We start from the raw sequence: 115,343 nt of genomic DNA, 5'->3' as shown, positions 1-115,343 counted from the left end.
AGAATCCTGAAATCCCTGAAAGAGCAGGGTGTGACGGTGATTTTGATCACCCACAAATTGCGCGAGATTCTTGCCTCCACGGATAACGTTTCGGTTATGCGTCAAGGGGAAATGGTAGCCCACCGTGAAACGGCCACCACTGATAAAGAAGAGCTTGCTGAGCTCATGGTCGGTAAAAAAGTACGTCTTAAGGTTAATAAAGACGATGCTACGCCACAGCAAACTGTCTTGTCAGCGAAAGACTTGTCTCTATTTGATGAGCAAGGGGTTGAGCGTCTGAAGAAGGTTTCTTTGGAGCTGAAAGCCGGTGAGATCCTAGGTATTGCTGGGGTATCCGGTAATGGTCAAAGTGAGTTGCTAAACGTGCTGTCAGGCATCGCAACCATGTCGTCTGGGTCGATTGAATTTGCCGGTCAAACCATTACGCCTAACGCCCCCAAAGACGCGGCACAGATGCGTGAGCTAAAGATGGCTCATGTGCCAGAAGACCGACATAAGATGGGCTTGGTGACAGGGTTTGAAGCCTATGAAGCGGCCGTGTTGGGATACCACAATTCAGAAGCTTATAACGGTCGCTGGTTGATGAGCCGTAAAGCGATGTTCAAAGAGTGTGAACAGCGCATGGCGGATTGGGATGTGCGTCCTCCAAACCCTCTGTTAAAAACGGCGAATTTCTCTGGTGGTAACCAGCAGAAGATTGTTATCGCTCGTGAAGTGGAGCAAAACCCAGATGTGTTGTTGATCGGCCAGCCTACCCGTGGGGTAGACATAGGGGCGATTGAAAACATTCACGAGCAGATTGTTAAACTACGGGATGCAGGCAAAGCCATTTTGCTGGTGTCCGTGGAACTTGATGAAATTATGGCTTTGAGTGATCGAATTATTGTGATGTTTGATGGCGCTGTGGTGGGCGAAGTCCCTGCCAGCGAAGCGGATGAACGCACCCTTGGCTTGATGATGGCCAATGCGTGGAACGAGGGACAAGGAGCAAACCCATGAGTCAGGCGAAAGTCCCTGTTTGGGTCAGCGTAGGCTTGATCCCACTGTTAAATATTCTGCTAGCCTTCTTTGTTTCGGGTTTGGTATTTGTGGCCATTGGTCAGGACCCATTCGAAGCGGCAGGCTATCTTTTATACGGTGCGTTTGGTTATGACGAAGGTATCGGTTACACCCTGTATTACGCTACGAACTTAATCTTCACCGGTCTTGCGGTCTCTATCGCCTTCAAGGCGGGGCTGTTTAACATCGGTGGGGAAGGTCAGGCTTATATCGGTGGTTTGGGCGTGGGCTTGTTGTGCCTATGGTTAGACAGCTCCATGCCACTGATCATTATCGCCCCCTTGGCCATTATTGGTGGCGCGGTCTTTGGTGCTGCTTGGGCATACATTCCAGCGTATTTGCAGGCTCGACGTGGTAGTCACATCGTAATCACGACCATCATGTTCAACTTCATTGCCTCCTCCTTGATGGTTTATCTAATGGTGAACTGGCTAAAAGAAGAAGGCATGATGTCGCCAATTAGCCGTACTTTCCAAGAAAGTGCTTGGCTACCTTATTTGCATGACATCTTCACGCCTCTTGGCCTAGACATTGGTGACTCGCCCTTGAACCTAGCCTTTATCCTAGCCTTGTTAGGCTGTGTGATTTATTGGGCCTTGGTCTGGCATACCCGTTGGGGCTACCAGCTACGTACTGTGGGCACGAACCCTACAGCGGCACGTTATGCAGGGATTGATAATGCCAAAGTGACCATTTGGGTGATGCTGATCTCAGGTGCGTTCGCGGGTTTGGTGGGCGTCAACGAAATCATGGGGGTTAACCACAACCTGTTGCTAAACTTTACCGCAGGCTATGGCTTTGCTGGGATTGCGGTAGCGTTGATGGGGCGTAACCACCCAATCGGAATTATTTTGGCTGCGATTTTGTTTGGTGCCTTGTACCAAGGTGGTGCGGAGTTGGCTTTTGAGATTCCAAGCATCACACCTGAAATCGTGGTAGTGATCCAAGGTCTAGTGATCCTCTTCTCTGGGGCGCTGGAAAACATGTTTAAAGGCCGAATTGAAGGCTATTTCTTACGCAAAGCGGCAGCATAGGAGCGCGGTATGTTTGAAACATTAATACTGATTCTCGATGCGACCTTACGCGTATCGACACCCTTGATTTTGGCGGCCTTAGCTGGCTTGTTTTCAGAGCGCTCTGGTATCGTTGATATCGGTCTTGAAGGCAAGATGTTGGCGGGGGCGTTTGCTGCCGCAGCCGCAGCCGCTGTATTTGGTTCTGCATGGCTAGGGCTATTGTTCGCGATTGCCGCATCGGTGTTTTTGGCGCTGATTCACGGCTTTGCTTGTATTACTCACCGTGGTGATCACATCGTGTCTGGTGTGGCGATTAACACCATAGTGGCAGGGTTAACTGTGACCTTAGGTCTGGATTGGTTTAACCAAGGTGGTCAGACTCCAGCTCTTACTGGTGACGCGCGTTTTACCCCGATTATCTTTCCGTTTGCGGAGCAATTAGCAGACGTGCCTGTGATTGGCCTAATCTATTCTGAATTGCTGAGCGGTCATAATATTTTGGTGTACTTGGCCTTTGCCATGGTGCCAACCACTTATTGGGTGGTGTTTAAAACACGTTTTGGCTTGCGTTTGCGTGCCGTGGGGGAAAACCCTCATGCGGTGGATACCGCAGGTATCTCGGTGGCGCTGGTGCGTTACCGCGCTTTGATCATCTGTGGTGTCTTGTGTGGTATCGCAGGGGCTTACTTGTCCACTGCTCACAACGCAGGCTTCTTGAAGGATATGAGTGCCGGTAAAGGCTACATGGCCTTGGCTGCTTTGATCTTTGGTAAGTGGCGTCCAGTGCCTGTGCTGTTTGCTTGTCTGTTGTTTGGTTTCTTGGATGCCGTAGCGGTGCGCTTACAAGGTGTGTCTTTGCCGGGTATCGGGGAAGTGCCGGTTCAGGCGATTGAAGTCTTGCCATACGTGCTGACGGTGCTCTTGTTGGCGGGCTTTATCGGTAAAGCGGTGGGACCAAAAGCCATCGGTAAGCCGTATGTGAAGGAACGTGCCTAATGTCGAATCATGACGACTGGCTCCAGCTGAGCGAGCAAGCTATGAGTAGGGCCTATGTGCCTTACTCTAAATTTCAGGTGGGTGCGGTGATTGAGACGGAATCGGGAGCGGTGTTCTCTGGCTGTAATGTGGAGAATGCGTCTTACCCAGAAGGCACTTGCGCAGAAGCAGGGGCCATTTCCGCTATGGTGATGGGTGGCGAGCATCGAATCCGTCAGATCTATGTGATGGGCAAGGGTGTGGAGTTGGTGACGCCTTGCGGTGGTTGTCGTCAGAGGATTCGTGAGTTTGCTGACGAACATACCCAGATCCATATCTGTTCTCCAGAAGGTGTCCGTAAAACCCTTTCCATGAACGAGCTGTTGCCGTTTTCATTTGGTCCTGACAATTTGAAGTAATCGTCAGTTAGCCATGCTAAAGCCGACGTCCCTATCGGGTCAGTCGGCTTTTTTGTGGGCGGAGGATTTTTTCAGGGCGTCTTTGACCCCGTCGATGAACTTAGGTGTTAAGCGCACGTAAGCGGTGACAAGACTAATGTCGTCTGGGTCTCGCTTGATGGTGAAGCCAATGCGGCGGCAGAAATCGATCATGCGCTTGTTTTGTGCCAGCACAGTGCCTTTCATTTCTTTGATGCCTTTGAAGTGCGCCACTAAGAAGAGGCGGCGCATCAATAAGGCGGCCAGTCCTTGTCCTTGGTGTTCATCTCCAATGACAACAGCAAATTCACAGCTGCTGTCATCAAAATTGTCGCTGAAGCGTGCCGCTCCCATGAGTTGAGGTTGTCCGTCTTGTTCTCCTACCGCGATAAGGGCCATTTCTCGGTCGTAATCAATGTGGGACAAGCTGGAGATCATTCGTGGTGTCAGCTCTGAAATATTGGCGATAAAGCGGAAATAGCGACTTTCATGGGACAGATTCTTAACGAAATCCGCCATCATGTATGAATCCCGTGGCAAGATGGGCCGTAGCGTAATGTCTTGGCCATCTTTCAAGGTGACTTGCTTGACCCATTGGCGAGGGTAAGGCTGGATCGCCAAGTGTTCGTAGCGCTTCAGCTTAGGGCAGCTTTTTAATGTGGCGCTCACATCCGCAAAGATACTGCCGCTGTCATGGATCCGCACATCCGCCAAGGACAGGCTTTCAAATTCCGGTAGCTCGCACACCATGGTGGAGAAGCTGCGCAGTAGGTCTTCCAGCTCGAAGGATTCTTCCACCGAGGGAAAGGCCCGGTGGATCAAATCTTTCGCCAAGATGGTGTTCAAGGGCGGTAGGGCGACGGCTTCCGTTTGGTGGTGCCACTGGTTTGCCCCTTCCAAAGACAAGCCAATCGCTGGCCCAAATACGGGGTCTCGAAAGGCACGTAGATGTATGGGCGCTTGCAGCACATAGTTGGCTTGGCGACGAGCGATTAAACGGAAGTTGAATAAGTCAAAAACGCCCTTTAAATCTTCAGCACTGGGGGAAGTGTTCCCTGCTTTGATCAAGTCTTTTAGCTGGGCTCTGGCGGCAGCCACATCAATGTTAAATCGGAAAGCGTGGCTATCAGGTGTTTGCTTTGCGAGTAGCTGGTTGCGCTGGAATTGCTCGAGGAATTGGAAACCTTCAATGGCCGCTTCTGGGGTTCTAAACGTAGGGATACCTGCCTCGTTAATGCGTGTGCGCATGGCCACCATGTGCCCGCCCCCTAGCATACATACCATTACCAGCTTCTTTTGCTTCTTATGGAGTTGGAGGACTTGATCGTACAAGGAGGCAATGTTGATCAGGGCGGTGGGACTGAGCATTAACAGAACGGCACCACATTCTTTATCCTGCAGTGCGGTGTTCGCCAGCTCCACAAACAAATCTGCGTCACAGCTGGCCCAAGCAGTGGTAATGCGGCCAACGCTGCCACGGCCTGCCATAGTGGTTTCAAGCTGGTTTCGCAGTGACTCGCTGGGGGTCAACAAGCTGACGTTGAGCTCTTCTGCCCGCTGGGCGGCGAGTTCCCCTGGGCCAGCCCCGTTGCCAATGACCATTAGAGAGCCGCCTTTGACCCGTCGAGCATTGGTCATGACCGATGCTGCAGCGACTAAATCATTTAACCGACGACCACGTACCGCGCCTGTTCGACTTAGGGCTGCGTCTAATACGCGAGGATCGGCCCCTACATTGTGTTCGGTGACCACGGCCACGGGTTTGGATCGGCTGGCCGCACGCAAACTGCTCAAAAAGCGTGTGGTGGAGCCAATCTTTTGTAAGTACATCAAGATGGATTGGCTCTCGAAGTCGTTAGATAGGAAGTCGAGTATTTGGGATGGCATCACATCCACCGGACTGCCCATGGACACCACCTGTGAAAAGCCAATACCCTGCCAAGTGGCCCAGTCCACAAGAGCGCTGGCCACTGTGCCTGATTGAGACAAGAGGGCAAGGCGTCCCGCTAATGGCTGAGTAAGGCCAAGCCATGCAGAGAAGCCTTGTTTAGGGCGGCAAATACCAAAACTGTTGGGGCCCATTAAGCGAACGTTGTGCTGGCGGGCGGCTTTTTGGATGTCATCTGGTGATTCATGGGTGCCCGTTAAGACTAATAAAGCAGCAATACCTGCGTCGCCGCATTGTTCAATGAGGGAGACCAAAGGGGTGTTAGTTTCCCCCGCTAATATGGCTAGGTCTGGCGTTTTTTGTATGTCATTCAAGTGCTTGATATGGTCAAACGGCAAAGTGCCCACAGCGTCGTCTGGACGCACGCCCAAAAGGGTCGTCACGCCACGGCGCCCACCATAGGACAGGGCGCGAAGCACTGCCAAGAGCAGCGGACTTTGGCCATCTTCCCCCGTGAAGACTAAGATGGAAGATGGCGCCAGCAAAGGTTGCAGAGCGTGTTGGGGCATGCAAGTGTCTCCCTGAGTAGCCTGTAGCGAACGTCTCGGCGATAGGGCCTTCGCTCAACGACAGAGAATGCACAGTTTCTTTAGCAGTCTAGACCAATGTCGGATAGGCTGCTGATATGGATGTGTGGCTTCATATGACTGACAGGCTTTGTTGAAGCCTAGATACATAGTAGCCTTGTATCAATCGACATTGAATAACAATAACAGACACCCTTGATCTGGGTGAACAGTTTAGACAATCGGACCTGCTAATGACCACTGCCTATGTGACGCATCCCTTGTGCGAAGCGCATCAACTGGGAGCCGACCACCCAGAATCACCAGAACGTTTAGAAGCGATTCAGAACCGACTCATCGCAGGGCAACTGATGGACTTCCTACGCTGGCGTGAAGCCCAAGAGGTGACCTTAGAGCAACTCAATGACACCCACGATCCTGATTATGTGGCGTCTATTTTTGCTAAGGCGCCAGCAGAGGGCCATGTGGAATTGGATCAAGAAACATTAATGATGCCAAATACCCTAGATGCTGCTCTGCGGGCCTCTGGTGCCGTGGTACAAGCGGTCGATATGGTCATGTCTGGGGAAGTGGAAAATGCCTTCTGTTCGGTACGTCCCCCGGGTCACCATGCGGAGTACGACCGTGCCATGGGCTTTTGTTTGTTTAACAACATTGCTGTGGGGGCGCGACATGCCCTCAATCAATATGGGGTGCAGCGCATCGCCATCATTGATTTTGATGTACACCATGGCAATGGTACCGAAAACATCTTTCAAGCCAGTCCCAATGTGCTGTACGCCTCCAGTTATCAATACCCATTGTTTCCCTACCCAGACCCCGGCGCATCCCATGACAATATTGTTCACATGCCATTAGAAAAGGGCTCCAAAGGGGAAGATTTTCGTCGTGCCTACGAGGCAGAGTTATTCGAAAAACTTGAAGCCTTTGCGCCAGAATTGATTATGATTTCAGCTGGGTTTGATGGGTTAGCAGAGGACCCCATGGGGCAGTTGCGCCTGCGGGAAAGTGACATTGTTTGGCTAACGGAAAAGCTCATGGATGTGGCGGCTCGCCATAGCCAAGGTCGTATTATTTCTGTGTTGGAAGGTGGTTATAACGCTGATGCCTTAGGTCGGGCTGTGTTTAGCCATTTAAAGGTACTGACCCAGTTGTAATGGTTGTCGTGAAGCGAACATAAAAAAGGGAGCTAATCAGCTCCCTTTTTTTGTGTGGCCTTTTTAGGCGATTGCTTGGCGGCGTTTGCGGCTGAGAATAAACAGACCAATAAACAACACCAAACCAGCACTGTCGATGAGAATATTGTGATGTGGCCAAAGCATAAGCAAGGCCGCAACACCGGACAGTAAGCGCATCAAGATATTCAGTGGGCCTTCTAAATACCCTTCCATAAAGCCCACAAAGGCATAGATGCCAAACAAGGCGAATACGAAGATACGTAACACGTCTTGGGCTTCGCCACCGATGAAGTTGGTGTAGGCTAATAGCAGTGGCACTATGTACAAACCTTTTGCGATTTTCCAAGCAGTAAAGCCCGTTGCCATCGGCGGGGTTTTCGCAATCGCTGCGGCGGCAAAGGCCGTCAAACAGACCGGAGGCGTTACGTTAGAGTCTTGAGATAACCAGAAAATGATCATATGTGCTGACAGCAGTGCTGCGCTCAAGACCGTTGGGTCTACCGCTTGTTCAAGTAATTGACCACGGAAATCCGGTGGTACTTGAGCAATCAAGGCGGTGGCATCGGCTTGGCTCATGGGCATGGACAGCAGCGCGTATTTTTCTGGGTCAATCAACATAAAGATGACCTTGGCTTCTTCAGGCAAATTGCCCGCCACCACAAGGCTGATCAAATGGGACTCGGCAATCAGGTTGTACAGAGCAGGGGCAGACAGGGTTGCCAAGACGATGTAAGCCGCCGTTACAGGAAGCCCCATACCTAAGATCAAAGACGCTAACGCTACTAAGGCCAACATGATCAATAGGCTGCCATTGGACCACTCGGATACCATCAAGGAGAAGGTGTTACCTATGCCTGTCATGGCTACCACGTTGACCACAAGTCCGACCGCGATGAGCAAAATGGCGGTGGTGGCCATATTACGGGAGCCCTGTGCTAAGGCGTCTAGGATGTCTCTTGGTTTCATTGGATTCTTCGACAACCAAGAAGACACAATTACTGCCAGGATGGAAATGCCCGCCGCGTAAGTTGGGGTGAAGCCATAGATGAGTAAGGCAACCAATACCGCTAAGGGTAATAGGAAGTGCCAGCCTTCTTTAAACACTTCACCGAAGCTGCGGCTCTCAAGCTCCACTGCATGGGCGTGGGAGCGCATGGCTTCGACCCGCACATAAAAGCCGACTGACATAAAGTAGAGCAGTGCAGGCAAGGTTGAAACAGCAATGATCTCAACGTATGGGATCTGGGTGTAAGAGGCCATGATGAAGGCACCGGCCCCCATAACAGGCGGCATCAATTGCCCACCGGTAGAAGCGGCCGCTTCTACCCCAGCAGAGAAACGTGCTGGAAAGCCTGCTTTACGCATCATAGGAATGGTGATCACCCCAGTGGATACCGTGTTGGCAACGGATGAACCCGACACTGAGCCCATCAACCCAGAGCCTAATACCGCAACGAACCCCGGACCGCCTACAAAACGGCCCGCAGCACAACGTGACAATTCAATGATGAAATCACCAGCACCAGATTTAACCAAGAAAGCACCGAACAAGATAAACATGAACACGTAAGTCCATGAGATACGGGCAATGGAGCCAAACATCCCCTCTGAAGAGAAGTAAGAACGGAACATAACCGTCTCAAGGCTCAGGCCAGCAAAACCAAAGATGCCATCGATATAAGGCCCCCACCAAAATACATAGGTAAGTGCCACCAAAATCATAGTGGGGATAAACCAGCCCGTGGTACGTCGAGTGAGCTCTAGGGCAATGGCAATGGCGATGAAAGAGACCACCCAATCGCTGGTGATAAAGGTCACACCTCGATCATAAAGAGCGTCTTCAAACAACATCAGGTAGATGGTGGTGCCAATGGCGAGTAAGCCAATACAGATATCAAAGGCCAATACCCACCGTTGACCAGACTGACTGGCAACCTTAAATCCTGGCACCATTAACGCACAAATTAAGGCAAAGCCGCTGAAGTGAATGGCTGACACCCAAAGCTCTGACATGGTACCAATGGTATTGAAATAAATATGCGCAAGGGCGAACAGTACTCCAGCCCAGTAAATAAAGCGTCCTGTGGTGGAGGTCTCTTCCCGTTGGGCAAGTTCCAAGCCTTTGAGCTTGTCTTCCATTTCTTGATCGTGGGTGCCCTGAGTCGTCTCAGACATAATCAACAACCTGTCATAAGTGTTAAGACTCACAGATGTGAGTGAATCAATTGCCAATTGGCAGGGAATGAGAGGGGCCAGAAGCCCCTCTTAACGCAAGTTCCGTTTAATGCTGGCTAGCTTACTCAGTAATAAGGTGAGCAGGGATAGTCAGACCGGCTTCACGGTAGTAACGGGCAGCACCTGGGTGAAGTGGTACTGGTAAACCAGCGATGGCTTTTTCAATCGACATGGCTTTGGTTGCTTTGTGAATGCCGTTTAGGAACGGTAGGTTTTCGTAGATGGTTTTAGTGAGTTGGTACACGTCCTCTTCAGACATGTCGTCACGTACGGCTAGGAAGTTAGGCTGTGCGATGGTGTTGATCGCCTTCGTTTGGCCTGGGTAAGTATTGGCAGGGATCTCAAAGCGTGTCCACAACTGGTAGTTGCCATTGGCTTGAGCGATTTGCTCGTCAGAGAAATCCAATACTGTGATGTCGTTACCTAGGGCTGCGTAGGCACGAGTAATGGCGCTAGTTGGGACACCAGAAGGAATGTTCATGCCGTCGATGGTGCCGTTTTGAAGAGCATCAGCAGACGCCGCATACCCCATGTAAGCCATGTCTAGGTCATCGACCGCTATGTCCATGTTGTTCAGTAGGGTTAGACCAGAGCCTTCTGTCCCTGAGTTTTTCGTACCGATAGAGAATTTTTCGCTGGCAAGGTTGTTCATATCCGTGATGGTGCCAGATTTAACGTAGTCGGATTTCACAACGAACTGCTCAACGTTTTGCCACAACATGGTGATGGAGCGCAGGTTCTTTTGTGGACCTTCGTTGGCCATGCGGCCTTCCCCTTCCCATGCCCAAGCGCCGTAAAGACCTTGAAGGATTGAAAGCTGAGCTTCGTCCTCACGCATCAGTTTGATGTTTTCGCCAGAGCCTGCTGAGTTGATGGCAGAGATGGACATGCCGATGGTTGGTTCAAGTTTTACTTTGGTGAGAGTGGCTAGGGCGACACCCACTGGGTAAAACGTACCACCTGTAGAAGCCGTCGCAAGTACGTAGGAGCGCTTGGCGTCAGCTGCCTGAGCTAGGCCGACAGTGCCTGCTGCAGTACCCATGATTAAAGTGGCGCTCATAGCTTTGATTAGCGTGCGTTTACTCATTTTCATTGTGTGGTTTCCTATCTGTCTTTGTTGTTATTCAGAGGAGTCTGAAAGAGCGTCCTCGCTCTCACATATGAGAGTATAGGCAAAGCCAATGCCAATGTTGGATAAATCATATAACCATTTGATTAAATTGGATTTATTTATTATTTAAGCGGAAAGTTTATTATCCTTATGAGCAAAATCTTGCTTATTGCGTGAAATTCGATAAGCAAAAATTGGCTCATTTGTTACTGGCTGGCGGATGGGGAGGGTGTTAAAGCAAGTTTTAATGGGGTAATTCCCCTGAATTTGGAGCAATCGGCGTGATTTTGCCGATTGCTCAGAGGAACAACGCCATTAGACATAGTCGGAGCGGTTTAGGCCGAACTTAGTCATTTTTTGGTTAAGAGTTCGACGAGGCAGATCTAGCTCATCCATCACCGCTTTGATGTTGCCTTGGTGTCTTTGTAACGCGCGCTTGATCACTTCTTCTTCAAAAGCCGCTACTTGGATCGCCAAGGGCAGGGGTTTGTGTTCGATGTCTTCATTGGGTTGTACGCTGGGCTGGCCATTAATCAAATCCGCAAGGCTTGCACGGGTGTCCAGGGCGAAGCGAATGGCAATGTTTTTAAGCTCCCGAACGTTCCCGGGCCATTGATGGCTGCGGAGGATGCGCTCATCTTGGCTACTCAACTGGCGGCTGGTGCGATCCCGCTCACTGGCCGCTTGATTCACATAATGTATAAACAATAGAGGCACATCTTCTGGACGCTCCCGAAGAGGTGGCAGAAACAGTTGGGACACGTTTAAACGATAATACAAATCCTGACGGAAATTCTCGTCTTCCCGCAGGTCTGCTTTGGACGCCGCGATGACTCGAATATTTACAGGAATGGTCTGATTGGAGCCGAGGCGCTCTATTTGACCTTCCTGCAAGGCCCGCAGTATTTTGATTTGCAAATGGGGAGGCGTGCTTTCGATCTCGTCCAAAAACAGGGTGCCTCCGTCCGCATGCTCAAAGCGTCCGATGCGACGTTTTGCTGCGCCAGTAAAGGCCCCAGCTTCGTGGCCAAATAGCTCGCTTTCGATTAGGTGTTCCGGAATAGCACCGCAGTTTATGGGGACAAAGCGTTTGTGTTTGCGATGGCTAAATTCGTGCAAGCACTGGGCGACCAGCTCTTTACCGCTGCCTGTTTCCCCGTAAATGATGACATTGGTATCCATCTCAGCGCAGGCCAGTAATTCCCGCTTGAGGCGCTGAATAGCGGGGGAGATGCCGATGAGCTTGCCATCTAGACCTGAGCGGGTGGCGATGTCATTTTGCAGTCTTAGATTTTCGATCATTAGGCTACGCTTTTCGCAGGCCCGCAATAGGGTTTCTACTAAGCGCTCTGGGACAAAGGGTTTCTCGATGAAGTCATAGGCTCCGTCGCGCATGGCTTGGATCGCCATGTCGATGTCTCCGTGGCCTGTGATCAAGATTACCGGAAGGTCACGGATGCGTTCGTGGGCCACCTGCATCAGCTCTAATCCACTCATGCCGGGCATCTTTACATCGGTTAATAAGATGCCTCGGAATTCTTCACTCAGGTGTGTCAGGGCTTCTTCAGCGGAGCTGGCGCTGATGACTTCTAAACCTGCCATTTGTAGCCATTTTGCTGTGGCTTGCCGGATCATGGCTTCGTCATCAACTAACAGAACAGTGCCTCGTGAATGTGTTTGCATAGTGACTCTTTTTATCTAATCAATAGTGTTGGCGCTAGATAATACTAGGGTAAAACGTGCGCCCCCCATAGGGCTCTTATCCACCCGAATGGTGCCCTTTAAATCACGAATGATGGCCGCAACAATGGCCAATCCGAGCCCTAAGCCACTGCCAATGGACTTGGTGGTAAAGAAGGGCTCGAACAATTGTTCTTGGTGGTCGGGGGCGATGCCTGGACCATTGTCTTCTACAGTGAGTATGAGCTGATTCACCGTTGCTTGAGACGCCATACGGATACATTTTTCTGGCGTCGCTTCTAACGCATCGCAGGCATTGCTGACTAAGTTGACTAGGACTTGCTCTACTCGGGCATTATCACCGAGTACACTGTGCTCGGGATTGATTCCTTGGATATCTAGGGTCACCGCTTCTTGCTCTAGGCGCTGGCGTAGCAGCATTTGAGTTTGACTAATGGCCGTGCTGAGAGACACGGGGTGCACGTGTTCGGGTTTTTTGTAGGCAAAGGTTTTCAGCTGGGACGTGATAACCGCCATGCGTTCAGTAAGGTCGTCCAGTAAGGTCAGGTTTTCCTTCACCATGTCTGGCTCGTTAAGCAGTTGGCGACTGATAGCGATATAGGTACGCATGGCTGTGAGGGGCTGATTTAACTCATGGACTACGGCGGTAGACATACGCCCTAGGGCGGCCATTTTGCTGGTTTGCACCAGTTCCTGCTGGGCGTTTTCGAGAGCTTGGGTACGCTCTTGAACCTTTTGCTCAAGGGATTCATTGGCTGTTAGCAAGGCTTGTTCGAGCTGTTTTCGGCGGCTGATATCAACGACTGTTGCAAGGTATTCGTATTCAGGCAAATGATGAATCACCCGTAAAGAAATCAGGGCAGGGAAGGTTTGATCAGGCTGGCGTACCCCTCGAGCTTCTGCTCCCACCACAGGGATAAAGTGTTCTTGGCCAAATTGACTCAATGCTCGCCCAAGGGCAGAGGATGAGGGGACATCCGTTAATAACTCGCCAATGGGTTGGCCGATGGCCTGTTCTGGGGAAAGGTTAAACTGCTGGGCGGCTTTGGGGTTAATAAAACGAATGTGGCCGGTTTTGTTCAAAGTGACCAGACCCACTTCCGCGTTACTGATGATATAGCGCTGTTGCTCGGCACTGCGGGCTAAGGCGGTGCGGGTTTCCTGTTGTGAGATCTTCTTGAGCTGGCGCTCTCTAAGGTAAAGCATTAACACTCCAAGGATCCAAAGAACCGCTACGGTAATGGTCGCCAGCATGTTGCTATAACGCTCGTTGGAACGGGCAGACACTAGGGTGGTAAAGGTCCAGCCCAGATCATCAAGGCGTACGCTTTGGGTGATAAAATGCTGTCGCTCAATGGTCCAGAGACTGGCGTTAATACCGTTTGATAGGGGAATGCTGGATTGGTCGGCAATGTTGGGTTTAAGTTGGCGCAGCCACTCCGGTTGTGAGGCGATAAAAATCACATCGGAGTCATCGCTGATGGCAAACCATTCGTCAGGCGGAGAATCCGGCAGCAGTTGCTCTAGGTCGATACGAACGATGGCGGCACCCACAAACTGGGTTTGCTTGTAGATGGGAGCCGATAGGTAATAAAACGCTTGGGAGTGCGGTGGATTCTCATAAAAGCGGCCTTCTTCGCCCCGTTCTGCCAGCTGAAAGAGTGGTAACTGGGCGAAGTTACTGGGAGACAAGGATTGCTGATCCCGCCAATCACTGTAGGCAACCGTGCGGCCTGTTTGGCTGACGATGAACAGACCAGAGGCCCCGGCCACCAGGTTGGTTTGTTCCAAATATCGGGATACCTTGTCTGCCAGCTCGGTGGTTTCTAGACCACTGGCTTGGTCCACCAGTTGAATCACATCTTCGTTCTGGGTCAGCAAAAAAGGCAAGTAATGGAATGCATTCAGGGCACCACGGACTCGATGAATAGACGCTAGCAGACGGTCAGACACCTCGTCATGGAGTGCTTGATAGCCCAAGTCTTTGGACAGCTTGCCGACGCCAATGGCGATAAAGATGGAAAGAACGCACCAAGCGATACCGATCCAGGCGATGCGTTTACTGGTTGTTAGCGCCATAAATTCTCAGATTGACTACAGGGACACGGTGACATGCTGTCCAAGCATACAACAGAAAGGCGCGAAAGGAAGACTGTCCTAAGTGTCACTCGTCAAAGAGAGTCACACTTAGGAACTGGGTTCTAGGCGTGAAGGCCCTGTTGCACGGGTGTCCATTGAAGTGATTCAGGGGCTTGGTCGACGCCGTCGCGGAAGAAGTAACCTGCCTGAGGTTCCGCGTAAACAATGTCGCCTCGCTTAACAGGATGGCGATGGTAATCCCCATGGCTTAGATCCGCTTCCCAGATCTGCTCCGATTGCCATTCGTAAGGCGCGAGCTCTACCCGCACTTCCGCACCGATAGGGTTCACTGCGATAACCTTTAAGGGCAACGCGGCCTGTTGGGTGGGCTCACTGCGTAAGGCCAACTCGTGGGAGCGAACGTACAATTGGCCTGAGCCAAGTGCTTGTTCTTTGTTTGGGGCTTGTACCCAAGCTTGGTCGTTGTACCAACGGCCTTGCTCAAATTGACCCTCAAACACGTTCACATTGCCTAGGAAATCAAACACAAAGCGACTGTTTGGCTGAGCGTATAGGGCCGCTGGTTCATCTACCTGCTCGATACGACCATTACTCATCACGACCACACGGTCAGATAGCTCTAAGGCTTCTTCTTGGTCATGGGTAACGAACACGCTAGTGAACCCTAACTCATCATGTAGACCGCGTAACCAGCGGCGCAGCTCCTTACGAACCTTGGCATCTAGGGCACCAAAAGGTTCATCCAATAGCAAAACATCCGGCTTAGTCGCGAGGGCGCGGGCTAAGGCGATACGTTGCTTTTGTCCCCCAGACAGTTGTGCGGGGAAGCGATTGGCAAGATGCTCAAGTTGTACCATTTCTAACAAATGGCGCACACGGCGTTGGATCTCAGCTTTGTCAGGACGATGCTTGCTGTCCATTACTTCAAGACCAAAGGCTACGTTGTCAGCCACCGTCATATGGCGAAACAAAGCATAGTTCTGGAATACAAAGCCCACATGGCGGTCACGTACATGTATGTTGGTCACGTCACGTTCGCCAAATTTAATGTTGCCGGAATCCGCTCCCTCTAAGCCTGCAATAATGCGCAGTAGGGTGGTTTTCCCCGAACCTGAAGGGCCTAGCAAACCGATCATTTCGCCTTCGTCGATGTTAAGAGACATAGGCGACAAAGCTTGGAACTTACCGAATGTTTTTGAGATGTTATCTAAGCGAATACTCATACTGTCACCTATTAGTGTTTCGACTCTGCTTCTTGGGCGCGCTCTTGGCGCCATTCAACGAAGGCTTTAAAAATCAGGGTAATCAAGGCAATTAACGCCAGTAATGATGCGCTGGCAAATGCGGCGGTGGCCTGGTAATCCTCGTACAATAACTGCACATGTAGAGGCAAGGTGTTGGTTTCGCCACGGATGTTACCTGATACCACGGAGACCGCACCGAACTCACCCACCGCTCGGGCATTGGTTAAGATCACACCATAGAGCAAGGCCCATTTAATGTTGGGTAAGGTCACACGGCGGAATAATTGCCAACCGGATGCCCCCAAAATCACGGCGGCTTCTTCGTCTTCTCGGCCCTGTTGTTGCATCAAGGGAATCAGTTCCCGTGCCACAAATGGACAGGTGACGAATACGGTCACCATGACAATGCCCGGCCAAGCGAACATCAGCTGCAAGTCATTTTCAAACAACCATTCACCGATCCAGCCATTGCTGCCATACAGCAACAAGTACAGAAGACCCGCGACCACCGGAGATACCGCAAACGGAATGTCCATTAAGGTCATCAGCAGTTTACGACCGGGGAACTCAAAGCGTGTCACCGCCCAAGCCAGTAAAACCCCAAACACAAGGTTAATGGGCACGGTGAGTAATGCCACGAATAGGGTTAAGCCAATGGCATGTAGAGTGTCTGGCTCTGCAAGGCTTTGCCAGTACACGGCTAAACCATCAATAAAGGCCTTTTGGAAAATACTCACTAACGGCACGACCAACAGTAACAGGGTCAGCACTAGAGTAATGCCAATCAGGGTGTATTTTACGGCTGGGCTATCGCCAATTCGCTGTTGATGTCTCTGTTTCGATGACATGATGCTGACTCCTTCCTAACGTCCGTGTAAGCGCTTCAGGTAGCGCGCTTGCCAAATATTGATTGCGAACAGCAATACTAAGGACGCGATCAACACCACAGAAGCAATCGCACTGGCCGCAGGGAAGTCAAACTCCTGCAAACTGACAAAGATCATGAGTGACGTGATCTCACTGATGTAAGGCATGTTGCCCGCGATAAAAATCACCGCGCCAAATTCGCCCAGACTGCGGGTAAAAGACAAGGCCACCCCTGTGACTAACGCAGGCCAAAGGGAAGGCATGATCACACGCCGAAACACGGCCCAATCTGAGGCTCCTAAGGTAATACCTGCTTCTTCTTCCTCTGGGGACAGCTCCTCAAGAATCGGCTGCACCGTACGCACCACAAAAGGAATGCTGGTGAAGGACATGGCGACTATGATACCCAGAGGCGTATAGGCCACTTTAATGCCCCATTGCTCTAAGAACTCGCCGTACCAGCCATTTTGTGCATAAAGCGTTGCCAAGGTAATACCCGCCACGGCTGTGGGCAGTGCAAAGGGAAGATCTACCAAGGCATCTAAAATACGTTTCCCTGGGAATTCGTAACGCACTAACACCCAAGCCAACAATAAGCCAAATACTCCGTTGAAAACGGAGGCAATGACCGCCGCCCAAATGGTTACTTTGTAACTTGCCACCACTCGCTCGTCGGTAATGACGCGCCAGTATTCAGACCACCCCATGTCGGCGGTTTGCATGATCAAGCCTGTCATTGGCAACAAGAGAATCAAGCTGATGAAAAACAGCGAGCTGCCGAGGCTGAGACCGAGGCCAGGCAAGACTCGCTTATGGCGAGGTTTAGCGCTGGCGACGCTTAATGATGTGGACATGCTGGTTCGCTCCTTGGCGAATGATGTGCGAATGACTCATATTAGTTTAGAGACGCGAAAGCCGGGTACTTGGCGCCCGGCTAATCAATGCTCTTACATAGCTTGAGTGCTTTGGCACTCTTACTCACTGCTTAGCGGCGTTGTAGCTGGTCTAGCTGCTTGCCGTTAGCAAAGATATCAGACATCGCTTGTGGCCAACCGCCAGCGATCTCTTCAACCGTTAGTAGTTTTACTTCAGGGAAGCGATCCGCAACTTCAGCTTTGACTGTTTCGTTGTGAACACGGTAGTTAAAGCCAGCCAGTAGGCGTTGCGATTCTTCACTGTATAGGTAGTTCAAATATTCAGTAGAGACGTCCAGTGTACCGTTTTTCTTAGCGTTACGCTCAACCACTGCCACTGGGAACTCCGCTAGGATAGACGTTTTCGGTACGACAACTTCGTACTGGTCTGCGCCATACTGGTTACGGATGTTGTTTACTTCTGATTCAAAAGTGATGAGTACATCACCGATGCCGCGCTCTACGAAAGTCGTGGTTGCACCACGGCCGCCGGTATCAAATACAGACACGTTGCCAAGGAAGGTTTTCAAAAAGGCATTTTGCTTGTCTGTTGCGTCTTTACCAAACTGATCTTGGGCGTAACCCAAAGCAGCAAGGTAAGTATAGCGGCCATTACCAGAGGTTTTTGGGTTAGGGAAAACCAGACCCACGTCTTCTTTGGCTAGATCGCCCCAGTCATGGATGTTTTTAGGGTTGCCTTTACGCACTAGGAACGCCGTAGTGGAGTAGTAAGGCGAGCTGTTGTTTGGCAACAGGCTTTTCCAGTTTTTAGGCACAAGTGCACCACGGTCTGCCAGGATTTGTACGTCAGTGACTTGGTTAAATGTCACCACGTCAGCAGGTAGGCCTTGCAGGATAGAGCGGGCTTGTTTAGATGATCCCGCGTGGGATTGTTTGATCTCGATGGTGTTGCCGGTCTTTTCTTCCCAGTGTTTTTGGAACACAGGGTTGTAAGAGGCAAACAGCTCACGAGCGATATCGTAAGACGTATTCAAGATGGTCTGATCAGCGGCGCTTGCATTCACGGCAGAGCCAAGAAGCAACGCGCCAGCAACGGACTTAATAACGTTTAATTTAGCTTTCATGGGAATCCTTTAAACACATTAAATGTAAATGGTTTTCAATTTACAGATAGCTTATTTAAAAGATTTAGTTATTACAAGAATGAAAAATGCAAGATTTTGGAATATGGGGAGACACAATTCATCTTAGCTTATAACTAAAAATGTCATTAAATTGCTGGATTCCCTGACGTTAAACGCTACCTTCCGTTTCGATCACGAGAATGCGGGCTTCCCCAACAGGATGAGCCACATGCTCTGTGCCAATGGAGGCATAAAAAATGTCGCCGACGGTCATAGTTTGTACCTTGGCTTCCCCGTGTTCCTTGAAGTGCATATCCACAACACCGTCTAATAACACAAAGACTTCTTCACCATCATTGATGTGCCATTTATAGGGCTGATCCGTCCAATGTAGACGCGTGGTGATGCCATTCATATTGGCAATGTCCATTGCCCCCCATGCTCTGTCTGCAGTGAAGGATTTACTCTGTATGAACTTCATGACCTATCCCTTTGGGCGTAGTGAGAGGAGTCAACGAAATTACCTGAGAAGCCTTTAAAAGAAAAGCAGGCGAGGGGTTAGCACTCGCCTGTAAAGCAGGTTTTGGTGTCTCTTTGGCTCATGGCTGTCTGCACCGCCATGGCCGCGCAGATAACAATCAAAGCCGCCCAAGTAGTGGGTTGGATGGCGTGGTAATGATGAATGGCACTGAAGAAAACGCCAATACACAACATTGAATAAAATCCGGTGATGGAAGGTGGTGAGCTTTTTGAGCGGCGCAGTAGTAAGGCTCCAATAAAGTAGAGAACTGTGGCGATCATTAACGCATCGTTGAGGAGCACTAAAATACTGGGAAGCGCGGTATCCACCAATAAGTCAGGGCGTATCAATAGGCTAATAAAGAACAACTGAGCCAGCACAATGGCAAGAACGTTACGGGCAATGATGAGCGGATGCTCTTGCTTGATGAATTCTAGAATCAGCAAGATCAGCATAAATGAGACCGCAGTGGTCAGCGCCCCACAGACGAATACAAGCCCGTTTAAGTGATTGGAGCCTATGAATTCTGGGTAAAACAAAGCCACTAGCACAAACATTGCGAGTGCAATGCTGAGGTAGTTTTCTAACTTAATGGGTACATTGCGTAGCAAAATAGGGGCTAGCATTCCGAGATAGAGGGGCATGGCACCTAACATGGATGCAGAGACCGCTTGGTCCATAGGCAGGTGTCCAAAAGAAAGGAGCATTGCAGGAATAGCGGCTTGTAATCCGCCAATTACAAAAAACTTACCCCAGTGGGTATTGCTGCGGGTGCTCAACCCCATCCCATAACTCATGATAGTCAGTGTGAGGACAACACAAAACAGGGCTCCTGCTTCCAGCCAAAGTGATGGCACCTTTGGTGATAGCCATCCTGCGCTCAGGTGTTGAACGATCCATAAGCAGCCAATACCGAGTACCAAATACAAATCTCGTCGCATGCTGAAGGGTTTCCTCATGAGGTTTCTAGGACTTGTGCATTCATCGAAGGGCGAGTATAAAAGTTGAAGTTAACTTTAAGTCAAGAAAGAAATTCAGGATTCTCTTTATCATGTCGGAATGCTTAGAAAGCAAACAACTAACCATTGGTGAGTTGGCCTTGAGAAGTGGTGTGGCACAGTCCGCATTGCGCTTTTACGAAAAAAGGGGATTGATTCGAGCCAGTCGTACCTTTGGTAACCAGCGGCGTTTTCATTCATCTATGTTACGTCGGATTGCTTTAATCCAAGTGGCGCAAATGGTGGGTTTTACCTTGGACGAGGTGGCAGAAGAGCTGGCCGACTTGCCCATGGAGCGCACCGCAACCAAGAAAGATTGGGATAAGGTGGCAACCAAGTGGCAAGTGCATTTGCAGCAGAAACTTGAGCGTATTGAACGCCTGAAGAACAATTTATCAGGTTGCGTCGGTTGTGGCTGCTTAAGCCTAAAAGCCTGCCGACTGCTGAACCCAGATGATGTGTGTTCCGAAGCGGGTCAAGGCCCCCAACGGGTTCTTCAATGTCCCTCTCAGATCACTGGGTGATGTGGGGGACGGATTCGACGTTGTTTTTAAAGTTGTCTAAGATGGCCTGCCAGCCCGCTTTTTGCTCTGCTTCCGAGTACTGAGTTTCTGCATCAAAGGTCTCAGAGATATGAACCCCTTGGTCATCTTCTTTGAAATGAATGCTTACATGACGACCATCTTCTATGGTGTATTCAATGGTGTGGAGCAGCTTTAAACGGGTGAATTGCCCAACAAAATCAAAGCCCATTGCTCCGTCCCGTGACTCCATACGGTACTTAAAATAGCCACCTTCGTGGAGATCAATTTCAGCTTGTGGGCAGCACCAATCTTTAGATGCTGCATTCCATTGTTTAATGAAGGCTGGGTTGGTCCAAGCTTCCCAGACGGTTTCAACGTTAGCGTTTATAGTCGTTTCCACAGTAATTTGCATATTAGGGCTCCCTCCAAAACTGTATGCGAGATTATTTATAGACGAGCTCTTCAATGGTGTCGAGTTGATTGGGTTAGGTTTATGTTGCGATCCTGTAAAGCTTTTTTAAAAGCGCTTTAAACGCTAGAGTTTTAGGACGCTAAATACATAGAATCATTGGCTTTTATGCAGGAGTTGCTCATGTTTGCTCGGTTTGTTGGTCTGTCTGGTGTGTTACTGATGTTGTCAGCTTGCTCCAGTGGGCCCATTAGTCATCAGGATGCCGTGGGCTTTTCTGAAGAAGGGGGCGCCAGTTATTACGCAGACAAATACCACGGGCGTACCACGGCCAGTGGCGAGCGCTTTAACCAAAACGCCATGACGGCTGCCCACAAACGCCTGCCATTTGGCACCCGAGTCAAGGTAACCAACCTAGACAATGGCAAAAGCATTGTCGTACGAATCAATGATCGAGGCCCGTTTGTCCGAGGGCGCGTGATAGACCTCAGCAAAGCCGCATTTCAGCGCATCGCCAACACCCGGGTAGGAGTTGTAGAAGTGCGAGTGGACGTGTTGGGTCGTTAGCCCTTTCAATGACCCGCTAAATCAAAAAAATAATTCCGACGGATTGCAATTGTTTGATGGGATCTATATTGTACTAGTACATTGATACATCAAGGTACGCCTCTGTGCAGAATTTGATTCATTATTTTTTAGACACTCCAGATGCTGAGGTCATGGCGCGTAAGCTGAATGCTTTGTTAACGCCTAACGAAATCAGTGAGATGCAGCACCGCTTACAGATTTTTGCGTTGCTGGAAGAAGGGGTGCCACAACGAGAAATTGCCAAACAATTAGGTGTGGGCATTGCCACTGTCACTCGTGGTTCCCGCGCTCTGAAGGAATTAAAAGAACATGAGTAACCTTCCACCACGCATCGAGTTACCACGTAAACCTAAGTACGTGACCATAAGCTCTGACTGTGACTTTTTCGGCATGTTTAAAAAGGTCGAAAAGCAATTTGAAAACTGCTTTATGCTGGAATCCCTAGGGGAAGAAAGCTACATCTCACGCCACTCGATCATTGGCTTTGACCCAGAAAAGCTACTCTGGGCGGAAGGAAAAAAGCTGTTTATCCAAGAGCGTGACGGCGAAACCAATGCTTACGAGTCTGACAACCCTTATTATTTGTTGCGCAGCATTGTGCCGCAAAACATCTTGTCTCGGATGTACGCTGGCGGTTTAACCGGCTACATCGGCTACGACAGTATGAATTATTTTGAGCCGACCTTAGATTTGCAATCCAGTGATATGTTTGATGCGTTCCGCTTTGGTTTGTACAAAGATGGATTGATCTTGGACAAGATGACGGGTGAGGTTTTCTACTTCTATTACGATCAAGATCGATCAGAGCAAGTGCAAGCCTTGTTGGATGCGCCGATCCCTGCCAATGGCCCATTGACGATCACCCCTGCGGGTGAGTCCATGAGTTGCGAAGATCATGCAAGCGCAGTAGACAAGGTGAAGCAGGACATCATCGAAGGCAAGATCTTCCAGTGTGAAGTGGGCTTCAAGAAGTGGTTTGACGTAGAGGGCGACACCATCGGCATTTACGAACAAATGCGCGAAGTGAACCCATCACCGCAAATGTATTATGTGAAATTTGGTGAGCAAAAAGTCATTGGCGCGAGTCCAGAGCTGTTATTCCGCTTGCGCCAAGGGGAAATGGAAACCTTCCCGTTAGCGGGTACAGCTAAGCGCGGCGTGGATGATAAGGAAGACGTAGCCCTGGCTCGTGCCTTGTTAAATGATCCAAAAGAAATCGCTGAACACAATATGATTGTTGACCTACACCGTAATGACATCGGTCGTGTGGCGCGTTTTGGTACGGTTAAGGTGCGCTCTCTGATGGACATTAAACGCTTTAGCCATGTACAGCATATTTCCAGTGAAATCGTGGGCATTATCGCCGAAGAGCATGACATGTTCTCAGCATTAGCGAGCAATTTCCCCGCGGGGACGCTGACCGGTGCGCCTAAGATCGAAGCCATGAAGATCATTGATGACATGGAAAACGATGGTCGCGGTCCATACGGCGGTGCCGTGGGACAGTTCTCTTTTAATGGGGATTGTAACTTCGCGATTCCGATTCGTACTGTGTTTGCCAATGGGGGTAAAGCCTATGTGCAAACCTGTGGTGGCAATGTTTATGATTCTAACGCCGCAGATGAGTACCTAGAAATCCAACGTAAGTTCGCAGGCACCAAGCGTGTCCTCGATCAATTTGCACCAGAGCAGTAAGGGTAGAACATGAAGGTTTATATTATTGATAACTATGACTCGTTCACCTACAACCTTTACCAATACATTGGTGAGATTTTGATGAGCGAACAAAGCCGCGGCCGCATTGAGCAGTTTGAGGTGGTGGTGAAGCGTAATGACGAAGTGACTCTAGAAGACATCAAGGCTGCCGCACCGGATCGCATCATCATTTCCCCTGGGCCGGGCACCCCTGAGGACGAAGCCTATTTTGGCGTGTGTGCCAGTGTCATTCGTGAGTTGGGACAGAGCATCCCACTGATGGGTGTGTGTTTAGGAATGCAGGGTATTTGCCATGTGTTTGGCGGTAATGTCATTAAGGCGCACTTGCCCATGCACGGTAAAACCAGTCCTATCTCCCATAACTGCGAAGGTATTTTTCATGACATTCCTGATCAGCTGGAAATCATGCGTTATCACTCTTTGATGGCGGAGCCAGAGAGCTTGCCAGAGTGTTTAGAGGTGACTTCTGTAGTGGGTGACCTTGAGGTGGCAGATTTTGCTAATCATGACGTCATCCACCAAGGTGGGGATTATGAAATCATGGGGGTACGCCATAAGACGTTTCCCATTCAGGGGATACAGTTTCACCCAGAATCCTTTGCCACAGAGGGTGGCCGTGACCTGATCAAGAACTTCTTATTTCAGGTATAGTTCGGATGTGAGTTAAAGTCAGAAGAGGCGCTTAGGGCGCCTCTTTTTGGTTTCTGCTTAACCATTCACGACGATTTAGTCCACCAAATGTAATTTAAACAACCAGTTAGGTTTTCAATCCTGTTAAGCCCTGCTAATTTTAACTTATGCGCCTCTGGCCGCCCTCGACGCACCCAGCGTCACGTTTTAAGGTTTTATTAGTAAGGGGAACATCAATGACGGGCTCTCAATCTTTATTGGATTTGGCCATGAAAATGCCAAAAGCCGAATTGCATTTACATATCGAGGGTACATTTGAACCTGAGCAGATGTTTGCTATCGCCCAGCGTAATCAGGTTGCGTTGAAATACGATTCTGTGGACGCGCTGAAAGCCGCCTATCAGTTTGAAAACCTGCAAGATTTTTTAGATTTGTATTACCAAGGGATGTCCGTGCTGCTGAAAGAGCAGGATTTTTATGACCTCACCATGGCGTATTTGAAGCGTGTCCACGAAGACAATGTGGTACATGTGGAAATCTTCTTTGATCCGCAAGGTCACTTGAGTCGAGGGGTAAGCTTCGATACTCAAATTAAAGGGATCTATGGTGCTCTAAAAGACGCTGAGCGGGATCTAGGGATCACTTTTAAGCTGATTATGTCCTTCTTGCGTCATCTGGATGAAGCCAGTGCATTCGAGACATTGAAGCTCGCAAAACCCTATTTAGATTGGATCGATGGGGTGGGTTTGGACAGTTCAGAGCTGGGCCATCCCCCTGAAAAGTTCGTTAATGTATTTCATGAGTGTCAGTCCCTAGGCTTGAAGGTGACCATGCATGCAGGGGAAGAGGGACCGCCAGAGTATGTTTGGCAAGCCCTTGATGATATTGGTGTGGATCGTATCGACCACGGCAACCGCGCCTTGGAAGACACTAACCTAGTAGCAACGATTAAACGCCAAGGTTTGACCCTAACGGTTTGTCCTTTGTCTAACCTCAAGTTGTGTGTGGTGGATACGTTAGTGGAACATCCTATTCGTAGTATGTTGCGCTTAGGCCTTAACGCCACAGTAAACTCGGACGATCCCGCTTATTTTGGCGGTTATATGAACGATAATTTTGCTGCTTTGGTGAAGGATACAGAGATCACCAAAGAGGAGTTATATAAGCTGGCGTGTAACGCTTTTGAGGGCAGTTGGTTGGATCTGGAAACTCGCTCTAAACATTTGGCGACCTTAAAAGAGATGTTTGCTTAAGTCCCATTCAGTCGTAAAAAAGGCCTCTTATGTAAGAGGCCTTTTTTGTTGCTTCTGGAAGGATTAGTTTGTCTGAGGTGCTTTGACCCCGATGTTCCAGTTCCAAGGTAGACCGCCATGGGCGAAGCGACGAGCAATGATCTCGTCGTTAAGCTCAAACATGTTTGGCATCAGGTGCTTATCAGCGCGCGGCTGTTGCTCCAAGGCCACATAGTTACGCTCTTCACCATAGGGAAGCCAGTTTGCTGCGCCTTCTACTTTTGGTCGACCATTACGAATAAAGGACGCCCAGTACTCTGATACGGCCTCGCTGAATTGAGCTTCTTCAAGGGTCAGAGGTGGACGCGGCCAAGCGGCAACGGTGCGATCAAAAGTATCGAAGATATAGGGCAATTCTGAAGCATGGAAGGCGTTAATGCCTGCCTCGTCAGTGGCACGGTAATGGTGATCAAAGAAATAGAAATAGGAAGGCTTACCTAGCTCTGTTTGCTTGCGCACTAGATTTTCTGCGGTCCAACCGTACATGGCATCCCGTACAGCAGTTTGGGAGCTTTCCTTCATGTCTGAGGAAGGGTGCTGGCGCAAAAACTCTTCGCCAAGATCCCCGTAACGGGCTTTGATAATGGATTCGTATTCGCTGGCGCTATCAGGCGCTGGTGGCGCGAGGAACGGCAAGGTGCGAATTTCCCCAGCGTTAAAGCCTGCCAGTACTGGCACAGGGGCTTGCTCACCACGATTAAAGGTATCCACTAGCTGACGGCGTAAAATCTTGCCATCCACTGTGCCGGATGGAAAATAGTGAGCGTTTGCAGCGGCGTTAACCAAATCATTGGCATCCAGTTTACGAAGCCCTTCCACATTGAGTTTCAAAGCCTGTGATATTTTTTGGCCGATGGCTTCTGCGGGCAAATCTCCATGGGAAGAGGTGCGCAGTTCTGGGGTGGAGATCATGTACGCGCTTTGAACGATTGCCTGCTGGAACAGTCCTCGAGCTTTGGGGGAAGCCATCAAATACAAAGCGCTTAACCCGCCAGCGGATTCTCCCGCTAGGGTGACGCTATCAGGATTGCCACCAAAAGCAGCGATGTTGTCTTGTACCCATTTCAGAGCTTGAATTTGATCCAGTAAGCCGTAGTTACCTGAGATATTGTCTGGGTTTTCCGCGCTCAGCTCAGGGTGGGCCATGTATCCTAGAATACCAAGACGGTAATTGATGGTGACCACCACAATGCCTCGTTCTGCTAATGCGGTGCCGTCATAGGTCTGATCGTGACCCGCGCCAGACACCAAGCTGCCTCCGTGTACCCACACCATTACAGGGGCGTTTTCTACATTGTTAGGGGCCCATACATTCAAGTAAAGGCAATCCTCGGAAAGCTTGGGTAGTTGAGGCGCGTATAGGTTATCAGCGGGAGCGCTGGGTTGTGGGCAGCCTGCGGCAAATTCGTCTGCCACGAGTGTTTCTGTCCAAGGGGATAGGGGCTCTGGTGCACGCCAGCGTTTTTCCCCGATAGGGGGCTGGGCATAAGGTAAGCCCTTATAGACGGTGACTGTCTCGCCAGTCACACCTTGTACAGGGCCTGCTGGCGCTTGTACGATGGGCTGAGCTAAGGCTCCGCCTGAGATAGAACCAGCCATGGCGGCGGCCAGCAATACCTTTCCTGCTTTATTGCTAGGTTTCATAACGACTCTCCTTGATAATGTTACTCATTTGATGCGCATGATCGCATCGTGCAATCACGTTCGGTACATCTGAACATTAGCGCTAATGGTGGTATCAGATAGCGATAATGTCAATATTATAGGGCGTTTATTAATTGATCAGGATTGCCTTGTTTGATTCAGGCATAATAGGGCTTTTGAACGGGGCGGAGAGACGAGGTGCACACCTTAGAGCAATTACGTAAGGGCGAGTTAAAGGGGATTAAGCGACTGCAATTGAGTGAATCTTTGGCAGAGTTCCCAGAGGAAATTTATCAGTTAGCGGATTCCCTCGAAGTACTCGACTTATCAAATAATCGTTTGCGGGACTTACCTTCTGACTTGACGCGCTTAAAGCATCTTAAAATCTTTTTTGCGTCTAATAATCTGTTTGAGCATGTGCCAGATGTGTTAGGCGACATGCCTAATCTAGAAATGATTGGCTTTAAGCATAACCGTATTGAGTACGTGTCAGAGCAGTGTTTGCCGAAACAAACACGTTGGCTGATTCTGACCGATAACTGTCTTAAAGCTTTGCCTGACAACATAGGTGAGCTTTCGAGACTCGAAAAGTTTGCCTTAGCGGGCAATCAGCTTACAGCCTTGCCGACTTCGTTTGCTCAATTGCACAATCTTGGTTTACTGCGTATTTCTGCGAACGCCTTAACGCATTTCCCAGAGGCTCTATTGGCCTTACCTAAGTTGGCTTGGTTGGCTTTTTCTGGGAACCCGTTTTGCCCAGCCCAGGACGAGCATCTGGACTTTAAACAGGTGCATTCATCAGATGTCATGCTGCATGAAGTGCTGGGCATGGGGGCGTCAGGAGTCATCTCCCGAGCCACTTGGCGTACTGATGAATACGCCTTTCCAGAGCAGGTGGCCGTGAAAGTGTTTAAAGGGGAAGTCACCAGCGATGGTTCGCCCAAGGATGAGCTGGATGCTTGCTTGACCGTGGGCAGCCACGAAAACTTGGTCAAACCTTTGGCCCATATCCATGAGCCTGATTGTGCTGCCTTAGTCATGGATTTGATCTCCTCGGACTATTATAACTTAGGGCAGCCGCCGAGCTTGGAGACCTGCACTCGAGATACCTTCACCAAGGGGCAAACCTTTAATGCAGAACAAGCTGAACACATCATCACGCAAATGCGGGATCTGGTGGCACACCTAGAAAGCAAGCAAGTCAGTCATGGGGATTTATACGCCCATAATGTGCTGATTAACCAAGCAGGACATATCTTGTTTGGGGATTTTGGGGCCGCGTCAAAGTACCACAACCTAACACCTGCCCAACAAGCAGGCGTGCAGGCGATAGAACGCCGAGCATTAGCCCATTTTGAAGACGATATTCGCGGACTGATAACCCCCTAGGATGGGTCAGGCTGATAAAAAAAGCCCAGCATGAGCTGGGCTTTTGAGTGTCAGATAAGTCAAATATTACAAATCTTGGACGGCTTTGCCTCTGTGGCGGTGATCACCAGCCAGCAGACAATAAAATGTGGGCAGCACGAATAGAGTAAATAATGTCCCAATTAACATTCCCATGACGACCACAATACCGATTGAGAAGCGGCTAGATGCTCCTGCCCCCGCTGCAAGTAATAATGGAATGAGTCCCGCCACCATGGCCGCAGTGGTCATTAAGATCGGGCGCATACGGACCGCTGCGGACTCACGAATCGCGTCTATTTTAGACATTTGTTTTTGTATTTGTAGATCGTTGGCAAAGGACACCATTAAGATGCCGTGCTTTGAAATCAAACCAATTAGAGTGACCAGTCCTATTTGGGTATAGATATTCAGTGTGGTGTAGCCAAGATAGATAGGAGCTAATGCACCACAGATCGCCAGCGGAACCGTTATTAAAATAACCAGTGGATCCCGGAAGCTTTCGAACTGTGCGGCAAGCACCAAGAAAATAACAATTAACGCAAAGCCGAATGAAATGGTGAGTTGGTTGCCTTCTTGAATGAATTGGCGACTATTAGAGAGCCAATCTACGGTTGTGCCGTCGGGAAGTGGTTGTGATTGTAAGAAGTCGACGGCTTGTCCCATGGTAACGCCTGGCATTAATACAGCTGATAAGGTGGCGGAATTCATTTGGTTAAACTGAGGTAGCATATTGGGTTGAGGCTTCACATCCACATCCACAATGGTGGATAGAGGAATCAGCTTACCAGCAGAAGTGCGAACATAAAATTCACCGATGTTGTCGGGCGTTAAACGTTGTCCTTGGAGTGACTGGGTTATCACATCATATGAACGATCAAACCAATTAAAGCGGTTGATGTAGTTCTCACCCACTAGAATGGCTAAAGTGCTCGCTATCTCAGACATAGAGACCCCCATGTCTCCTGCTTTAACGCGGTCAATTGTGATTCGTGCTTCGGCGCTGTCAAAGGCCAGGTCGAAGTCGACAAATGCAAACAAGCCGCTTCCCCAAGAGGCACCAACTAACCCCATTAATGTGCCATAAATAGTGCTGAAATCATTAGTTGAACGAATTACCATTTGTACCGGTAAACCACCGCTACTGGCAGGTAATGGGCTGTCTTGAAATAACGACGTATAGACGCCAGTGATTGGTCCAGTTCGGCCAGCAAGCTCTGCTTGAATTTGGTCTGCTGAACGTTCTCGTTGGGACCATTCATCTAAAATTATGCCACCAAAACCTATGTTGGCGTTATCACCACCTATTGCAAAGAAGCTACCGTTGAACTCTGGGATGTCAGAAAAAATCTGATCGACTTGAGCGCTGTAGCGGCGAGTATAATCAACATTGGCGTATTGTGGTGCTTTTGTTTGAGCGAATACGTAGCCCATGTCTTCTGGTGGTGCGAGCTCTTTTTCCGAGCCTAAGAAGAGTATGACTATGCCCGCTAGAATCGCGACACTAGCAAAGAGTACAGCACCGCGAGCTCGTAGTATTTTATCGAGCAGGCGACTATAGCCATTGGTAATGCCTTCCATATAGTACTCGACCATTTTAGCCATTTTTGACTCAGACTGTTTTGAGCTGAGAAGCTTGCCGCTCATCATGGGCGATAGGGTGAGAGCGACCACTCCTGATACGATTACTGAGCCAGCTAAGGTAAAGGCAAACTCTTTAAATAACGCCCCTGTTAACCCTCCCATTAGACCAATTGGAGCGTACACAGCAGCCAAGGTGATGGTCATGGAAATAACAGGGCTAATGATTTCTCGAGCCCCTACCAGGGCAGCGTTGAAAGGCTCTAATCCCTCTTCGATATGGCGGTGAATGTTTTCCACTACCACAATGGCATCATCGACAACCAGACCTATGGCCAACACCATTGCTAGTAAGGTGAGCAGGTTGATAGAGAAACCAAATGCCAGCATCAAGGCGGCGGTACCAAGTAGCGAAAGTGGGATTGTGATGACTGGAATAATCACTGCCCGGAGCGTGCCTAGAAAGAGAAAAATCACCACAATAACAATGAGAATTGCTTCAATTAGGGTGTGTTTGACTTCCTCAATGGAGGCATTAACAAAATGTGCTACATCGAAGCGGTTGATCACCTCTAGGCCAGGAGGTGCAACACGCTGAATGTCTGGTAGTAAGCTTTTAATAGCATCGACGATTTCTAGCGGGTTGCCGTCTGGTGTTGGCGAAATAGTAAGGAATACCGCGTTGGTACCATCTGCAATAGCAGCAGAGTCGTAATTTTGCGCCCCCAGTTCCACAGTTGCTACATCACTTAAACGTACCACACCTTTTACGCTGTCTTTGACCACCATTTCACGGAAGGCATCAATATCTTGCAGATCCGTACCAGCGGTAATATTAATCGCCGTATCGGAGCCTTTCAGTTGTCCGGGTGATGCTTGGATGTTGTTGGCGCGTAAGGCGTTGGCTATATCGCTGGCTGTCATATTGCGAGCGGCGAGTTTGGTTGTGTCTACCCAAATACGCATTGCGTAAGATGCCCCTCCATCCATTCGCGCTGAAGCTACCCCTGAAACAGAGGTGACTAGGGGTAAGGCGACACGATCGGCAAAGTCGACAATTTGGGGGGCGTCTAAGGTATCGCTTTTAAATGCAATGTATTGAATTGCTGATGCGCCGTCTGTGATTTTAGATATGACTGGGTCTGCGACGCCCTCAGGGAGTCGATATTTTATTGTCTGAACCTTAGATAAAATTTCTGTCATCGAGCGATCCGCATCGGCGTTTAGGACCAGCTTTGCCGAAATATGACTCTTACCCTGTTTCGATGAAGAGGTAATGTATTCAATACCGTTTGCGGTGGATATAGCTTGTGCAATGGGGGTTGTTACAAACCCCTGCATCATGTCTTGAGTCGCCCCAGGTAATGCAGTATCGATGGTGATGGTAGCACTTTCCATTTTGGGGTATTGGCGTACTTGTAAGTTGTAGGTAGCACTGACACCTATTAGTAAGATTAATAAACTAACAACGATCGATAAGATTGGGCGTTTGATAAATAAATCAGTGAACTGCATGGCTAGTATTCCTCAGTCCCTTTCAACTCAGACACGGCGACTTCGGCACCAGGTTGAATGCGGTTTTGTCCCACTGTGACAATGACATCGCCAGCATTGAGGCCGGAGGTTACCTCCATTTGATTACCTATACGTTTACCAACTTGCACGCTGATGATTTCGGCATTGCCCTCTTTGCGGGGATCGCTGCCACGGATAATGACGGCGCTGTAGCCTTGAGCTGAGGTTTGTATTGCTGTGTTCGGGACAAGCAATGCTTGTTTGCGGGTATTCAAAGAAAGTGAGGCGTTGACATACATACCTGGACGTAATGCATGGTCGGAGTTATCAAGTGTTGCTTGAACTTGGATGTTGCGTGTCTCTGGATCCACTTGTGGCTCAATAGCATTAACCCTTGCTGTAAACGAACGATTTGGATAAGCGTCAGTTTTTAATTTTACCTGAGCACCTGTTTTTATCTCCGCAAGCACTTGTTGTGGAACGGAGAAAGTCACCAATAATGTGTCTAATGCCGTTAAAGAAACAACATGCTGACCTAAACTTAAGTACTCCCCAAGGTTGACTTGGCGAATACCTAATTCCCCAGCGAAAGGTGCGAAAATTTTCTTCTGACGAATAGCGGCTTCGACACGTGTTACCTCTGCTTGTGATTGGTCATAAGTGGAGCGGCGAACTTGTAATGCATCTAAGGGTTCAACACCTGTTTCGGCAAGACGTTCTGAGCGATCCAGTTGGCTTTTGGCTAATTTGGCGTTGGCTTTTGCAGCATTTAAGGCCGCTTGTTCCGTAGCATCGTTTAAGGTAATCAAGGGAGCTCCTTGCTCGACACTGTCACCTGACTTGAAATGAATATTGGCAACACGCCCTGCGGTTTCTGCTGCTAACAGCACTTGCTCTGCTGCACTTAAAGTGCCGATTGCTGCGAGTGTGATAGGTAAGTCTGTTGGCCTAACTTGCATAGCTGTGACGGGGACGGATTGAGGTTGCCAAACCGGAGCTTGGGCTTGTCGATAATTTTTCATGTAGTACATACCACCAAAGATCCCAGCTAACACCAGCCCCGTCACAGCAAAGATCCATATAGGTGTAGATTGGTTTATTTCTAGAGGTGACTTAAGATCTTGGTCGCTCATAGGCCACCTCCAAGGAAGGAGATAAAGACTACTAATGGGGGCATGGCATAGACAAAGTTAATGCCGGGATAGGTAGGAAAGCTTGTGCAATGCATGTCGGCTCCAATGAAAATAAATGGATAAAAGGCACTTGAGTGTGCATACCGACGGGGATAATATTACCTCAAGTATACTTGAGGTCAATGACATTTCTTACCATGAATACAAACAAATTATTAGGGGTAGGAGAGGTTGCTCAACGCAGTGGTGTTGCGGTTTCGACCCTGCATTTTTATGAAAGTAAGGGGCTGATTCAAAGTTCGCGTAATACCGGAAACCAGCGGCGCTATCATCGATCTGTCCTGCGTCGTATAGCGATAATTCGCATTGCCCAGCGAGCGGGAATCTCACTTGCTATGATTAAAGAACATCTAGATACATTACCGCAGAGCAAAATCACGGCGGAAGAATGGCGTGTGCTTAGTTTCGAGTGGCATGTGATGTTAAATGACAGGATTAACAACTTGTTACAGCTTCGCGATCAAATGGAAGGGTGTATAGGCTGCGGTTGTTTATCTCTAGAAGAGTGCCCATTGCGCAACCCCGATGATGTGGTTGCTGAGCAAGGTCCGGGAGCGCAACTATTGAAAGATGTGAGTATTTAAGTGAGCGATAAAAAAAGCCCAGCATGAGCTGGGCTTTTAGGTTCAAGGCATTGGAAATTATGCCTGATATTCGAATGGACGGTCGCCGTTTTCGTCTTTGATGCGAGTAGGTAGCCCCATCTCGTTCAATAGACCGAGGAATGGGCGAGGGTCTAGCTGCTCAACGTTACGCATTTCTGCGCAGTCCCAAGTACCGTTGGCAACCAGGATGGCTGCTGCGACAGGTGGTACGCCCGCCGTGTAAGAGATACCTTGGCTGCCCACTTCGTTGTAAGCGTCTTTGTGGTCGGCAACGTTGTAGATGAAGACTTCTTTTTCTTCACCATCTTTGATGCCTTTAACCTTGTCACCGATACAAGTTTTACCTGTGTAATCTGGTGCAAGAGAAGAAGGATCAGGCAAGACTGCTTTGACGACTTTAAGAGGAACTACTTCTAGACCTTCTGCCGTTTTAACTGGCTGCTCAGACAGTAGACCTAGGCTTTGTAGTACCGTGAAGACGTTGATGTAGTGTTCACCAAAGCCCATCCAGAAGCGTACGTTTGGTACGTCTAGGTTTTGAGAAATAGAGTGCACTTCGTCGTGGCCACTCATGTAAGACGTTTGCTGACCTACGACAGGTAGATCGTCGGTACGGCTTACTTCAAACATTTTGTTGACGTTCCACTCGCGATTCTGCCAAGAGTACACAACACCGGTAAATTCACGGAAGTTGATCTCTGGGTCGAAGTTAGTCGCGAAGTATTTTCCATGGCTACCTGCGTTGATGTCGATAATGTCGATATCGCTTACGCTGTCAAAGTAGTGGTTGTACGCTAGGGCGGCATAGGCGTTTACTACACCCGGATCAAAACCTACGCCAAGGATTGCGGTCACGCCTTTCTCTTTACATGCTTCGCGACGTTTCCATTCATAGTTTGCGTACCATGGTGGTGTTTCACAGATTTTCGCTGGGTCTTCATGGATGGCTGTGTCTAGGTAAGCTACGCCCGTTTCCATGCAGGCTTCGAGTACCGACATGTTGATGAAGGCTGAACCCACGTTGATCACGATCTGAGAGTTCGTGTCTTGGATCAATTTAACCGTTGCGGCAACATCTAGTGCGTCAAGAGCATATGCCTGAATGCGGCCCTCAACTTTTAGCGCGCCTTTCTCGTGGACACTGGCAACAATATCTTCGCATTTCGCAACGCTGCGGGAGGCAATGGCGATATCGCCCAGTGTGTCATTGTGTTGGGCGCATTTGTGAGCCACAACGCGTGCAACCCCTCCAGCACCAATGATGAGTACATTTTTTTTCATAGTAGAACACTCTCCAGTTTAGAAGTGATGCAGCAACCTTTATTAAGAAAGGTTGTGCATAAAGTCGTCGTAATCAAATTCGCGAACCAGTTCAATGGTGCCATCTAATTGTTTCACCGCGATGGAAGGCATCTTGACGCCGTTGAACCAGTTTTTCTTCACCATGGTGTAGCCGGCAGCATCCTCAATGGAAATGCGGTCGCCTACTTTTAGTTCATGGTTGAATTTAAATTCACCAAAGATATCGCCCGCTAGGCAAGATTTACCACAGATCATGTATACATGTTCCCCGTCACAGGGAGACATGCGCGCACTTTCACGGTAGATCAAAAGATCCAGCATGTGGGCTTCGATAGAGCTGTCGACAATGGCTAGATTTTTGCCGTTAAAGAGGGTGTCTAAAACGGTGACCTCCAATGTCGTGCTCTTAGTAATAGAGGCTTCGCCTGGCTCAAGATACACTTGGACGCCGTACTTGTCTGAAAACGCTTTTAAACGCGCACAGAACTGGTCAATTGGGTAGCCTTCTCCTGTGAAGTGAATACCACCACCTAGGCTGATCCACTGCATTTTTTCAATCAAGTGGCCGAAGCGCTCTTCAATTAAGGTTAGCATCTCGTCGAAGCGATCAAAGTTGTTGTTCTCACAATTGTTGTGAAACATGAAGCCAGAGATCTCATCAATAACGCTTTCGATACGCTTTGGATCCCATTCCCCAAGGCGGCTAAATGGGCGCGCAGGGTCGGCGATAATGAACTCAGAGGTACTCACCTGAGGGTTCACTCGCAGGCCACGGGTTTTGCCTTGGCTGGCTTCTTTAAAACGTTCGAATTGGCCAATGGTGTTGAAGATGATCTTGTCACTGTTTTCCAGGACGTCTTCAATTTCATTGTCTGCGTAGGCCACACTGTAAGCGTGTGTCTCACCGGCAAACTTCTGTTTCCCAAGCTTCACTTCGTACAAAGACGAGGACGTGGTGCCATCCATGTACTCTTGCATCAGGTCAAACACCGACCAGGTTGCAAAACATTTCAGTGCCAACAAAGATTTCGCGCCAGAGTGTTCGCGAACGTAAGCAATCTTCTCTAGATTCTTGAGAAGTTTGGCTTTATCGATGAGGTAATAAGGAGTTTGTAACATGGCCGCCGGACTCGATTTTGAAAAGGCGGTATTTTAGTAGAAAGGTATTAGGGTTACTAGCGTGAAATGTGTCTTTTCACTACGTTTTCCCTGCGTGTTTACGCCTTATAGCGACACATGCCCAAGAATTGGAGCCACACAATTTTAGGGAGGCTGTGTGACTCCAAAAACTTTGAATTAACTGGGGAAGCGCGCTTTAAAGCGTACTAAACGGTCAGCTAAATCTTTTAGTTGGTGGTCTTGAACTTGGGACACACAGGCCCGAGCACCATTTATGTGTTCGGAGCCCGTATTGGCTAAAGAGATGGCGCTGATGCCGTGATACAAGAGCGCTGTCAGTAGCTCGTCGCCCCTAAGACCTGGGTATTGAAAGGTGAAGTAAAAGCCATCGCTGAGTGGCTCTCCGTTATCACTGTCATACACCAGCTTGAAACCATTATCGATGAATAGCTGCTTCATCTTCTCTGCCCGCTCTTGGTACACCTTGGTAAGGTTTAAAAATGGCAGCGCACCATCGTTGGCAGCTTTCAACATGGCAGCCAGACCGTACTGGGTAGAATGGGTCACCCCTGAAGACAAACCGTGTAATGCTCCAAACACCATGGCTTTACCGAATTGCTCGCTGCCTAGGGTTGTTTTTAGTGTTGGGAATGAGCGATTAAATAGCGCTTCGGAAATCACCATGCTGCCAATGCGCTGACCTGCATAACTGAATACTTTGGAGCTAGAGATCAAAAGAGCGTATTGATCCGTATAGTGAGCAATGGTCGGTTGATAAGGGGCTTCCCCTGGTACCGAATAATCAGAGCGATAATCCATCCCAAAGTAAGCCAGATCCTCAATCACGATCACATCATAACGTTTGGTCACGTCCGCGATGATTTTCAGCTCTTCCTCGTTGAAGCAAATCCAAGCGGGGTTATTTGGGTTGGAGTATAAAAGAGTGGTGTAGTCTCCTGTTGAGAGGTGCTTTTCAAGCTCATCACGCAAGGCTTCACCACGGTAGTTGTACACATCAAAGCTGCCCCATTTTTGGTTGATCATGGATAACTGGCGTTTTTGATTGGGAAACCCAGGATCGATAAAGAGAGTGGCGCCCTGTTCTCTGATTCGGTTGCCAACTACAAACATGGCCAACGCCCCTTGAGCCGCCCCAACTGTAGGGAAGCAGGTCTCTGGTGTCACATCAATATTTAAAAACTGCTTACAAAAGCGGCTGATTTCCGATTTAAGAGCCGGAACGCCCTCAATCATGGGGTATTTTGACCCTACGCCTTGTCGCAATGCCTCAGCTTCCGCAGCGATGCCAATCTCAGGAGCTGGTAACCCCGGCACTCCCATCTCCATGCGCACGTATTGGGTACCTGTCTGGGCCTCGATTTTATTGACGAGGGAAACCAGCTCTCGAATCCCCGCTCGGGCCATGGACTGAATACCGGATTGCTCTAAACAGTGGGAAACCGCATCTGCATCAATGGGGGTGTCTGAAAATGTCATAGTCATGGGTATGTGCTTTTCTACTTTATAAACGATGGAAGCAGACTAGCGAGAATCATAGATCAAGGGGAATAGTTATTTTTTAGGGTGGATATAGGTTGGCGTAGATGAGGCGTTTGAAATGATTTTTTGATGGGTGGGAATTTTTTTAAATAATTGAAAATAAACAACTTATTAAAGATTTTTGATTTGTCTGTTATGCATAAAAAGCATGATTTAAACGAAATAAATCGCATGCCTCACATGGGGTTCTAAGTAGTGGATTGCAATTTTTTGTCACAGGGCCTGTGATTTATTGATCGGATAATTTAATATTAAATTATCCTAATGTTATAAGCTTATTCCATAATGTTATTTAAGGTTGGGGCGTCTATTAATGCCCTTATTGAACCCTTTGGAGCCAACTATGAAACGTATCACAAATGATTTTTATGTGGCTGAGCAACTTATGCCAGCGGACTTGAGTCGCCTGTCTGAAGAAGGGGTTCAGCACATTATCTGCAATAGGCCTGACAACGAAGGTGAAGGTCAGGTTAACAGTGACAAAATTGAATCTGTGGCAAAAGCCTTGGGCATACAGTTCTATTTTTTGCCTGTCTCTCCGGGGGTATTTTCTGACACATCCATCGCTCAATTTGGTGAATTAATAGGAACCTTGGAGGGCAAGGTGTTGGCGTATTGTCGCACAGGTACTCGCAGCCTCTCCCTATGGACTTTGTCCAATCCAGAGCATAAATCCCGTGCCGAGTTGCTCTCATTGGCAGAGTCTTCAGGCTACAACATGTCCGGTTTAATTGACCGGGTTGCAGAATAATCGGAGAGTTTCAAATGTCTAATAATAAACATCATGAAGTGGTTATCATCGGAGCTGGAGCCGGTGGTTTAGCGGTTGCGGCGAGTCTATTAAAGCGCCGCCCCAGTATCGATATTGCTGTGATTGACCCTGCGAAAGAGCACTCCTATCAGCCGGGCTGGACTATGGTTGGAGGGGGCGTTTTCAAAGCTGCTGTGACCCGTCGACCGATGGCTTCTGTCGTACCTAAATCCGTTACCCATTATGAGGCGTCAGTGACCACATTTTTACCCGATGATCGGGCGGTGGTGCTGGCCAATGGAGAGTCTATTTCTTACGGCGTATTAGTGGTGTCTCCTGGATTAAAACTGAATTGGGAGGCGATTCCAGGCTTAAAAGAGACCTTGGGTAAAAATGGTGTGACCTCCAATTATCAATGGGAAACGGCTCCGTACACGTGGGAAAACGTGCAAAAGCTGAAGCGTGGCAAGGCTATTTTTACTCAGCCTCCTATGCCCATCAAGTGTGCTGGTGCGCCACAAAAAGCCATGTATTTATCCTGTAGCGAATGGCAGCGTCAGGGAGTTTTGAAGGATATCGATGTCGAATTCTGTAACGCTGGCGGTGTGCTATTTGGGGTGGCGGATTATGTGCCAGCCTTGATGGGGTACATTGATAAATACGGTATTCAATTAAATCTTGGGGAGACCCTGGTTGCGGTGGATGGTGAGCATCAGGTTGCCACCTTTGAAGTAACAAACGCTGATGGTAATAAAGAGCGAGTAGAGAAGTCCTTTGATATGTTGCATGTGTGCCCACCTCAGTGTGCCCCAGACTTTATTAAAGACAGTCCCTTGGCGGATGAGGCGGGTTGGGTAGATGTGTATCAAGACACCTTGCAGCATAAGCGTTACAAGAATATTTTTGGGTTAGGGGATGGTTGTAATACACCGAATGCTAAAACGGCTGCGGCAGTGCGCGCCCAAGCGCCTGTTGTTGCGGAAAATGTGTTGTCAGTTTTGGCAACGCAGTCACCTTACGCTCTTTACGATGGTTATGGCTCCTGTCCATTAACGGTAGAGCGAGGAAAAATTGTACTGGCGGAGTTTACTTATGGCGGTAAGGTGAAGCCGTCTTTTCCAAAATGGTTCATTGATGGTACACAGCCGTCCTATCTTGCTTGGCTATTAAAGGAAAAGACTCTGCCATGGATCTATTGGAATGGCATGCTAAAAGGACATGAATGGCTTGTGAAGCCGACGATCTTATCTGATGCACCAAAACGCTAACAGTGGGTCATTTAGAAGCGTCAAAAATAGGAAGCTCCGGCTTCCTTTTTTTATGGCCACAAAATAGTATCAGTTTGTGGATAAATTGAATCACATGACTGGTTGCTATTTGCTCAATTCCTTGTTGAGGTATAAAACTGCTTTCTTTTCAATCAGCTAGGGTCAAGTTAGAAGTTATTTCGAGCTGTGGATAATGAAGTGGATGGTTTTTAAGCTCTGACTTAATTAAGTGGCCTTGTTTTCAAGCTACTGCTGGGTGCCGCAAATTGTCATCATTTTTAGGGGAAAAGTATTTGAAAGGTGTGCTGGGTCTAAGTTGTTGTTTCCAGTTACTCGCTCTTTAATAATTAGCATTCCAAGTGTATTGAAATGTATAGTTATTAAATGATTCTGTAATCAATGTTTTGGATTAGCGCTTTATTTGAGAGTTAGATTTCTTTTAATATACTGATAAATAAAGATTTTTGACGCGGTGCTAAGTAAAGTGTCTATTTTCAATTGGGCAAAGGTAGGCTGTTAGTTGCGAACTTAGTGGTAATGTTTGGCAGAGTGCTTACATACTATTACAGCATTAAGTTGCAAATGCCTGTATTTTGCTCATTCTGGATAGCATATTTTGCATCACGCATGGATCGCTAAATTTTGGCTATGTTTGGGTTTATGTTGTCACTATGAGTGATCCATTTAAGAAAAGAATATCCCGACACGCTTTGTCTTTAAGCGTGGTCGTTTTTCTGTTGGCCGGTGCCATCGGACTGTATATTTCGACTGTCCTAAAAGAACAGCATGTTCGTACTGAACGAGCGAAGGCTGTGTCTCTTGTCCAAACTCACGCCTATCATCTACAAAGTCTTTTAGAACATACCCTTTCAAGTAATTATGCCTTAGCCAGCCTTATCCATGAATTTGGCGGTTTTACGCGATGGTTCCCCCGAGTCGCCCAGTCCCTTCATCGTATTTACCCAGAAGTAAACAACTTTGCTTTATCTCCAAATGGCATTGTTGACCAGGTATATCCAATGGAAGGAAATGAGCAAGTGATTGGTTTTAATCAACTGAAAGACTTGGCTCAGGGAGAAGAAGCGCGCCGAGCGTTTACCAAACAAGAAATGATTCTTACAGGGCCGGTTGATCTAGTGCAAGGAGGGCAAGGGGTCATTGCTCGTTTACCTGTGCTGATCGAAGATCGCTGGGGGGGAGAGGATCAGTTTTGGGGCTTCACCAATACTGTGATTAAGATTGAGCCCCTGTTGACGTCGGTGAACTTGGGCGGTCTCTTTGAACAGGGCTTTTCCTACCGGCTATCCCGAACAGATTTACCTGAAGAGATTTTGATATCTGAGCAGGTGAGTAATGGGTTTGATGAGCCTGTATCGGTGTTTTTAGAGCTGCCCAATGTGCAGTGGCAGCTTCAGGCCGTGCCAGTTGATGGTTGGGTTCCTAACTCTCTGATTGGTATGTACGTTGTCGTTTCGCTGTTGGTGGCTGGCGTCATAGCGCGATTCGTCTTTTTGGCCTGTCGCATGCATGAGCAAAAACAGCAGCTAGCGTTTTTGCTGTCCGAGAAAACCCAGCAAGCACTTTCTACTGCTAGGCGTTTGTCTAGTACCTTGACGGCTATCCCCGACCCTTTAATTGAAATATGCGCTAACGGCACAGTCACAGATTTACATGTGCCCAGTGATGAAGCTGAGATCTACAATTGCTTCAAAGTGGGGGAGCATTTTTCTGCTCACTTGCCCCATGAAGCGGCGGTTGTGCTAGATAACTCATTTGCTGAAGCTTTGCGCAATGGGAGTCACAGGGGGGCGGTATTTAACCTAACCATAGGCGAGGTGAATAGCTGGTTTGAAGTATCTGTGGTCTGTAACCAAGCAGATAACCTTGAGCACCATCAAAGCTATGTTGTACTGCTAAGGGACATTACTGTGCGCCAAGATGCGGAAGAGCAACTTCGTGTCGCTGCGACGGCGTTTGAGACACAGGATGGCATTCTCATCAGTGATAAAGACAACCATATAATCAAGGTAAACAAAGCCTTCGAACGCATCTCTGGTTATCGGGAAGAAGAGGTCATAGGCCAATCCCCAAGTGTGTTTAGCTCTGGTCGCCATGACGCTACGTTTTATCAGGCAATGTTCAGCCAGTTGGAAGAAACCGGCAGCTGGGAAGGAGAAATCTGGAACCGCAGGAAAAACGGCGAGGTGTATCCTGAGTGGCTCAGTATTTCCACTGTGTTGGATCAACAGAATAAAGTCAGTCACTATGTGGCGACTTTTAGAGACATTTCAGAGAGCAAAGCATCTGAGCGTAAAATTCGTCAGCTTAATTACTACGATAGTTTAACTCGTCTAGCAAATCGCAACTTGCTGATCGAAGGTATGAACTTCATGATGCAGGATAAAGGGCTGTATAACCGCCAAACGGCCGTGTTGTTTATCGACTTGGACCACTTTAAAGATGTAAACGATGTCTGGGGGCATAAAGCGGGCGATCAATTGTTGCAAGAGGTGGCGAAACGACTTTCGGATGCCACACGAGCAAAAGATACTGTGGCTCGTTTTGGTGGTGATGAATTCATATTGCTGTTAGAAGACGTGGATGTATCCGTTAACCCTGATCGTCTAGTGTATCGAGCTGGGCATGTGGCTCGTAAAGTATTTAAAGCCTTTGAGCGTCCATTTGTATTGGAAGGTAATGATTATCAGGTGACCGTGAGTATTGGTATTGCCATCATGGATGAAGCCAGTGAAGATCCTCTTGAAGTCATCAAACAGTCAGAGTTGGCTATGTATGAAGCCAAAAACACTGGGCGCTCCCAATACTGCTTCTACAAAGCCAGTATGCAAGAGCGGGTTCTGGCGCGGGTTCAATTAGAAAGTGATTTACGCCACGCCTTAGAGCATGATGAGTTGCAATTGTTTGTTCAGCCCCAGTGGAATGGCATGAGAGAAATGGTTGGGGCAGAAGCCTTATTACGCTGGCATCACCCTGAGCGGGGCATGGTATCTCCAGGGGTCTTTATACCTGTAGCGGAGGAAAGTCGACTGATTCTGCCAATTGGCGAATGGGTGCTGCGCGTTGCTTGTGCTTGGATTGCCCAATGGCAGAAACAGGAAATGACAGCTTTCATCTTGTCGGTAAACGTGAGTGCCGTGCAGTTTTCTCAAGACGATTTTGTGGACCAAGTGCAGCGTATCCTAAAAGAATACAATGTCCCTGCAAATAGCCTACAGCTTGAGCTGACGGAAAGCATGTTGGCCCATGATGAGCAGGATATCATTGCTAAAATGGAAGCCTTGAAGGCCATTGGCGTGCTGATTTCCTTGGATGACTTTGGTACCGGTTACTCCTCTTTAAGCTATTTACATCGTTTGCCAATCGATCAATTGAAGATCGATCAATCCTTTGTGGCCAATATAGAACAAGGCGCCAAGAACGCCTCCCTAGCAGAATCCATTATCAGTCTGGGCCATAGTCTTGGTATGGAAGTGATCGCCGAAGGGGTTGAAACAGACCCGCAATTTAAGTGGCTGAATGATAAAGGTTGTGATCTTTTCCAAGGTTTTGGCTTGGCTCGGCCAATGCCTGTTGAGGATATGTTGTCCTTATATCGCAATACAGTGGACGTAGAGTAGCGCCCAACTGATTTTTAGAAGGAAGAAAAGCTCGTGGCACGTTGGGGTTTGAGGTGGAAATCGCTATTGGTATTAATCATGGCGGGTCTTTTAGCCATTGGCTTAGCTATAGCTATGGGATGGTACGTCATCACGGAAGGTCGGCAATATTCAGCGACGACCTATTCTGAAAGTTATACGGAGCTCAATTACCAAAAAATCCTGACTCCTATGATTCGTGAGTTGTCCTTAGCACAGCGATTTGCAGATCTAAGCTCTCTGAAAAATTGGCTGAGTGAGCCCTCTGATCAGACCGCCAGAGCCAGTGCTATGGAAGATATTGCGTCTTTTCAAAAAGGATTCGAAGGTGGTGCGGTGTTTATCGCCTCGGACAAAGACCTGCAATATTACTTCTATGATGACTACCTACCCGTGGGTGGTCCTGCCCAGTATTACATCGATGAAACGGTTCCTGCCAACAAGTGGTATTTCCTCACCCGGAAACAAGATAAGCCCTACGACATTAATGTGGACCTGAATGAGTACCTAGACAAAACCAATATCTGGCTCAACGTGCAGGTGCGTAAGGACGGAGAGTTTCTTGGTATTGCAGGGACTGGGTTTGCCCTTGGCAAATTTATCGCAGATTTTGCTGCATCCCCACAACCTGGAGTGCAACCCTTTGTGGTGAATGGCACTACCGGAAGCATTGAAGCGCATGCAAATTCGAGTTTTGTATCCATTGATGGAATCGCTGGTGGAGATGATGGGGAGACCATTTACCAGCTAGTGGATGAGCCCGAGTCCCTTGAGCGTCTAAGAGCCGCAGTGGCGAAAGCCAAGAGCTCCTTTGAGGTAGAAACCATCAAGGTGAAGTTCAATCAAGAAGATTACATTCTAAGCCTGCGTTATATGCCGGAGTTAAACTGGTTGATTGCCACCAGCGTTAACCTTGCGAAAGTACGCTTACTGAATACCGACCTTATCATGGGCGTGGGCGTGGTATTTGCGCTGTTGTTGTTGGTGGTATTAGTGTTCTTTGGCTTGGCTGTAGATCGTCTAGTGTTGCAGCCCATTCGTCAATTACAGCAATCCGCCAAGGCCATTTCCCAAGGCTCCTATGATGTACGATTACCGGTCAAGTTTGATGATGAGATTGGTGATTTGAGTCGCACCTTTAACCTGATGGCGCAGCAGGTGGAAAGCCATACGAGTGAGTTGGAGCTAAGGGTTAAGGAGCGAACCAGAGAGCTGGAAAACAGCCACGAAGAGATTCAAGCGGTTAACCGAAAAATTGGCGCTTCTATTGATTATGCTAGCCTGATTCAAAAAGCCATTTTACCAGATGGACAATTGCAGCAGTTTTTAGGGGACCATCACAGTGTCGTATGGCGTCCGCGAGACATTGTGGGGGGAGACTTCTATGTGTTCCACACCAATGAGCAAGGGTGTTTGCTGGGGGTAGTGGATTGTGCTGGCCACGGTGTTCCGGGAGCATTAATGACAATGCTCATGCGAGCGGCGATTGATAAAGCCATTAATGAGCTAGGGATCGCAGACCCCGCAAAACTGTTATATTCTATCGATTCAACCATTCGATCAATGTTGAATGATGACTCTACTAATGCCTCCGTTGCGACAAATGCCGACGTAGGATTGGTATTTATTGGTAACAAGAGTTCAGAGCTGCGATTCTGCGGCGCTAAGATTTCGTTGCATGCCAGTGACGGCAAACAGGTGTTAAAGTACTCCGGTGCCAAGCGAGCCATAGGGGATCGTAAGCAAGGGGAATATGAGAACGTGGACTTGCCTTTGTCTGGTTGGACCTATTACATGACCACCGATGGCTACCTAGATCAGGCTGGCGGCGAGAAACGTTTTGGCTTTGGCAACAAGCGTTTTGAACAGCTATTAATGGACAATGCACAAAAACCTCTCTCAGAGCAGGCTGGCGCGTTTACCGACGCTCTGGATGCCTACATGGGGGATTTACCGCAACGGGATGACATTACCGTATTGTCATTTCGTTTCGAGAAATGGATGAATGGTGAAGGGGAGGATTGATATGTTTGCACCGGATTTATATGAGCTGCGAGCGCGCTTTGACGATGAAAAAATTCTGTTGTGCTTCAATGGGCCGATCTCCCGTAGTTTGATAGAAGAGATTGGAAACGCTCTTCGCAATTACCTTAAGAGTGAACAGGCTTCTCCCGCCGCCGCATTGGATGTTTTTGCCGTGTATATAGAGCTGACACAAAATATTCGTCACTATGCGGCCCAGTCTCCGATTGGTGGTGCCGAAACCGCCACCGTCGTCGTGAGCTTCAAAAATGATCATTACCATATTTCAGCAGGTAACCTTGTGCGTCTGGAAGACGGCGAAGCTCTGGTGGCGAAAATTGAAGCATTAAGCTCCCTAGACAAAGCTGAGCTAAAGAAAGTCTACAAAGAGCAGCTGCGTAAACCAAGGGATGAAAATGCCATCAGTGGGGCAGGCTTAGGATTAATAGATATGGCGCGTAAGGCCACCGCGCCAATGGCCGCATCGGTCAAAGCAATTGATGAGACTAAAGCCTACTTTAGTGTAAGCGTACAAATTTGAGATAACCAAGATGAATGATTTAAAAATAGCGCCAACCCAATCAACCCCTTTGATTGAGACAGATACTGGTCGTGGCATTGTGTACATGGAAGGGGACTCTTACCCTGAAAACTCCTTTGAATTTTACGGAGACTTAGTGGCGTGGGTGGATGAATTCCTAAAGCAAAATGACCGTCCTCTCACCTTAGAGTTGTCCCTCTTGTACCTCAACACCAGCAGTATCAAAGTGATGATGGATATCTTTGATGAGTTTGAAGATGCTCACCATGGTGGACGTGAAGTGACCGTCAATTGGCACTATGATGTAGACAATGAAAGGGTTGCTGAATTGGCAGAAGAGTTTAAAGAAGATTGTACTTTTGCCTTTAACATAATAGGCCAAGAATGAAATCAAACATTAAGGACCTTGAAAAGCGTGTAACGGATGCCTTGGGGGCGGTGGAGTATTCGGATCACCCATTGCACCAGATACTGGCTGATCTATGGGATTACAATCAGGATCAGTGGAATCGAGTAGAGCAGATGGTGCGTGTTTCAGACGCTTACCAAGACATGATGCTCAAGCGTGAGAAAACTTTAGGTGAGCGCTTTGACAAGCATATTCGCCAACTGGAGAAAATTACTCGCATTTCTGACCGTTATCAAACCGCCCTGCGAGAAGCGAACCTAGAGCTTGAGCATGCGTCCTTAATGGACACTTTAACTGGACTGCCAAATCGTCGAAAAATGCTGCGCCTGTTGAAGCGAGAGTTTGATCACCGACCAGAGCAATTGAAGCTGGCCATGATCGACATCGATTACTTCAAACGCATTAACGACGAGCACGGACACTTAGTGGGTGATGAAGTCTTGATTGCGGTTGGGCATTTGATCGAGCAATCGGTCGGGGAACTTGGTCATGTGGCTCGCTGGGGCGGCGAAGAATTTCTTGTGGTGTTTTCCCACTCCGATCAAGCGGAAGTCGAGCATTGTGTTGAAAGCCTAGTGAAGATCGTCAAAAGCGCTAAATTTGACGTACTAGATGGTCAGATGATCGAAACCTCTGTCAGTGTGGGGCTGGCGGTTTACCAACCTGAAGATACCATCGATTCCATGATAACTCGCGCCGATGATGCCCTTTATGGCGCTAAAAATTCCGGCCGTAACCGCTATCACAGCAGCCATTGATACATTGAGCAACCTGCTTAGACCATAGTCGAACTTCTTGGGAAAAGGTGGTAACAATCTAGCGCACATCGTATCTTTATTGTCATAACAATAATGAACAGGTGCGCTGACATGGCTGCCATAGACATTCCTGAAGTTCTAAAATTTATCGATGCCACACCGCCTTTTTCTGGGCTCACTGCCGTGCAGCAAAAGCAATTGCTTGCAGGCGTGGAGCTCACCTATGCTCGCCAAGGGGAAAAGCTCAACCTAGAGGGTGAAAAAGCCACGTTACATCTTATTCGGCGTGGTGCCTGTGAGATCCGGTCTGCCCAAGGCGCTTTAGTGGATAAGTTGGCAGATGGGGATTGTTTTGGGGTGGCCAGCGTACTAGAGCAAAACCCCGATGGCTTGCAGGTGGTTGCCCTTGAAGACAGCTTGATCTACCGTTTTAAAAAATCAGGCTTTCAAACCCTTATCCAAGAAAGCGAAGACTTTGCGGTGTTTTTCACCCATACCCGTTCCAGTCGTTTACGAAAATTATCCCGTGCTCACGCGACAGACTTAGCCACTCCAGCTCTGCAGCTTTCCACTCCTATACATCAGGTGATGACCCAAAACTTAGTAACGGCTCATGTGGACAGTACCGTTCAACAAGCGGCCGCTAAAATGACAGAATCCCGTGTCAGCTCCATCTTAGTAGTAGAGGATAAGGCATTGGTCGGTATCGTTACGGACCGAGACTTACGTTCGCGAGTGCTTGCGGTTGGCGCGTCTGCGGATTTGCCATTATCGGACATCATGACCCGCGACCCAGCGGCCATGGACAGCAACAGTTTGGTCATGCACGCCCAAACCCTGATGAGCGAGAAGAATATTCACCACTTGCCCATCATAGACACAGACAAGACTCCTTTAGGTATGGTGACCGCAGCAGACTTACTGCGCCACCAAGAGTTGAGTCCGTTATTGTTAATTAATCAGATTAACCGACAAAACACGGTAGATGGCCTAAAACAGGCCTGTCAGCAGCTTCCGACCTTAATTGTGAACTTGATCCTCACGGATATGAAAACCTCAGATATTGGCAGTGTTATTGCCGCGATCAGTGACAGCTTAACCCGCCGTTTAATTGCCCTTGGCTTCGATCAATTTGGTCGGCCACCGTTTTCGTTCCAATTTTTGGTGTTTGGTTCCCAGGCTCGTAAAGATCAGTCATTAGGAAGTGATCAGGACAATGGCATGATGTTGTCTCAAGAACCTAACGCCGAACAAGCCACTTACTTTGCTAAATTGGCTACGTTTGTGTGTGAAGGCTTGGCCGCATGTGGCGTGCGCACGTGTCCCGGAGACATTATGGCGTCCAACCCCAAGTGGCGCTTATCCGAAGCAGGCTGGGAAGCAGCGTTTGCTAAATGGGTAGAGGCCAGCTCCCCTTCCTCGCTGCTTAATGCCAGCATCTTTTTCGATATTCGCTGTGTTTATGGGGATGACTCTGGGGTTGCGCGCTTGATTGAAGGGATGCAAAACCGAGTCGCAAAAACGTCTTTGTTTTTAGCCACTTTGACCCGAACGGGCACCGTCGCTAAGCCTCCCATAGGCTTCTTTCGGAATTTTCTACTGGAGTCCTCTGGGGAGCATAAACACCAGCTTGATTTAAAACACCAAGGGTTGGCATTGATCAATGACTTAGCTCGGATCTATGGCTTGGGTTGTAAGCGCTATCGGGTCGGGACCAAAGACCGCTTGGAACAAGCTGCCCGTGAAAAACTCATCGGCTTAGACATCGCTCGCAATCTAATGGACGCTTGGGAAGAACTCAATGAACTCAGGTTGCAGGCCCAGCGTAAGCATTGGCAAAGCTCTGGGGAACCCAGTGCGTATCTTGATCCGTCGGAGCTGAGCTCCTTAGAGCGCAAGCATCTCAAGCAAACCTTCGCCATGATCTCTGAGGCTCAAAGTGCTGCCTTGCAACGTTTTGCTCGGGGCTATGCATGATGAGCATAGGCACTAGGGGATGTCATGGTTAAACATGTTTTAAAGGCGCTCCATCATTGGCAATCTCGCCGTCAAGAAACCTCGCGGCCTTGGCATGAAGCCTCTTATTTTGTGTTGGATATGGAAACCACTGGTTTAGATCCAAAACAGCATCAAGTGATAAGTCTTGGGTGGGTGCTCATTGAAAACGGCGTGATTCAGCTCGATACCGCCCAGCATCTGTTGTTAGACAGTGCTCAAATTGACGATACCAGTGTGGGCATTCATATGATTACCGATGCAGATGTGTTGGAACAAGGGCGTCGTCATGAGAGTGTGCTGCGATATTTGCGCCAGATCATGAAGGATAAGGTGCTGGTGGCCCATTATTCCCCCCTTGAACTCGGTTTTCTGCGTTCTCTGTGGCAAACCCAGCCCATGCCTTCATTGGCTTTTCCTTGGTTGGACACCATGCAGATCGAACGACATCGTCGTGAGCGTGCACAGGAGGTGATACAAGAAGGAGGCTACCGTTTAGCTGTTTGCCGAGAGCGTTATGGATTGCCCGACTACCCTGGCCATGACGCGCTAACGGATGCTATGGCGACCGCCGAACTCTTGCTGGCCCAGACGGCGCATTTTCATCACACACCGAGTTTACAGGAGCTGATTAAACTCGGTGGCGGGAGGGTGAATTTAACCTCTAAGGTGTCTTAACTCCGTTGGAATAAACCCAGCAGGCCTAAATTAAAGAAGGAGAGTGCTCCAAAGTTTCATTCGCTGGTTCCGTGGCCAGATGACAAGGTTGTTCCGACCAATGAATCAGGCTTAGCTCTCCTGAGCCTGATTCTACGAGAGCGCTACAATGTTCCACCCAGTCCCCATCATTACAGTAGAGCACCTCTCCTTGACGCTGGAACCGGGCAAAATGAATATGGCCGCCAATGTAACCATCTAGCTTTTTATTACGCGCGGTTTTAATCGCAGCACTTTCAAAACGAGTAATGAACTCTTGAGCCTTACTAATATGCTGCTTGATATAGCCAGCCAGTGACCAGTATGGCATGCCCATCACCCGGCGCAGGCGATTGATGTGACGATTGAGTGCCAACATCAGACCGTGTGCTTTATCACCAATAGCCAGCATGATGGGGCTGACTTTTACCATTTGATCGAATTCATCCCCATGGCTCACTAAGAAGCGACGACCATCTGCGGTTTTATGGATCGCTTGTTGTTCTATTTCCACTCCAGAAAGGCGTTGACCGCAGAATTGGCGAAAGAAGGCATCATGATTCCCGGGAATGTACACGACGCGAGTTCCTTCCTTTGCCAAGGCCAGTATCCGATGCACTACCTGCTGTTGTTCCTCTGTGAAGTGGGCGCGTTTTCGCATCTCGATCAAATCCACAATGTCTCCCACCAAATATAAGGTTTGGGTAGAAATAGTGTTTAGAAAATCGAGCAGGTGGGTAGCTTGGCAAGCCTTGGTGCCTAGGTGAACGTCAGAGATGAAGACAGCGCGATAGGTTGTTTGCATAGAATGAGCCTCTAGCCTCTTTAGCGGTTATATTTGAGGCTAAAAGTTGTCCATGACGCTTTAGTGACGGCGCTGTGTCAGATTTGTGAGAGTTCGTTACAGCAACGTTCGCTCGCTTTCGTTGGCTCGTCGTCATACAAATATTGATAGGGTTGCTGATAAATGGCATTGCCCCCAATTTGCTTAGCAGACTTCTTTGCCACTGCGGCTAGCTCGGCGACAAAGTGATGGCTATTACAGGCCTGTGGATTCGGGTTTACAACGCCAATTGCCAGACTTAAGATCGGGAATAACTTGTTTTCCCCGTCCCGACTTTTGCTCCAGATGCCACCGTCTGTCAGAGCTTTTTCATCATAGAATTGTCGTACTTCTGCGGCGAACAGATCGAGGATGTTTTGGCATTGTTCACACCAATTATCGTCACTAAAGACCACCACAAAATCATCTCCACCAATATGCCCAACAAAGTTCTGATCGCCCGTCACCACATGACGAATGATGCTACCAAGTAGTTGAATCACATCGTCACCTTTTGCGTAACCGTAATAGTCGTTAAAAGGCTTGAAATCGTTCAGGTCGAAGTAGGCAACGTAGAAATCTTGTTGCTGTTGTAGGCGAAGATCGATGTCCCGATTGATCGGCACATTACCTGGCAACAAGGTGAGCGGGTTGGAGTAGGTGGCGTTTTGAATTTTTAGCTCAGTAATACGCTTGAGTAAGTCTTTTAGATGTCCTGTGCCAAGGTACTCGCCATTTCGCACAATTAATATCTCGTTATTGAGTAGATCGGCTTCCTGATCCGTAAACATGGTGGACACGGTGGCTAGGGCAATGTGACTTTCAACGATTAAGGCATCATTCGTTGTGATGTTTACAGCCGGTTTGTTCTCATACAATGCGCGGCCATAGGGGGTCGAGAATAGTTCATGGAGAGCGTGACGTCGAATGACACCTAAGGGGTGTTTGCCCTCAACAACTGGCAAAGCTACCAGGCTCGGGTTGTCTTTAAAAATCTTGGCCACATCGCTCAGAGGAATGTGGCTCTCGACACAAGTGCTCTCGCGACACAAGGTCAAAACGGTTTCACTTTGATCCTGATTGAAACGATCACGTCGCTCAGAGCTACGCTCTAAATAGCTGTTAGTTTGGCTGCTGGGTTGGGCGGTGGGGTACGCCAGAAAGTAACCTTGACCGTACTGAACCCCTAATTCGATGAGTTGATCTAGCTCTTGCTGGCGTTCAATGCCTTCGGCGATCAGGATGCAGCGTAAACGGCGAGAAATGCTTACAATTGAGCGCACAAACTCCCGCTTCACCTCGTCTCTATCAATGCCATCAATAAAGTGTTTATCAATTTTGACAATGTCAGGACGCAGTTCGGACCAAAGACGCAACCCAGAATACCCAGCACCTAGGTCATCGATTGCAACTTGAAACCCCATCTCCCGGTAATGGTCAACACTTTTGCGACTTAAGCCATTGTGGTCGTAGGGATGTTGCTCTGACAATTCTATGACAATGTCCTTTTCACTGAGTCCCAATTTATTGAGGATGGCTAAGGTCATGCCTTTTTGATGATTTGGGCTGCTTAGGAGAGACGCGCTTACGTTCAAAAATAGCTGCCCTGGAAGTTTTAATTGGGCAAATTGTGAAATGGCCTTAGCGCGACATAGGAGCTCCAGCTCATGCAGTCGGCCTGACAATTGGGCAAATGGAAATAAGACGTCCGGTGCGAACAGTTCACTGTTTTGAGGTCCACGGGATAAGGCTTCAAACCCAAATACCTGACCATTACTTAGGTCATAGATGGGTTGAAATAATGGAGTGATCAGTCCCTGTTGAAGTATTTGATCAAGTAAAAGAGCCTTATCTGTTTGCATTTTATCACTGTCAGAACATGAGGTTGAAGCGTCATGTTATGAAAGAATGGTTACAGTAATGTGACAGAAAAACGTAGTAGAAACTGGGTGAAAGAGTGGTGTGTGGGAAAGAAAATGAAGCTAGGGAGAGGGATTCTGGAGCCACGTTTTGCTGATCGGGGTGTTGTTTTTACTGTGCGATCAGAAACGAGTGCTACAGATAAGTGAGGCGATTAGTGCGCCGCTTTACCTTGGAAAGAACGAGGGCTTGGAGTGAAGAAAGCTTTTACACGAAGTGCGAAGTTTTTTACCGCAGCTGCCACGTAAAGACGACGAAGTTCGTAAGCGCGTTCTACATAAAAGTCAGTGTCTAAGTTGTCATAAGAAGTGTTGTTCATGGTCTTTCTCCTGAGAAAGTTAATGTGTGTTTCGATGTGGTAATAGTAGGAAATGGGTAGAATTTGTACAAACGATCAATTCTAAACAGAATGATGAAAATATCTAATCGAATATGTTTTTTGATTTCAAAAACAATAGGTTATCTTTTTCTCTAAAGGGCTATAGGATCAGATAGTTGACGATATTTTCCTGGGGTGAGTTTTTCTTGGCGTTTAAAAAAGCGAGAAAAATAGCCAGCATCTTTGAATCCTAAGTCATAGGCGATTTCTTCGACAGATTTTTGTGTGTAAACCAAATGACGTTTGGCCTCTAGCATCAAGCGCTCATGAACAAGCTGCACCACTGTCTTACCAAATGCTTGCTGAGTGACTCTATTGAGCTTCTTTTCTGAGACATTTAGCTGATTTGCATAGTCGAGGGTTTTTAGGTGATTTTTGTAGCGCTCATTGACGAGTATCTTGAGTCGATTAATGAGGGTGTCATCGTTACTGAGAGGAGCATCAGGAGAGGTGGCCACTTGATGGCGAACCACGAGCACTAATATAGCCTTTAGAAGGTGTTCTATCAGGGCATTCTTACCCTCATGTACTTGCTGGAATTCATATTCCAATAGCTCAATTAACTGCCTCACATGTTGAAAGGCTTCTGGTAAACGATTGAAGTTGATAAAGCCTGGGGTTGTGAGTGCTTGAGTATGCTTTCCCAGTTTGTCTGGCGTTTGTTCGAGTAGGGAGTCAGAAATGGACAGCACGCTGCCATCGGTCTCCGGGGAAAAACGGAACCCATGAACAATCCCTGGTGGCACTATGATGGCCCATTTGCCTTCTAAGTAGCGAGTCTCCGTATCCATCTTAACCTGTACGGAACCGTGGTTGAGTAGCAAAATTTGGAATAGCTGGGTGTGCTGGTGGGCTTTGATACGCCAGCCTAGCTCGCCACTACGAGCCTCAATGTCTTCAATATGGACGAACTCTGGATCGTCTATCCAGCGACCCTCACCATAAAGACCAAATTGGGGGATGTTTTTCTGCATAGGAGAAAATTCTCAATTGATTGTGAAAAACCAATACATGTCTAAAATTTGAATAATGCTAGTTAAATGATATTAAAATAGGTCATCTTCGGTATTTGTGAGCTTAAATTTCATTAAGTTTGATTCTATAGGATAGTTTAACTTTGTCCAAAAAGTACAATTTATTGTCCCGAAAGTTCCTAATGCTTTGACTCATCCTTAGCCACTATTAATCCATCTTATGTCAATCGCCTCGGCGAACAAAAATAACAAGGTGAGATTACTATGAAAACTCAAGTTGCCATTATCGGTGCGGGTCCGTCTGGTTTGTTGTTGGGTCAACTGTTAGCAAAGCAGGGGATCGATAACGTTATTGTTGAGCGTGTTTCAGGTGAATACGTGCTGGGGCGTATACGCGCTGGTGTATTGGAACAAGGCATGGTGGATTTACTTCGTGAAGCTGGCGTATCAGAGCGCATGGACAAAGAGGGAGAAGTGCACACAGGTGTCGAGCTTGCTTTCAATGACAAGCGTGTGCGCATTGCCTTGGATGAATTGACCGGTGGCGACACTGTCATGGTATACGGGCAAACGGAAGTCACTCGTGACTTGATGGTGGCACGGGAGCAAGCAGGTTTAACGACCGTTTACGAGGCAAGCAATGTTCAGCTCCATGATGTGAAGTCGGACGCAAGCGCCCCTTATGTGACCTTTGAAAAAGATGGGGAAACAGTTCGTCTAGACTGTGATTACATCGCAGGTTGTGATGGTTTTCATGGGGTGTCTCGCAAAACCATTCCAGACGAGGTTAAAACAGAGCATGAGCGTGTCTATCCCTTTGGTTGGTTAGGCTTGCTGTCTGATACCAAACCCGCTCACGATGAGTTGATCTACTGTAAAACTGACCGTGGTTTTGCTTTGGCCAGCATGCGTTCTGCTACCCGTTCCCGTTATTACATCCAAGTGCCCTTAACGGACAAAGTTGAAAACTGGAGCGATGAAGCTTTTTGGACAGAGTTAAAGCGCCGTTTACCTGCTGATGTGGCGGCCACCATGGAAACAGGCCCGAGCATCGAAAAGAGTATCGCCCCTTTGCGTTCGTTTGTGTGTGAGCCTATGCAATACGGTAAGCTGTTTTTGGTAGGAGATGCCGCCCATATTGTGCCGCCAACCGGTGCCAAAGGCCTGAATCTCGCGGCGTCTGATGTGGCGACCTTATATAAAATTATGACTCGAGCCTACCAACAAGGCGACCACAGCTGCGTGTCCCAATACTCCGAGATTTGCCTACGCCGAGTTTGGCATGGGGAGCGATTCTCTTGGTGGATGACGAACATGATGCATGACTTTGGCGATGTGGAAGTCAATGGTACGGATTCTGTGACCTTTGCTAAGTTTATGGAATCCGAATTGAGCTTCTATACTGACAATGAAGCGGGGCGAAAAGTCATTGCAACACAATATGTTGGCTTGCCTTATGAAGACCTAAAAGGCTAACTCATAAGTCGTCTCATGTAACCTTATCGAAATAATTGGATATCTTTTAGGGTTTAATAAAGTCATATAAAACATGGGCTTAATTATTTTTTTGCCGATTTTTTAACGTGATAAATCAAAAATGCTATCCAATTTTTCAATGAGGCGGCTTAATAATCAATTACCATTTTGATAAATGGGTTGTTAGCTTTGTTATATAAACCGATAGAACCATAGCAACATTAATAATAATTACTTTGGAGCTCTGTTATGAAAACAATAATAAAACACGGTGCGTTGGCCGCTATTGCAACAACGGTTATCGCTTCGGCAAATGCTAATGCTGCGGATTACACCCTACGTTTCGCACACTTCTTTCCCCCTGTAGCGGGCGCTCAGAAAGATATTTTTGAGCCATGGGCAGAAGCCATCGAAACGCAATCAAATGGCCGCATCAAAGTTGAAATGTACCCATCCTCTACGTTGGCTAAGCCACCTGCACTATACGATGCAGCGAAAAACCGTATTGCTGACGTATCGGCAACGGTTCAAGGCTACACAGCTAACCGCTTTCCTCTGACTCAAATTGTAGAGCTGCCTGGCGTGACTCAAAGTGCCGCCCAAGGCTCCTGTATTTTGCAGTCTATTTATGACGAAGGTTTCCTAGATAAAGAATACAGTGATACTAAACCACTGTTCTTATTCACCCATGGACCAGGTGGCATCCACACCACTGAAAAAGAAGTGACTAAGCCTTCTGATTTGGAAGGCCTGCGTATTCGTCGTCCGACCGCTGTAGTGGCCAAAATCCTTGAAGGTCTAGGTGCCCAGCCTGTAGGTATGCCAGCGCCAAGTGCTTACCAATCTACTCAACGTGGTGTCATTGATGGGGTGTCTCTGCCTTGGGAAGGTCAATATACCTTCCGTTTGAATGAGCTTACACCGCACCATACAGAAGTAGGTGGTTTGTACACGCTTTCATTCATCGTGACGATGAATAAGTCCTTCTACAACAAACTTCCAGCGGACCTTAAAAAGGTGATCGATGACAACTCAGGCATGAAATGGTCTGAAATTGCAGCGACTTCTTTTGATCGTCTTGATGAAGCCGGCCGTAAGCAAGCGGTAGAAATGGGTCACAAAATTAATGTGATCGAAGGTGGCGCAGAAAACCCACTTTGGAAACCAGTGCTTTACCAAGCAACAGAAGATTACCTAAACGAATTGGATAAGAAGCGTTTGCCTGCTCATAAGGTCTACGCTCGTGCAGTAGAGTTAGGTCAAACCACTTGTAAATAGTGATCGCTTTATCGCATGACGGCGTCCTGCTGTCATGTCGTTGCTAAACGAGAGTAGGCCTATATAGTTTATAAGGTCTACTCAGTTTGGCAGTCTTCGGAGTTTATTATGAATGCAATTACTCGTGTGTTCGGGAAGTTTACCCTGTTAATGCATTGGATTGGCGGTGTCTTTCTAATCAGTATGATGGTGTCAACTTTAGCCGACGTTATTTCGCGAGGACTTTTCACCATCACGGACGGTGCCATTGACTTCACCTTTATTGGCGGGGTTGAGCTGGTTAAATATGGTCTGTTATTCACCGTATTATTTGTACTGCCTCACTCCGTGAGTCGTTCACAGGTGATTGTGGATTTGTTTACGGATCACCTAAGTGACCGCAAAAAAGCGTTTTTAGAAGGTTTTTATCTGCTGTGCTTCGCTTTCTTGGGCGGCGCTATGGCCTACAGCTTCTATCATTTAGTAGATGAAGCGGCCATGAGTTATGAGACCACTCAAGATCTTTTGATTCCTATGACGTATTTCTATGGGATTGCCTCATTTGCTACAGCAATGCTGTGCATCTCTGCGACTTTACACGCGCTTGAACTAATTATTGATGGGAAGGCTGACGCATGAGTACCACAGCGATTGGATTATCTTGTATTGCGATCATGTTGTTAATGATCGCCCTCCGTGCGCCTATTGCTTTAGGCATGGCGGCCATGGGTTTTATCGGATTTGGTTGGATTGTCGCGTTTGAACCTGCGGTTTCTATCTTGGCCACAGGGCCCTTTGAAACCATGTCAAACTACAGCTTCAGCCCCATCCCAATGTTTATTTTAATGGGGGTGTTTGCTTCAAAGGCAGGCATGTCCCAAGAGCTGTTTACCGGAGCCCGTAAGGCGTTTGGTGCATGGCGTGGTGGCATGGCTTTGGCGGCAGTGACTTCCTGCGGCATCTTCTCTGCTATTTCTGGCTCTTCGATGGCGACGGCTGCGAGTATGTCCCGTGTGGCATTGCCTGAAATGGAAAAGAACGGCTACGCGCCCACTTTAGCAACAGGGACCTTGGCAGCTGGTGGCACCTTGGGAATCATGATTCCCCCATCTATTGCTTTGTTGCTCTACGCTTTGATTACTGAGCAGTCTGTTGGGGATATGTTCATTGCTGGCTTGATTCCGGGCCTATTAGGATTGGTGCTTTATGGACTAACCGTAGCCGTGTTGGTGACGGTTTATCCAAATATCGCCAAGCCAGGTGAGGCAACGAGCTTAAAAGAAAAGCTGATTGGTCTAAAAGGACTGGTGCCATTTACTGGGGTGTTCTTGTTCATCATTGGTGGTATCTATGGTGGCTGGTTTACGCCAACAGAGGCGGCGGCTGTGGGTGCGGCGGCAACCTTGGTCATCGCTGTAGTACGTGGCATGCGCTTTGAAGGCTTTATTGATGCCATTCAAGAAACCTTGGTAATGTCGGCCATGATCTTCTTTATGATCATTGGTGCAGAGATCTTTGGTTACTTCCTGTCAGTTTCTCGTATCTCTTTCACTCTTGTTGATTGGGTAGATGCCATGCAGCTATCGCCTTACATGGTGTTGTTCTGTGTTTTGATCCTCTTCATGGTGTTGGGTTGCGTTATGGACAGTATTGCTATGCTGCTGCTGACGGTCCCTGTGGTTTATCCATTGATTCAAGCCGCAGGCTTTGATCCTATCTGGTTTGGTATCATCGCTGTTATCACCGTGGAGTTGGGGTTGATTACACCACCAGTGGGAATGAATGTGTTTGTGATCAAGTCTGTCGCACCGCACATTTCCATTGGTCAGATGTATAAGGGCGTGATGCCATTTGTGATCTCTGATTTGGTGCGTTTGATTTTGATTATCGCCTTTCCAATGTTGGCAGTTGGTTTGCTGTAATCCTGTCCGATACAACGGCATTAAAAAGCCCTGTTAGAGTGATTTAACAGGGCTTTTTGTTGTCTGGAAGGTCACTTCAGGAGGAGGCTTTAAGGGCGAGCGCTGAGGTGAGTGACTAAAGCTTCGACGGCTGCATCTGCCCAGGCTTGGCGAGCTTTTTGCTCAGCTGACACATCATTGAGCCCAATGCCCCGCGCGGAAACTTGCCAACTGCCAATCATGGTGTCATTGCGGTCAGTCAGGGTGAGAGTCCCTTCCATAAAAGCATAATGGCGGGTCTTTTGTGTTTCACTGCGAGTCTGGGTATTGCTCATGACGGTAAAGGTCGAAGCTTGCCGGCTAGTTTGAAAACCTGCTTCCGTAAAAGCGGCTTCAAGGGAGCTTTGCTGTGCCGAATTAGGGACGTAAAACCGGTAGGTTTGAAAGGCCGAAGTAAGCTTTTTTTCAACGCTTTTTACCCGGTCATCACCTTCGTATGATGCACCGCTTTGTGAATAAAGCTGATACTTTTCAACAAGTTTGGAGCGTTGTGCGAAGCTTGGAATGAGCTGCATGTAAATGGGCCAGTCCGCTTCGATTACCTTGGGAGAAAGCGCTTTTGCTTGACTGAGAATATCACTTTCAACCTCATCAATCTGCAGACGAAGGCGGCTTAAAGCGCGACTGCGATCCAATACTTGCAGAGCATAGACGTAGTCTAAACCGGCATACCGCTCCTGGTTGCTGGTTTGCTCCAGTTCGATGGGGGCTGTCTTAACCCGAGTATAGAGGGTGTCATTTCGGGTAACTTGTTCCCCTTGGCTAGACTGGGCAACGTTCACCTGACTCGTCGTGGTTTGGCTGACTTGAGTCTTTAATTGTTGAGCAATCTGCCCATTGCCATTTTGTTCTGCTTGGGCAAAAGCCAGCGCCAGATTATCGATACGTTCATAGCTGCCCACACCGTAAAGGTAACGGCTACTTTTGGGTGGGTTAGCGACCCAATCAGGCAGGGTTTCGATAGGTTCTTTAGGTGCTGAAGCACAGCCTGCTAGAAGCAGGGCTGATGCTCCGAGCAAACTCCATGGCATGAGTGTCTGGCGCATGAGAGCTTAGCCTTTTGTTAGCAGTTTTTTGATTTTCTTCTGGCCGTTCCAAACCTCTCGGTTCGTGGTCATATCAATCAGTTTCAAGTCCACTTGGTAGAAGGTGACACGTTGGTCGCCGTCAGAATCCACGATGGAGTTGATGGTGCCAGACAAGGCAAAGCCTGCCCCTTGTTCCAACCCAAATTGAGCGGCGGTATCAGGGTTTGCATTCATTTCTTGGTCTGCTCGTTCGGTACGGATGTCTTCACGTTCTTCACCAGAGACAACGAAATCGACCCGACCGGCACGGAGTAGGCTACGCTTGATATCGTTCACAAAGGTGTCCACAGGGATGTGCTCATGGCTCTTGTTACGAATATTTTGGATGATCACCGTTGGGTTGCCGTCGTGTTCCATGTGGTAGTCGCGGAACCATGGGAAGGTCAGCATGTCTGTCATCATTTCTTCTGCCACAAGGCGAGAATCCGTATCGTTCCAGCGATCAGATAGGGCAACTTCCTCGTTCACGTCGATTCGCTTAACTCCACCTGAGCTACAGGCCATCAAAGCTGTGCTCAGCAGCGCAATCAGTGCAGTACGCCATGTTAGTGTTTTCATGTGGATCTCCATTAAGTCATTGATCTCTAGTTTAGTTTGGATTGCGAAGATTCCAAATCTTCAATTCGTTTTGTTCGAGAGTGATGGGCCCTAAGGTAAATTCCTTGCCTGTGGCTTGGTAAGTGGGGCGATAGTCTCCCGGTGTCAATGGTATACGTGTTAAGCGGACTTGCGCGGGCAAGGTTAGCCAGTTACGAGTTTCCGCGGCAGAAGTGGCAAACAGGGTCACTTGGCTCGCTAGGTTTAAAAACAGTCCAAGGGTGTCGTCTTGGGTTAGCTGGCTTTGTACTTGATAAGCCAACCAAGCCCGAACCATTTCTCTTACGAGGCTTTCATAGATATCCCGTTGGGCGTTTGCTAACTGGTCCTGGAAGGCAATGTCCGCCAAAGACGCCATGCGAATACTTGAATCTGAGCCGTTATCTTGGGTATCCACTAGGTGTGTGACCGTAGGTCGGGCATCCAGTTCAAAGCGTCGATAAAATGGCACTGTGACGCGCAAAGGGATGTCATATAGCATTTTATCAAGCTGAAGGCTGTCGAGTTGCTGCCAAGCTGCTTTGCCTAGGAGGACGCGTTTGGTGAAGATGCCGGTGAAGACATCCCAGCCGCCACCATTTTTGTAATTGGCGATCATGGAAAGGGGAGTGAGATCCGAGTACACCATGGTAAACCAGCGGAATTCATCATAGCTGTTTAGATTGCGGTTACCTGACTGGTTGGGGATGATGGGGTCAAGCAGCAAGGAGTAGCTTTGTGGATCAGGGTATAAGAGTAGGGACATTTCGCTCTTATCCGGGATAAATCCTTGGTGTTCTAGAATCACCAGTTCAGCTGAGTGGGATTGATAGCGGTCATATTGATCGAGCATTTGAGCATTGAGGTGTTCGTTTTTCGCTTGTTCGATCTCTGCTTTGCTCCAACCAGACTTTTGCATCATGCGAATGGCGTCGAGCCACGCTCTCTTTCCAGTCACTTGAGGTAGGTTGTACTGTTCTGCGTAACCTTGTTCATAAAGGGTGGCGGCATCCGTATAACTGATGCGAGCGTCGTCATATTGTCCTGACGCTTCATATTGGAGGCCTTCGAGATAGCGCCCCCAAGCATCTTCCCGATACTGGTACTGTTCGGTACTGCGGCCGCCTGAGTAAAAGTTGCCCAGCCAATCTACGGCCTTGAGATAGAAGGGCTGGTTTTCTTTGGCTTCTAAATCACTGTAACTCAAGGTCTGGGCAGCGATTTCATTCAATTTAAGATCAATGCGACGGGCTTCCACCAAGGCGGAATCCAATAACTGCACCTTGCTTTGTCGTTGGGGCGCTGTTTCAGATAGGGCGAGATAGTTGAGGGATTTTAAGTAGCTGATGTATACCCGTTCCACACCATTTCCACGGTAACTGCCCTGTCGAGGATTGCTGACAAAGGCCCAAGCTCGGTCACTAAAGTTAGTGCTAAAAAAGGTGTCACTGAGTCGTTCTGCTTGCTCTAGAAGCTGATTGCTGCGCTCATAGTCGCCTTCGTATTGGGCGAGGGCGCCTTTTTCCATGTAATAAAGTAATTGGTCTTTAGGAGAGTCTAGCGCTTCATCAAATACCGCTTCTGCTGCTTGCCATTGCCCTTGACGAGCTAAGGACAAGCCTTCATCAACATCCTGCCGATAGGTGGCACAGCCGCTTAATAGGCTGATGAAAAGCGTGACTATGAGTAAACGCACGTTAGCTTCCTTTCCCTAAGAACTGATGCAAAAATAATAGGCCAATCAATGCCATGCAAGTTAAATAGAGCACCATCCAGCGCATTTTCATGCAGTAAGGACAGGGTTTACGTTTTTTCTTTGTCATGTGAAGGCTCAAATCTGATGATCAGGAAGACTTTATTCAGACTATAAACAAAAAAGGAGGCCGAAGCCTCCTTAGATGTGCATTAATTGATCCGGCTAAAGGATTACTGAGCCGTTTCTGTTGCAGCTTGCTGTTGTTGCTTCTGTAGGCTTTCCATGTACAGAGCGTCAAAGTTGATTGGCGCTAGCATGACTGGGTTGAAGCTGCCTTTGGTGATGATGGCATCGATGTTTTCACGGGCGTATGGGAAAAGCGTGCCTGGGCAGAATGCACCCAGTGCGTGATGCAATTGTTTTTCTTCAAAGCCAGAGATAGTGAATAGACCACCTTGAAGTACTTGTACCAAGTAGGCTGCTTCACCGTTGTTTTTAACGTTAACTGTGATCTCTAGTACTACTTCGTAAAGGTTTTCGCCTACTTGACGGCTCTTAGTGTTTAGCTCAAGGCCTACTTCAGGCTTCCATTCTTCTTGAAAAACCATTGGTGAGCGTGGTGATTCAAAAGAGATGTCTTTTAGAAAAATACGTTGAATCTGTAGTTGTGGTTGAGCTTGGTTGTTTTCTTCAGCCATGATAGTTCCTTGGTATTGTTAGTTTTTGGCGAGCATTTCATCAAGTTTCTGTGCACGCTCTAAGGCAAATAGGTCATCGCATCCACCCACATGTTGTTCCCCGATCCAGATCTGAGGAACAGTATGGCGTCCGCATTTCTCCATCATTTCTTGACGCAACGCACGGTTGCCATCAACGTTGATTTCATCAAAGTTCACTTGTTTGGCCGACAGGAGCTGTTTTGCACGGATGCAAAACGGGCAAAAGTCGCTTGAGTAAATGGTTACATTTGCCATGGTGGGCCTCATTAATTACTTTTTCACTAACGGTAAGCTAGCATTTTGCCACTCGGTAATGCCACCTTGAAGCTTGTACACATCAAAGCCTGCTTTGATCAGCTCTTTGGCACTTGAGCCAGCTGTCATACCGTTCTTACATACAATGATTAATGGAGACGATTTGTGTTTTTCCAATGTGCCCATTTGATCTTTTAGTTTAGCAGACGGGACATTAATGGAACCTGTGATATGGCCAGTGCGGTATTCATTTGCTGGGCGGATGTCGACAATCACTGCATCTTTATCATTAATAAGGTTCGTTGCAGAGGACGGGCTAACGGTACGAGCGCCGCCACGAGTTTCAACAAAGATAAGTGTCGCTGCGATCGCTAAAAATACTGCGACCATTTCCCAGTGGTTAGTTGCGAATTCGATTAATTGATTGATCATGTTGGTCTCAAGCCTATAAAAAAACTGCGAAGCATTATACACGGCAAGGGCAATGGGTACATACTAGCAACAATGAGAGTTAGACGGAGTTTCTTGTGTCAAAGATCAATATCCTAGGAGCCATGTGTTGCATTCTGATGATGGGGGCCTTGGCGGGGTGCACGACTATTAATCCTCAAGGGGATTTTGAAACGTCCCGTAATGCGCAGCAGTTAGTGTTGGCGCAGACTCTCGAAGCTCTTTGGGAGCGGGCCCATGTCATACCTGAATTGCAAAAAGGCGCGCCATTGACTAGCTCTACGGAGAGCGGGCAGAGCGCCATCACACATCAGAATGCGCAAAATCTAAAAATCGCCCAAGAGCAGCTTTCCTTGGTCGATGAGCGTTTAGCTCAGCGTCAGTTAAACCCAAGCACAGGGGATTTAGCTCAGCTTCATATTTTAGTGGCGACCAGTGAAAAGCAGATTCAATACTATGCATCGCCCCTTGCGATTTATCGTGGGCAGCAGACCCGTTGGCCCTTTGTGGCAGAGGATGGTGGAACCATAGATTTACGGGTGGTATGGAATGAAGATGGCAATCTTTATGTGGAAGGTCAGGATGTGATGGATTTGAGCCCTGCCAGCAGTGATGTGCCTTTTGCCACGCAGGTGTTTTATTACGGGAATCAGGTCCTGGCGCAGGTTTCTTTAAATGTGGTGCTGCAGGTAAAAGTGCCGCGGTTGTAATTGGTTAAAAACAAAAAAAGGGGGCCATCCTACCTAGGAGGCTCCCTTTTTTAGGTCAGAGCAAGGTCTTGCTCTTCGCTCGCCAACTACTTGGTGTTGGTGGAATCAAAAATCTTGTCGGCGTTGCCTTCAATGAAGCTATCAAACAGCTCTCCATTGGGTTGTTTGTGGCGCAAAGCAAACTCGTAAAAGCAGCTTGGAATGGTCCGTGTCTCACCACCTGAGAAGGTCACATCCACTTTGTCAGCCATGGTTGAAGACTGTTGTAGGAAGGACTCAGGAGAGCCTTTAATTAGGCCGCCGGTTTGGTTCAAAGCGTAGCCTTCTGATTGAATCAACTCGTTCACCTGCTCAATGGTTGGGAACTTCTCTAAATGGTTGATGCTCACTGTGAAATGGTTCGCTTGCATGCCCATGGTGCTTAACCAAGCGGCGTATTCGCTGTGCTCTACCAGTGTGAGGTAGTCTTCTAGGCTTGGTATATCCCAAAGGCGTTTTTGCCAGAAAATTTCTGGGCCTTTCACCACATCCGCAGGAATTTGCGCTACCAGGCCATTAATGATGTCTTGGCAGTCCTGGGTCAGTTCTTCTGTTAAAAGCTCGGATAAGAAAATCTTTGGCGCATCCGCTTGCTCAGTATGCTTATAGCAACGGGCTTTTAAGTGTTTGTTTTCAAAACGGAATTGGCCGTAAGCTTGGTAACCCATTTGTTCAAACAAGGGTTCAAGTTTGGCCAAGGAAATAGGAGAGTTGCCAAAAGTACGAAAGGCAACGTGATCGTTAATCACTGTTTCACCCTGTTGTTTGAATAGGGTCTGAATCTTATGGGCTTGAGGGGTAACGTCTGTGTAGGCGTCCCATAGGGCGTCGAAAAATTGATTCACTTGCATGGCTCTCTCCTAATGTTTGGTGTGTGTCATCATCACCGATGGGGTCACTGTATGCGCTCCGTTGCGTCCCTGCAAAAGGTAAAAAAGCATCTTCTAATGCTGAAAAATCATGCATTCAACCATTAGCAATCAATTTATAGGGGCTGAAACATTCTAAAAATGGGTGCTCAAAAGCTGCTGCTTAACCGCCAAAATCGTATTGATTAAATGGGCTGGCAAGCTGGTTTGCTTAGAGTGCGCTAATCCCACCACCCGTTTTAAGCTCACATCATTGATCGGACGAATCAAGACGTCATTTCGCTCCCGTAGGGAGTGCTCCGGGATCAAGGAAATACCTAGACCCGCTGCTACCAGATCCAATGCGTACTCCTCTGTTTTGACTTGAGCACGAATATCCATGGTGACCCCTTGTTTCTGCATGAGGTAGTTCCATGATTCCTGAATATCGCATGGCTTTCGCGAAATGAACGCCAGCTTATCGATCTGTTTTATTGATAAGGAGGGGAAATCCCCGAGCCAGTGATCGTTGTTCATGGCGATCACATAGTTATCTTCCCAGAGTGGGTAAAACACATCGCTGTCACTGGTGTAGCTATTACACGTGAAACGCAAATCCGCTTGCTCTGATTCATCCACCAAATTAAAGGTCAACCCTGGGATTTCATCTAATAGGGTTTTCAATACCTGGCTGACGAGAGCCCCAGATAAGAAAGGTGCTAACGAAATAGACAACTCTAATGGTGCGCTGGAGTCGGAAAACATGCTCCGCATGGCATTTAAATCGTTCACCATGCGACAAGCGTGGGGGTAAAGCTGAGCGCCGCTGTCCGTGGCGGTGACACCTTTTGAATGGCGTACAAACAGCTGGGTGCCTAGGTCATCTTCTAACTGTGCCAAGGTAGCCGAGATAGAAGGCTGTGCTACGAAACAGCGTTTTGCTGCACCGCTTAAGCTGCGTTCTTCAAATACGGCAATAAAGTAACGGAGGGAGCGAACGTCCATACAGAGGTCTCAAGATTCAGGTGTTTTTATTAGTATGGGTTTAGCTATAGGAAAAAGCTAGACCAGAACCATAAAATCAATATTTCTCATTGATAGCTCTAGGGGGTACTGTGAATCCATCGAATTTAGATATCACATAACGAGGTTCAATCATGACTTTAGCTTGCTTAGACACATTGGGTGTTAACTCCCTTAAACAAGGGGATACGTTTTACAGCGTCCTAACCGGTAACAAGGTATCCCTAGGTGAAGGAGAGGCTTTTTCTGCTCACAGCCCGATTGATGGCGCTAAATTGTCTCAGTTTAACAACGCAACACCGGCTCAATTAGAGGCTGTAAACGTTGAACTCCAAGACGCTTTTAAAGCCTTGCGTGTGATCCCTGCACCACGTCGTGGCGAGCTAGTACGTCGCATTGGTGAAGAAGCACGTAAGTACAAAAACGAATTGGCTCAAGTGATCTCTCTTGAAGCGGGTAAGATCCTTCCAGAAGCACTGGGTGAAGTACAAGAATGGATTGACGTATGTGACTTCGCGGTAGGTCAATCACGCATGCTACACGGTTTGTCTATCGTGTCTGAGCGTCCAGGGCACCGCATGATGGAGCAATGGCAGCCACTTGGCCCAGTTGCTGTGATCACAGCATTTAACTTCCCAATGGCGGTTTGGTCTTGGAACGCAATGCTAGGTCTCGTATGTGGTGACCCAATCCTACTAAAACCGTCTGAAAAAGCGCCTCTTTGTGCTTTGGCAATGTACCAGATCGCACAAAACGTCATTGCTGATATGCCTGATATTCCAAAAGCGTCTGTTAGCGTAATGATCGGCGGCCGTGACCTAGGTGAGGCTATCTCTGCAAGCCCAGTGTTCCCACTGGTGTCTGCAACAGGCTCCACTGCTATGGGCCGTGAAGTGGCGAAAACCGTAGCAGCACGTCTAGGTCGTTCATTATTAGAGCTTGGTGGCAACAATGCCATGATCGTGTCTGACACGGCAGACTTAGATCTAGCACTACGTGCAATCGTATTCTCTGCCGCAGGTACGGCTGGTCAGCGTTGTACAACATTGCGTCGTCTAATCACTCATGAGTCAGTTGTTGATGGCTTGGTGGAGCGCGTGGCGAAATCTTACGGCACCTTGCGCATTGGTAGCCCATTGGAAGAAGGAAACCTAGTTGGACCTCTAATCGATGAAGGCAGCTTTGCACGCATGCAAAATGCTCTGGAAGCGGCGAAAGCACAAGGCGGCGAAATTATTTGTGGTGGCGAGCGTGTGACCGAAGGCGTACCAACAGGTGGTTTCTATGTGAAGCCTGCCATCGTTCGTATTGCCCATGATGCACCAATCGTTCATGAAGAGACCTTTGCGCCTATTCTATATGTCTTGACCTACAAAACTTTCGATGAAGCCATCGAAATTCAAAACGAAGTACCACAAGGTCTGTCCTCTGCGGTATTCACTGAAAGCATGCGTGAGGCAGAGTTGTTTATGTCTCCAGCGGGCTCAGATTGTGGTATCGCTAACGTTAACATCGGTACCTCTGGCGCTGAGATCGGTGGTGCGTTCGGTGGTGAGAAAGAAACTGGTGGTGGTCGCGAGTCCGGTTCTGATGCATGGCGCAACTACATGCGTCGTACAACAAATACCATCAACTACGGTGGTGACCTACCGTTGGCACAAGGCATTGTATTCGAATAACAGCGAGTACCTTCCATAAAGTAAACAGGCGAGTCTAGCTCGCCTGTTTTGGTTTTTGTTGATTGTTTTCCCTGTCTGTTTTTTTTGAGAGGTCGTCTTTATGTCTATTCAACAGCCTTGTGATTCCCTATGGCGCGCGAGTGCCCCAGCGGCTTCGGAACTGATGCCATTGGAGCAAGAATTAGACGTTGATGTTGCTATCGTTGGTGGTGGGTTTACTGGCTTGTCTGCGGCACTGCATCTAGCAAAGTTTGGTTTAAGTGTGGCTCTGGTTGAGGCATCTGAAATCGGTTATGGCGGCTCTGGACGTAATGTGGGATTGGCCAATGCTGGACTATGGCTGGAGCCAGACGATCTTGACCGCCAGCTAGGTAAAGAAGCGGGTAAAACTTTATACGATGCTTTAGCCGTCGCTCCAGATTACGTTTATGGCTTGGTGGAAGAATACGGCATTCAATGTGAGGCCACTCGCAATGGCACTCTGCACTGTGGTGTAGGAAAGGCTGGCTTGGCTCAGCTACAACGCCGCTGTGAACAAATGCAACAGCGGGGAGCGCCAGTAACCTTATTAGATGCGCCTGAGGCGCAGGCGCGTATTGGCTCGAAAAAGTTCAATTCGGCACTATTCGACCCTCGTGCAGGGACGATTCAACCATTGGGCTATGCTCGAGGGTTGGCCCATGCGGCTCTGAAAGAAGGGGCTCAACTATTTGACCAATCTCCGGTAGAAAATGTCTTACCTGAGGGGGATCGATGGTTGGTAAAAACCGCCCGCGGCAGTGTGAAAGCTGACAAGGTGGTTCTGGCCACCAACGCCTACGGCGAATATGGGGTAAAACAACAGGCGCGTAAGTTTGTCCCTATTTTTTATAGCCAACTCGCCACCCAGCCGTTACCGCAAGACGTATTAGACGTCATTCTCCCGAATAAAGAAGGCTGTTGGGACACTTGTACCGTGATGAGCTCATTCCGCCTAGATCAGCAGGGCCGTTTGGTGTTTGGCGGTATGGGGGGCGAAAAGCATTACCACGCAAGCTGGGCGACACAGCGTGTTAAGGAGCTGTGGCCAGTTCTAGAGAAGGTCAGCTGGGAATACTCTTGGACAGGCAAGATCGCCTACAGCGAAGACCATCTGCCCCATTGTCAGCAGCTTCAGCGTGGGTTGTATAGTGTGGCCGGTTACAGTGGGCGAGGCATCGGCCCAGGCACCATTATGGGCAAAGAGTTAGCCCAATGGTTTGCCGGTAAACGGGATGCTCTGTCGGCACCAATGACGACCTTGCGTGATATTCCTCTACGTGAGGTGAAGCGTATGTTCTATGAAGTGGGGGCACACACTTACCATGTGGGGCAGCGTACCCACGTATTGGACTAGGATAGACGCCATATATTGGCAAACAAATGCAAAGGAATGCGTAATCTATGGGTGTTCCTTTGTTCTCTTGATAGGCGAATGTGACGACTTGCTGTAAAGTTACGACTTCCCATAACATTCGGTAAATATGGCATATCAATGCGGAGATACATCCCTTCTTCTACGGCGCTTAAATGTTTTGAAGCGTCTGTTCGGCATTTGAGTTTTACCCGGGCAGCTCAAGAGCTGCATCTAACCCAAAGTGCGGTCAGCCGCCAAATCCGTAACCTCGAAGAGTTCCTATCCCGGGACTTGTTTATCCGCCTTAACAAGCGCTTGGTCTTAACCAGTACTGGGGCGGCTTATTACAAAGAAGTGGTGCCCTTATTAGACAGCATGGAGAACGCTAGTTTGCGTATGCTGCATCGGGAAGATGAAAAGACGACTTTGACGATTTCTGCACTGCCCACCTTTGCTTCCTACTGGTTAATGCCCAAACTCGCTGCCTTTGAAAAGGCACACCCCCGCTTCCAAATCAAAGTTCGATCCCTTGATGATGCGGCCAAGATTGACCCAGAAAGCATCGATATTATTCTGCACTACGGTGGCGACCATTGGCCAAGGGCCGTGAGTCACCATTTGCTCAGTGAGCGAGTCGTAGCAGTCTGTGCGCCAAGCTTGTTAGAAGGGCTTGAATTAACAGGGTTAGAACCTAAAGATGTAGTGGATTTCCCGATGCTGCATTTATCCTCTCGCATCAATGCTTGGCCGGATTGGATGGTGGCGCAAGACCTCGAAAGTGGCTCGTTTGCGGGGCCATCCTTTGCCCACTTTCATATGTTGTTAGAGGCCGCTAAGCACGGTATGGGTATTGCCATCTTGCCCACTATTATTGCAGGACAAGCCTTAGCCGCAGGGGATTTGATCGCGCCATTTGGTGACAGTGTGGAAACCCCCCACGAGTACCTTTTATCGTATCCGGCGGACAAAGCGGACCTTGAGCAGGTGGTGACCTTTAGGGATTGGTTGCTCAAGCACTCGGACATTATGTAATTTTATTACAGCTATAGCCTTTTACGTGCTGTAAAGCCGTGGGAGGGCTATGGTAGTATCAAATGTAATCGTCAATTACTCATCGGGATTGGTACACATGAATAAGAAAACAACGGCACTGTTTATTCTGGATGGCTGGGGATACAGCGAAACCTCTACTTCTAACGCGATCGCAGCCGCAAACACTCCGAATTGGGACAAACTGTGGGGCAATCGCCCACATACTCTGATTAAAACCTCTGGTATGGCCGTTGGATTACCAGACGGGCAAATGGGTAACTCAGAAGTAGGTCACATGAACCTTGGCGCAGGCCGAGTGGTGTACCAAAACTTTACCCGTATCGGGAAAGCCATTGAAGACGGTAGCTTTTTTGAAAATGACGCCTTAGTAAGCGCGGTAGACAAAGCGGTGGCGGCGGGTAAAGCCGTACACATACTAGGGCTTCTATCGCCAGGTGGCGTTCACAGTCACCACGAACAAATTATGGCAATGTGTGAATTGGCAGCCCGTAAAGGTGCCAAAGCTGTCTATGTCCATGGCTTCACTGATGGCCGCGACACACCGCCACGCTCCGCACAAGATCCTATTGCAGAGCTTGAAGCTAAGTTAGCAGAGCTTGGCGTAGGACGTATCGCGTCTTTGACTGGTCGTTACTATGCTATGGATCGTGATAGCCGTTGGGATCGTGTCGAGCAAGCCTACAATGTCATTGTCGACGGTGCTTCTGAGTACCAAGCGGATTCCGCTAAAGCGGCCATTGAGGCGGCTTACGACCGTGATGAAAACGACGAATTCGTTAAAGCGACTGCCATTGGTGAGGCAGTGAGTGTAGAAGATGGCGATGCTGTGATCTTTGCTAACTTCCGCCCTGACCGTGCTCGTCAACTGACTCGCGCCTTCACTGACGCTGACTTTGATGGTTTTGCTCGCAAGTCCACGCCAGCCTTGGCGAGCTTTGTAACCTTCACGGAATTTGCGTCCGACATCAAAGCGGATGTGGCTTACCCACCTGTTGCCCTAAGTAATACGCTGGGCGAAGTCTTGTCTAAGACTGGCAAAAAGCAACTGCGTATCGCAGAAACGGAAAAATACGCCCACGTTACCTTCTTCTTCAATGGTGGTGAAGAGGCCGTATTTGATGGTGAAGAGCGTGAATTGATTCCTTCACCAGATGTGGCAACCTACGACCTTAAACCAGAAATGAGTGCGCCTGAAGTCACGGACAAACTGGTGGAAGTAATCGAAGCGGGTAAGTACGACACCATCATTTGTAACTTCGCTAACGGTGACATGGTGGGGCACAGTGGTATCTTTGAAGCTGCGGTGGCAGCAGTAGAGGCCGTGGATGCTTGTCTAGGTCGTATCTTGGCTGCTCTGGAAGTGAACGGTGGCCAGTGCTTGATTACAGCGGACCATGGTAACGTAGAACAAATGTTGAGCGACGATGGCTCCCAGCCACTGACTTCACATACATTGGAACCTGTGCCGCTGGTACTTGTCTCACCTAATGCTGACCTCGCTCTGCAAGAAGGTGCACTGTGTGACATTGCTCCGACCCTACTGGATATGATGGGCATGGATAAACCAGAAGAGATGACCGGCCACAGCCTACTTATTCGTCAATAATGTAAGGAAATCCTAATGGGATTGAAGACCTGCTTATTGATGCTAAGCCTCCTGCTGACCAGCTTTGCCTGGTCGGCAGCGCCGCAAACACCGGAGGAGGCGCGCCAACAGATTCAAGCGTTGCAAAAAGATCTGGCCAAGTTAAATGATTGGCTTAAGGATTTGAAAGACGAGCGCTCCAGTGTTGAGAAGCAACTGGAAAGCAAAGAGCAATCGATTCAAGACCTGTCGAAACAGATCCAAGAGCTGCAACAAAGCTTGGAAAAGGGCGCTGCTCAACTGAAAACGTTGCAATCCCAGCAACGTAGTTTGCAGCTTAGCATCCAACAACAGCATGAACAGATAGCCGCCCAACTCAGGGCGGTTTATCGTTCTGGTGATGATGATGGTCTGAAATACCTACTCAATGATCGGCCCACGGATGAATCCATGCGTCTGATCCACTACAACCGCTATTTTTCTAATGCCCGTCAGTCCCTTGTTAATGGCTTTTCGGCGGAAGCAAACGATCTTAACTTGATTGAAAAAAGCATCCGCAGCCAGCGGGCGCAAATGGTTCAAGAGCAAGCGGATTTAAAAAAGCGACAGTCTCGGGTCACCGAAGAGCAAGCCCAGCGTAAAAAATTACTTGCGAAAATTGAAACCGATTTGAATTCTGGTGATCGAAAGGCGGCACAGCTCAAAAAAAACGAAGCGCAAATGCAGGCATTGCTAAAACAGCTTGAGCAAGCCCTTGCAGACATACAGATTCCTGACCAAGACACGCCTTTTGGAACGCAAAAAGGAAAGTTGATCAAACCACTTAACGTGTTGAAGCGCTTACCGGATAATTCCCAAATCAACTTGGGAGGTGTGGCGCTAGCGGCCCGTGATGGGGAGTCAGTCAGAGCGACCTACCATGGCAGAGTGGTTTTCGCTGATTGGATGCGTGGTTTCGGCTTTTTAATGATTATAGATCATGGTGACGGCTACATGTCGCTTTATGGCTATAACCAAAGCTTACTCAAAGAAGTAGGTGAGTGGGTCAGCGCCAATGATGTGATTGCCACAGCAGGCAGTTCTGGCGGGCGCTCTGAAACGAGCTTGTTTTTTTCAATTCGTCATGATGGCGAGCCTTTATCTCCATTAAGTTGGGTGCGTACGGGTTAATATTCCGCTCCAAAATAAGGAAAAGTATATGTTAGGTTTCAAGCGATCTCTTATCGCAGTGGGAATGAGTCTCGCATTATCGGGGGCTGTTTGGGCAGCTGACGAAGGGGCGACGAAAAAGACAATACCTCTAGAAGAGATTCAAACCTTCGTGGAAACCTTTGAAACCATCAGTGCTGGCTATGTGGAAGAAATGGATGATCAAACCATTTTGAACAAAGCGTTAAAGGGCATGGTGTCTTCTCTTGATCCCCATTCTGAGTTTTTGACTAAAGAAGAAGTGGCCGACTTTGATGAACAAACGTCTGGCAACTACGCGGGTATTGGCGTGCAAGTGGAGATGGTAGAGGGCAAATTAACCGTCGTCGCTCCTATCGATGGCTCCCCAGCTGCAGAAGGGGGAATCAAAGCCGGTGACGTGATCATACGCATCGACAATCAGCTGGTTTCTGGTATGAGCCTGCAAGAAATCGTGACCCTAATGCGAGGCAAAAAGGGGACAACGGTCGTACTGGATGTTGAGCGAGATGACGAAATTACTCAATTCGAGTTAAAGCGTGATGAGATCAAAGACAGCAGTGTCACCACTGAGTGGCTTGGTAACGACATTGCCTACGCTCGTATTAGCCAGTTTTTGGGTAACTCAGCGGAAGAGTTCCGGGATGAAATGGTTGCTCTGCAAAAGCAGCGCCCTATTAAAGGCCTGATTTTAGATTTACGAAATAACCCTGGTGGCGTCCTACAAAGTGCCGTGTCTATTGTAGACAGCTTTATCGATGAGGGATTAATTGTTTATACCGATGGGCGTCACGATTTTTCAAAGTCCGAGTTTAATGCGACCAAAGAAGGCACCCTGCTGCCTAAAGCGCCATTAGTGGTGCTGGTTAACGAGGGCTCGGCATCCGCTTCAGAAGTTGTGGCGGGGGCGATACAAGACCATAAGCGTGGCATGGTAATGGGGATGGAAACCTTTGGGAAAGGCTCTGTTCAGACAGTAGTGCCCTTGTCTAATGGCGCGGCTGTCAAACTCACCACAGCACTGTACTACACGCCAAATGGTCGCTCTATTCAGGCTCAGGGCATCTTACCTGATATGGTGATTCCACAGGCGAAAGTAAGTGTCGAAACAGGACGCTTCTTTATCAAAGAAGCGGAACTCAAAGGGCATTTGGGAAATGGTACCGGTGGAAAAGAACGCACCAGCTCCGATGTGGATAATACGCTTAATGAGCTAGCCACGTCTGATTTCCAATTGTTCCAAGCATTCTCTGTATTACAAAGTGCTCAGCAGTTTATGGCTCGTTAAATGAAATTGAGTGAGACCTTAGGAGTCGTTAAAAAGACTCTGCTTGTTTTTGCCTTGCTGTGGGGATCTTTCGGCTGGGCGTTAGTCGGTGATTCTGATGTGGTGAAAGGGCAAGAGGCGAGCGTGCTTTTTCCTGTGTTGGATCGCTCTAAGCCTGCCCATGATCACCTCTTTCCCATCTTGATGCCGGTAGAAAAGTCGAAACCCGAGTGGCCTCCGCTTTTTAAACAGCCTGATTCCCCAATGTTGGACGATTCCAAAAGCGACATGGCATTGGGGAACATCTCGGCAATGGATTTTCTGCCAGCGCCTCCCAAGATTTCTGTAATCATTGATGATGTGGGCTATAACCGCCGAGGGATGGAGGAAAGCCTTGCTCTGCCGCTCCCAGTGGTGCTGGCCATATTGCCAATGACTCCCTATGCCAATCAAGCGGCAGAAGCGGCTAAAAAGCAGCAACGAGTGACCATCTTGCATGCACCAATGGAAAACCAGCGTGAGTTGAAACTGGGCCCCGGAGGACTATATGTCAACATGGATGAGGCGGCGTTTAAAAAAGTATTGAATGAAGATCTAGATAGCGTGCCTTGGGTTCAAGGGGTCAATAACCACATGGGAAGCTTGTTGACGACCCATAGGGCCTCCATGGAATGGGTAATGGATGTGATGGCGAAGCGGTCTTTGTTCTTTGTGGACAGTTTGACGGACGCTAAGAGTGTGGCTCACGTGGTGGCGTCGGAAAGACAGATCAGGACCGTTACACGGGATGTCTTTTTAGACAATGTGAAAACTCAAAGCGCTATTAATAAGCAGTTCGAAATCTTAATCAAGAAAGCCCACAAATATGGGGCGGCCGTTGCGATTGGTCACCCTTACCCTGAAACCATGCATTACCTTCATGAGCGTCTTGCCCAGCCTTTATCAGTGCAATTGGTCTCGATAAAAGAGCAGTTACATTAGGGTTGATCCACAGCCAGATTTTTTTGATAAAAAACCGTAGTTTTTTGATAGGAATTTGGCTGTCGCTTCCTATATATTAATAATTCTTAAATTCGAATCATTCGTCACCTTGATGACGCTCACCTGGCTATTTTCTCCTCGCACATTTCTGTGCAAATTTAATACTAAAAAGTTTTTTAAGCTATAAAACAAGATAATTCTAGTGCTTTATGCTGCCATTATTGTGCCTTATAGAATGTTTGTTGCGCTTATTTTGTGCACTCCTATTGACCACAGATTGAACAGAGATTATTGTTTGAGCCATATTACGGTGCACATTTCTTAAATTGTTTACGTAATGCTTCCTAAATTTACTCACTTTCATGGGTTGAAATTTTTGGAACGCTTCTTGCTTTTTAATTATAACGATAAAACCAAAACGAGTTAGGAGTTCAGAACATGTCTAAAGCAGTTGTTAGAAAAACGCTTGTTTCATTGGCAGTAGCTGGTGCAGCAACTTTGGCTCAAGCGGATGTAGTAATTGGTGTAGCAGGTCCTCATACTGGTGCGTACGCAGCATTCGGTGAGCAGCTATGGCGTGGTGCTGAGAAGGCTGCCATGGACATCAATGCTAAAGGTGGTATCAATGGCGAAATGATCAAGCTTGTTAAAGCAGATGACGCCTGTGAACCAAAGCAAGCCGTTTCTATTGCTAACCGTCTAGTGGACTCCGACGAAGCTGTCGCGGTTGTCGGCCACTTCTGTTCTTCTTCTTCCATTCCAGCTTCTGCAATCTACGACGAAGCGGGTGTGCTAATGGTCACACCGGCATCTACTAACCCAGCATTGACTGATCGTGGTCTACCAAGTGTCTTCCGCGTATGTGGTCGTGATGACCAGCAAGGTGATGTGGCGGCAAGCTACATCGTGGGTGAGCTAGGTGCGAAACGTGTTGCCATCATTCACGACAAAGATACCTACGGTAAAGGTCTGGCTGATGCCATGAAGGCGACGATGAACGCCTACGGTCTAGATGAAGTGCTATACGAAGGTCTAACCCGTGGTGAGAAAGACTTTAACGCTCTAGTAACTAAGATTCGTTCAGTAGATGCTGACGTGGTTTACTTCGGTGGTTTGCACTCTGAGGCGGGTCCATTGGTTCGCCAAATGCGTGAGCAAGGCTTAACGGCGAAGTTCATTTCTGGTGACGGTATCGTATCTGACGAATTTGTATCGGTTGCTGGTTCTCCAGAATACGTTGATGGCGTATTGATGACATTTGGTGCAGATCCAACCTCTTACCCAGCAGGTAAAGCGGTAGTGGAACAATACCGTGCTGAAGGTATTGAGCCAGAAGGTTATGTCATGTACTCCTACACTGCGATGCAGGTGGTTGCAGCGGCCCTAGAAGCAAGTGATCTTGACCCAATCGCAGCATCTGACTGGTTGCATTCCAACAAAATTGAAACGGTTATGGGAACCAAGCAATTTGACGACAAGGGTGATTTGCTAGTGTCTGACTACGTCATGTACGAGTGGGATGCGAACGGTAAATACTCAATGCTAGACAATTAATACCCTTAGTTGATGAAAAATAGGGAGGCATTATCTCGCCTCCCTTACTCCCCCTGTTTTAAATTCCCCAGAGGTTTTTTTGATGGATATCGTTCTCCAGCAGTTAGTAAACGGCTTAACACTTGGTTCCGTTTACGGGCTCATCGCGATCGGTTACACCATGGTATACGGCATTATTGGGATGATTAACTTCGCCCATGGTGATGTCTACATGGTTTCTAGTTACCTAACGGCTATCGCTATTGCCCTTCTTTCTTTTTTCGGTTTGGAGTCTTTCCCAATCATCATTTTCGGTACGCTGATTTTCACCATTGTGGTGACAGGTGCTTATGGTTGGGTTATTGAACGAGTTGCTTACCGTCCTCTTCGTAACTCTAGCCGCTTAGCTGTATTAATCTCTGCGATTGGTATGTCTCTTATTCTGCAAAACTATGTTCAGATCGCCCAAGGTGCTCGTCAGCAAGGTGTTCCTACCATGCTAACTGGTGCGATTCGTATCGATGTAGGGGATGGTTTTGTTCAGCTGACTTACATGAAGCTGTTTATTTTGTGTGCTGCGTTTTTGGGTATGGGGGTGCTTACCTATATCATTCAGAAAACCAAGCTAGGCCGTATGTGTCGTGCGACACAGCAAGATCGTAAAATGGCGTCCATTCTGGGTATCAACACAGATCGCATCATTTCTTCTGTATTTGTGATCGGTGCTGCCATGGCTGCTCTGGCTGGGGTATTGATTACCCTTGATTACGGTGCATTCGATTTCTATGTGGGATTCATCATTGGTATTAAGGCATTTACCGCAGCGGTATTGGGCGGTATAGGATCTTTGCCGGGCGCTATGCTTGGTGGGGTTATTCTTGGTTTGTCCGAAGCCTTGTTTGCTGGTTTGATTTCGTCTGATTACAAAGACGTTTTCTCTTTCTCTTTGTTGGTGATCATCTTGATCTTCCGTCCAAGTGGCTTGCTTGGTAAACCTGAAGTGGAGAAAGTGTAATGAGCCAACAAACGTCAGGAATTAATATTGGAGCAGCCATTAAAGACACGCTGATTGCAGGTCTTTTGGCGTTGATCGTATTTGGTCCGGTCGTTGGTGTCTTGTTGGATGGTTACGAGTTTAACTTCCAAGGCGCTGATGTGGCATGGATCATTGCTGTGGTCATGGCAGGGCGTTTTGCTGTGTCATTATTTGCTCAATCTGAATTTGGTGCCGCTTTCCTTTATCGCCAGTCCACCAAAGATGATGGGGTTGTGGTCACGGCTCCGGATTACAAGAGCAAGATGCGCTTTATCATCCCTGTAGTGATTGTAGTGGGCTTGTTGGTGCCATTCATTGCCTCTAAGTATGTTTTGACAGTGGTGATCCTAGGTTTGATTTACGTCTTATTGGGGCTAGGTCTAAACATTGTGGTGGGGCTTGCGGGTCTATTGGACTTAGGCTTCGTGGGGTTTTATGCCATTGGTGCTTATGGTTTGGCGCTAGGTTATGAAAATCTAGGGTTAGGCTTTTGGTCTATGTTACCGCTGGCAGCCATCATGGCCGCCATTGCTGGGGCCATACTTGGCTTCCCTGTGTTGCGGATGCATGGTGACTACTTGGCCATTGTAACCTTGGGCTTTGGTGAGATTATCCGTTTGGTATTAACCAACTGGACTGAGTTTACCCATGGTCCAAACGGTGTCTCTGCGCCGCTACCTACCTTGTTTGGTCTTGAGTTTACCCGCCGTTCCCGAGAGGGGACACCATTCCATGAATTCTTCGGTTTGCCTTACGATTCCGCTTACAAATATATCTTTATTTATTTGGTGTTGTTCTTGGTTTGTTTGGCTGTCTTGTACGTTAAGCACCGTTTAACTCGCATGCCTATTGGCCGTGCTTGGGAAGCTTTGCGTGAAGACGAGATTGCATGTCGTTCGTTGGGCTTAAACCACGTACTAGTGAAATTGTCTGCTTTCATGCTAGGTGCTTCTACGGGTGGTCTTGCTGGGGTGTTTTTTGCAACGTACCAAGGGTTTGTTAATCCCTCGTCGTTCACCTTCTTTGAGTCAGCGTTGATTCTAGCGATCGTGGTATTGGGGGGTATGGGCTCGACCGTTGGCGTCGTTATTGCGGCGTTCGTTCTCACCGTTTTGCCTGAAATGCTTCGTGAATTCGCTGATTACCGTGTGTTGATGTTTGGTTGCTTGATGGTAATCATGATGATTTGGAAACCTCGCGGTTTGGTTCGTGTAACGCGAACAGGTTTTGCTACGAGAAAGGGAGCAGTTAAATGAGCCAAGAAAACATTCTAAAAGTAGAAAACTTGGTGATGCACTTTGGTGGTATTAAGGCGTTGAATGACGTGACCTTTGATATCAAGCGCGGCTCTGTTTCTGCTCTTATTGGTCCTAACGGTGCAGGTAAGACAACAGTATTTAACTGTCTTACGGGGTTCTATAAGGCAACTGGCGGTAGCATCATGCTAAATGCTGGGGGGAAAGAGACCAGTGTGGTGAAAGTGTTGGGCCAGAAATTTTCTGGGGCAGATTTTACCTCCCCAGCAAAATTGTATGAGCGTATCAAATACAAGATGTTTGGTGGCTCTCACTTAGTTAACCGTGCGGGCTTGGCGCGTACCTTCCAAAACATCCGCTTATTTAAAGAAATGTCGGTGGTTGAAAACCTGCTAGTGGCCCAGCATATGCGTGCCAATCGCAGCATGATTGCCGGGATTCTTAATACGCCAGGGTTTAAAAAATCTGAAGAAGAGGCCCTTCAGCGAGCTTTTTATTGGCTGGAAGTGGTGCACTTGACTGAGTTTGCTAACCGCTTGGCGGGTGAGTTGTCTTACGGCCAGCAGCGTCGTTTAGAAATTGCTCGTGCTATGTGTACCAATCCTGAGCTTATTTGCTTGGATGAGCCAGCAGCAGGTTTGAACCCTTCTGAGACGGAAGCCCTAGCGGCTATGATTCGAGTCCTTCGAGATGAGCATAATACGACTGTGCTGTTGATCGAGCATGATATGGGGATGGTAATGAATATCTCCGATTACATTGTGGTGTTGGATCATGGGGAAGTGATTGCAAAAGGCGGCCCAGATGATATCAAGTCGAATCCTAAGGTGATCGCGGCATATCTCGGTGCGGAAGAAGGTGAAGAGGTGACACTATGACAACCTTGTTAGAATTTAAGGATGTTGATGTCCACTACGGACCCATCCAAGCCTTGAAAAAGGTCAGTCTTGATGTGAAAGAGGGTGAGATTGCTACCATGATTGGCTCCAATGGTGCGGGTAAATCCACACTATTGATGTCGATTTTTGGACAGCCTCGTATTTCCAGTGGTCAGATCATTTATCGTGGTGAAGACATCTCTGATAAATCGGCTCACTACGTGGCATCCAATGGTTTGGCACAATCGCCAGAAGGTCGTCGTATCTTCCCTGGTATGTCCGTGGAGGAGAACCTGCTAATGGGGACGATTCCAATTGGTATGGAGCACTGTGACGAAGACATGCAGCGTATGTTTGAGTTATTTCCTCGTCTAAAAGAGCGCCGTAACCAACGGGCATCGACCATGTCCGGTGGTGAGCAGCAAATGTTGGCCATTGCGCGTGCTTTGATGAGCCGTCCTAAGTTATTGCTTCTAGATGAGCCAAGCTTAGGTTTGGCGCCTATCATTGTGAAACAGATTTTTAAAATCCTAGAGGATGTGGCCAGTACAGGAATGACCATTTTCTTGGTGGAGCAGAACGCCAACCATGCATTGAAGTTGGCCGATCGAGGTTATGTCATGGTGAACGGAGAGATTCGTCTTACGGGTACCGGTGAAGAACTCTTGGTGAACCCTGAGGTGCGCGAGGCGTATCTGGGTGGTCATTGATCATAATCCATGATTTAGGGTTAAAAAGCCGAGACGTGTCTCGGCTTTTTTGTGCATGGCGTTAGGCTCGGAATTGCTGTCCGGTCATTAAGTCGAGTACCTGTGAAGGCTTGCTTGCTTGGCCTAGGGGTTGATCAAAAATTGCATCAAGTTTATCGCTGAAGTAAGCGATCACTTTCTCTTTAGATATTGCTGGTTCGAGTCCGGCAGGGTTAGCAGAAGTAGAAACAATAGCCCCTTGATAGGCATGACAGAGCGCTTGAACGGGCTCGTGTTGACTGAGTCTGATGGCGACGCTAGGGTGCTGACCGCGAACCCAAGCAGGGGTGATTTGAGTGTCTGGCACAACCCAAGAGGTTGGACGTTCTGTCTTAGCAATAAGACGGGCAAACTGTTCAGCGGGCAACATATATTGCCAAGGTGTTAATTGGCTTTCATGACCCGTAATAAGGATTAGGCCCTTTTCCATTGGGCGAGACTTTAGGGTCAGAATTTGTTGAACTGCTTGCTCGTTAAAGGGGTCACAACCTAATCCCCATACGGCTTCAGTCGGGTAAGCAACTACGCCACCTTGGCGGATAATGTCAGCAATTTCGGAGGCGTTAGAAGAGATAAGCATATTGGGCTCCGTCAAAAAATATCTGCGGAGTGTAATGCTTTGGATGAAAAACGGCCATAGTTGTCTATGGCCGTGATTGAGAAATTAAGACAGTTTCTCGATTTTTTCTTTAAGCTCAGCCACTTTATTAGCAACAACACGCTCAAGATGATCCAATTCTTTGATTAGATCTTCTTTGGTTAGCTTGTCTTCGAACTCTTGGCCAAGTAGGCGGCCAAGTTCGTCTACAGCGCGCAGTACGACCAAAGATGGTTCGCTGACTTCGCGGTATTGTTGTAAGCCGCCATCAGCAAGTACGGTGCGAGTAGCGCGACCGAATTTGAATTTCTTGCTTTTTGGTAGCAATGAGCCTTTTTCACGACGGTAATAGATCTTCAAAACATCGAAACCACCTTCGTAACGCAGGGTGTATTTCTCGATATTTTCAAAACTGTTGATTCCCATCGACTCAAGAGTAGGGTACATGTGAAGGTCCTTGTGTATTTATGCCTAAATCAAAGGGTATTTTTAGGGGATCATTAGGATAAACGCAAGAGATTTTGTATAAAACTTCATCAAATTGCACAAAGCCCAACAGATTCTTCTGTTGGGCTTGCGTTAGGTCAATGGAAATAACGGGAAGGGTTAATCGTCCATATCTGCATTGTCTATGCCGAGCTCTTTGATCTTACGGGTGAGGGTATTGCGTCCCCAACCGAGTAGTAGAGAGGCATCCCGACGACGACCGGCTGTATGGGTGAGGGCGGTTTCGATCATGATGCGTTCAAACTTCGGCACCGCTTGTTCCAAGATGCCTTTTTGGCCGCTTGCTAAGGCACTGTCCACCCAGTTTTTCAGAGCATCTTCCCAAGAACCAAATGGGCGTTCGGATGGTGTGGTGTTCAACAGTTCTGGTGGTAAGTCCTCAATGAGTACTTCGCGGCCAGAAGCCATGACGATCAACCAGCGACAGGTATTTTCAAGCTGACGTACGTTACCAGGCCAATCTAATCGGCTTAGGTAGTTTTCAGTGTCCTTGGTTAGGATCTTTGGTTCTACTGCCAGTTCTTCTGCCGCTCGGCTTAGGAAATGTCGAGCTAATTTCGGGATGTCTTCACGGCGCTCCGCAAGTTTAGGCAAATGAATGCGGATGACATTTAGACGGTGAAATAAATCCTCACGGAAGGAGCCTTTTTCAACCAGACCTTCTAGGTTTTGGTGGGTGGCAGCAATGATACGTACATCTACTTTCACTGGGGTGTGGCCGCCCACGCGGTAGAATTCCCCGTCGGCTAATACTCGTAGCAAACGAGTTTGGGTTTCTGCTGGCATATCACCGATTTCGTCTAGGAAAAGCGTACCGCCATTTGCCTGTTCAAACCGTCCGCGGCGCTGGGTGTTGGCCCCTGTAAATGCGCCTTTTTCGTGACCAAACAGTTCTGACTCGATTAGGTCATGGGGGATGGCTGCCATGTTTAGGGCGATAAAGGGGTTAGCTGCTCGTGGACTATGGCGGTGCAGTGCTTGCGCTACCAGTTCCTTACCAGTACCTGATTCTCCGTTAATTAATACGGTGATATTGGAATTTGCTAAGCGACCGATGGCACGAAAGACTTCTTGCATGGCTGGGGCTTCGCCAATAATTTCTGTCTGTGCAAGGGGTTCAATGTCTTCGGTGGTTGCTTCTGGTTTAGACTTATTGTGGTGCAGGATTGCGCGCTTAATAAGGCTTACGGCTTCTTCCACATCAAAAGGCTTAGGTAGGTATTCGAAGGCACCTCCCTGATAGGACGCCACGGCACTCTCTAAATCTGAATGGGCCGTCATGATGATCACCGGGATATAAGGGTGATCTTCTTGCAATTTGTTGAGCAGAGTGAGGCCGTCCATGCCTGGCATACGAATATCACTGATGATGACAGTAGGTTGCTCTTTGCCGATCATGTTTGCTAGAGCATCGGCAGAGTCAAACAGGCGGCACTGAATGCCTTCTTGCTCGAGGGTTTTCTCTAGTACCCAGCGGATAGACCGATCATCATCTACGATCCAGACAGTTTCTTGTTGTGACATGTGTTCCTCCTAGCCTGCTACCGTTTTTTCGATCGGTATAAGGATATTAAATTCAGTGAGCTGTGGCTGACTTTTGCACTCTATTATTCCGTGGTGTTGGTGGACAACGGATTGCGCAATGGATAGACCAAGGCCTGTACCATCCGCGCGTCCACTTACCATTGGGTAGAAGAGTGTTTTCATAATGTTATCTGGGATACCAGGACCGTTATCCACAATGCTGATACGGCATACCAAGCGGTGACGTTTAGCGCCAATGGTGAATTGACGCAGGGTGCGAGTAGAGACGGTAATGTGCTTATCTTGGTTGTCTTCCTGGTTTAATAGGGCTTGCATAGCGTTACGCATGACATTTAGCACGGCTTGAATAAGCTGGGCTTCGTCACCGACTAAATCAGGAATGCTGGGGTCGTAATCGCGAGTTAAGGTGATTTGGCCTTCTGATTCGACAGAGATCAGTTGGTTAACGCGCTCGGTTACCCGGTGAATATTGAGTGGACGGTATTGGGGCAGTTGTCTTGGCCCCAGTAGACGATCAACAAGATCTCTAAGGCGGTCCGATTCTTCAATGATGACTTGGGTGTAGTCTTTAAGGCCTTCGTCGTTAAATACACGACTGATAAGTTGTGCTGCACCGCGAATGCCACCAAGAGGGTTTTTTATCTCATGGGCCAAACCGCGAATAAGTTCTTTGCTGGTCTGATGGTTGGCGATGAGCTCATCTTCTTGGGATATGCGCTTCATGCGATCTCGAGGATGGAGCTCTATCAGTAAACTATCCGTTAGATTCAGGGCACCCATGACAGGTGTCACGTTGTAATCGCAAAGTACCGTTTTGCCTGTGGTCAGGGTGATTTCCGCTTCACGTTTGGTAAAGGCATGTCCTGATTCTATTGCATTTAATAGGGCTTCACGGCTCTCGTTGTTTTCGAAAAAAGCGGCGGCCAGGTCCTGGCCATAGATTCTACGGCGGCTTACTTCCAGCATCATTTCTGCAGACGGATTAAGGTACTCAATACATAGCTCACGATTGAGCTGTAGTACGGCAGTGGATAAATGGTCTATCAGTAAACTGTACACTTTGAGTGTGCCTCTTTGTTATTTCGCCCGTAAGCTGATGTCTTCCAGGCCGAAGGTATTATGGGGGATCGGCTGGATTTCTATGTATTGCAAAATACGAACCAACATTGGGCGTTTTTAATGCCTTATGTTTTCTATGTTTTATAAGCAGTAAATGGTCTCGCGTGTTCTGTTTTGGTGCAACTATTTTGGGGTGCGTGAAATGGGGGCAAAAAAAAGCCCCAACTGAGGTCGGGGCTTTTCGATTAACTTAAGCGAGTATTAAACGCTGTAGTAAAGTTCGAACTCAACTGGGTGAGTTGTCATGTTTACGCGCTCAACTTCTTCAGACTTAAGAGCGATGTAAGCATCGATCATGTCGTCAGAGAATACGCCACCTTCTGTTAGGAAAGAGCGGTCATCGCTTAGGCACTGAAGCGCTTCTTCAAGGCTACCAGCAACTGTTGGGATCAATTTACCTTCTTCTGGTGGAAGATCGTAAAGGTCTTTGTCAGCAGCATCGCCAGGGTGGATCTTGTTCTTGATACCGTCGATACCAGCCATCAGCATTGCTGCGAAACATAGGTATGGGTTAGCGGTTGGATCCGCGAAACGTGCTTCGATACGCTTGCCTTTAGGAGACGCAACGTATGGGATACGGATAGAAGCTGAACGGTTACGTGCAGAGTAAGCAAGCATAACTGGCGCTTCGAAACCTGGTACAAGACGCTTGTAAGAGTTAGTAGAAGCGTTCGCGAAAGCGTTGATAGCTTTAGCGTGCTTGATGATACCGCCGATGTAGTAAAGGGCCATATCAGATAGACCAGCGTATTTGTCACCTGCGAATTGGTTTTCGCCGTCTTTCCAGAAAGACTGGTGAACGTGCATGCCAGAACCGTTATCACCAACGATCGGCTTAGGCATGAAAGTAGCTGTTTTACCGTATGCGTGAGCAACGTTGTGTACGCAGTACTTCATTACCTGAACTTCGTCAGCTTTCTTAACTAGAGTGTTGAATTTAACACCGATTTCGTTTTGACCAGCAGTCGCAACTTCGTGGTGGTGTACTTCAACTTCTTGGCCCATTGCTTCGATAGCAGAACACATTGCAGTACGGATTTCGTGGTGAGAATCCACTGGTGGTACTGGGAAGTAGCCGCCTTTAACGCGTGGACGGTGGCCTGTGTTGCCGCCTTCGAAAGACTTGTTAGAAGACCAAGCTGCTTCTTCAGAGTTGATTTGAACGCCACAGCCAGACATGTCTGCGTGCCATTTTACGTCGTCAAAGATGAAGAATTCTGGCTCAGGACCGAAGAATGCTGTGTCGCCTAGACCAGTAGACTTAAGGAATTCTTCCGCGCGAAGTGCAACAGAACGTGGGTCACGGTCGTAACCTTGCATTGTTGCAGGCTCGATGATGTTACAACGGATGATAACGGTTGCATCTTCTGTGAAAGGGTCAAGAAGAGAAGTGTCATCTTGTGGCATCATGATCATGTCAGACTCGTTGATACCTTTCCAACCAGCGATAGAAGAACCATCAAACATTTGACCTGTTTCGAAGAATTCTTCGTCTACGCTTGAGGCAGGAATGGTTACGTGCTGTTCTTTACCTTTGAAGTCTGTAAAGCGAAGGTCTGCCCACTTTACGTCGTGTTCAGCAATCAAACTAAGAGTCTTGTTTGACATAATGGTTCTCCAGTGTTGTTTATTCGAAATTGCTTTCGGAACTTATACTGCTTCAATATGAAGCGTAATTGCCGTAATTGAAAGCACAAGCTGTGCCAGAATTTTGGGCGTTGTTAAAAATCTAATAAATTCAAATATTTATATACGCGATTAGTTTTCGGCTTAATAAAACGCACAATAAAAAACCTAGGTAAATAAAAATGCGCTCACTATTGGTGCGCTAATTTGGTGCAGTGGTCCTTATTGGTGCATCTTTTTGGGGTTGGTTTCGTGTGGGATTCCTTTATACTGTGCGCCTTTTAAATCAGACTGTACGAAAAACACACACCTCATGAAATTCATCGTTAAATTTTTCCCTGAAATTACTATCAAAAGCCGCCCAGTCCGCAAGGCCTTTGTCAAACAGCTAAGACACAATATTCGTTTGGTGTTGCGTGAGCATGACGACAACGTGACAGTGGCGGGTAATTGGGACTTCATTGAGGTGTTGTCAGAACGTGATGACCAACGTGATGCCTTCACAGAGTCCTTATCAAACATTGCGGGTATTGCACACTTCCAATATGTGCGTGAGTTTCCCTTAACCGACCTTGATGGCATTGTGGCGGAAGCCGCTGCATCTTACGGTGACGTATTGAAAGATTCGGTGTTTGCGGTGCGTGTGAAACGTGTCGGCAAGCATGACTTCTCTTCAGTGGAAGCTGAGCGTCATGTGGGCGGGTGCCTTAAGGCCCAGTGTGGTGCCCTAGCAGTACGATTGAAAGATCCTGAAGTTTTGGTGCCTATCGATATTCGTGACGACCGTGTCTGGATCATCGAGCAGCGAGTGGAAGGCTTAGGTGGCTACCCTCTCGGTTCACAAGATTCTGTCTTGTCTCTCATTTCAGGTGGTTATGACTCCACGGTGAGTTCTTTCATGACCATGAGTCGTGGATTGAAGACACACTTTTGTTTCTTCAATCTAGGGGGAGATGCTCACGAAATAGGTGTGAAGCAGGTGTCTCACTTCTTGTGGAGCAAGTATGGCTCGAACCTTGGGGTTAAATTCATCACCATTCCATTTGAAGAAGTAGTGGGAGAGATTTTAAATAACGTTGATAACGCCGAAATGGGTGTAGTACTGAAGCGCATGATGTTGCGTGCCGCGTCACAGGTGATGGAAGGTGTCAGTGCGAAGGCTTTGGTGACAGGCGAGAGTATTGCTCAGGTCTCTAGTCAAACCTTGGTGAATTTAAAAGTGATTGATACTGTGACTGATGAGCTGGTATTACGTCCTTTGGTCACTAGCAATAAACAAGAAATCATTGATAAGGCCAAGGAAATCGGTACGGCTCCTTTTGCGGCCAGCATGCCAGAGTTCTGTGGTGTGATTTCTGTGAAGCCAACGACTCGGGCCAAAATGCACCGAGTGGAGCGTGAAGAAGGCAAGTTCGACTTTGATGTGCTGCAACGTGCGGTGGACACCGCGCGTGTTATGTCGATTCAGGATGTTATTAAAGACGTCGATCAGCAGTATCAAGGGGATGTGCCCGTCGTGCGCATGCCTGTTGGTGAGGAAGTGATCGTTGATATTCGCCATCCTGATGAAGCAGAGCGTAAGCCCGTTAAAGTGGCTGGTCGTCCTGTGGTGAATGTGCCTTTCTTTACTTTGGGGACAAAGTGGCCTGAATTGGATCAAGAGAAAGAATACTTACTTTATTGTGGCAAGGGTGTGATGAGCCGTATTCATGCGTCGCATCTTATGTCGAAAGGTTATAAAAACGTTGGGGTGTATTTACCTTAATATTGCGGGGCTCAGTCGATGGTTATTGGCTGAGTCCATGTCATATCCCCTTTTTAATAGCTTAAATGCGCTGATTTTATTTTGCCTTTTTTCGGGAACTTCATAGGAAGTTCATAAATATAAGGGTACAATTGCGCGAATTTTACCCCGAATGATGAATCTAGGCGGCAGTTAGCGTACCGAAGTCCCGCTTGCCGTGTTGCCTCATTCCATGTCGCTAAATGCAGAGAAATTTTAATGTCTATTGATATCAGTAAGTTACGTAACGTCGCCATCATCGCGCACGTTGACCATGGTAAAACAACGCTGGTTGACCAGCTTCTAAGTCAATCAGGTACACTGGACCGTAAAGAAATGGGTTCAGAACGTATCATGGACTCCAACGACCAAGAGAAAGAGCGTGGTATCACCATCCTAGCGAAAAACACCGCTATCAAATGGAATGATTACCGCATCAACATCGTGGACACCCCTGGGCACGCCGATTTCGGTGGTGAAGTAGAGCGTGTAATGTCGATGGTAGACTCTGTTTTGCTATTGGTTGATGCAGTAGACGGCCCGATGCCACAAACTCGTTTTGTAACGTCTAAAGCTTTTGAGCGTGGCCTTAAACCAATTCTTGTTATCAACAAAATTGACCGTCCAGGCTCTCGTCCAGATTGGGTTATGGATCAAGTATTTGATTTGTTTGACTCCCTTGGTGCGACGGAAGAGCAGCTAGACTTCCCTGTGATTTACGCATCGGCACTAAATGGTTTGGCGGGTGATGATCCTGAAGCGCTAGAAGACAGCATGGAACCACTTTACCAAATGATCGTGGACAACGTGCCGGCTCCTGAGGTTGATCCAGAAGCACCGTTCCAAATGCAGGTTTCTGCATTGGATTACGACAGCTACGTAGGGGTTATCGGTATCGGTCGAATCACCCGTGGTACCTTGTCTCCAAACCAACAAGTGATCGTTAAATCACGTGATGGCAAAGAGCGTAAAGGTAAAGTCCTAAATGTTAAGGGCTACCATGGTCTATCCCGTGTGGATACAGACAAAGCGTCTGCAGGTGACATCGTTTGTATTACTGGTATTGATGGTCTGAGTATCTCTGACACGCTATGTAACCCAGATTGCGTTGAAGCATTGCCAGCATTGACGGTTGATGAGCCAACTGTAAGCATGACTTTCATGGTTAATGACTCACCATTCGCTGGTAAAGAAGGTAAATTCGTTACCTCTCGAAACATCAAAGACCGTCTAGACCAAGAGTTGATCCACAACGTGGCACTACGTGTTGTTCAAGGTGATTCACCAGATAAATTCATCGTATCTGGTCGTGGTGAGCTGCACTTGTCTGTATTGATTGAAAACATGCGTCGTGAAGGCTTTGAGCTAGGTGTGTCTCGTCCTGAAGTAGTTCAGAAAGAGATCGATGGCATTATCCAAGAGCCATACGAGCAAGTTGTTATTGACGTTGAAGAGCAGCACCAAGGTTCCATCATGGAAGAGCTTGGTCTACGTAAAGCTGAGCTAACCAACATGGAGCCAGATGGCAAAGGCCGAGTGCGTCTTGAGTTCATCGTGCCTTCTCGTGGTTTGATCGGTTTCCGTGGCTTGTTCCTAACCTTGACGTCTGGTTCTGGTATCATGACAAGTGTCTTCGATCACTATGGTCCAGTGAAAGAAGGTGACATGTCAGGTCGCCAAAATGGCGTATTGATCAGTATGGTGAAAGGTAAAACCTTGTCATACGGTCTGTTTAACCTTCAAGAGCGTGGTCGCCTATTTAAAGGTCACGGTGAAGAAGTATACGAAGGCCAAATCATCGGTATTCACTCTCGTTCAAATGACCTAACGGTTAACCCAACGAAAGCGAAGCAGCTGACCAACGTACGTGCGTCTGGTACAGACGAAGCGTTGACTTTGACGCCACCTATTCGCCACACTCTTGAGCAGGCGTTAGAGTTCATCGAAGATGACGAACTGGTAGAAGTTACGCCAGAAAGCATTCGTCTTCGTAAGAAGCTTTTGACAGAGAACGAACGTAAACGTGCGAGCCGTTAATCTGTAATGAGCAGCAGCAAATAGACCGCAAGGTCTTGAGCGGAATAGAAGCGCCTTAGGGCGCTTTTATTTTGTCTGGTGATTGGAGAGCGGGTAAGGAGAGTTATGAAAGTACTGGTTCAGCGTTCCCTTGCAGCAAGTGTTAAGGTGGACGGAAAGGTAGTGGGTGCCATTGAACATGGGCAAATGGTGCTGGTCGGAATCGAGAAAGGTGATACTGAGGCTGACACCCAGCGCTTGGCAGATAAACTCTTAAAGTACCGAATGTTTAGCGATGAAGACGGTAAGATGAACCTGAATGTCCAGCAGGTCAACGGCGGTGTGTTACTGGTCTCTCAGTTTACCTTAGCTGCAGAGACTAAAAAGGGATTGCGTCCGGGCTTCTCGACGGCAGCCATTCCAGAAGAAGGCGAGCGCCTCTTTAATGACTTTGTCGCCAAGGTTAAGGCTCAATACCCCCATGTGGCAACAGGCCAATTTGGGGCAGACATGAAGGTCGAATTTACCAATGATGGGCCAGTCACCTTTATGTTGGAGTAATAAAAAAGCCAGTCACTGACTGGCTTTTTTTGATATTGCTTCATTCGACATTGCTTAGCTTAAGCTTGGCTTGCTTCGGTTTCTTCTTCGTCTTTTTCAACGGGGACGCTGCGCCCAGCGATTAGACCTATTTCAAACAGTAGCCACATTGGGATGGCAAGCAAGGTTTGAGAAAAAATGTCTGGCGGTGTGATCAACATGCCAATGACAAAACACCCTAGAAACACATAGGGTCGCTTCTTTGATAACGAGGCAACCGTGGTAACCCCTGCTTTGATCAATAGGTAAGTGGCGACTGGAATCTCGAATGTCACACCAAATGCGAAGAACAGCTTCAATACGAAGTTTAAATAGTTGTTGATGTCTGTCATGACTGCTACTTCCCCAGGTCCTACAGAGGTAAAGAAACCAAAGATTAGGGGCAGAACAACAAAGTAAGCGAAGGCCACGCCACAGTAAAACAGCAATACACTGGAAATGAGTAGTGGGATCGCAATGGTTTTTTCTTCTTTATACAGGGCTGGGGCGATAAACGACCAAGCCTGATAAAGGGTATAAGGGATACTGATTAGCACAGATAAAGCAAAGGTCAGCTTTAAGGGAGCCAAGAAGGGCGAGGCGACTTCTGTCGCAATCAAAGAGCTTCCCTCTGGGAGCAGCATACGTAGTGGTTCAGAGATAAACGAATACAGTTCATTGGCAAAGCTGTATAGGCCTGCAAACAGTATCAGAATCACTAAAACGGCTTTGAGTAAGCGGTTTCGCAACTCGATTAGATGAGCAACTAATGGTGCCTGAGAGTGTTCGTCTTGACTCATGAAAACAGTTCCAAATACGCTTATGCGCGAGTTTGAACGTCGTCAGCGGCTTGGCTTGATTGGCTCTTGGTAGCTGCAACGTTTTGCGGAGATGTTGATGATGGTGCTTCGCTGGTCTGTTTCGGTGTTGCAGGGGCTTCCGCTTGTTTTTGGAAGTCTGCTGTCTCGCGCAGGATACGATCGTTGGTTTCTTTGATGGAGCGTTGTAACTCCTCTTGATCCAACTGTGCGTTAATCTCACGCTGAACCGATTGTATGCTTCGGCGAATCTTGCGTACCCAAAGTCCTGCTGTCTTTGCCGCCATAGGTAGGCGTTCAGGCCCTAAAATAATTAGGCCTACGACAAAGACAACCAGTAGTTCAGAAAAGCCAATGTCGAACACAGATTAAGCGCTCTTGTCGTCTTTTTTGGATTCGCCTTCGATGACCTTTGCTTGGCTTTGGCCATCTTTATTCTGCTCTTCGTCGTTATTAACGGCTTCTTTAAAGCCTTTAACTGCGCCGCCAAGATCAGAGCCTAAGCTTTTGAGTTTCTTGGTGCCAAAGATCAATACAAGAATGGCTAAAACGATAAGTAGTTGCCAGATGCTGATGCCGCCCATGTGTGCTACTCCTACTTGGTGCGATTGGCTTTTTCTTCTAAGCCAGATAAGTTAAATCTGCGTGCTAGCTCATCTAGAATATCTTGAGGTTCCAAGTCTAGGTGAGACAGCATGACTAATGTATGGAACCAAAGGTCTGCGGTTTCGTAGATAACGTCTTGTTTGTCTCCAGAGATCACGGCATCTTTCGCTGCGATAATGGTTTCAACGCTTTCTTCTCCCACTTTCTCAAGTATTTTGTTCAGGCCTTTTGCATGGAGGCTAGCAACATAAGATGAGTCAGGGGATGCAGCTTTTCGTTCAGCTAACGTAGTGGCTAATTCAGCCAAAACATCGATTTTCATTATAGTCTCTCAATTGTTACGGTTTTAATACTAGCAGGTAAATACCGGCTATAAACAGTGCTAGGCTCAAAATATCTGCCTGAGCTAAATGCTCTAAGGCAATGCTGTCCGTCGTTAGCCATGCCGCTCCCAAGGATAGAATACCAAGCAGTTTGAAGGGTTGGTTTTTACGGGAGCGTTTCAGTTCCTTATGCAATTGCTGAATCGCTTTAGTTTGCTCTTGCATGCGTTCTTCTTGCTTCGCAACATGAGTCATGGTCGAGAATACAAGGTTTGGTATCTGCGGCAAATGTGCAGCCCAATCAGGGGCTTGTTTTTTCACCTCTTCGAACAGGCGGCGAGGACCCACTTGCTCACTCATCCAGCGCTCTAGGAAGGGTTTAGCCGTTACCCACAGGTCTAGATCTGGGTAAAGCTGGCGACCTAGGCCTTCAATGTTAAGTAGAGTCTTTTCGAGTAATACAAGCTGTGGCTGTACTTCCATGTTGAAGCGTCGTGCCGTCTGAAATAACCCCAGTAGAACTTGCCCGAAAGAAATGTCCTTTAGTGGCTTGGCGAACATGGGTTCACAGACACTGCGAATGGCGGATTCGAACGCATGGACAGGCGTGCCTTTGGGGACCCAGCCACTTTCTACGTGCAGCTCTGCCACCATGCGGTAATCACGCTTAAAAAAGGCCAGTAGGTTGCGGGCGAGGTAATTTTTGTCGGCATCGTCTAGGCTACCCATGATGGCGCAGTCGATGGCGATGTACTTTGGACTTTCTGGGTTCGAAGCGTCCACAAAAATATTGCCAGGGTGCATATCAGCATGGAAGAAGCTGTGGGAAAACACCTGGGTGAAGAAGATCTCCACGCCTCGCTCCGCGAGCACCTTCATATTGACGTTTTTTGCGTTTAGAGCGGCAATATCTGCCACAGGAATCCCAGAAATTCGCTCCATGACCATGACGTTGCGACGGCTATAGTCCCAGTAAATCTGCGGCACATAGAGGAGTTCAGAATCGGTGAAGTTGCGCTGAAGTAAGCCTGTGTTCGCTGCTTCTTTGGCAAGGTCCAGTTCGTCTAAGATGGTGTATTCGTAATCTGTCACCACTTCAACTGGACGCAGTCGGCGGCCATCAGCACTGATCTTGGCGACAAAATGAGCCAAGGTGTAAAGCAGGCCAATGTCTTGGCGGATCGTACGCTCGATCTTAGGACGGATGACCTTTACGACCACCTCTTCACCGGTTTTTAGGCGTGCGGTATGTACTTGCGCAATGGACGCTGAAGCCAGAGGTGTTTTATCAAATTGATCGAAAATGTCATCAACCGAGGCCCCTAGGTCTTTCTCAATGATCTTGGTGGCCAGCTCGCCAGAAAAAGGGGGGACTCGGTCTTGGAGGCGTGCTAATTCGTCCGCCACATCATCGGGTAAGAGATCCCTTCGGGTAGACAGAATTTGCCCGAACTTCACAAAGATAGGGCCTAGTGATTCCAGTGCTAAACGCAGACGCTCCCCGCGATTTTTAAGGGCGCGTTCTCGCCCCACCATAAGGAACAAACCTAGGGTGTATTTAACATACCAAGGCAGCAACTGAAGTGGGATGAAAACGTCTAGGCGATAGCGCAGGACCGTTAGAAAGATTCGAATAGAACGAGTAGCGCTTTTCCACATGGCTAGAATTTAAATCCTTTGTGCAATGCGACGATTCCGCCTGTCATGTTTTGGTAAGACACACGTTCAAAGCCAACGTCTTCCATCATGCCTTTTAGGGTTTCTTGGTCCGGATGCATGCGGATCGATTCCGCTAAGTAACGGTAACTTTCTGCGTCGTTCGCAATGATCTTGCCCATGAATGGCAGTAAGCGGAAAGAGTATTGGTCGTAGGCTTGGCTCAAGCATTCTGACTCTGGTTTAGAGAATTCTAGCACCAGCAATCGACCACCGGGTTTAAGTACTCGCTGCATTGAGGCTAAGGCTTTGGATTTATCGGTGACGTTACGCAAGCCAAATGCAATGGTGATACAGTCAAAGGTGTTATCAGGGAAAGGAAGCTCTTCTGCGTTTGCTTGTACGCACTGAACGTTGCCTACAATTCCACGATTGGCCAACTTGTCACGACCCACTTTGAGCATGGAGTCATTGATGTCCGCCAAGATAACTTGCCCATCTTTACCTACCAAGCGAGAGAACTTCATGGTTAGGTCGCCAGTGCCGCCAGCGATATCTAGCACTTTGTGGCCTGCGCGAACGCCCGATTGGCTAATGGTATGGCGTTTCCAGAGGCGGTGTACGCCCCCGGACATGAGGTCATTCATGATGTCGTATTTGGCTGCTACGGAATGAAATACTTCCGCGACAGCATCAACTTTTTTGTCCGTCGGAATCTCTTTGAAACCGAAGTGGGTGGTGTTTTGATCGTCTTGCATAAAATCTGTTCCTGTACACCTAGTAGGGCGATGACACGGACGGTCATGTTTGAAATTGTCTAGTATTGTAACCGCGACTCATGCAGGGTTGCACGATAAAGCATGCTAATTATCTCGAATAACCCTATTTCGTCCATTTCCTTTGGCTTGATAAAGGTTTTTGTCAGCGCGAGAAAAGAGCTCTTCGTGACTTTCCTTTCCATTAAATAGGCTTAGACCAATGGACATAGTGATGGAAACGGGGTCGCCACTCATGTTGAAAGGCGTGGCTTCAATAGCAGTGCGGATCTTTTCACAGACGTCTTGAGCGTACTCTAGGTGTGTAGCCGGGAATAGGATGACGAATTCCTCACCGCCGTAACGAAACAGTAGATGCTCTTTACCCAAGGCATTTTGCATCTGACGGGGGACGAGTTTGAGAACACGGTCTCCGGCTAGATGCCCCCAAGTATCGTTGATGGATTTAAAGTGGTCGATATCGCAGATGGCCATGCAAAGGGGCTGTTGGTTTTTCACAGAAGACGTTAACAGCGGGAAAATAGCTTCTTGATAAGCACTGCGATTGGGGAGGCCTGTGAGTGCATCGGACATGGCTTGGGCGATTTTTTGCTGCATGTCGTTGCGTAAGTTGGAGGCGTCCTTTTCCATGCGATTGACTTTGCTTTTCAACATGGAGATGGATTGCGCGGCGCTTTTTTCTTGCTCCGCCATCTGTGCCTGATAGCGCTCCATGGTTTGAGATATGGTGCTCATTCGGCTATTAATCAAAGATTTTAGGGATTCGAGGTTGGTCGCATTTCTAACGTCTATGTGGGTGTCTTCGACGTGCTGTTGTAGCTCGTCATTGAAACTTTTGCGGTTATTACTGATATTTCGCTGAACTTTGTAGTTACTAACAATAGAGGCGTTAATGCTGGCCAATTGCTTGTTCAGCTGGCTTAAATAGCTAGTGAGGTCTTCTTGGGTTTTGCCCACTGCCACCATAATGAGGTTAATTACTTCATCCAGCAGGCCTGGTAGCTGGTTTAAGTCATTGTTGCCGGTTAGGGCCTGTTTAAGATCTAAAATTTGCTCTTCGTAGTTCTCGGGTAGGGCAATGTTTGTCAGCAAACCCGCTAGGGTGTGACTGACATGGGCCATGATTTCAGTGCCCGTCGTATTGGGATTAGGGGCTTTGCGTTGGCTGAATAGGCGCTTAATGAGAGATTGTTTGCGCTCTTCTCTTGGCGTGGCCAGAGTCTTTTGTACTAATGAAATGGTTTTGGTCAGCAGCTCGGGCCATTTGGTTATGGATTGCCAATGGCTACGGATGGCGGATTCAAGTTCTTTCTTATCAAACAGGGGAACCTGCCGATCAGGGTATTCATCCAAGGTGTCAATTAAATCCAGCAGTGCGCCACGAAACGCTTGGGCTCGAGCCAGCCTGTCTTCATCGAATTTAAGAACAAAAGGGTCGAGGGATTGAAGTGTTTTTTGGACGACCTTGGGGTCATTGGTCTTCGCAATATCCGTGCGAACAGACTGGAGGGCTATGTCCAGCTCTGGATCGTTTCCCTCAGCCAGTATGCTGGTTCGGGAAATGGCTTTTCGTAGTGCTTCTACTAGCTTATCCTGAGCTGGATCCATAGATGTATCCTAAGTTTTTATTTTGCTTGGCGCTCTTTTTCGATTAAAAAGTCGACCACTGAGTAAATGTTATTATTCCCGCCTGCTGTTGCTGCTGTCACTAGGTATTTACCATTTACTACAATTCCTGGTACGCCTCGTGCACCGTAACCACGGATTTTAGAATCCGCTTGTGACAGACGGCTATTCACAGCAAACGAATCATATTGCTTACGGAACTCGTCTTCAGACACGCCATATTGAGTGAAAAATTCCGCTAGGTCATCTTCGCTGTTTAGGCGTTTACGATCTTGGTGGATCGCATTAAACATGTCACTGTGAATCTTGTCTTCAATGCCTAATAGATCGGCAACGTGGAAAGCCTTGGCATGGGCTAGCCAGTTACGACCAAATACGGCTGGCAAGAATTTGAACTCCACATCTGCTGGAAGCTCTTTTTTCCAAGCTTGAGTGTAGGGTTCAAGAGCGTAACAGTGTGGGCATCCGTACCAAAAAATTTCTACCACTTCTATTTTGTCAAGGTTAGTCGTACGAACAGGTGTTTTGATGGTCGTATAGCCATTTCCATCACTGTAATCTTGTGCCCAAGCGCTTGCAAACGGCAACATAAAAACAAGGAATAATGCTGAGATCAGCTTTTTCATGAAGTGCTCCTAGAATAAGACATGTTAATAGCATCCAAGTGCTATGGATGGTATTAGGATGCTAGTTAAATCAAAAAGTTCGTTTATTCCAGCAAGTTTATTTGACTATGACAACATAAATCCCGTGATAAATTGGTTTTTATAAGCAGACTGTTTATTTAGGCACCTAGTATAGCCCCTGATTTTTAGATCGCCGTACTTAAAAGATCGACCGTGTCGAATAAGTTGCATGTTGATTTGGTTTCTAACTGATATAAGGCGATCTTTTCTGGCATAAAAGTGGTTCGTTTTCTGTTATGCTTACCACTATGAAAAGGGCACGGCCTGATGATGCAGTAAGTGAAAGAGGCTTGCATTATATACAACTGTGCAAACAGCGATAACGCTATACAATTCTCCATTGACTGATATCAATCTATGACGCCATTTGACTCAATTTTCCAATCAGCCTATTACATCAAAAGTGCTGAGAAACTCTCCCAATGTCCTTTAGATCAAGGGCTAGAGGTGGCATTTGCTGGGCGTTCTAATGCTGGTAAATCTACCGCATTGAATACCTTATCAGGGCAGCGCAAGCTTGCGCGTACGTCTAAAACGCCTGGGCGTACTCAGTTGATCAACAGCTTCGGCACCAACGTTGATGATCGTAGATTGGTTGACTTGCCGGGGTACGGTTTTGCCAAAGTGCCGGTTGCCATGAAGCAAAACTGGCAAGCCCATATGCAGGATTACCTGATGAATCGCCGCTCATTAGTGGGTGTGGTGTTGGTCATGGACATTCGCCATCCCCTTAAAGAGTTTGATGAAATGATGCTAGAGTGGGCGGCAGGCAACGGTGTGAAGGTTCACGCATTGCTCACTAAATCTGATAAGTTAAAACGTGGGCCAGCGAAATCCACCATGTTGAAGGTGAAGAAAGAAATGGCCGCCCGTGGCGTTGAAGCCTCTGCACAGATGTTTTCAGGCTTGAACGGCGAAGGGGTGGATGAGCTGCGCTTCAAATTAGCTGAATGGCTAGAACTTGAACGCCCAGACGAGATTCCAGTGAATCTTTAGTCGTTACTAAGATTTAAAAAGCTCGATGATGTGAATGACATCATCGGGCTTTTTCATTGGTGGCGGTGTTACTGTGGGCGCATGTATTGCTCAAGGAAGGTGTCGAAGTCGACCTCATCACTGGCTTCAATCTGAGCTTGTTCTTCGATAGACGTGGTCGCCCAGTCTTCAAATTTGGCAATCAAAGCGTCTGAAAGGGGTTGTGCTAACCAGCCTTGTTGCTGCTGTTTGCCTGCCTCTAGCATGGCCTCTTGGTAGCTGCCTTGTGTCTTGCATTGCTCAATCAGTTTGGCTGCCGGCAAAGTGTCTGGCTGAGTGAGTTTAGCTTGCTGCATAGCGACACTTTCAACATAAGCTTGGTTGCCTGTTTGCTTTGTTAGAAAATTAGCGATCTCTTGCATGTGTGCTAGGACTTCATTCGCCTTCTCGCGCAAGGCAACCGGGCCAAAACCAAACTCAAACTCTGCGTCCAACTCTCGTCCATGGGTAGCTATCTCTTGCTGAGCTTTACGTAAGTGCTGGCATTCTTCCATGCCCAGTTTCTCATCTCCATGAAGCATGCAGCACATTAAGAAAGTGTCTAAGAAATATAGGGTTTCTGGATTCATGCCAATCGGCGAGCTTGGATCCAAGTCCATGATGCGTACCTCAATGTACTCAACGCCTCGCTGTTGCAGGGCCGCACTGGGGTGTTCCCCGGATTGAGTGACGCGCTTAGGACGAATATCACTATAGTATTCGTTTTCGATTTGCAGAATGTTATGGCTAAGCTGCTTGTAGGTATCATCTACCTTGACCCCAAGGTTTTGGTAGGCCGGGTAAGGGGTACGCAAGGCACCTTTAATGGTATCTATATAAGTACTGACATCGTTGTAGCAAACAAACAAACCGTCTTGAGCTTTGTTTTGATAGCCAATGTTGCTCATGCGTAATGATGTGGCATTTTGTCCTGCCCAAGTTCGCTCTCCAAGTTCACTGAGCTTGTCCGGCTTAGCCGGTAGAAAGCTGGTGTCGATTGCGGGAGATGCACCAAATAGTAGGGACAGAATCCAAGATTTACGGCGGAAGTTACGAATCAGAGCAAAGTATTGTTCTGACTTGAATGCCTGCAATGCAGCGGAAGTCGAAATATCGACCTTGTGAAAATCCGCTAGGAAAACCCAAAAGTCATCGCTGAATGAGAAGTTATAATGCATGCCTGCAATGCATTGCATGATGCGGCCATAGCGATTGGATAAGCCTTCACGGTAAACACGCTTGAGCTTACCTGAGTTGGATTCCCCAAAGTAGGCGATAGGCACTTCAGCATTACTTTCCAGCGCGCAGGGCATGCTGCCTGGCCATAAACACTCATCCATATCGTCTAATACGCGGTTGGTGTAAGCGTGAATCTCGCTCAGTTCATCAATAACTCCTTCAACAGAGCTGTGCACACCGGTGATGAACTCCATCAGAGCTTCGGAATAATCCGTGGTAATGGACGGGTGCGTTAAAGCTGAGCCCAAAGCTTTAGGGTGCGCAGCCTGAGAGATACGGCCATCTTTGCGAGAAACGCGCAGGGCTTCACGCTCTACGCCTCGATGGAAAGTAATTGCGGACTGGCTGTCACGTGTTGCCATAAATTGGTCTAGTGTTGCCAGTGCATCCTGTAATTTGGTCAAGGATTGTTTTCCTAAAATAAAATGTAAAGATTAACCGGATTGTACTCGGCCTTTGTTTGTGGCGGCAAGAAAAGCACTAAACGCTTGCGCAAAGATTACAGAATTGGCCCTGTATGGCATCATAGGCCATGGAATAAAATGCTGATTTTACATTTAGGGCTGCTTCATGAAATTAAAACCAATTGTTCTCCTAGGTATGCTGGTCATCTTGGCAATAGTGGGAACTTTATTAGCCATGCAAAAAACGTCCAATTCCGGCGCGACCCCGGGTAAGCTTGGAGGTGATTTTACGTTACAAGATAATACGGGAACCGTGTCCTTAAGTGACTTCGACGGTAAGCTGAAGTTGTTGTTTTTTGGCTATACCCACTGTCCTGATGTGTGCCCACTGACCATGGCTAATGTGAAAGTGGCCCTAAAACAACTACCTGAGGATGTACGGGGGCAAGTACAAACGGTATTTGTCAGTGTGGATCCAGAACGTGACACCCCTGATCATCTTAATCAATACGTTAGTTTCTTTGACCCTAACTTTGTTGGCTTGACCGGTACGAAAGAGCAAATCGACCAAGTGGTTCGCCAATATGGTGCCTTTTACCGAATCGAAAAGGGCGATGATACGGAAGCTAACTACACCGTCAGCCACAGTGCTCGTGTTTACTTGATCGGCAAAGACAACGAGATCAAGCAATACCTCTACCACGATTCCAAGTCAGAAGAGATCGCTGAAGCGATTCAAAAGCAACTGGCGTCAAACTAACGGACCAGTTGTTTGATGTAAAAAGCAAAAACAAAAAAAGCGGCTCACATAGGGCCGCTTTTTTATTATGCGTGTGGCGTTTACAAACGCATTTCAATACCTGCGGCTTGCATGGTCTCTTTAGCTTCTTGAATGGAGTATTCGCCAAAGTGGAAAATGCTCGCAGCCAAGACAGCGTCAGCTTTGCCTTCAGTGACACCGTCAACCAAGTGCTGTAGGTTACCTACGCCGCCAGAGGCGATCACCGGCACGTGTACCGCTTCGCTGATGGCGCGAGTGACGCCAAGGTCAAAGCCATTTTTAGTGCCGTCTCTGTCCATGCTGGTTAGCAAGATCTCGCCAGCGCCGTAGTCCACCATTTTCTTCGCCCATTCGACGGCGTCTAGCCCGGTTGGTTTACGGCCACCATGGGTGAAAATTTCCCATTTGTCTGGTTCCCCTTCGGCACTGACTTTTTTCGCATCAATGGCAACAACGATGCACTGGGAGCCAAAACGCTCAGCGGCTTCGCGCACAAAGTCCGGATTAAATACCGCTGCAGTGTTGATCCCTACTTTGTCAGCACCAGCGTTTAACATACGACGGATGTCGTCACAGGTGCGGATGCCTCCACCGACTGTTAGGGGGATGAAAACCTCTGCAGCAATAGCTTCTACCATGTGAACCGTGGTTTCTCGGTCATCAGAGCTGGCGGTAATGTCTAAGAAGGTGATCTCGTCCGCACCTTGCTCGTTGTAGCGTTTTGCTACTTCAACTGGATCGCCCGCATCACGGATGTCGACGAACTGAACACCTTTTACAACGCGGCCATTGTCCACGTCTAGGCACGGAATAATACGTTTAGCTAATCCCATTTTACTTTCCTATGCAGTGGACTAAGGCTTGCCATCCCAATGGATGAAGTTTTTGTAAAGTTGCAAACCGTCTTTGTGGCTTTTCTCTGGGTGGAACTGTACGGCGAAGACGTTATCCCTTGCCAGTGCCACACAGAAGTCGTGGCCATAGTTGCAGGTTCCGGCGACTTCTTCTTGATGGCCAGCCACCACATAGAAGCTGTGAACAAAGTAGAAACGGGCGCCGTCTTCAATGTCTTGCCAAAGAGGGTGCTTGATGGTTTGTGTCACTTGGTTCCAGCCCATGTGCGGAACTTTGAGCTTAGTGCCATCCACATCTTTATGGTTTTCACCGAAGAACAGGGCATTGCCGTCGAAGTGGTTCAAACAGTCCACGCCGCCGTTTTCTTCGCTGTGTGCCATTAATGATTGAATGCCAACACAGATGGCAAGAAAAGGCTTTTCTGCCATGGCTTTGCGAATGGAAGGCACTAGGCCTTGCTTGTGCATTTCGCCAACGCAATCACGAATGGCGCCCACACCTGGTAACAAAACACGGTCAGCATTGTCGATCACAGCAGGGTCACTGGTGACTATGATTTGGGTGTTGTCATCCGCCACATGTTCAAGGGCTTTGGCAACAGAGTGTAGATTGCCCATGCCATAATCGATGACTGCAACAGTAGATTTTGCATTACTCATAAACGCTTGGTCCTATTACAAGGAGACTTGATTACAAACAGCCTTTTGTCGATGGCATTTGCCCTGCCATGCGCTCATCCACTTCCAGTGCCATACGAAGGGCACGGCCGAAGGCTTTGAAAATTGTTTCGGCTTGGTGGTGGGTGTTCTTACCGCGCAGGTTGTCTAAGTGTAAAGTTACCTTCGCATGATTGATAAAACCGTGGAAAAACTCTGAAAATAAATCGACATCAAAGCCGCCCACTGATGCTCGTGTGAAAGGTACGTGCATCTCAAGTCCAGGGCGACCAGAGAAGTCGATAACAACACGAGAAAGGGCTTCGTCTAGTGGCACATAGGCGTGGCCGTAACGGCGAATACCTTTCTTGTCGCCTACGGCTTTTTCGAACGCTTGCCCTAAGGTAATCCCTAAGTCTTCAACCGTGTGATGCGCGTCTATGTGTAAGTCGCCAACCGCATGAATATCAAGGTCTATCAAGCCATGGCGGGCGACTTGATCTAGCATGTGGTCAAGAAAAGGAACACCAGTTTCGCAGTTAAATTTGCCTGTGCCATCTAGGTTCACAGTTACTTTAATTTGCGTCTCAAGCGTGTTGCGCTCAACAGTTGCAATCCGGTTGGACATGGAAGGGACTCTCCGCTTTTTTGAATCAGGCTTTCACCCAGAAAAATAGAATTTGAACGTTATTATAAAGCGTGGCGCGCTTCGCTTCTATGGTTTTCCGTGCAGTTTACATGGATCGAAAAAAACCATAGAGGTGCTATCATGGGACGAAGGTCAAACACACTTCTTTTGAAAGGTTGGAATGGATATGGTTTGGGTAAAACGCTTAGGAATGCTTTTAGCAGCGTTAATTGTTTTGTTGGCTCTCGCAGTAGCGTACGTAGTTATGTTTGTGGATCCTAATCAGTTCAAAGGTGAGCTACAGCAAGTTGCTAAAGAAAAAGCGAACGTGACCCTGCGCATGGATGGCGACATCAGCTGGTCATTCTTCCCAAGGTTTGGCTTGAGTTTAGAAGATATAGGTTTGGCCCTAGGCTCTGAACCTGAGTTGTTGAGCTTTTCCAAAGCGGAGTTTGGTGTGGCGGTTATGCCCTTATTTCAGCGTCGTATCGAAGTAGACAATGTGCGCTTGGAGGACCTCAAGGCCGATTTACGTGTCGATGAGCAAGGTCAGGCAAACTGGCAGGTAGAAGCCTCTGGGGCACCGGCTGGTGAGGCACCAGCCTCCACATCGAATGACACGGCTACTGGCAGTACTGACACTGAGTCAGGAGAGACGGAGTCTGGTTTTACCCTTCCTGAGATCGCATTGGATGAATTGTCCATTGTGAACGCCCAAATTAATTACCAAGACGCCAGTGCCAACATGAAAGCCAATATGGTCTCGAATGTCACCTTTACGGATGTGAGACTCGACCAGGCTTGGCCCATGCGTATGGATGCCACTATTACTCAATCTGCGCTGGATGGCTCCAATCCTTTGACGGCTGAAATAGACTTCGGTGCTAACTTTACCTTGTTTGCCGAGCGCCAAGCGGTTTCCTTCGAAAACATTGCCCTGAATAGCAAGATCACAGGCGATAGCCTGCCAGTGTCACCTTTGGACAGTCGCCTGAATATTTCTCAGTTGGACTTTGATATCCCCCAAGAAAACGCCGTCATCGATGGGTTGGCATTGCAGACACTTGGCATGAACCTAACCGCACAGGTGCGAGCTTTCCAAGTATTGTCCGACCCCGAGTTTTCCATTGTGACGGATATTGCTGAGTTCTCACCCAAAGAAGTGCTGAACAAATTGGATATTGCTTTACCGGAAATAGCTGATGACAGTGTGCTGCAGTCAGCTTCTTTGAGTGTGGCAGCACAGGGCTCCTTGGAGCGCATCACTGCCCAGCCTATTTCCATTAAGCTAGATGAAACAACCCTTGAGGCCAATGCACTCGTGAATCTTGCGCCTTTAAGTTGGGACATTACCTTGGCGGGGGCGAATCTGGATCTAGATCGCTATTTGCCACCACCAGTGGAAGAAGAGGAAGTGGCTGCGACGCCTACCTCAGAAGAGCAAGCAGCTGAGGCCGTTGGAGATTTGATTCCAGTGGAACTTGTGAGGTCTCTAAATGGCCATCTTGGCCTAGCGTTTGATACCTTAAAAGTGAAAAACCTAAACATCGATCGTATAGAGCTTGATTCCACACAAGCCAATGGCAAAGTTTCCATCGCACCCGCACAAGTAAACTTGTACGACGGCTCGGCGGCAGTTAATGCTGAGCTAGATGCCACAGGAGCGACGCCTAAGATCAAGGTATCTCCAAAGATAGATGGCGTGCAAATACAGCCTTTATTACAGGACTTTATGGACCTTGATAAGATTGCCGGTGCTACTTATCTGAATGGTGATATCACGACCTCTGGCAACCAAGTGGACGCTTTTATGGCAAACCTAAATGGCGACTTGCTGGTGACCATCGAAAAAGGCGCTCTAGTCGGGATGAATCTAACGAAGAGTGTTTGTGAGGGCATCGCTGCCTCTCGCTCTCGCCAGCTAAACGCCAGTGCCTACAGCAATGATACTCCATTTGAAACTATGAAGTTTCCTGCCAAAATCGTTAACGGTAAGGTGTCGACCCCAGGTTTAAAAATCTCAGCAGCGGGGTTGAGTGTTACCGGTGATGGCGTTGTTTCCTTACCTGATAGCAGCTTGGACTACCGCACCAACGTAGCCGTCTCAGGAAGCCAACTTGATGAAAGTTGTGCGGTTAAGGACTATGTTTCTAATCTTGCTTTCCCGATTGTTTGTAAAGGCAAATTCTCAGATGATCCGGCAGGCTTATGTCGACCTGACTTAGGGGGATTTGCTAACATCTTTGCAGACATGGCTAAGGCGGAGTTGAATACTAAACTAGCCGAAGAAAAGGCCCGTGCTGCCGCCAAATTAGCGGAAGAAAAAGCGCGTGTTGAAGCCAAAATTGAAGCAGAAAAAGCACGTCTAAAAGCTGAGCTGGAAGCCAAAAAAGAGGCTGAAGAAGAAGCCTTAAAAGAGAAGCTAAAGGGCAAGCTCAAAGACCTGTTTTAGTAACCATATAGACGACCTTAATGACCCCAAAAGAACACTTCGCGTCCCGTGTGCTGGCTTGGTTTGACCAGCACGGGCGCAAGCACCTTCCCTGGCAACAGAACAAAACCCCTTACCGAGTGTGGATCTCTGAAATCATGCTGCAGCAAACTCAGGTAATGACGGTGATCCCTTATTACGAACGCTTTATGGCGCGTTTTCCCGATGTGTTTGCCTTAGCTGATGCTCCCCAAGATGATGTCTTGGCCCACTGGAGCGGCTTGGGCTACTACGCTCGCGCACGTAACATGCACAAGGCGGCACAGGTGTTGGTGAATGACTGGAATGGGGAGTTTCCGGCAAGCCAAGAGGGCGTGTGTGAGCTACCCGGTATTGGTCGCTCCACCGCTGCTGCGATTTTATCCATTTCTCGTGGCGAGCCATTGGCCATATTAGATGGTAACGTAAAGCGAGTATTGGGGCGCTTTCATGCAGTGCCTACTTGGCCCGGTGAACGTAAAACCGAAGCGGCAATGTGGCAGTTGGCAGAAAGCTACACGCCTACGGATAGAGCAGGGGACTACACCCAAGCCATGATGGATCTAGGAGCAACCCTCTGTACCCGTTCCAAGCCTAGTTGCGAACGTTGCCCTGTGCAGGATGATTGTGACGCCTTAGCCTCAGGGGCCCCCACAGACTTCCCCAAGTCAAAGCCCAAGAAACCAGCCAAACCGGTGCGAGCCACACAAATGCTTGTGCTATTAGACACGCATCAGGAGACGCCACAGGTATTGCTGGAGAAGCGTCCTGCCACTGGGATTTGGGGCGGATTATGGAGCTTACCTGAGTTATCTCTTGAAGATGACCTAGTGCAACTGACCGAGCAACGTTTACCGGTTCAGGTGCAGTCCGTCACAAGCTTGTCATCTTTCCGTCATACCTTTAGTCATTACCATTTAGACATTGTGCCCTATCAACTGGACGTGAAGGCGACACAAGCGGTGAGTGAAGAGCAAAAGTATCAATGGTTCTCCTTAGAGCACGCCTATGAGCTTGGTTTGCCCGCCCCAGTGCGTACTATTTTAGAAAGTGCCCAGGGTCAAAGTGGTACCCAAACCCTATTGGAACTCTAACCTGCCAATTTGAGAGCGCAATGATTTGGACTCTATTTAAAACATTCTTTTTATTAGGCTGTACAAGTTTCGGAGGCCCCGCAGCGCACCTGGGGTATTTTCGGCAGCATTTTGTGGAACGCTTAAAGTGGGTGGATGAAGCCCAATATGCCCAATGGATTGCCATAAGCCAAGTGATGCCTGGACCTGGTTCGAGTCAAGTGGGCTTTGCCATTGGTCATCACCAAGCCGGTATAATGGGAGGGGTGGCGGCATTTGTTGGTTTCACCTTGCCATCTGTGATCTTGATGTGCCTGTTTGCCATGTTTGGGGCGCTGTTTGTTGAGGCCCAGTGGTTTGGCAACGTGGTGTCAGCCCTGAAGTTGATGGCTGTTGTGATCGTGGCGGATGCCGCAATAGGCATGTACCGTTCATTCTGCACCTCATGGCCGCTAAAAATAGCAGCCTTGTTTGGTGGTGCCTTTGTGTTGGTTTGGCCGTTTGGCTTGGCTGGCCTGTATCTTGTTTTGGCCGCCGTGTTGCTCGGTGCGTTATTACCGTCTTCCCAAAGAGCACCATTAGAGGCTCAGACCGCGACCTCTTTAAAACCTGCAAACCTGTTATTGCTCTTGTTTTTTGCTTTGTTGGGGCTCAGCACATTGGTTAAAGATAATGGTGTATTGGGAATGATGGCGGAGTTCTACCAGTCAGGCAGTTTTGTCTTTGGTGGTGGTCATGTGGTGTTGCCACTCATTAATGAGTTTGTCTCCAGTGATGTGTCTACCTCCCAAGTATTAACGGGCTACGCGGCAGCCCAAGCCGTGCCCGGCCCCATGTTTACCATTGCCACGTATTTAGGTGCGATCTCTGCGCCAGCAGGTCAAAGTATCCTTTGGGCACTTACGGCGACTTTGGCCATCTTTTTGCCAGGGCTTTTGTTGATGTTAGTAGGGCAATCCTACTGGCGGTTCTTTTCCCGCTACCCCCGAGCCCTGAATGCCATTAAGTATGTTAACGCAGCGGTAGTGGGGTTATTGGTGGCAACCTTGGTGTTTCCCATTATCCCTGCCAGTGTGACGGCCTATTGGCAAATACCAGTGGTGGGAGTTGCTTTTGTTTGGCTGCAGCGTTTTAAACCGGCCATATGGCAAGTGATTTCGGTGTTCTTGGTGGGGGCTATTACAGCATCTCTTGTTTAATTGGGTTTCGGTAACGCTTGAAGAATCACAAATCATCGCCATAAACAATGAATCATGATGTTTAGCGAAAGAGGCTCACATGCCGAATACAGTATTTTGTAAAAAGTTTCAGAAAGAAATGGAAGGTCTAGAACGGGCTCCTCTACCTGGTGCAAAAGGCCAAGAAATATTGGCCAATGTATCAAAACAGGCTTGGTTAGAGTGGCAAGCACTTCAAACCATGATTATTAATGAAAAGCATCTCAACCTGATGCAGCCTGATACCCGTAAATATCTAATGGAGCAGATGGATAAGTTTTTTAATAACGAGCCAACGGATCGATTACAAGGGTATGTGGATCCAAATGATATCCAAGAGCTTTAAATCTCTCTGAGTTTAAAAAACAAAAAAGCCCTGCTGGGAAAGCAGGGCTTTTTTATGTTTTAACGAGGGTGTTATTGGGTCACAAAGCTAGAAAATAAAACGTCCACCACAGGCTCTGTGCCGGTTTCGTCTTTCAGCGCGTTATTGACGGCGACTTTAGCCTCTTCTCGAGTTTGTTCTCGAGCAATCGCTCCTGTGACTTGTTCTTTGGTGCGGGAGCTTAGGAACATTACTATAGCGTCTCGTACTAACGGCATGTTGGCTAGAATGGCGCCTTCTCGGGCGGTATCAGATCGCAAGCTAATCTTGGTTTTGATGTAAGACAGGCGAGATCCTGTTGCCGCGTAATTTACGATGAAGTCAGGGGTGAGCTCAATATAAGTAGGCGCTGCAATCGCTGGTTCATCTTCTGCCAAGGCAGGTGTTAGGGCACTTGCAATAATAACCATTAAAGCAGCGAAAAAATGCTTTTTCCCTAATAGCAAATCGAACGTCATGTTTACTCTCTCGAAATCGTATCGTTACTCGGTATACTACCTGTCATTGCAAACAGTTGTCAGTAGTGTATCGCACTTTATGTGGTTTCTATTGTCTAGCTAAAAACTGGATATTAGTTTAACTCGTTTTAAGGAAAGTTCCTGCATGCTATCTTTTTTAACCCCTCGTCGTTTTCACGGATTGGTCGCAATTGCCGCATTTGGATTATTGGGTGTGGCTTTTTATATGGAATATCAAATGGGGCTTGAACCATGTCCTTTATGTATGTTCCAGCGCATCATGTTTTTTATGATTGGTGTGTTTGCGCTTATTTCGGCGGTTCGGGGCAAAATTTCTTGGCACCGTAAAATGGCGTGGCCGATTATCTTATTCTCTGTTTTGGGTGCGGCGTTAGCGGTTCGTCATTTGTATTTGCAGAATCTTCCAGCGGATGAATTACCCGCATGCTTGCCGGGATTGAGCTATATGTTTGAGGTCTTTCCATGGCAAGAAATCCTGCAAGCCATGATTATGGGGACTGGAGAATGTGGCGATGTGGTTTGGACCTTTTTAGGTTTAAGTATTCCTGGTTGGACCTTAGTTGCCTTCGTTGCCATGGGCGCTGTGAATTTAGGTATTGCGCTAAAAGCAAAATAATCTCAGATGCAAGCCGTTACACAAGTTGCTCTCTTGGTTACAAAAGCAAGAGGGCTTTATCTTGCAGGGGGTAGTTGAAGGGAATATGCTAAAAACCAAGCATTGTGAAAATGACATTGGTTTAAAATACGCGGTTAGGAGACAAGTCTATGCTAGAACGTTGTAAAACTGCGCAAGAGCGATGGGGTGGTGTTCATTCGATCATTGATCGGTGGCTACAGCAGCGCAAAGGTCTGATTATCAGTTGGGATGAATTGCGCCAAAAGGCCTCATTTACCCCTGCGGATACTCCGAATATTCAAGCTTTCTGTGAGTTGCTGGTAGACTATGTGTCTACGGGGCACTTTGAAGTCTATGAGCAGCTGGCTCTTGAGGCCCGCGATTTTCATGACGATACGGCGTTAGAGTGCTTTAAGCGTCTAATGCCTGAAATCGACAGCAATACGGAAATCGTATTGGAATTCCAAGATAAGTACGATACAGAAGCTCATTGTAATGAACTTCTAGTCGATCTGCCGTTTGCTCTCCAAGCTTTAAGTTTGGTAATGGATGAGCGATTTGGTTATGAGGACCAACTCATTGAAGAGTTACATGAAGCGCACAGTGAACAAAGCGCTTAAATACGCCGTATACGCGTTTACGATTACCCTTGTTGGTTGTTCAGCGGAAGGCCCTGCGGATACCAAAGAAGTAGCAGTTCAAGGGCTCTATTCTGCCGCGTTAAGTGATACCGGTACCGGAGCTGTGATTAGCTCAATACAGCATGGCGGCAGCTATTGGAAAACCGTACAAGGTCAGCGGGTATTTAATTGGAACCATAGGCAAGGGGAGTATACGCCTCTTGTCAGTGTGGATATTGATCCTAGTGGTGATTTTGCGGCCACGGGTGGTGCTCGCACCATGGTGTTGTGGAGCACGGTAACAGGGGAATCCCTAGGGTTTTGGAATACTCCTGGAGATGTGAAGGCTCTAAAATTAACCCGTAACGGGGATTTTGCCTTGGTCGGGATGGACGACCAAACCGCACGTTATTTTGATGTGAAGAATGGCGGCATTCTGCAGACATTGCGCACTGGTGCTGTGGTGCGCTCTGTAGATGTGACCCCCGATGGGCGTTATGGCCTGACTGGGGATGATCTTTATCGGGTAACCCTATGGGACCTTGCGACAGGTGAGGCCAAGTTTACTTGGCAACTAGACAATAACATTGCCACCGTGTCGTTATCTGAAGATGGCTCCTATGCTTTTGGGGCGGCCCAACTTGGAAGTGCTAAAGTCTGGTCAACCTTGACTGGACGAGAGGTGGTGCAAATCGATACAGGCGCTTTGCAATCTCGCAATGTGACCATTAGCCAGGCGACTTTTTCTCCAGATCATCGTCATCTTCTCCTCGGTCAGCAAAACCGTAGGGTGAATTTGGTTAACACGATTACCGGTGATGTGGAGCGCTCCTGGGATTTGCATTTGAAAGATGCTTTGCGGCCAACGGGGGCGGCAGTCTTGGCGTTAGCCTTTGGTGCAGGTCAAACTTATTATGCCGTTGGCAGCAATGGCTTTATCAACGTCTTAAACTAATCCTTTATTCATATGTCTTTTTCGTTTTCTTCTCTCCAGTGCCGTTGGGGAGCTATCGTTGCTATACAAGCTTTTATTGCCGTCGCAGCGGGGGCATTCGGAGCCCATGGGCTTAAACACATGGTGACGCCGCAGAATATTGAGTGGTGGCAAACGGCTTGCCAATATTTAATGTATCACTCTATCGCGGGGTTATTTGTTGTATTGGCTGCAAGTTGGCGGCCGTCTTTTTTACAGTCCGCTAAACTTTTTCTAATGGGTAACGTTTTATTCTCTGGGTCTTTAATGGTGATGACATTGACAGACCTGAGAATACTAGGAGCCATTACGCCTATTGGTGGAGTGCTATATTTAATTGGCTGGGGATGGATTGTGCGGTCTTTCATAAAGTCCGAACAGACCCCTACGAATTAACAGACTTTTTTTTGAGCTTTTAGTACCATACGCGCCTAATTTTTGAACCTGATACTGTGGATTCCCATGCAAGACGAACAAAATACATCAGCCCCTGACATAAAAAAACGTGCGATACGCAGCTTCGTGGTACGTGGTGGACGTATGACGGAAGGACAACAAAAGGCCTATGACGCCAATTGGGCGGTTTACGGCCTTGAAGTGCCTAATGGCCGCATCGTTTACGAGGAAGTGTTTGGCCGTCAATCGGACGTGGTGATTGAAGTCGGATTTGGTATGGGGGCTTCCCTGGTAGAAATGGCGAAGAACGCGCCTGAAAAAGACTTTATTGGTATTGAAGTACATCCTCCTGGGGTGGCAAAACTGATGATGTTGGCGGCAGAGGCTGGCATAAATAATATCCGTGTATATTGCCATGATGCCATTGAAGTGATGGCTGATGCTTTGCCGCAAGGTGAAGCGGCTACTTTCCAATTATTCTTCCCTGATCCTTGGCATAAAAAAAAGCACAACAAACGTCGTATTGTTCAGCCCGTTTTTGCTCAACAAGTTCGAAATATATTAAAAACTGATGGTGTGTTTCATATGGCAACCGATTGGGAACCTTATGCTGAACATATGATGGAAGTAATGGAAGCCCAAGACAATTACGAAAATGTGGCGGGTAAAGGTCATTATCATCCTCGTCCAGATTGGCGTCCGCTAACTAAATTCGAACAACGTGGTGAGCGATTAGGTCATGGCGTTTGGGATTTAATCTATAAAAAGATATAAACAGCACAAGTAAAAACGGATATCATTACGATGGTTTTAATTTTTACTTAAGTAATAAAACGAGGCAAAAGGACGGAAATGGAACATACCCCTCAAATCCGAGATAACGATGAAATTGACTTAGCCGAGCTGTTTTCTAATTTATGGAAAAAACGTTTAGTTGTAGTTTTAGTTGCGCTGCTTGGTTTTACCATTGGCGGCATTGCATTTTTAGTTAAATGGGCAGCCACGCCAAGTAATGTCACTTCTTCAGCGGAAGTACGTTTTAGCTTTAATGGGGTACAGGATGCTCGATACCCAAATGGTCAGCCATTTTCTATTAATGATTTGGTGTCTAGTAATGTTTTAAACGCTGTCTATCAGAGTCAAGACATTGCTGATTATGATATTAGCTTAAGAGATTTTGTGGATGCTGTGAGCATTACGCCATCTGCGACAAACCGTGAGTTTATCGAAGCGCGTTTTAAATCCCTACTAAGCCAAGATCTAACGACCGCGGAAATTAACGAGTTAAACAGTAATTACACTCGTGAATTGCAAGCGGCGAGCCGTCGTTTTGCCCGTATCATGTTGTCCTTGCCTGAAGCTGCAATCCCAGAACAAAAAATGAATGAGATTGTGACCGCTATTCCTGAGCAATGGGCTCGCGAAAGTATTGATAACTATGGTGTATTGGATCTGGTATCTGTTAAACCATTAGACTTTGATGCGTCCTTGTTAGAAAACTATGAGTACTTGGTAATCAGCCGGTATTTGTCCGATTATTTGAATTCACTTCAAGATATTCTCTCCAACCTAAATAGTGATGCTGTTGCAAGATTGTTGACGGATAAAGAGACAGGGCACACTGCGTCTACCTTAGCGAATCAATTAGGTGATGTGCAGGAGTACCACCTGAATGTGTTGAGCCGAATGTTTTCTGCTGCATCAGTGGCCAAAGACCCGGAAAATGCGAAGTTCTACCTTTTAAATGAGCTGATTGCCCGACGTGATCAATTAGATGAAGCCCGTCGTCGTGCTGAGGTAATTGATCAAGCTTATCGTCAATATGTTGCTCAAGAAAGCTCGAAATCTATTTTAGATCAAGCTGGAAGTCGTCCTTCTCCAGCTGGTTCGGTTCAATACGGTGATGAATTCCTGTCAAAACTAATGAGCCTTGGTGATGAACTTTCGGACGCTAAATTTAAGCAAGCCATGCTAAATCGCTCAATTGAGATGAAACTTCAGGCTGAATCAATCGAAAGTGACATTCAAAACCTAGAGCGCAATTATGCAATGTATTCCAAGCAAGGCAGTACGGAGCTGAGCAAATTTACAGTAGAGCGGGCCGAGCAAGAAATTGCTTACTCTTCTGAGAAATTGATGGAAGCTAAAGGGGCTATCGAGCGTATTGTGGCTTTGCGTAGCTCTCGTATTTTGGGACAAACATCGAGCTTGTATGCACTGAATGGTGAGCCCGAAACCACCAGTGGTTTTATGTCTCAAATTAAGTCCTTGATTAAATTCTCAGGACTTGGTCTTGTGGCTGGCGTGTTCTTAGGACTGTTCCTAGCTCTCGTTTTAGCTGTGGTGCGCAAGCCTAAAGTGGCATGAGTTTCATCTAAGCGGATTCGAAACATAAAAAAACCGGCTTAATAGCCGGTTTTTTTATGGTGGAAGTTGCTTTAGATTTCAGCCGCTTCACGAGTGTTACCCGCATCAAAGTACTCTTGGAATACTTTTGGCGTACGACCACGACCACTCCATTCGTGTGTCTCACCATTCCAAGTGATTCGATACTTAGGCTTAACGATCTTTCCTTTAGTAGGATTTGAGCGAGGTGCGCTCAATGCAGCAACCTCTTCAAGCGTTAGGCCGCTCTTTTCAATAAGTTTAGCGATCTCTTCTGCTTGGCGGGCTTTTTCTGCTTCCTGCGCTTGACGTGCCGCTTCGTCTTCTTTCATTTTGATCAAAGCGTTATTGAAGCCTTCGATAAGGTTCTCTAACTGTGCAACGGTCAATTCTTTTGCTGCTGCGCGTGCTTTGGCTTTGTTTCCAGATAGCTCTTGTAATAAGCTCATGGTTTCCCCTATTTTCTGAAACGCATCTAAATGCGAACACAGTTAAGATTTCCTTTCTCGTCTGTGTGTTGAGTGATTAGTAATGAAGCTTGCGAAAATAGAATCGCAAAACTTGTTTTAATATCAAACTTTGCTGACCTTTAATCAAGTCGCAGGTTAAATATTAATAAATATTTCCTTAATGTGCTAATTTTTATATTCGGTAGACAATTCATGAGCAGTAATAATTCCATCGAAAAAACTCTTTCATCTGAGCTTTCTATATCCATATCGATTGTTAAAGAAGTTATTCAGCTTTTCAATGAAGGGGCCACTGTGCCCTTCATTGCACGGTATCGTAAAGAGTTAACAGGTGGAATGTCAGATGAAGCATTAAGAGACTTTCATTCCCGTTGGCACTATCTAATTGAATTAGAAAAACGTAGAGATGCGATTAGTGGATTATTATCTGATCTTCCAAATGTACCAAAAGATGTGTTTAAAGCTCTTTCTCTGGCGAACACTAAGTCGGAACTAGAAGATATTTATGCGCCTTATAAAAAGACTCGTAAGACTAAAGCGGATGCCGCCATAGAGTTGGGGCTATGGGAGTTTGCCTTAGGGCTTTGGAGTGAAGGCTCTAAGCAAGCTCAGAGCTTGTATGCAAAGGTGTCTCCTGCGTTCAAACAGCCGGTGTCTTTCCCGGCCGCGATGGAAGGCGCTCGGGACATTATTTTAGAAAGACTGAGTCAGAATACAGGGCTTATTAAGCAGGCAAAGCTTTGGCTATTTAAAGAAGGGGAGTTAGTAAGTGGTGTTATTCGTGGCAAAAAAGAGCTTGGTGAAAAATATCAAGACTACTTTGAGTACACAGAGTCACTAAAGAAAATCCCTCCCCATCGTTTGTTGGCGCTATTTAGAGGAAAGAAAGAAGCCATACTAAAGTTGAATATTATTAGTGGACAAAAAGAAGCCCCATATTTATTACATAACTCTTCACTGATGATGCCTGTTGGGTTTCCTGAGTCAAAAGAGCGCTCTCCCAGTAAAGAAAAAATCAATTGGTTAAATCAAGCTTGGCAAGAAAAGATACTGCCAAAAATTGAAACAGATATATTGGCGGAATTGAAAGAAAAAGCTGAGGAAAGTGCGATACAAGTCTTCCAATCTAATTTAAAAGACTTGCTCATGGCAGCTCCTGCAGGGGCTAAACGTACCCTTGCTTTGGATCCAGGTTTTCGTAATGGCGTTAAATGGGCCGCTGTCGACGAAAATGGACGCTATTTAGAGTCAGGGGTCGTTTATCCCCATCCACCGCAAAACCGATCCCAAGACGCTAAAGAGCAACTTGCCCGAGCAATTAAGCGATTAAACATAGATTGGGTCGTTATCGGCAATGGTACCGCCTCTCGGGAAACCGAAGTGCTGGCGAAACAATTGATAAAGGAGGCTAACCTTAGTTGTCAGTGCGTCATTGTATCTGAAGCAGGGGCCTCGGTTTACTCAGCTTCAAAAGAGGCCATTCAAGAGTTCCCAGAATTAGATGTCACCATCCGTGGGGCGGTATCCATTGCAAGACGGTTTCAGGATCCCTTAGCAGAGCTGGTGAAGATTGATCCACAAGCTATTGGTGTGGGGCAATATCAGAATGACGTAAAGGCCAATCGATTGAGCCAAGCCCTCGGTGACGTGGTCGAGGACTGTGTGAATGCCGTTGGGGTAGACGTTAACTTAGCATCGGTTTCGCTACTGACCTATGTCTCTGGCCTGACAGAGCGTCTAGCCCAAAACCTGATTGAAATGCGTGAGCAGCTAGGCGGTTTTACTAGCCGTGCTCAGATCAAAAAAGTAAAAGGCATTGGCGATAAGGCCTTTGAACAGTGCGCGGGCTTTTTGCGCATCCGTGGAGGAAAAGAGCCGTTGGATGCTTCCTCCGTTCATCCGGAATCTTATTCTATCGTGCAGGAGATGGCCGCTAAATTGCGCCTAGAAGTCGCCAATCTAATTGGTAATCAAGGTGCCTTATCCCAACTCAAGCTAGTGACTCAATCTAATGATGCCTTGGCTTACACCTATCAAGATATTTTGTCCGAGTTAGCTAAGCCTGGCAGGGATCCACGTCCTGAATTCCATTATGCTCAATTTGATGACAGTGTCTCTGAGGTAGCCGATTTACAGGAAGGCATGCGCTTGGAAGGCGTCGTGACAAACGTCGCTGCATTTGGTGCTTTTGTTGATATCGGCGTTCACCAGGATGGTTTGGTGCATATTTCCCAGCTAGCGGATCGATTTGTCAAAGACCCCCGTGATGAAGTTCGTGTGGGAGAAGTGATTAAAGTGGAAGTGTTAGAAGTGGATGTGAAGCGTAAGCGGATCGCCTTAAAACGAGTCTAGATTGGGTTTAAATCCAACAGGCCTGGCATGCTTTATGGGAGCTGAATCCTTTCAGCGACGAGCTAGCCAGCCATTGATGACAATGGGAAGTATCATGCTATTTCCAGTGCCTTGTCGCGGATGCAAACCGCTTATATGGACCCGCCCGACTGTTGCAAGCTATCTAGACGTCACAGAATAAAGTTGCACGCTTATA

Annotated in this window: 104 protein-coding genes (1 of these 104 running past the window's edge); 55 read left to right on the top strand and 49 right to left on the bottom strand. The window is 47.8% G+C overall.

Features of this window, described 5'->3' with window-relative positions; translation table 11 throughout:
• The 4 genes in view from ACFQ45_RS08485 to cdd are tightly spaced (at most 9 nt apart) and all read left to right on the top strand, a layout consistent with a single transcriptional unit that may run on beyond the window.
• Positions 1-999, top strand: partial view of an ABC transporter ATP-binding protein gene (locus ACFQ45_RS08485; RefSeq protein WP_377366647.1) — the 3' portion only. It extends 555 nt beyond the left edge of the window; only the last 999 of its 1,554 coding nucleotides appear in the window; its start codon lies beyond the left edge, outside the window; its stop codon occupies positions 997-999.
• Entirely contained in the window at positions 996-2,093 is a 1,098-nt protein-coding gene (locus ACFQ45_RS08480; protein WP_377366645.1) for an ABC transporter permease, read from the top strand. The genes ACFQ45_RS08485 and ACFQ45_RS08480 overlap by 4 nt, the downstream gene beginning before the upstream one ends.
• A gap of 9 nt (positions 2,094-2,102) precedes the next feature.
• Entirely contained in the window at positions 2,103-3,071 is a 969-nt protein-coding gene (locus ACFQ45_RS08475) for an ABC transporter permease (protein ID WP_377366643.1), read from the top strand.
• Entirely contained in the window at positions 3,071-3,469 is a 399-nt protein-coding gene (gene cdd, locus ACFQ45_RS08470) for a cytidine deaminase (RefSeq protein ID WP_377366641.1), read from the top strand. The genes ACFQ45_RS08475 and cdd overlap by 1 nt, the downstream gene beginning before the upstream one ends.
• Before the next feature lie 39 nt (positions 3,470-3,508).
• On the opposite strand, the gene ACFQ45_RS08465 is transcribed toward cdd, so the two are convergent.
• Positions 3,509-5,944, bottom strand: a complete 2,436-nt coding sequence (locus tag ACFQ45_RS08465; protein WP_377366640.1) for a bifunctional acetate--CoA ligase family protein/GNAT family N-acetyltransferase — start codon at positions 5,942-5,944, stop codon at positions 3,509-3,511.
• A gap of 251 nt (positions 5,945-6,195) precedes the next feature.
• On the opposite strand from ACFQ45_RS08465, the gene ACFQ45_RS08460 reads away from it, so the two are divergent.
• Positions 6,196-7,119 carry a histone deacetylase family protein gene (locus tag ACFQ45_RS08460; RefSeq protein WP_377366638.1) on the top strand — a complete coding sequence of 308 codons (924 nt, stop codon included), beginning with the start codon at positions 6,196-6,198 and terminating at the stop codon, positions 7,117-7,119.
• Between the two features lie 63 nt (positions 7,120-7,182).
• Here ACFQ45_RS08460 and ACFQ45_RS08455 read toward each other — a convergent pair whose 3' ends face one another.
• From ACFQ45_RS08455 to ACFQ45_RS08410, 10 genes are all read right to left on the bottom strand, one after another.
• A complete protein-coding gene (locus ACFQ45_RS08455) occupies positions 7,183-9,315 on the bottom strand; it encodes a TRAP transporter permease (protein ID WP_377366636.1) in 2,133 nt (710 codons plus the stop codon).
• A gap of 121 nt (positions 9,316-9,436) precedes the next feature.
• Positions 9,437-10,468: a TAXI family TRAP transporter solute-binding subunit gene (locus ACFQ45_RS08450; protein WP_377366634.1), complete on the bottom strand. Its 1,032-nt coding sequence runs from the start codon at positions 10,466-10,468 to the stop codon at positions 9,437-9,439.
• A gap of 333 nt (positions 10,469-10,801) precedes the next feature.
• The gene (locus tag ACFQ45_RS08445; RefSeq protein ID WP_377366632.1) at positions 10,802-12,169 is read right to left on the bottom strand and encodes a sigma-54-dependent transcriptional regulator; all 1,368 of its coding nucleotides are present in this window, start codon (positions 12,167-12,169) and stop codon (positions 10,802-10,804) included.
• Between the two features lie 15 nt (positions 12,170-12,184).
• Positions 12,185-14,266 carry a sensor histidine kinase gene (locus tag ACFQ45_RS08440; protein ID WP_377366631.1) on the bottom strand — a complete coding sequence of 694 codons (2,082 nt, stop codon included), beginning with the start codon at positions 14,264-14,266 and terminating at the stop codon, positions 12,185-12,187.
• A gap of 122 nt (positions 14,267-14,388) precedes the next feature.
• Complete coding sequence (locus ACFQ45_RS08435; RefSeq protein ID WP_377366629.1) at positions 14,389-15,510, bottom strand: sulfate/molybdate ABC transporter ATP-binding protein; 1,122 nt, start codon at positions 15,508-15,510, stop codon at positions 14,389-14,391.
• An 11-nt stretch (positions 15,511-15,521) separates the two neighbouring features.
• Positions 15,522-16,379: a sulfate ABC transporter permease subunit CysW gene (gene cysW, locus ACFQ45_RS08430; RefSeq protein ID WP_377366627.1), complete on the bottom strand. Its 858-nt coding sequence runs from the start codon at positions 16,377-16,379 to the stop codon at positions 15,522-15,524.
• Positions 16,380-16,394: 15 nt separating this feature from the next.
• Complete coding sequence (gene cysT, locus ACFQ45_RS08425) at positions 16,395-17,252, bottom strand: sulfate/thiosulfate ABC transporter permease CysT (RefSeq protein WP_377366625.1); 858 nt, start codon at positions 17,250-17,252, stop codon at positions 16,395-16,397.
• A 131-nt stretch (positions 17,253-17,383) separates the two neighbouring features.
• Positions 17,384-18,397, bottom strand: a complete 1,014-nt coding sequence (gene cysP, locus ACFQ45_RS08420) for a thiosulfate ABC transporter substrate-binding protein CysP (RefSeq protein WP_377366623.1) — start codon at positions 18,395-18,397, stop codon at positions 17,384-17,386.
• 169 nt (positions 18,398-18,566) lie between these two features.
• Complete coding sequence (locus ACFQ45_RS08415) at positions 18,567-18,878, bottom strand: cupin domain-containing protein (protein WP_377366621.1); 312 nt, start codon at positions 18,876-18,878, stop codon at positions 18,567-18,569.
• Positions 18,879-18,955: 77 nt separating this feature from the next.
• Positions 18,956-19,858, bottom strand: coding sequence for a hypothetical protein (locus tag ACFQ45_RS08410; protein ID WP_377366619.1), 903 nt, complete (start codon positions 19,856-19,858; stop codon positions 18,956-18,958).
• A 110-nt stretch (positions 19,859-19,968) separates the two neighbouring features.
• Between ACFQ45_RS08410 and soxR (ACFQ45_RS08405) the strand changes: the two genes are divergently transcribed.
• On the top strand, positions 19,969-20,439 hold the full coding sequence (gene soxR / locus ACFQ45_RS08405) for a redox-sensitive transcriptional activator SoxR (RefSeq protein WP_377366617.1): 471 nt from the start codon (positions 19,969-19,971) through the stop codon (positions 20,437-20,439).
• Here soxR (ACFQ45_RS08405) and ACFQ45_RS08400 read toward each other — a convergent pair.
• Positions 20,429-20,851 carry an SRPBCC domain-containing protein gene (locus tag ACFQ45_RS08400; RefSeq protein ID WP_377366615.1) on the bottom strand — a complete coding sequence of 141 codons (423 nt, stop codon included), beginning with the start codon at positions 20,849-20,851 and terminating at the stop codon, positions 20,429-20,431. The genes soxR (ACFQ45_RS08405) and ACFQ45_RS08400 overlap by 11 nt on opposite strands.
• Positions 20,852-21,031: 180 nt before the next feature.
• On the opposite strand from ACFQ45_RS08400, the gene ACFQ45_RS08395 reads away from it, so the two are divergent.
• The 5 genes from ACFQ45_RS08395 (at position 21,032) to ACFQ45_RS08375 (ending at position 25,035) form a co-directional block, all read left to right on the top strand.
• A complete protein-coding gene (locus ACFQ45_RS08395; RefSeq protein WP_377366613.1) occupies positions 21,032-21,415 on the top strand; it encodes a septal ring lytic transglycosylase RlpA family protein in 384 nt (127 codons plus the stop codon).
• Between the two features lie 104 nt (positions 21,416-21,519).
• A complete protein-coding gene (locus tag ACFQ45_RS08390) occupies positions 21,520-21,753 on the top strand; it encodes a Trp family transcriptional regulator (RefSeq protein WP_377366611.1) in 234 nt (77 codons plus the stop codon).
• Complete coding sequence (locus tag ACFQ45_RS08385) at positions 21,746-23,131, top strand: anthranilate synthase component I family protein (protein WP_377366609.1); 1,386 nt, start codon at positions 21,746-21,748, stop codon at positions 23,129-23,131. Before ACFQ45_RS08390 ends, ACFQ45_RS08385 begins: the two co-directional genes overlap by 8 nt.
• 9 nt (positions 23,132-23,140) lie before the next feature.
• Positions 23,141-23,803, top strand: coding sequence for an anthranilate synthase component II (locus tag ACFQ45_RS08380; protein ID WP_377366607.1), 663 nt, complete (start codon positions 23,141-23,143; stop codon positions 23,801-23,803).
• A gap of 215 nt (positions 23,804-24,018) precedes the next feature.
• Positions 24,019-25,035 carry an adenosine deaminase gene (locus ACFQ45_RS08375; RefSeq protein ID WP_377366606.1) on the top strand — a complete coding sequence of 339 codons (1,017 nt, stop codon included), beginning with the start codon at positions 24,019-24,021 and terminating at the stop codon, positions 25,033-25,035.
• A 63-nt stretch (positions 25,036-25,098) separates the two neighbouring features.
• On the opposite strand, the gene ACFQ45_RS08370 is transcribed toward ACFQ45_RS08375, so the two are convergent.
• Positions 25,099-26,718 (bottom strand): carboxylesterase/lipase family protein, encoded by a 1,620-nt coding sequence (locus ACFQ45_RS08370; RefSeq protein WP_377366604.1) that lies wholly within the window; start codon positions 26,716-26,718, stop codon positions 25,099-25,101.
• A 198-nt stretch (positions 26,719-26,916) separates the two neighbouring features.
• Here ACFQ45_RS08370 and ACFQ45_RS08365 point away from each other — a divergent pair, with 198 nt between their 5' ends.
• On the top strand, positions 26,917-28,107 hold the full coding sequence (locus tag ACFQ45_RS08365) for a leucine-rich repeat-containing protein kinase family protein (RefSeq protein WP_377366601.1): 1,191 nt from the start codon (positions 26,917-26,919) through the stop codon (positions 28,105-28,107).
• A 66-nt stretch (positions 28,108-28,173) separates the two neighbouring features.
• Here ACFQ45_RS08365 and ACFQ45_RS08360 read toward each other — a convergent pair whose 3' ends face one another.
• Entirely contained in the window at positions 28,174-31,221 is a 3,048-nt protein-coding gene (locus tag ACFQ45_RS08360) for an efflux RND transporter permease subunit (RefSeq protein ID WP_377366599.1), read from the bottom strand.
• 2 nt (positions 31,222-31,223) lie between these two features.
• Positions 31,224-32,354 (bottom strand): efflux RND transporter periplasmic adaptor subunit, encoded by a 1,131-nt coding sequence (locus ACFQ45_RS08355; protein ID WP_377366597.1) that lies wholly within the window; start codon positions 32,352-32,354, stop codon positions 31,224-31,226.
• Positions 32,355-32,551: 197 nt separating this feature from the next.
• Between ACFQ45_RS08355 and soxR (ACFQ45_RS08350) the strand changes: the two genes are divergently transcribed.
• Entirely contained in the window at positions 32,552-32,998 is a 447-nt protein-coding gene (gene soxR / locus ACFQ45_RS08350) for a redox-sensitive transcriptional activator SoxR (protein ID WP_377366594.1), read from the top strand.
• Between the two features lie 57 nt (positions 32,999-33,055).
• Here the strand turns inward: soxR (ACFQ45_RS08350) and ACFQ45_RS08345 are convergent, their stop codons facing one another.
• The 3 genes from ACFQ45_RS08345 to ACFQ45_RS08335 form a co-directional block, all read right to left on the bottom strand.
• Positions 33,056-34,300 carry a saccharopine dehydrogenase family protein gene (locus tag ACFQ45_RS08345; RefSeq protein WP_377366592.1) on the bottom strand — a complete coding sequence of 415 codons (1,245 nt, stop codon included), beginning with the start codon at positions 34,298-34,300 and terminating at the stop codon, positions 33,056-33,058.
• Positions 34,301-34,342: 42 nt separating this feature from the next.
• Positions 34,343-35,440, bottom strand: a complete 1,098-nt coding sequence (nspC, locus tag ACFQ45_RS08340; RefSeq protein WP_377366590.1) for a carboxynorspermidine decarboxylase — start codon at positions 35,438-35,440, stop codon at positions 34,343-34,345.
• 177 nt (positions 35,441-35,617) lie between these two features.
• Complete coding sequence (locus ACFQ45_RS08335; RefSeq protein WP_377366588.1) at positions 35,618-36,943, bottom strand: aminotransferase class I/II-fold pyridoxal phosphate-dependent enzyme; 1,326 nt, start codon at positions 36,941-36,943, stop codon at positions 35,618-35,620.
• 400 nt (positions 36,944-37,343) lie between these two features.
• Between ACFQ45_RS08335 and ACFQ45_RS08330 the strand changes: the two genes are divergently transcribed.
• From ACFQ45_RS08330 to ACFQ45_RS08290, 9 genes are all read left to right on the top strand, one after another.
• On the top strand, positions 37,344-37,751 hold the full coding sequence (locus tag ACFQ45_RS08330) for a TIGR01244 family sulfur transferase (protein WP_377366586.1): 408 nt from the start codon (positions 37,344-37,346) through the stop codon (positions 37,749-37,751).
• A 14-nt stretch (positions 37,752-37,765) separates the two neighbouring features.
• Positions 37,766-39,019: an NAD(P)/FAD-dependent oxidoreductase gene (locus ACFQ45_RS08325; RefSeq protein ID WP_377366584.1), complete on the top strand. Its 1,254-nt coding sequence runs from the start codon at positions 37,766-37,768 to the stop codon at positions 39,017-39,019.
• 671 nt (positions 39,020-39,690) lie between these two features.
• The gene (locus ACFQ45_RS08320) at positions 39,691-42,657 is read left to right on the top strand and encodes a bifunctional diguanylate cyclase/phosphodiesterase (protein WP_377366582.1); all 2,967 of its coding nucleotides are present in this window, start codon (positions 39,691-39,693) and stop codon (positions 42,655-42,657) included.
• Positions 42,658-42,690: 33 nt separating this feature from the next.
• Positions 42,691-44,700, top strand: coding sequence for a biofilm regulation protein phosphatase SiaA (gene siaA, locus ACFQ45_RS08315; RefSeq protein ID WP_377366580.1), 2,010 nt, complete (start codon positions 42,691-42,693; stop codon positions 44,698-44,700).
• A 1-nt stretch (position 44,701) separates the two neighbouring features.
• Entirely contained in the window at positions 44,702-45,238 is a 537-nt protein-coding gene (gene siaB / locus ACFQ45_RS08310) for a biofilm regulation protein kinase SiaB (RefSeq protein ID WP_377366578.1), read from the top strand.
• 10 nt (positions 45,239-45,248) lie between these two features.
• The gene (siaC, locus tag ACFQ45_RS08305; RefSeq protein ID WP_377366576.1) at positions 45,249-45,626 is read left to right on the top strand and encodes a biofilm regulation phosphoprotein SiaC; all 378 of its coding nucleotides are present in this window, start codon (positions 45,249-45,251) and stop codon (positions 45,624-45,626) included.
• Positions 45,623-46,405: a diguanylate cyclase gene (locus ACFQ45_RS08300; RefSeq protein ID WP_377366575.1), complete on the top strand. Its 783-nt coding sequence runs from the start codon at positions 45,623-45,625 to the stop codon at positions 46,403-46,405. The genes siaC and ACFQ45_RS08300 overlap by 4 nt, the downstream gene beginning before the upstream one ends.
• A 111-nt stretch (positions 46,406-46,516) precedes the next feature.
• A complete protein-coding gene (locus ACFQ45_RS08295; RefSeq protein ID WP_377366573.1) occupies positions 46,517-48,382 on the top strand; it encodes a DUF294 nucleotidyltransferase-like domain-containing protein in 1,866 nt (621 codons plus the stop codon).
• Between the two features lie 24 nt (positions 48,383-48,406).
• Positions 48,407-49,078, top strand: coding sequence for a 3'-5' exonuclease (locus tag ACFQ45_RS08290; protein ID WP_377366571.1), 672 nt, complete (start codon positions 48,407-48,409; stop codon positions 49,076-49,078).
• 25 nt (positions 49,079-49,103) lie between these two features.
• On the opposite strand, the gene ACFQ45_RS08285 is transcribed toward ACFQ45_RS08290, so the two are convergent.
• From ACFQ45_RS08285 to ACFQ45_RS08270, 4 genes are all read right to left on the bottom strand, one after another.
• On the bottom strand, positions 49,104-49,901 hold the full coding sequence (locus ACFQ45_RS08285; protein ID WP_377366569.1) for a UDP-2,3-diacylglucosamine diphosphatase: 798 nt from the start codon (positions 49,899-49,901) through the stop codon (positions 49,104-49,106).
• A gap of 77 nt (positions 49,902-49,978) precedes the next feature.
• The gene (locus ACFQ45_RS08280) at positions 49,979-51,781 is read right to left on the bottom strand and encodes a GGDEF domain-containing protein (RefSeq protein WP_377366567.1); all 1,803 of its coding nucleotides are present in this window, start codon (positions 51,779-51,781) and stop codon (positions 49,979-49,981) included.
• 212 nt (positions 51,782-51,993) lie between these two features.
• Positions 51,994-52,158 (bottom strand): RSP_7527 family protein, encoded by a 165-nt coding sequence (locus ACFQ45_RS08275; protein ID WP_377366565.1) that lies wholly within the window; start codon positions 52,156-52,158, stop codon positions 51,994-51,996.
• Between the two features lie 152 nt (positions 52,159-52,310).
• A complete protein-coding gene (locus ACFQ45_RS08270) occupies positions 52,311-53,192 on the bottom strand; it encodes a helix-turn-helix domain-containing protein (protein ID WP_377366563.1) in 882 nt (293 codons plus the stop codon).
• Between the two features lie 264 nt (positions 53,193-53,456).
• Here ACFQ45_RS08270 and pobA point away from each other — a divergent pair, with 264 nt between their 5' ends.
• The 4 genes from pobA to ACFQ45_RS08250 all read left to right on the top strand — a co-directional run bounded on the left by pobA (position 53,457) and on the right by ACFQ45_RS08250 (position 57,847).
• Positions 53,457-54,668 carry a 4-hydroxybenzoate 3-monooxygenase gene (gene pobA, locus ACFQ45_RS08265; RefSeq protein ID WP_377366561.1) on the top strand — a complete coding sequence of 404 codons (1,212 nt, stop codon included), beginning with the start codon at positions 53,457-53,459 and terminating at the stop codon, positions 54,666-54,668.
• A 249-nt stretch (positions 54,669-54,917) separates the two neighbouring features.
• A complete protein-coding gene (locus ACFQ45_RS08260) occupies positions 54,918-55,946 on the top strand; it encodes a TRAP transporter substrate-binding protein (protein ID WP_377366559.1) in 1,029 nt (342 codons plus the stop codon).
• Between the two features lie 108 nt (positions 55,947-56,054).
• Positions 56,055-56,564, top strand: coding sequence for a TRAP transporter small permease (locus tag ACFQ45_RS08255; protein ID WP_377366557.1), 510 nt, complete (start codon positions 56,055-56,057; stop codon positions 56,562-56,564).
• On the top strand, positions 56,561-57,847 hold the full coding sequence (locus tag ACFQ45_RS08250; RefSeq protein ID WP_377366555.1) for a TRAP transporter large permease: 1,287 nt from the start codon (positions 56,561-56,563) through the stop codon (positions 57,845-57,847). Before ACFQ45_RS08255 ends, ACFQ45_RS08250 begins: the two co-directional genes overlap by 4 nt.
• Before the next feature lie 89 nt (positions 57,848-57,936).
• Here the strand turns inward: ACFQ45_RS08250 and ACFQ45_RS08245 are convergent, their stop codons facing one another.
• The 6 genes from ACFQ45_RS08245 to ACFQ45_RS08220 all read right to left on the bottom strand — a co-directional run bounded on the left by ACFQ45_RS08245 (position 57,937) and on the right by ACFQ45_RS08220 (position 62,652).
• Positions 57,937-58,932 carry an LPP20 family lipoprotein gene (locus ACFQ45_RS08245; protein ID WP_377366553.1) on the bottom strand — a complete coding sequence of 332 codons (996 nt, stop codon included), beginning with the start codon at positions 58,930-58,932 and terminating at the stop codon, positions 57,937-57,939.
• Positions 58,933-58,938: 6 nt separating this feature from the next.
• Positions 58,939-59,532: a penicillin-binding protein activator LpoB gene (locus ACFQ45_RS08240; protein WP_377366551.1), complete on the bottom strand. Its 594-nt coding sequence runs from the start codon at positions 59,530-59,532 to the stop codon at positions 58,939-58,941.
• Between the two features lie 31 nt (positions 59,533-59,563).
• Positions 59,564-61,246: a hypothetical protein gene (locus tag ACFQ45_RS08235; protein ID WP_377366549.1), complete on the bottom strand. Its 1,683-nt coding sequence runs from the start codon at positions 61,244-61,246 to the stop codon at positions 59,564-59,566.
• A 230-nt stretch (positions 61,247-61,476) separates the two neighbouring features.
• Positions 61,477-61,944 carry a protein-export chaperone SecB gene (gene secB, locus ACFQ45_RS08230; protein ID WP_377366547.1) on the bottom strand — a complete coding sequence of 156 codons (468 nt, stop codon included), beginning with the start codon at positions 61,942-61,944 and terminating at the stop codon, positions 61,477-61,479.
• A gap of 18 nt (positions 61,945-61,962) precedes the next feature.
• Positions 61,963-62,220, bottom strand: a complete 258-nt coding sequence (gene grxC / locus ACFQ45_RS08225; protein ID WP_377366545.1) for a glutaredoxin 3 — start codon at positions 62,218-62,220, stop codon at positions 61,963-61,965.
• A gap of 15 nt (positions 62,221-62,235) precedes the next feature.
• Positions 62,236-62,652, bottom strand: coding sequence for a rhodanese-like domain-containing protein (locus ACFQ45_RS08220; protein ID WP_377366543.1), 417 nt, complete (start codon positions 62,650-62,652; stop codon positions 62,236-62,238).
• 95 nt (positions 62,653-62,747) lie between these two features.
• Here ACFQ45_RS08220 and ACFQ45_RS08215 point away from each other — a divergent pair, with 95 nt between their 5' ends.
• Positions 62,748-63,380, top strand: a complete 633-nt coding sequence (locus ACFQ45_RS08215) for a hypothetical protein (protein ID WP_377366541.1) — start codon at positions 62,748-62,750, stop codon at positions 63,378-63,380.
• Between the two features lie 86 nt (positions 63,381-63,466).
• Here the strand turns inward: ACFQ45_RS08215 and ACFQ45_RS08210 are convergent, their stop codons facing one another.
• Together ACFQ45_RS08210 and ACFQ45_RS08205 are read right to left on the bottom strand one after the other, a co-directional pair.
• Positions 63,467-64,270, bottom strand: a complete 804-nt coding sequence (locus tag ACFQ45_RS08210) for a DUF1338 domain-containing protein (protein WP_377366539.1) — start codon at positions 64,268-64,270, stop codon at positions 63,467-63,469.
• Between the two features lie 153 nt (positions 64,271-64,423).
• On the bottom strand, positions 64,424-65,272 hold the full coding sequence (locus ACFQ45_RS08205; protein ID WP_377366538.1) for a LysR family transcriptional regulator: 849 nt from the start codon (positions 65,270-65,272) through the stop codon (positions 64,424-64,426).
• Positions 65,273-65,424: 152 nt separating this feature from the next.
• Here ACFQ45_RS08205 and amaB point away from each other — a divergent pair, with 152 nt between their 5' ends.
• From amaB to ACFQ45_RS08145, 12 genes are all read left to right on the top strand, one after another.
• A complete protein-coding gene (gene amaB / locus ACFQ45_RS08200) occupies positions 65,425-66,969 on the top strand; it encodes an L-piperidine-6-carboxylate dehydrogenase (protein ID WP_377366536.1) in 1,545 nt (514 codons plus the stop codon).
• Between the two features lie 100 nt (positions 66,970-67,069).
• A complete protein-coding gene (locus tag ACFQ45_RS08195; RefSeq protein ID WP_377366534.1) occupies positions 67,070-68,344 on the top strand; it encodes an NAD(P)/FAD-dependent oxidoreductase in 1,275 nt (424 codons plus the stop codon).
• Positions 68,345-68,482: 138 nt separating this feature from the next.
• On the top strand, positions 68,483-69,376 hold the full coding sequence (locus ACFQ45_RS08190; protein ID WP_377366532.1) for a LysR substrate-binding domain-containing protein: 894 nt from the start codon (positions 68,483-68,485) through the stop codon (positions 69,374-69,376).
• 97 nt (positions 69,377-69,473) lie between these two features.
• Positions 69,474-71,003 carry a 2,3-bisphosphoglycerate-independent phosphoglycerate mutase gene (gene gpmI, locus ACFQ45_RS08185; RefSeq protein WP_377366530.1) on the top strand — a complete coding sequence of 510 codons (1,530 nt, stop codon included), beginning with the start codon at positions 69,474-69,476 and terminating at the stop codon, positions 71,001-71,003.
• Positions 71,004-71,018: 15 nt separating this feature from the next.
• Entirely contained in the window at positions 71,019-72,152 is a 1,134-nt protein-coding gene (locus ACFQ45_RS08180) for a murein hydrolase activator EnvC family protein (RefSeq protein ID WP_377366528.1), read from the top strand.
• A gap of 28 nt (positions 72,153-72,180) precedes the next feature.
• Positions 72,181-73,458, top strand: a complete 1,278-nt coding sequence (locus ACFQ45_RS08175; protein ID WP_377366526.1) for a S41 family peptidase — start codon at positions 72,181-72,183, stop codon at positions 73,456-73,458.
• Entirely contained in the window at positions 73,459-74,418 is a 960-nt protein-coding gene (locus ACFQ45_RS08170) for a divergent polysaccharide deacetylase family protein (RefSeq protein ID WP_377366525.1), read from the top strand.
• A gap of 438 nt (positions 74,419-74,856) precedes the next feature.
• Positions 74,857-75,972 carry a branched-chain amino acid ABC transporter substrate-binding protein gene (locus ACFQ45_RS08165; RefSeq protein ID WP_377366524.1) on the top strand — a complete coding sequence of 372 codons (1,116 nt, stop codon included), beginning with the start codon at positions 74,857-74,859 and terminating at the stop codon, positions 75,970-75,972.
• 82 nt (positions 75,973-76,054) lie between these two features.
• Entirely contained in the window at positions 76,055-76,966 is a 912-nt protein-coding gene (locus ACFQ45_RS08160) for an ABC transporter permease subunit (RefSeq protein ID WP_377366522.1), read from the top strand.
• On the top strand, positions 76,966-78,243 hold the full coding sequence (gene livM, locus ACFQ45_RS08155; RefSeq protein ID WP_377366520.1) for a high-affinity branched-chain amino acid ABC transporter permease LivM: 1,278 nt from the start codon (positions 76,966-76,968) through the stop codon (positions 78,241-78,243). Before ACFQ45_RS08160 ends, livM begins: the two co-directional genes overlap by 1 nt.
• A complete protein-coding gene (locus ACFQ45_RS08150; protein WP_377366518.1) occupies positions 78,240-79,121 on the top strand; it encodes an ABC transporter ATP-binding protein in 882 nt (293 codons plus the stop codon). Before livM ends, ACFQ45_RS08150 begins: the two co-directional genes overlap by 4 nt.
• Positions 79,118-79,831: an ABC transporter ATP-binding protein gene (locus tag ACFQ45_RS08145; RefSeq protein WP_452600450.1), complete on the top strand. Its 714-nt coding sequence runs from the start codon at positions 79,118-79,120 to the stop codon at positions 79,829-79,831. Before ACFQ45_RS08150 ends, ACFQ45_RS08145 begins: the two co-directional genes overlap by 4 nt.
• A 61-nt stretch (positions 79,832-79,892) precedes the next feature.
• Here the strand turns inward: ACFQ45_RS08145 and ACFQ45_RS08140 are convergent, their stop codons facing one another.
• From ACFQ45_RS08140 to glnA, 5 genes are all read right to left on the bottom strand, one after another.
• Entirely contained in the window at positions 79,893-80,450 is a 558-nt protein-coding gene (locus ACFQ45_RS08140; RefSeq protein WP_377366516.1) for an L-threonylcarbamoyladenylate synthase, read from the bottom strand.
• An 84-nt stretch (positions 80,451-80,534) separates the two neighbouring features.
• A complete protein-coding gene (locus ACFQ45_RS08135; protein ID WP_377366514.1) occupies positions 80,535-80,915 on the bottom strand; it encodes a DUF3461 family protein in 381 nt (126 codons plus the stop codon).
• A gap of 159 nt (positions 80,916-81,074) precedes the next feature.
• Positions 81,075-82,499 (bottom strand): nitrogen regulation protein NR(I), encoded by a 1,425-nt coding sequence (gene ntrC / locus ACFQ45_RS08130; protein ID WP_377366512.1) that lies wholly within the window; start codon positions 82,497-82,499, stop codon positions 81,075-81,077.
• A 9-nt stretch (positions 82,500-82,508) separates the two neighbouring features.
• Positions 82,509-83,579, bottom strand: a complete 1,071-nt coding sequence (gene glnL, locus ACFQ45_RS08125) for a nitrogen regulation protein NR(II) (protein ID WP_377366510.1) — start codon at positions 83,577-83,579, stop codon at positions 82,509-82,511.
• Positions 83,580-83,840: 261 nt separating this feature from the next.
• Positions 83,841-85,247, bottom strand: coding sequence for a glutamate--ammonia ligase (glnA, locus tag ACFQ45_RS08120; protein WP_377366509.1), 1,407 nt, complete (start codon positions 85,245-85,247; stop codon positions 83,841-83,843).
• 331 nt (positions 85,248-85,578) lie between these two features.
• On the opposite strand from glnA, the gene thiI reads away from it, so the two are divergent.
• The 3 genes from thiI (at position 85,579) to dtd (ending at position 89,625) form a co-directional block, all read left to right on the top strand.
• Complete coding sequence (gene thiI, locus ACFQ45_RS08115) at positions 85,579-87,030, top strand: tRNA uracil 4-sulfurtransferase ThiI (RefSeq protein ID WP_377366508.1); 1,452 nt, start codon at positions 85,579-85,581, stop codon at positions 87,028-87,030.
• A gap of 243 nt (positions 87,031-87,273) precedes the next feature.
• A complete protein-coding gene (typA, locus tag ACFQ45_RS08110) occupies positions 87,274-89,085 on the top strand; it encodes a translational GTPase TypA (protein ID WP_377366784.1) in 1,812 nt (603 codons plus the stop codon).
• Positions 89,086-89,190: 105 nt separating this feature from the next.
• Positions 89,191-89,625 carry a D-aminoacyl-tRNA deacylase gene (gene dtd, locus ACFQ45_RS08105; protein ID WP_377366507.1) on the top strand — a complete coding sequence of 145 codons (435 nt, stop codon included), beginning with the start codon at positions 89,191-89,193 and terminating at the stop codon, positions 89,623-89,625.
• 59 nt (positions 89,626-89,684) lie between these two features.
• Here dtd and tatC read toward each other — a convergent pair whose 3' ends face one another.
• The 8 genes from tatC to ACFQ45_RS08065 form a co-directional block, all read right to left on the bottom strand.
• Positions 89,685-90,443 carry a twin-arginine translocase subunit TatC gene (gene tatC, locus ACFQ45_RS08100; RefSeq protein ID WP_377366506.1) on the bottom strand — a complete coding sequence of 253 codons (759 nt, stop codon included), beginning with the start codon at positions 90,441-90,443 and terminating at the stop codon, positions 89,685-89,687.
• Positions 90,444-90,463: 20 nt separating this feature from the next.
• Positions 90,464-90,826, bottom strand: a complete 363-nt coding sequence (gene tatB / locus ACFQ45_RS08095) for a Sec-independent protein translocase protein TatB (RefSeq protein ID WP_377366505.1) — start codon at positions 90,824-90,826, stop codon at positions 90,464-90,466.
• A 3-nt stretch (positions 90,827-90,829) separates the two neighbouring features.
• Positions 90,830-91,045: a Sec-independent protein translocase subunit TatA gene (tatA, locus tag ACFQ45_RS08090; RefSeq protein WP_377366504.1), complete on the bottom strand. Its 216-nt coding sequence runs from the start codon at positions 91,043-91,045 to the stop codon at positions 90,830-90,832.
• A gap of 11 nt (positions 91,046-91,056) precedes the next feature.
• Positions 91,057-91,389 carry a phosphoribosyl-ATP diphosphatase gene (locus ACFQ45_RS08085; protein WP_377366503.1) on the bottom strand — a complete coding sequence of 111 codons (333 nt, stop codon included), beginning with the start codon at positions 91,387-91,389 and terminating at the stop codon, positions 91,057-91,059.
• 16 nt (positions 91,390-91,405) lie between these two features.
• Positions 91,406-93,049, bottom strand: coding sequence for a ubiquinone biosynthesis regulatory protein kinase UbiB (gene ubiB, locus ACFQ45_RS08080; RefSeq protein ID WP_377366502.1), 1,644 nt, complete (start codon positions 93,047-93,049; stop codon positions 91,406-91,408).
• Positions 93,050-93,051: 2 nt separating this feature from the next.
• Positions 93,052-93,804 (bottom strand): bifunctional demethylmenaquinone methyltransferase/2-methoxy-6-polyprenyl-1,4-benzoquinol methylase UbiE, encoded by a 753-nt coding sequence (gene ubiE / locus ACFQ45_RS08075; protein WP_377366501.1) that lies wholly within the window; start codon positions 93,802-93,804, stop codon positions 93,052-93,054.
• A 105-nt stretch (positions 93,805-93,909) separates the two neighbouring features.
• The gene (locus ACFQ45_RS08070; RefSeq protein ID WP_377366500.1) at positions 93,910-95,430 is read right to left on the bottom strand and encodes a GGDEF domain-containing protein; all 1,521 of its coding nucleotides are present in this window, start codon (positions 95,428-95,430) and stop codon (positions 93,910-93,912) included.
• 17 nt (positions 95,431-95,447) lie between these two features.
• Positions 95,448-96,074 carry a thiol:disulfide interchange protein DsbA/DsbL gene (locus ACFQ45_RS08065; protein ID WP_377366499.1) on the bottom strand — a complete coding sequence of 209 codons (627 nt, stop codon included), beginning with the start codon at positions 96,072-96,074 and terminating at the stop codon, positions 95,448-95,450.
• Between the two features lie 417 nt (positions 96,075-96,491).
• Between ACFQ45_RS08065 and yihA the strand changes: the two genes are divergently transcribed.
• Positions 96,492-97,130, top strand: coding sequence for a ribosome biogenesis GTP-binding protein YihA/YsxC (gene yihA, locus ACFQ45_RS08060; protein WP_377366498.1), 639 nt, complete (start codon positions 96,492-96,494; stop codon positions 97,128-97,130).
• 68 nt (positions 97,131-97,198) lie between these two features.
• Here the strand turns inward: yihA and gshA are convergent, their stop codons facing one another.
• Positions 97,199-98,791: a glutamate--cysteine ligase gene (gene gshA, locus ACFQ45_RS08055; protein WP_377366497.1), complete on the bottom strand. Its 1,593-nt coding sequence runs from the start codon at positions 98,789-98,791 to the stop codon at positions 97,199-97,201.
• Positions 98,792-98,957: 166 nt separating this feature from the next.
• On the opposite strand from gshA, the gene ACFQ45_RS08050 reads away from it, so the two are divergent.
• A complete protein-coding gene (locus tag ACFQ45_RS08050) occupies positions 98,958-99,551 on the top strand; it encodes an SCO family protein (protein ID WP_377366496.1) in 594 nt (197 codons plus the stop codon).
• 80 nt (positions 99,552-99,631) lie between these two features.
• Here the strand turns inward: ACFQ45_RS08050 and hisF are convergent, their stop codons facing one another.
• The 3 genes from hisF to hisB are packed head-to-tail and all read right to left on the bottom strand — an operon-like array spanning position 99,632 to position 101,711.
• Positions 99,632-100,405 (bottom strand): imidazole glycerol phosphate synthase subunit HisF, encoded by a 774-nt coding sequence (gene hisF / locus ACFQ45_RS08045; RefSeq protein WP_377366495.1) that lies wholly within the window; start codon positions 100,403-100,405, stop codon positions 99,632-99,634.
• 21 nt (positions 100,406-100,426) lie between these two features.
• Positions 100,427-101,086 carry an imidazole glycerol phosphate synthase subunit HisH gene (gene hisH, locus ACFQ45_RS08040; RefSeq protein ID WP_377366494.1) on the bottom strand — a complete coding sequence of 220 codons (660 nt, stop codon included), beginning with the start codon at positions 101,084-101,086 and terminating at the stop codon, positions 100,427-100,429.
• A 31-nt stretch (positions 101,087-101,117) separates the two neighbouring features.
• Complete coding sequence (gene hisB / locus ACFQ45_RS08035; RefSeq protein ID WP_377366493.1) at positions 101,118-101,711, bottom strand: imidazoleglycerol-phosphate dehydratase HisB; 594 nt, start codon at positions 101,709-101,711, stop codon at positions 101,118-101,120.
• A gap of 187 nt (positions 101,712-101,898) precedes the next feature.
• Between hisB and ACFQ45_RS08030 the strand changes: the two genes are divergently transcribed.
• From ACFQ45_RS08030 to ACFQ45_RS08015, 4 genes are all read left to right on the top strand, one after another.
• Positions 101,899-104,163, top strand: a complete 2,265-nt coding sequence (locus ACFQ45_RS08030; RefSeq protein ID WP_377366492.1) for an AsmA family protein — start codon at positions 101,899-101,901, stop codon at positions 104,161-104,163.
• A 20-nt stretch (positions 104,164-104,183) separates the two neighbouring features.
• On the top strand, positions 104,184-105,275 hold the full coding sequence (mutY, locus tag ACFQ45_RS08025) for an A/G-specific adenine glycosylase (RefSeq protein WP_377366491.1): 1,092 nt from the start codon (positions 104,184-104,186) through the stop codon (positions 105,273-105,275).
• 20 nt (positions 105,276-105,295) lie between these two features.
• Complete coding sequence (gene chrA / locus ACFQ45_RS08020) at positions 105,296-106,453, top strand: chromate efflux transporter (protein WP_377366490.1); 1,158 nt, start codon at positions 105,296-105,298, stop codon at positions 106,451-106,453.
• 79 nt (positions 106,454-106,532) lie between these two features.
• Positions 106,533-106,817 carry an oxidative damage protection protein gene (locus ACFQ45_RS08015; protein WP_377366489.1) on the top strand — a complete coding sequence of 95 codons (285 nt, stop codon included), beginning with the start codon at positions 106,533-106,535 and terminating at the stop codon, positions 106,815-106,817.
• Between the two features lie 71 nt (positions 106,818-106,888).
• On the opposite strand, the gene ACFQ45_RS08010 is transcribed toward ACFQ45_RS08015, so the two are convergent.
• Positions 106,889-107,314 carry a flagellar basal body-associated FliL family protein gene (locus ACFQ45_RS08010; protein ID WP_377366488.1) on the bottom strand — a complete coding sequence of 142 codons (426 nt, stop codon included), beginning with the start codon at positions 107,312-107,314 and terminating at the stop codon, positions 106,889-106,891.
• A gap of 145 nt (positions 107,315-107,459) precedes the next feature.
• Here ACFQ45_RS08010 and ACFQ45_RS08005 point away from each other — a divergent pair, with 145 nt between their 5' ends.
• The 6 genes from ACFQ45_RS08005 to ACFQ45_RS07980 all read left to right on the top strand — a co-directional run bounded on the left by ACFQ45_RS08005 (position 107,460) and on the right by ACFQ45_RS07980 (position 112,307).
• Entirely contained in the window at positions 107,460-107,951 is a 492-nt protein-coding gene (locus ACFQ45_RS08005; RefSeq protein WP_377366487.1) for a disulfide bond formation protein B, read from the top strand.
• A 149-nt stretch (positions 107,952-108,100) separates the two neighbouring features.
• Entirely contained in the window at positions 108,101-108,571 is a 471-nt protein-coding gene (gene rsd / locus ACFQ45_RS08000; protein WP_377366486.1) for a sigma D regulator, read from the top strand.
• On the top strand, positions 108,543-109,526 hold the full coding sequence (locus ACFQ45_RS07995; protein WP_377366485.1) for a WD40 repeat domain-containing protein: 984 nt from the start codon (positions 108,543-108,545) through the stop codon (positions 109,524-109,526). Before rsd ends, ACFQ45_RS07995 begins: the two co-directional genes overlap by 29 nt.
• 12 nt (positions 109,527-109,538) lie before the next feature.
• Positions 109,539-109,940: a DUF423 domain-containing protein gene (locus tag ACFQ45_RS07990; RefSeq protein WP_377366484.1), complete on the top strand. Its 402-nt coding sequence runs from the start codon at positions 109,539-109,541 to the stop codon at positions 109,938-109,940.
• A gap of 66 nt (positions 109,941-110,006) precedes the next feature.
• Positions 110,007-110,714: a tRNA (guanosine(46)-N7)-methyltransferase TrmB gene (trmB, locus tag ACFQ45_RS07985; protein WP_377366483.1), complete on the top strand. Its 708-nt coding sequence runs from the start codon at positions 110,007-110,009 to the stop codon at positions 110,712-110,714.
• Between the two features lie 78 nt (positions 110,715-110,792).
• Positions 110,793-112,307 (top strand): Wzz/FepE/Etk N-terminal domain-containing protein, encoded by a 1,515-nt coding sequence (locus ACFQ45_RS07980; protein ID WP_377366482.1) that lies wholly within the window; start codon positions 110,793-110,795, stop codon positions 112,305-112,307.
• Positions 112,308-112,378: 71 nt separating this feature from the next.
• Here ACFQ45_RS07980 and ACFQ45_RS07975 read toward each other — a convergent pair whose 3' ends face one another.
• Positions 112,379-112,774: an H-NS histone family protein gene (locus ACFQ45_RS07975; RefSeq protein ID WP_377366481.1), complete on the bottom strand. Its 396-nt coding sequence runs from the start codon at positions 112,772-112,774 to the stop codon at positions 112,379-112,381.
• A 213-nt stretch (positions 112,775-112,987) separates the two neighbouring features.
• Between ACFQ45_RS07975 and ACFQ45_RS07970 the strand changes: the two genes are divergently transcribed.
• Positions 112,988-115,147, top strand: a complete 2,160-nt coding sequence (locus ACFQ45_RS07970; protein ID WP_377366480.1) for a Tex family protein — start codon at positions 112,988-112,990, stop codon at positions 115,145-115,147.
• Positions 115,148-115,343: the final 196 nt, after the last annotated feature.

The organism is Rhodanobacter aciditrophus (assembly GCF_042679525.1).
GTDB lineage: Bacteria > Pseudomonadota > Gammaproteobacteria > Pseudomonadales > Marinomonadaceae > Marinomonas > Marinomonas aciditrophus.
The sequence above is the reverse complement of the archived record's forward strand: the minus strand, read 5'-3'. Positions and strand labels throughout refer to the sequence as shown.

Excerpts from the sequence above, each read along its gene's own strand:
- ACFQ45_RS08480 (WP_377366645.1), top strand. The coding sequence starts at position 996 with ATGAGTCAGGCGAAAGTCCCTGTTTGGGTCAGCGTAGGCTTGATCCCA.
- ACFQ45_RS08475 (WP_377366643.1), top strand. The coding sequence starts at position 2,103 with ATGTTTGAAACATTAATACTGATTCTCGATGCGACCTTACGCGTATCG.
- cdd (WP_377366641.1), top strand. The coding sequence starts at position 3,071 with ATGTCGAATCATGACGACTGGCTCCAGCTGAGCGAGCAAGCTATGAGT.
- ACFQ45_RS08465 (WP_377366640.1), bottom strand. The coding sequence starts at position 5,944 with ATGCCCCAACACGCTCTGCAACCTTTGCTGGCGCCATCTTCCATCTTA.
- ACFQ45_RS08460 (WP_377366638.1), top strand. The coding sequence starts at position 6,196 with ATGACCACTGCCTATGTGACGCATCCCTTGTGCGAAGCGCATCAACTG.
- ACFQ45_RS08455 (WP_377366636.1), bottom strand. The coding sequence starts at position 9,315 with ATGTCTGAGACGACTCAGGGCACCCACGATCAAGAAATGGAAGACAAG.
- ACFQ45_RS08450 (WP_377366634.1), bottom strand. The coding sequence starts at position 10,468 with ATGAAAATGAGTAAACGCACGCTAATCAAAGCTATGAGCGCCACTTTA.
- ACFQ45_RS08445 (WP_377366632.1), bottom strand. The coding sequence starts at position 12,169 with ATGCAAACACATTCACGAGGCACTGTTCTGTTAGTTGATGACGAAGCC.
- ACFQ45_RS08440 (WP_377366631.1), bottom strand. The coding sequence starts at position 14,266 with ATGGCGCTAACAACCAGTAAACGCATCGCCTGGATCGGTATCGCTTGG.
- ACFQ45_RS08435 (WP_377366629.1), bottom strand. The coding sequence starts at position 15,510 with ATGAGTATTCGCTTAGATAACATCTCAAAAACATTCGGTAAGTTCCAA.
- cysW (WP_377366627.1), bottom strand. The coding sequence starts at position 16,379 with ATGTCATCGAAACAGAGACATCAACAGCGAATTGGCGATAGCCCAGCC.
- cysT (WP_377366625.1), bottom strand. The coding sequence starts at position 17,252 with ATGTCCACATCATTAAGCGTCGCCAGCGCTAAACCTCGCCATAAGCGA.
- cysP (WP_377366623.1), bottom strand. The coding sequence starts at position 18,397 with ATGAAAGCTAAATTAAACGTTATTAAGTCCGTTGCTGGCGCGTTGCTT.
- ACFQ45_RS08415 (WP_377366621.1), bottom strand. The coding sequence starts at position 18,878 with ATGAAGTTCATACAGAGTAAATCCTTCACTGCAGACAGAGCATGGGGG.
- ACFQ45_RS08410 (WP_377366619.1), bottom strand. The coding sequence starts at position 19,858 with ATGCGACGAGATTTGTATTTGGTACTCGGTATTGGCTGCTTATGGATC.
- soxR (WP_377366617.1), top strand. The coding sequence starts at position 19,969 with ATGTCGGAATGCTTAGAAAGCAAACAACTAACCATTGGTGAGTTGGCC.
- ACFQ45_RS08400 (WP_377366615.1), bottom strand. The coding sequence starts at position 20,851 with ATGCAAATTACTGTGGAAACGACTATAAACGCTAACGTTGAAACCGTC.
- ACFQ45_RS08395 (WP_377366613.1), top strand. The coding sequence starts at position 21,032 with ATGTTTGCTCGGTTTGTTGGTCTGTCTGGTGTGTTACTGATGTTGTCA.
- ACFQ45_RS08385 (WP_377366609.1), top strand. The coding sequence starts at position 21,746 with ATGAGTAACCTTCCACCACGCATCGAGTTACCACGTAAACCTAAGTAC.
- ACFQ45_RS08380 (WP_377366607.1), top strand. The coding sequence starts at position 23,141 with ATGAAGGTTTATATTATTGATAACTATGACTCGTTCACCTACAACCTT.
- ACFQ45_RS08375 (WP_377366606.1), top strand. The coding sequence starts at position 24,019 with ATGACGGGCTCTCAATCTTTATTGGATTTGGCCATGAAAATGCCAAAA.
- ACFQ45_RS08370 (WP_377366604.1), bottom strand. The coding sequence starts at position 26,718 with ATGAAACCTAGCAATAAAGCAGGAAAGGTATTGCTGGCCGCCGCCATG.
- ACFQ45_RS08360 (WP_377366599.1), bottom strand. The coding sequence starts at position 31,221 with ATGCAGTTCACTGATTTATTTATCAAACGCCCAATCTTATCGATCGTT.
- ACFQ45_RS08355 (WP_377366597.1), bottom strand. The coding sequence starts at position 32,354 with ATGAGCGACCAAGATCTTAAGTCACCTCTAGAAATAAACCAATCTACA.
- soxR (WP_377366594.1), top strand. The coding sequence starts at position 32,552 with ATGAATACAAACAAATTATTAGGGGTAGGAGAGGTTGCTCAACGCAGT.
- ACFQ45_RS08345 (WP_377366592.1), bottom strand. The coding sequence starts at position 34,300 with ATGAAAAAAAATGTACTCATCATTGGTGCTGGAGGGGTTGCACGCGTT.
- nspC (WP_377366590.1), bottom strand. The coding sequence starts at position 35,440 with ATGTTACAAACTCCTTATTACCTCATCGATAAAGCCAAACTTCTCAAG.
- ACFQ45_RS08335 (WP_377366588.1), bottom strand. The coding sequence starts at position 36,943 with ATGACTATGACATTTTCAGACACCCCCATTGATGCAGATGCGGTTTCC.
- ACFQ45_RS08330 (WP_377366586.1), top strand. The coding sequence starts at position 37,344 with ATGAAACGTATCACAAATGATTTTTATGTGGCTGAGCAACTTATGCCA.
- ACFQ45_RS08325 (WP_377366584.1), top strand. The coding sequence starts at position 37,766 with ATGTCTAATAATAAACATCATGAAGTGGTTATCATCGGAGCTGGAGCC.
- ACFQ45_RS08320 (WP_377366582.1), top strand. The coding sequence starts at position 39,691 with ATGAGTGATCCATTTAAGAAAAGAATATCCCGACACGCTTTGTCTTTA.
- siaB (WP_377366578.1), top strand. The coding sequence starts at position 44,702 with ATGTTTGCACCGGATTTATATGAGCTGCGAGCGCGCTTTGACGATGAA.
- siaC (WP_377366576.1), top strand. The coding sequence starts at position 45,249 with ATGAATGATTTAAAAATAGCGCCAACCCAATCAACCCCTTTGATTGAG.
- ACFQ45_RS08300 (WP_377366575.1), top strand. The coding sequence starts at position 45,623 with ATGAAATCAAACATTAAGGACCTTGAAAAGCGTGTAACGGATGCCTTG.
- ACFQ45_RS08295 (WP_377366573.1), top strand. The coding sequence starts at position 46,517 with ATGGCTGCCATAGACATTCCTGAAGTTCTAAAATTTATCGATGCCACA.
- ACFQ45_RS08290 (WP_377366571.1), top strand. The coding sequence starts at position 48,407 with ATGGTTAAACATGTTTTAAAGGCGCTCCATCATTGGCAATCTCGCCGT.
- ACFQ45_RS08285 (WP_377366569.1), bottom strand. The coding sequence starts at position 49,901 with ATGCAAACAACCTATCGCGCTGTCTTCATCTCTGACGTTCACCTAGGC.
- ACFQ45_RS08280 (WP_377366567.1), bottom strand. The coding sequence starts at position 51,781 with ATGCAAACAGATAAGGCTCTTTTACTTGATCAAATACTTCAACAGGGA.
- ACFQ45_RS08275 (WP_377366565.1), bottom strand. The coding sequence starts at position 52,158 with ATGAACAACACTTCTTATGACAACTTAGACACTGACTTTTATGTAGAA.
- ACFQ45_RS08270 (WP_377366563.1), bottom strand. The coding sequence starts at position 53,192 with ATGCAGAAAAACATCCCCCAATTTGGTCTTTATGGTGAGGGTCGCTGG.
- pobA (WP_377366561.1), top strand. The coding sequence starts at position 53,457 with ATGAAAACTCAAGTTGCCATTATCGGTGCGGGTCCGTCTGGTTTGTTG.
- ACFQ45_RS08260 (WP_377366559.1), top strand. The coding sequence starts at position 54,918 with ATGAAAACAATAATAAAACACGGTGCGTTGGCCGCTATTGCAACAACG.
- ACFQ45_RS08255 (WP_377366557.1), top strand. The coding sequence starts at position 56,055 with ATGAATGCAATTACTCGTGTGTTCGGGAAGTTTACCCTGTTAATGCAT.
- ACFQ45_RS08250 (WP_377366555.1), top strand. The coding sequence starts at position 56,561 with ATGAGTACCACAGCGATTGGATTATCTTGTATTGCGATCATGTTGTTA.
- ACFQ45_RS08245 (WP_377366553.1), bottom strand. The coding sequence starts at position 58,932 with ATGCGCCAGACACTCATGCCATGGAGTTTGCTCGGAGCATCAGCCCTG.
- ACFQ45_RS08240 (WP_377366551.1), bottom strand. The coding sequence starts at position 59,532 with ATGAAAACACTAACATGGCGTACTGCACTGATTGCGCTGCTGAGCACA.
- secB (WP_377366547.1), bottom strand. The coding sequence starts at position 61,944 with ATGGCTGAAGAAAACAACCAAGCTCAACCACAACTACAGATTCAACGT.
- grxC (WP_377366545.1), bottom strand. The coding sequence starts at position 62,220 with ATGGCAAATGTAACCATTTACTCAAGCGACTTTTGCCCGTTTTGCATC.
- ACFQ45_RS08220 (WP_377366543.1), bottom strand. The coding sequence starts at position 62,652 with ATGATCAATCAATTAATCGAATTCGCAACTAACCACTGGGAAATGGTC.
- ACFQ45_RS08210 (WP_377366539.1), bottom strand. The coding sequence starts at position 64,270 with ATGCAAGTGAATCAATTTTTCGACGCCCTATGGGACGCCTACACAGAC.
- ACFQ45_RS08205 (WP_377366538.1), bottom strand. The coding sequence starts at position 65,272 with ATGGACGTTCGCTCCCTCCGTTACTTTATTGCCGTATTTGAAGAACGC.
- amaB (WP_377366536.1), top strand. The coding sequence starts at position 65,425 with ATGACTTTAGCTTGCTTAGACACATTGGGTGTTAACTCCCTTAAACAA.
- ACFQ45_RS08195 (WP_377366534.1), top strand. The coding sequence starts at position 67,070 with ATGTCTATTCAACAGCCTTGTGATTCCCTATGGCGCGCGAGTGCCCCA.
- ACFQ45_RS08190 (WP_377366532.1), top strand. The coding sequence starts at position 68,483 with ATGCGGAGATACATCCCTTCTTCTACGGCGCTTAAATGTTTTGAAGCG.
- gpmI (WP_377366530.1), top strand. The coding sequence starts at position 69,474 with ATGAATAAGAAAACAACGGCACTGTTTATTCTGGATGGCTGGGGATAC.
- ACFQ45_RS08180 (WP_377366528.1), top strand. The coding sequence starts at position 71,019 with ATGGGATTGAAGACCTGCTTATTGATGCTAAGCCTCCTGCTGACCAGC.
- ACFQ45_RS08175 (WP_377366526.1), top strand. The coding sequence starts at position 72,181 with ATGTTAGGTTTCAAGCGATCTCTTATCGCAGTGGGAATGAGTCTCGCA.
- ACFQ45_RS08170 (WP_377366525.1), top strand. The coding sequence starts at position 73,459 with ATGAAATTGAGTGAGACCTTAGGAGTCGTTAAAAAGACTCTGCTTGTT.
- ACFQ45_RS08165 (WP_377366524.1), top strand. The coding sequence starts at position 74,857 with ATGTCTAAAGCAGTTGTTAGAAAAACGCTTGTTTCATTGGCAGTAGCT.
- ACFQ45_RS08160 (WP_377366522.1), top strand. The coding sequence starts at position 76,055 with ATGGATATCGTTCTCCAGCAGTTAGTAAACGGCTTAACACTTGGTTCC.
- livM (WP_377366520.1), top strand. The coding sequence starts at position 76,966 with ATGAGCCAACAAACGTCAGGAATTAATATTGGAGCAGCCATTAAAGAC.
- ACFQ45_RS08150 (WP_377366518.1), top strand. The coding sequence starts at position 78,240 with ATGAGCCAAGAAAACATTCTAAAAGTAGAAAACTTGGTGATGCACTTT.
- ACFQ45_RS08145 (WP_452600450.1), top strand. The coding sequence starts at position 79,118 with ATGACAACCTTGTTAGAATTTAAGGATGTTGATGTCCACTACGGACCC.
- ACFQ45_RS08140 (WP_377366516.1), bottom strand. The coding sequence starts at position 80,450 with ATGCTTATCTCTTCTAACGCCTCCGAAATTGCTGACATTATCCGCCAA.
- ACFQ45_RS08135 (WP_377366514.1), bottom strand. The coding sequence starts at position 80,915 with ATGTACCCTACTCTTGAGTCGATGGGAATCAACAGTTTTGAAAATATC.
- ntrC (WP_377366512.1), bottom strand. The coding sequence starts at position 82,499 with ATGTCACAACAAGAAACTGTCTGGATCGTAGATGATGATCGGTCTATC.
- glnA (WP_377366509.1), bottom strand. The coding sequence starts at position 85,247 with ATGTCAAACAAGACTCTTAGTTTGATTGCTGAACACGACGTAAAGTGG.
- thiI (WP_377366508.1), top strand. The coding sequence starts at position 85,579 with ATGAAATTCATCGTTAAATTTTTCCCTGAAATTACTATCAAAAGCCGC.
- dtd (WP_377366507.1), top strand. The coding sequence starts at position 89,191 with ATGAAAGTACTGGTTCAGCGTTCCCTTGCAGCAAGTGTTAAGGTGGAC.
- tatC (WP_377366506.1), bottom strand. The coding sequence starts at position 90,443 with ATGAGTCAAGACGAACACTCTCAGGCACCATTAGTTGCTCATCTAATC.
- tatA (WP_377366504.1), bottom strand. The coding sequence starts at position 91,045 with ATGGGCGGCATCAGCATCTGGCAACTACTTATCGTTTTAGCCATTCTT.
- ACFQ45_RS08085 (WP_377366503.1), bottom strand. The coding sequence starts at position 91,389 with ATGAAAATCGATGTTTTGGCTGAATTAGCCACTACGTTAGCTGAACGA.
- ubiB (WP_377366502.1), bottom strand. The coding sequence starts at position 93,049 with ATGTGGAAAAGCGCTACTCGTTCTATTCGAATCTTTCTAACGGTCCTG.
- ubiE (WP_377366501.1), bottom strand. The coding sequence starts at position 93,804 with ATGCAAGACGATCAAAACACCACCCACTTCGGTTTCAAAGAGATTCCG.
- ACFQ45_RS08070 (WP_377366500.1), bottom strand. The coding sequence starts at position 95,430 with ATGGATCCAGCTCAGGATAAGCTAGTAGAAGCACTACGAAAAGCCATT.
- ACFQ45_RS08065 (WP_377366499.1), bottom strand. The coding sequence starts at position 96,074 with ATGAAAAAGCTGATCTCAGCATTATTCCTTGTTTTTATGTTGCCGTTT.
- yihA (WP_377366498.1), top strand. The coding sequence starts at position 96,492 with ATGACGCCATTTGACTCAATTTTCCAATCAGCCTATTACATCAAAAGT.
- ACFQ45_RS08050 (WP_377366496.1), top strand. The coding sequence starts at position 98,958 with ATGAAATTAAAACCAATTGTTCTCCTAGGTATGCTGGTCATCTTGGCA.
- hisF (WP_377366495.1), bottom strand. The coding sequence starts at position 100,405 with ATGGGATTAGCTAAACGTATTATTCCGTGCCTAGACGTGGACAATGGC.
- hisH (WP_377366494.1), bottom strand. The coding sequence starts at position 101,086 with ATGAGTAATGCAAAATCTACTGTTGCAGTCATCGATTATGGCATGGGC.
- hisB (WP_377366493.1), bottom strand. The coding sequence starts at position 101,711 with ATGTCCAACCGGATTGCAACTGTTGAGCGCAACACGCTTGAGACGCAA.
- ACFQ45_RS08030 (WP_377366492.1), top strand. The coding sequence starts at position 101,899 with ATGGTTTGGGTAAAACGCTTAGGAATGCTTTTAGCAGCGTTAATTGTT.
- mutY (WP_377366491.1), top strand. The coding sequence starts at position 104,184 with ATGACCCCAAAAGAACACTTCGCGTCCCGTGTGCTGGCTTGGTTTGAC.
- chrA (WP_377366490.1), top strand. The coding sequence starts at position 105,296 with ATGATTTGGACTCTATTTAAAACATTCTTTTTATTAGGCTGTACAAGT.
- ACFQ45_RS08015 (WP_377366489.1), top strand. The coding sequence starts at position 106,533 with ATGCCGAATACAGTATTTTGTAAAAAGTTTCAGAAAGAAATGGAAGGT.
- ACFQ45_RS08010 (WP_377366488.1), bottom strand. The coding sequence starts at position 107,314 with ATGACGTTCGATTTGCTATTAGGGAAAAAGCATTTTTTCGCTGCTTTA.
- ACFQ45_RS08005 (WP_377366487.1), top strand. The coding sequence starts at position 107,460 with ATGCTATCTTTTTTAACCCCTCGTCGTTTTCACGGATTGGTCGCAATT.
- rsd (WP_377366486.1), top strand. The coding sequence starts at position 108,101 with ATGCTAGAACGTTGTAAAACTGCGCAAGAGCGATGGGGTGGTGTTCAT.
- ACFQ45_RS07995 (WP_377366485.1), top strand. The coding sequence starts at position 108,543 with ATGAAGCGCACAGTGAACAAAGCGCTTAAATACGCCGTATACGCGTTT.
- ACFQ45_RS07990 (WP_377366484.1), top strand. The coding sequence starts at position 109,539 with ATGTCTTTTTCGTTTTCTTCTCTCCAGTGCCGTTGGGGAGCTATCGTT.
- trmB (WP_377366483.1), top strand. The coding sequence starts at position 110,007 with ATGCAAGACGAACAAAATACATCAGCCCCTGACATAAAAAAACGTGCG.
- ACFQ45_RS07980 (WP_377366482.1), top strand. The coding sequence starts at position 110,793 with ATGGAACATACCCCTCAAATCCGAGATAACGATGAAATTGACTTAGCC.
- ACFQ45_RS07975 (WP_377366481.1), bottom strand. The coding sequence starts at position 112,774 with ATGAGCTTATTACAAGAGCTATCTGGAAACAAAGCCAAAGCACGCGCA.
- ACFQ45_RS07970 (WP_377366480.1), top strand. The coding sequence starts at position 112,988 with ATGAGCAGTAATAATTCCATCGAAAAAACTCTTTCATCTGAGCTTTCT.